Source organism: Acinetobacter sp. LipI_23 (genome assembly GCF_058243045.1).
The window spans coordinates 2,649,895-2,765,237 of the sequence record NZ_JBZAYJ010000001.1 but is presented as its reverse complement, the minus strand read 5'-3'; the positions used below and the strand labels follow the sequence as shown (position 1 = coordinate 2,765,237).

109 protein-coding genes and 3 pseudogenes (2 of these 112 only partly in view) are annotated in these 115,343 nt (G+C 40.2%); 74 read left to right on the top strand and 38 right to left on the bottom strand.

Annotation, left to right across the window (positions count from 1 at the left end):
* The 9 genes from AC4CVD_RS13615 to AC4CVD_RS13575 all read left to right on the top strand — a co-directional run.
* A protein-coding gene (locus AC4CVD_RS13615) for an IS630 transposase-related protein (RefSeq protein ID WP_000122230.1) crosses the window boundary here: on the top strand, nt 1-251 show its 3' portion. Its footprint begins 55 nt before the window's first position; 251 of the gene's 306 nt are visible here — the last part of the coding sequence; the start codon falls outside the window, past its left edge; it ends in the stop codon at nt 249-251.
* A 47-nt stretch (nt 252-298) separates the two neighbouring features.
* Nucleotides 299-742, top strand: coding sequence for a transposase (locus AC4CVD_RS13610; RefSeq protein ID WP_178929031.1), 444 nt, complete (start codon nt 299-301; stop codon nt 740-742).
* A 377-nt stretch (nt 743-1,119) separates the two neighbouring features.
* Nucleotides 1,120-1,530 carry a hypothetical protein gene (locus AC4CVD_RS13605; RefSeq protein ID WP_490753056.1) on the top strand — a complete coding sequence of 137 codons (411 nt, stop codon included), beginning with the start codon at nt 1,120-1,122 and terminating at the stop codon, nt 1,528-1,530.
* Nucleotides 1,517-2,587 (top strand): DUF262 domain-containing protein, encoded by a 1,071-nt coding sequence (locus tag AC4CVD_RS13600; RefSeq protein ID WP_490753302.1) that lies wholly within the window; start codon nt 1,517-1,519, stop codon nt 2,585-2,587. The genes AC4CVD_RS13605 and AC4CVD_RS13600 overlap by 14 nt, the downstream gene beginning before the upstream one ends.
* A gap of 263 nt (nt 2,588-2,850) precedes the next feature.
* Nucleotides 2,851-3,081 (top strand): antitoxin, encoded by a 231-nt coding sequence (locus tag AC4CVD_RS13595; RefSeq protein ID WP_005400268.1) that lies wholly within the window; start codon nt 2,851-2,853, stop codon nt 3,079-3,081.
* The gene (gene vapC / locus AC4CVD_RS13590; RefSeq protein WP_490753301.1) at nt 3,081-3,500 is read left to right on the top strand and encodes a type II toxin-antitoxin system tRNA(fMet)-specific endonuclease VapC; all 420 of its coding nucleotides are present in this window, start codon (nt 3,081-3,083) and stop codon (nt 3,498-3,500) included. Before AC4CVD_RS13595 ends, vapC begins: the two co-directional genes overlap by 1 nt.
* 130 nt (nt 3,501-3,630) lie before the next feature.
* Complete coding sequence (locus tag AC4CVD_RS13585) at nt 3,631-3,774, top strand: zinc ribbon-containing protein (RefSeq protein WP_004695201.1); 144 nt, start codon at nt 3,631-3,633, stop codon at nt 3,772-3,774.
* A 118-nt stretch (nt 3,775-3,892) separates the two neighbouring features.
* Entirely contained in the window at nt 3,893-4,468 is a 576-nt protein-coding gene (locus AC4CVD_RS13580; protein ID WP_490753300.1) for a DUF4126 domain-containing protein, read from the top strand.
* Nucleotides 4,469-4,698: 230 nt separating this feature from the next.
* Entirely contained in the window at nt 4,699-4,905 is a 207-nt protein-coding gene (locus AC4CVD_RS13575; RefSeq protein WP_004695205.1) for a hypothetical protein, read from the top strand.
* An 81-nt stretch (nt 4,906-4,986) separates the two neighbouring features.
* Here the strand turns inward: AC4CVD_RS13575 and AC4CVD_RS13570 are convergent, their stop codons facing one another.
* Complete coding sequence (locus AC4CVD_RS13570) at nt 4,987-5,340, bottom strand: hypothetical protein (protein ID WP_490753299.1); 354 nt, start codon at nt 5,338-5,340, stop codon at nt 4,987-4,989.
* A gap of 213 nt (nt 5,341-5,553) precedes the next feature.
* Between AC4CVD_RS13570 and AC4CVD_RS13565 the strand changes: the two genes are divergently transcribed.
* From AC4CVD_RS13565 to AC4CVD_RS13495, 15 genes are all read left to right on the top strand, one after another.
* Entirely contained in the window at nt 5,554-6,252 is a 699-nt protein-coding gene (locus tag AC4CVD_RS13565; protein ID WP_490753298.1) for a hypothetical protein, read from the top strand.
* A 107-nt stretch (nt 6,253-6,359) separates the two neighbouring features.
* Nucleotides 6,360-6,632 (top strand): hypothetical protein, encoded by a 273-nt coding sequence (locus AC4CVD_RS13560; protein WP_490753297.1) that lies wholly within the window; start codon nt 6,360-6,362, stop codon nt 6,630-6,632.
* 590 nt (nt 6,633-7,222) lie between these two features.
* On the top strand, nt 7,223-7,618 hold the full coding sequence (locus AC4CVD_RS13555) for a VOC family protein (protein ID WP_125274689.1): 396 nt from the start codon (nt 7,223-7,225) through the stop codon (nt 7,616-7,618).
* A 639-nt stretch (nt 7,619-8,257) separates the two neighbouring features.
* The gene (locus AC4CVD_RS13550; RefSeq protein ID WP_125280304.1) at nt 8,258-8,923 is read left to right on the top strand and encodes an RluA family pseudouridine synthase; all 666 of its coding nucleotides are present in this window, start codon (nt 8,258-8,260) and stop codon (nt 8,921-8,923) included.
* A 267-nt stretch (nt 8,924-9,190) separates the two neighbouring features.
* Nucleotides 9,191-10,147: an SNIPE associated domain-containing protein gene (locus tag AC4CVD_RS13545; protein ID WP_490753296.1), complete on the top strand. Its 957-nt coding sequence runs from the start codon at nt 9,191-9,193 to the stop codon at nt 10,145-10,147.
* A gap of 150 nt (nt 10,148-10,297) precedes the next feature.
* Complete coding sequence (locus AC4CVD_RS13540) at nt 10,298-10,684, top strand: ribonuclease E inhibitor RraB (protein WP_004695219.1); 387 nt, start codon at nt 10,298-10,300, stop codon at nt 10,682-10,684.
* 171 nt (nt 10,685-10,855) lie between these two features.
* Nucleotides 10,856-11,302, top strand: a complete 447-nt coding sequence (locus AC4CVD_RS13535; RefSeq protein WP_490753295.1) for an SRPBCC family protein — start codon at nt 10,856-10,858, stop codon at nt 11,300-11,302.
* Between the two features lie 58 nt (nt 11,303-11,360).
* Nucleotides 11,361-11,711 carry a DUF488 domain-containing protein gene (locus AC4CVD_RS13530; RefSeq protein WP_490753294.1) on the top strand — a complete coding sequence of 117 codons (351 nt, stop codon included), beginning with the start codon at nt 11,361-11,363 and terminating at the stop codon, nt 11,709-11,711.
* A 179-nt stretch (nt 11,712-11,890) separates the two neighbouring features.
* Nucleotides 11,891-12,229: a zinc ribbon domain-containing protein YjdM gene (locus AC4CVD_RS13525; protein ID WP_490753293.1), complete on the top strand. Its 339-nt coding sequence runs from the start codon at nt 11,891-11,893 to the stop codon at nt 12,227-12,229.
* Between the two features lie 136 nt (nt 12,230-12,365).
* On the top strand, nt 12,366-12,731 hold the full coding sequence (locus tag AC4CVD_RS13520; protein WP_339399478.1) for a 5-carboxymethyl-2-hydroxymuconate Delta-isomerase: 366 nt from the start codon (nt 12,366-12,368) through the stop codon (nt 12,729-12,731).
* Between the two features lie 232 nt (nt 12,732-12,963).
* Nucleotides 12,964-13,299, top strand: coding sequence for a YegP family protein (locus tag AC4CVD_RS13515; protein WP_004695228.1), 336 nt, complete (start codon nt 12,964-12,966; stop codon nt 13,297-13,299).
* 110 nt (nt 13,300-13,409) lie between these two features.
* Entirely contained in the window at nt 13,410-13,856 is a 447-nt protein-coding gene (locus AC4CVD_RS13510) for a YybH family protein (protein ID WP_039889976.1), read from the top strand.
* Nucleotides 13,857-13,954: 98 nt separating this feature from the next.
* On the top strand, nt 13,955-14,359 hold the full coding sequence (locus AC4CVD_RS13505) for an NUDIX hydrolase (protein ID WP_490753292.1): 405 nt from the start codon (nt 13,955-13,957) through the stop codon (nt 14,357-14,359).
* A 39-nt stretch (nt 14,360-14,398) separates the two neighbouring features.
* A complete protein-coding gene (locus AC4CVD_RS13500) occupies nt 14,399-15,136 on the top strand; it encodes a DUF1176 domain-containing protein (RefSeq protein WP_490753291.1) in 738 nt (245 codons plus the stop codon).
* 23 nt (nt 15,137-15,159) lie between these two features.
* Complete coding sequence (locus tag AC4CVD_RS13495) at nt 15,160-15,453, top strand: DUF1176 domain-containing protein (protein WP_490753290.1); 294 nt, start codon at nt 15,160-15,162, stop codon at nt 15,451-15,453.
* Here the strand turns inward: AC4CVD_RS13495 and AC4CVD_RS13490 are convergent.
* From AC4CVD_RS13490 to AC4CVD_RS13475, 4 genes and pseudogenes are all read right to left on the bottom strand, one after another.
* Nucleotides 15,450-16,385, bottom strand: coding sequence for a tRNA dihydrouridine synthase (locus AC4CVD_RS13490; RefSeq protein ID WP_213069316.1), 936 nt, complete (start codon nt 16,383-16,385; stop codon nt 15,450-15,452). The genes AC4CVD_RS13495 and AC4CVD_RS13490 overlap by 4 nt on opposite strands.
* 62 nt (nt 16,386-16,447) lie before the next feature.
* Nucleotides 16,448-17,888: pseudogene (locus AC4CVD_RS13485) on the bottom strand (ATP-binding cassette domain-containing protein).
* Between the two features lie 455 nt (nt 17,889-18,343).
* Entirely contained in the window at nt 18,344-18,706 is a 363-nt protein-coding gene (locus AC4CVD_RS13480; protein ID WP_114836501.1) for a hypothetical protein, read from the bottom strand.
* A 37-nt stretch (nt 18,707-18,743) separates the two neighbouring features.
* On the bottom strand, nt 18,744-19,553 hold the full coding sequence (locus AC4CVD_RS13475; RefSeq protein WP_087528146.1) for a cytochrome C assembly family protein: 810 nt from the start codon (nt 19,551-19,553) through the stop codon (nt 18,744-18,746).
* A 138-nt stretch (nt 19,554-19,691) separates the two neighbouring features.
* Here AC4CVD_RS13475 and ffh point away from each other — a divergent pair, with 138 nt between their 5' ends.
* Together ffh and AC4CVD_RS13465 are read left to right on the top strand one after the other, a co-directional pair.
* Nucleotides 19,692-21,098: a signal recognition particle protein gene (ffh, locus tag AC4CVD_RS13470; RefSeq protein ID WP_010327404.1), complete on the top strand. Its 1,407-nt coding sequence runs from the start codon at nt 19,692-19,694 to the stop codon at nt 21,096-21,098.
* Nucleotides 21,099-21,277: 179 nt separating this feature from the next.
* A complete protein-coding gene (locus AC4CVD_RS13465; RefSeq protein WP_062034026.1) occupies nt 21,278-21,877 on the top strand; it encodes an RBBP9/YdeN family alpha/beta hydrolase in 600 nt (199 codons plus the stop codon).
* Here the strand turns inward: AC4CVD_RS13465 and AC4CVD_RS13460 are convergent.
* Nucleotides 21,868-22,599, bottom strand: coding sequence for a type III pantothenate kinase (locus AC4CVD_RS13460; RefSeq protein WP_114836502.1), 732 nt, complete (start codon nt 22,597-22,599; stop codon nt 21,868-21,870). The two genes, AC4CVD_RS13465 and AC4CVD_RS13460, sit on opposite strands and share 10 nt — an antisense overlap.
* 16 nt (nt 22,600-22,615) lie before the next feature.
* Nucleotides 22,616-23,371, bottom strand: coding sequence for a biotin--[acetyl-CoA-carboxylase] ligase (locus AC4CVD_RS13455; protein WP_114836531.1), 756 nt, complete (start codon nt 23,369-23,371; stop codon nt 22,616-22,618).
* 28 nt (nt 23,372-23,399) lie between these two features.
* On the opposite strand from AC4CVD_RS13455, the gene AC4CVD_RS13450 reads away from it, so the two are divergent.
* From AC4CVD_RS13450 to ligA, 5 genes are all read left to right on the top strand, one after another.
* On the top strand, nt 23,400-24,203 hold the full coding sequence (locus AC4CVD_RS13450) for a sulfite exporter TauE/SafE family protein (protein WP_114836503.1): 804 nt from the start codon (nt 23,400-23,402) through the stop codon (nt 24,201-24,203).
* A 159-nt stretch (nt 24,204-24,362) separates the two neighbouring features.
* A complete protein-coding gene (locus tag AC4CVD_RS13445) occupies nt 24,363-25,058 on the top strand; it encodes a GntR family transcriptional regulator (RefSeq protein WP_004983028.1) in 696 nt (231 codons plus the stop codon).
* 10 nt (nt 25,059-25,068) lie between these two features.
* Nucleotides 25,069-28,521: a chromosome segregation protein SMC gene (gene smc / locus AC4CVD_RS13440; RefSeq protein ID WP_114836504.1), complete on the top strand. Its 3,453-nt coding sequence runs from the start codon at nt 25,069-25,071 to the stop codon at nt 28,519-28,521.
* Nucleotides 28,522-28,525: 4 nt separating this feature from the next.
* Nucleotides 28,526-29,521, top strand: coding sequence for a cell division protein ZipA C-terminal FtsZ-binding domain-containing protein (locus tag AC4CVD_RS13435; RefSeq protein WP_114836505.1), 996 nt, complete (start codon nt 28,526-28,528; stop codon nt 29,519-29,521).
* Between the two features lie 94 nt (nt 29,522-29,615).
* The gene (gene ligA / locus AC4CVD_RS13430; protein ID WP_114836506.1) at nt 29,616-31,655 is read left to right on the top strand and encodes an NAD-dependent DNA ligase LigA; all 2,040 of its coding nucleotides are present in this window, start codon (nt 29,616-29,618) and stop codon (nt 31,653-31,655) included.
* A 278-nt stretch (nt 31,656-31,933) separates the two neighbouring features.
* Here the strand turns inward: ligA and AC4CVD_RS13425 are convergent, their stop codons facing one another.
* Nucleotides 31,934-33,001, bottom strand: a complete 1,068-nt coding sequence (locus tag AC4CVD_RS13425) for an SDR family oxidoreductase (RefSeq protein ID WP_004983016.1) — start codon at nt 32,999-33,001, stop codon at nt 31,934-31,936.
* 275 nt (nt 33,002-33,276) lie between these two features.
* On the opposite strand from AC4CVD_RS13425, the gene AC4CVD_RS13420 reads away from it, so the two are divergent.
* The 5 genes from AC4CVD_RS13420 to ftn all read left to right on the top strand — a co-directional run bounded on the left by AC4CVD_RS13420 (nt 33,277) and on the right by ftn (nt 38,410).
* Entirely contained in the window at nt 33,277-35,418 is a 2,142-nt protein-coding gene (locus AC4CVD_RS13420; RefSeq protein ID WP_490753289.1) for a TonB-dependent receptor, read from the top strand.
* A gap of 73 nt (nt 35,419-35,491) precedes the next feature.
* Nucleotides 35,492-35,767, top strand: a complete 276-nt coding sequence (locus AC4CVD_RS13415; RefSeq protein WP_490753288.1) for a hypothetical protein — start codon at nt 35,492-35,494, stop codon at nt 35,765-35,767.
* The gene (locus AC4CVD_RS13410; protein WP_490753287.1) at nt 35,748-36,041 is read left to right on the top strand and encodes a hypothetical protein; all 294 of its coding nucleotides are present in this window, start codon (nt 35,748-35,750) and stop codon (nt 36,039-36,041) included. Before AC4CVD_RS13415 ends, AC4CVD_RS13410 begins: the two co-directional genes overlap by 20 nt.
* A 3-nt stretch (nt 36,042-36,044) precedes the next feature.
* The gene (locus AC4CVD_RS13405) at nt 36,045-37,676 is read left to right on the top strand and encodes a PepSY-associated TM helix domain-containing protein (RefSeq protein WP_490753286.1); all 1,632 of its coding nucleotides are present in this window, start codon (nt 36,045-36,047) and stop codon (nt 37,674-37,676) included.
* Between the two features lie 269 nt (nt 37,677-37,945).
* The gene (ftn, locus tag AC4CVD_RS13400; protein ID WP_004695301.1) at nt 37,946-38,410 is read left to right on the top strand and encodes a heteropolymeric bacterioferritin subunit Ftn; all 465 of its coding nucleotides are present in this window, start codon (nt 37,946-37,948) and stop codon (nt 38,408-38,410) included.
* Between the two features lie 101 nt (nt 38,411-38,511).
* Here ftn and AC4CVD_RS13395 read toward each other — a convergent pair whose 3' ends face one another.
* Complete coding sequence (locus tag AC4CVD_RS13395) at nt 38,512-39,072, bottom strand: peroxiredoxin (protein WP_017397004.1); 561 nt, start codon at nt 39,070-39,072, stop codon at nt 38,512-38,514.
* A 163-nt stretch (nt 39,073-39,235) separates the two neighbouring features.
* Between AC4CVD_RS13395 and AC4CVD_RS13390 the strand changes: the two genes are divergently transcribed.
* The 5 genes from AC4CVD_RS13390 to bioD all read left to right on the top strand — a co-directional run bounded on the left by AC4CVD_RS13390 (nt 39,236) and on the right by bioD (nt 43,989).
* The gene (locus AC4CVD_RS13390; protein ID WP_114836509.1) at nt 39,236-39,982 is read left to right on the top strand and encodes an alpha/beta hydrolase family protein; all 747 of its coding nucleotides are present in this window, start codon (nt 39,236-39,238) and stop codon (nt 39,980-39,982) included.
* Nucleotides 39,983-40,087: 105 nt separating this feature from the next.
* Nucleotides 40,088-41,407, top strand: a complete 1,320-nt coding sequence (bioA, locus tag AC4CVD_RS13385) for an adenosylmethionine--8-amino-7-oxononanoate transaminase (RefSeq protein ID WP_114836510.1) — start codon at nt 40,088-40,090, stop codon at nt 41,405-41,407.
* On the top strand, nt 41,404-42,561 hold the full coding sequence (locus tag AC4CVD_RS13380; RefSeq protein WP_490753285.1) for an 8-amino-7-oxononanoate synthase: 1,158 nt from the start codon (nt 41,404-41,406) through the stop codon (nt 42,559-42,561). Before bioA ends, AC4CVD_RS13380 begins: the two co-directional genes overlap by 4 nt.
* Nucleotides 42,562-42,568: 7 nt before the next feature.
* Entirely contained in the window at nt 42,569-43,348 is a 780-nt protein-coding gene (gene bioC, locus AC4CVD_RS13375) for a malonyl-ACP O-methyltransferase BioC (RefSeq protein ID WP_279662109.1), read from the top strand.
* A complete protein-coding gene (gene bioD, locus AC4CVD_RS13370; RefSeq protein WP_114836513.1) occupies nt 43,345-43,989 on the top strand; it encodes a dethiobiotin synthase in 645 nt (214 codons plus the stop codon). Before bioC ends, bioD begins: the two co-directional genes overlap by 4 nt.
* 71 nt (nt 43,990-44,060) lie before the next feature.
* On the opposite strand, the gene AC4CVD_RS13365 is transcribed toward bioD, so the two are convergent.
* From AC4CVD_RS13365 to AC4CVD_RS13345, 5 genes are all read right to left on the bottom strand, one after another.
* On the bottom strand, nt 44,061-44,477 hold the full coding sequence (locus tag AC4CVD_RS13365) for an ExbD/TolR family protein (RefSeq protein WP_078389252.1): 417 nt from the start codon (nt 44,475-44,477) through the stop codon (nt 44,061-44,063).
* An 18-nt stretch (nt 44,478-44,495) separates the two neighbouring features.
* Nucleotides 44,496-44,921, bottom strand: coding sequence for an ExbD/TolR family protein (locus tag AC4CVD_RS13360; protein WP_114836514.1), 426 nt, complete (start codon nt 44,919-44,921; stop codon nt 44,496-44,498).
* 18 nt (nt 44,922-44,939) lie between these two features.
* Nucleotides 44,940-45,821 carry a MotA/TolQ/ExbB proton channel family protein gene (locus tag AC4CVD_RS13355; protein WP_234304584.1) on the bottom strand — a complete coding sequence of 294 codons (882 nt, stop codon included), beginning with the start codon at nt 45,819-45,821 and terminating at the stop codon, nt 44,940-44,942.
* A 34-nt stretch (nt 45,822-45,855) separates the two neighbouring features.
* Complete coding sequence (locus AC4CVD_RS13350; RefSeq protein ID WP_114836516.1) at nt 45,856-46,554, bottom strand: energy transducer TonB; 699 nt, start codon at nt 46,552-46,554, stop codon at nt 45,856-45,858.
* A gap of 151 nt (nt 46,555-46,705) precedes the next feature.
* Nucleotides 46,706-49,393, bottom strand: coding sequence for a TonB-dependent receptor (locus AC4CVD_RS13345; RefSeq protein ID WP_171355045.1), 2,688 nt, complete (start codon nt 49,391-49,393; stop codon nt 46,706-46,708).
* 753 nt (nt 49,394-50,146) lie between these two features.
* Between AC4CVD_RS13345 and AC4CVD_RS13340 the strand changes: the two genes are divergently transcribed.
* The 6 genes from AC4CVD_RS13340 to AC4CVD_RS13315 are packed head-to-tail and all read left to right on the top strand — an operon-like array spanning nt 50,147 to nt 59,644.
* Nucleotides 50,147-51,937: an ABC transporter substrate-binding protein gene (locus tag AC4CVD_RS13340; RefSeq protein WP_490753525.1), complete on the top strand. Its 1,791-nt coding sequence runs from the start codon at nt 50,147-50,149 to the stop codon at nt 51,935-51,937.
* 17 nt (nt 51,938-51,954) lie between these two features.
* Nucleotides 51,955-53,763 (top strand): ABC transporter substrate-binding protein, encoded by a 1,809-nt coding sequence (locus AC4CVD_RS13335; protein ID WP_490753284.1) that lies wholly within the window; start codon nt 51,955-51,957, stop codon nt 53,761-53,763.
* A 24-nt stretch (nt 53,764-53,787) separates the two neighbouring features.
* Nucleotides 53,788-55,803 carry a M3 family metallopeptidase gene (locus tag AC4CVD_RS13330; RefSeq protein ID WP_490753283.1) on the top strand — a complete coding sequence of 672 codons (2,016 nt, stop codon included), beginning with the start codon at nt 53,788-53,790 and terminating at the stop codon, nt 55,801-55,803.
* 11 nt (nt 55,804-55,814) lie between these two features.
* A complete protein-coding gene (locus AC4CVD_RS13325) occupies nt 55,815-56,753 on the top strand; it encodes an ABC transporter permease (RefSeq protein WP_490753282.1) in 939 nt (312 codons plus the stop codon).
* Nucleotides 56,754-56,760: 7 nt separating this feature from the next.
* Nucleotides 56,761-57,906: an ABC transporter permease gene (locus AC4CVD_RS13320; protein ID WP_490753281.1), complete on the top strand. Its 1,146-nt coding sequence runs from the start codon at nt 56,761-56,763 to the stop codon at nt 57,904-57,906.
* A gap of 10 nt (nt 57,907-57,916) precedes the next feature.
* Nucleotides 57,917-59,644 carry an ABC transporter ATP-binding protein gene (locus AC4CVD_RS13315; protein ID WP_490450343.1) on the top strand — a complete coding sequence of 576 codons (1,728 nt, stop codon included), beginning with the start codon at nt 57,917-57,919 and terminating at the stop codon, nt 59,642-59,644.
* Nucleotides 59,645-59,800: 156 nt separating this feature from the next.
* Here the strand turns inward: AC4CVD_RS13315 and rluB are convergent, their stop codons facing one another.
* The 6 genes from rluB to AC4CVD_RS13285 form a co-directional block, all read right to left on the bottom strand.
* Nucleotides 59,801-60,943, bottom strand: a complete 1,143-nt coding sequence (rluB, locus tag AC4CVD_RS13310) for a 23S rRNA pseudouridine(2605) synthase RluB (RefSeq protein WP_418655268.1) — start codon at nt 60,941-60,943, stop codon at nt 59,801-59,803.
* 41 nt (nt 60,944-60,984) lie between these two features.
* Entirely contained in the window at nt 60,985-61,572 is a 588-nt protein-coding gene (gene scpB, locus AC4CVD_RS13305; protein ID WP_010327370.1) for an SMC-Scp complex subunit ScpB, read from the bottom strand.
* The gene (locus AC4CVD_RS13300) at nt 61,572-62,366 is read right to left on the bottom strand and encodes a segregation and condensation protein A (protein ID WP_490753280.1); all 795 of its coding nucleotides are present in this window, start codon (nt 62,364-62,366) and stop codon (nt 61,572-61,574) included. Before AC4CVD_RS13300 ends, scpB begins: the two co-directional genes overlap by 1 nt.
* A gap of 449 nt (nt 62,367-62,815) precedes the next feature.
* The gene (locus AC4CVD_RS13295; protein ID WP_078389265.1) at nt 62,816-63,082 is read right to left on the bottom strand and encodes a hypothetical protein; all 267 of its coding nucleotides are present in this window, start codon (nt 63,080-63,082) and stop codon (nt 62,816-62,818) included.
* 54 nt (nt 63,083-63,136) lie between these two features.
* Nucleotides 63,137-63,754 carry an L-threonylcarbamoyladenylate synthase gene (locus tag AC4CVD_RS13290; RefSeq protein ID WP_004695345.1) on the bottom strand — a complete coding sequence of 206 codons (618 nt, stop codon included), beginning with the start codon at nt 63,752-63,754 and terminating at the stop codon, nt 63,137-63,139.
* A gap of 85 nt (nt 63,755-63,839) precedes the next feature.
* Nucleotides 63,840-64,502 carry an elongation factor P hydroxylase gene (locus tag AC4CVD_RS13285; RefSeq protein WP_490753279.1) on the bottom strand — a complete coding sequence of 221 codons (663 nt, stop codon included), beginning with the start codon at nt 64,500-64,502 and terminating at the stop codon, nt 63,840-63,842.
* A gap of 97 nt (nt 64,503-64,599) precedes the next feature.
* On the opposite strand from AC4CVD_RS13285, the gene AC4CVD_RS13280 reads away from it, so the two are divergent.
* The 6 genes from AC4CVD_RS13280 (at nt 64,600) to lysM (ending at nt 68,353) form a co-directional block, all read left to right on the top strand.
* Entirely contained in the window at nt 64,600-65,157 is a 558-nt protein-coding gene (locus AC4CVD_RS13280; RefSeq protein WP_004982945.1) for a YceD family protein, read from the top strand.
* A gap of 76 nt (nt 65,158-65,233) precedes the next feature.
* Nucleotides 65,234-65,416, top strand: a complete 183-nt coding sequence (gene rpmF / locus AC4CVD_RS13275) for a 50S ribosomal protein L32 (protein WP_004695348.1) — start codon at nt 65,234-65,236, stop codon at nt 65,414-65,416.
* A gap of 176 nt (nt 65,417-65,592) precedes the next feature.
* Nucleotides 65,593-66,579 carry an ACP S-malonyltransferase gene (gene fabD, locus AC4CVD_RS13270; protein ID WP_010327367.1) on the top strand — a complete coding sequence of 329 codons (987 nt, stop codon included), beginning with the start codon at nt 65,593-65,595 and terminating at the stop codon, nt 66,577-66,579.
* The gene (fabG, locus tag AC4CVD_RS13265) at nt 66,576-67,310 is read left to right on the top strand and encodes a 3-oxoacyl-ACP reductase FabG (RefSeq protein ID WP_004695350.1); all 735 of its coding nucleotides are present in this window, start codon (nt 66,576-66,578) and stop codon (nt 67,308-67,310) included. The genes fabD and fabG overlap by 4 nt, the downstream gene beginning before the upstream one ends.
* 86 nt (nt 67,311-67,396) lie before the next feature.
* A complete protein-coding gene (gene acpP, locus AC4CVD_RS13260; protein WP_004695351.1) occupies nt 67,397-67,633 on the top strand; it encodes an acyl carrier protein in 237 nt (78 codons plus the stop codon).
* Nucleotides 67,634-67,879: 246 nt separating this feature from the next.
* Nucleotides 67,880-68,353 (top strand): peptidoglycan-binding protein LysM, encoded by a 474-nt coding sequence (lysM, locus tag AC4CVD_RS13255; RefSeq protein ID WP_004982938.1) that lies wholly within the window; start codon nt 67,880-67,882, stop codon nt 68,351-68,353.
* 66 nt (nt 68,354-68,419) lie between these two features.
* On the opposite strand, the gene AC4CVD_RS13250 is transcribed toward lysM, so the two are convergent.
* The 3 genes from AC4CVD_RS13250 to atzF are packed head-to-tail and all read right to left on the bottom strand — an operon-like array spanning nt 68,420 to nt 74,580.
* Nucleotides 68,420-69,124, bottom strand: a complete 705-nt coding sequence (locus tag AC4CVD_RS13250; protein ID WP_490753278.1) for a GntR family transcriptional regulator — start codon at nt 69,122-69,124, stop codon at nt 68,420-68,422.
* Nucleotides 69,125-69,127: 3 nt separating this feature from the next.
* Nucleotides 69,128-72,730 (bottom strand): urea carboxylase, encoded by a 3,603-nt coding sequence (gene uca / locus AC4CVD_RS13245; RefSeq protein ID WP_490753277.1) that lies wholly within the window; start codon nt 72,728-72,730, stop codon nt 69,128-69,130.
* A gap of 20 nt (nt 72,731-72,750) precedes the next feature.
* Nucleotides 72,751-74,580 carry an allophanate hydrolase gene (gene atzF / locus AC4CVD_RS13240; protein ID WP_490753276.1) on the bottom strand — a complete coding sequence of 610 codons (1,830 nt, stop codon included), beginning with the start codon at nt 74,578-74,580 and terminating at the stop codon, nt 72,751-72,753.
* 421 nt (nt 74,581-75,001) lie between these two features.
* On the opposite strand from atzF, the gene AC4CVD_RS13235 reads away from it, so the two are divergent.
* From AC4CVD_RS13235 to AC4CVD_RS13195, 9 genes and pseudogenes are all read left to right on the top strand, one after another.
* On the top strand, nt 75,002-75,934 hold the full coding sequence (locus AC4CVD_RS13235; protein ID WP_419284437.1) for an IS5-like element ISAha2 family transposase: 933 nt from the start codon (nt 75,002-75,004) through the stop codon (nt 75,932-75,934).
* 207 nt (nt 75,935-76,141) lie between these two features.
* On the top strand, nt 76,142-78,970 hold the full coding sequence (locus tag AC4CVD_RS13230) for a type VI secretion system Vgr family protein (protein WP_078390445.1): 2,829 nt from the start codon (nt 76,142-76,144) through the stop codon (nt 78,968-78,970).
* Nucleotides 78,963-80,495 carry a hypothetical protein gene (locus tag AC4CVD_RS13225; RefSeq protein ID WP_078390446.1) on the top strand — a complete coding sequence of 511 codons (1,533 nt, stop codon included), beginning with the start codon at nt 78,963-78,965 and terminating at the stop codon, nt 80,493-80,495. Before AC4CVD_RS13230 ends, AC4CVD_RS13225 begins: the two co-directional genes overlap by 8 nt.
* 28 nt (nt 80,496-80,523) lie before the next feature.
* Nucleotides 80,524-81,474: a hypothetical protein gene (locus tag AC4CVD_RS13220; RefSeq protein ID WP_078390444.1), complete on the top strand. Its 951-nt coding sequence runs from the start codon at nt 80,524-80,526 to the stop codon at nt 81,472-81,474.
* 198 nt (nt 81,475-81,672) lie between these two features.
* Nucleotides 81,673-82,806, top strand: a pseudogene (locus AC4CVD_RS13215) (RHS repeat domain-containing protein); the annotation flags it as partial.
* A gap of 3 nt (nt 82,807-82,809) precedes the next feature.
* A complete protein-coding gene (locus AC4CVD_RS13210) occupies nt 82,810-83,226 on the top strand; it encodes a hypothetical protein (protein ID WP_419276576.1) in 417 nt (138 codons plus the stop codon).
* Nucleotides 83,227-83,431: 205 nt separating this feature from the next.
* The gene (locus AC4CVD_RS13205) at nt 83,432-83,626 is read left to right on the top strand and encodes a hypothetical protein (RefSeq protein WP_004982921.1); all 195 of its coding nucleotides are present in this window, start codon (nt 83,432-83,434) and stop codon (nt 83,624-83,626) included.
* A gap of 2 nt (nt 83,627-83,628) precedes the next feature.
* Nucleotides 83,629-83,979: a hypothetical protein gene (locus AC4CVD_RS13200; protein ID WP_419276574.1), complete on the top strand. Its 351-nt coding sequence runs from the start codon at nt 83,629-83,631 to the stop codon at nt 83,977-83,979.
* A gap of 232 nt (nt 83,980-84,211) precedes the next feature.
* Nucleotides 84,212-84,622, top strand: coding sequence for a hypothetical protein (locus tag AC4CVD_RS13195; RefSeq protein ID WP_004982919.1), 411 nt, complete (start codon nt 84,212-84,214; stop codon nt 84,620-84,622).
* A 488-nt stretch (nt 84,623-85,110) separates the two neighbouring features.
* Here the strand turns inward: AC4CVD_RS13195 and AC4CVD_RS13190 are convergent, their stop codons facing one another.
* From AC4CVD_RS13190 to AC4CVD_RS13165, 6 genes are all read right to left on the bottom strand, one after another.
* Nucleotides 85,111-86,394 (bottom strand): ribonucleotide-diphosphate reductase subunit beta, encoded by a 1,284-nt coding sequence (locus AC4CVD_RS13190; protein WP_490753275.1) that lies wholly within the window; start codon nt 86,392-86,394, stop codon nt 85,111-85,113.
* A 110-nt stretch (nt 86,395-86,504) separates the two neighbouring features.
* A complete protein-coding gene (locus AC4CVD_RS13185; protein ID WP_201702632.1) occupies nt 86,505-86,741 on the bottom strand; it encodes a CRISPR-associated protein Cas2 in 237 nt (78 codons plus the stop codon).
* Between the two features lie 328 nt (nt 86,742-87,069).
* Nucleotides 87,070-87,204, bottom strand: coding sequence for a hypothetical protein (locus AC4CVD_RS13180; protein ID WP_265102617.1), 135 nt, complete (start codon nt 87,202-87,204; stop codon nt 87,070-87,072).
* 698 nt (nt 87,205-87,902) lie between these two features.
* Nucleotides 87,903-89,138, bottom strand: coding sequence for an LlaJI family restriction endonuclease (locus AC4CVD_RS13175; protein ID WP_490753274.1), 1,236 nt, complete (start codon nt 89,136-89,138; stop codon nt 87,903-87,905).
* Nucleotides 89,128-90,777 (bottom strand): McrB family protein, encoded by a 1,650-nt coding sequence (locus AC4CVD_RS13170; RefSeq protein ID WP_490753273.1) that lies wholly within the window; start codon nt 90,775-90,777, stop codon nt 89,128-89,130. The genes AC4CVD_RS13175 and AC4CVD_RS13170 overlap by 11 nt, the downstream gene beginning before the upstream one ends.
* Nucleotides 90,778-90,795: 18 nt before the next feature.
* Nucleotides 90,796-92,181, bottom strand: a complete 1,386-nt coding sequence (locus AC4CVD_RS13165; protein WP_490753272.1) for a DNA cytosine methyltransferase — start codon at nt 92,179-92,181, stop codon at nt 90,796-90,798.
* 468 nt (nt 92,182-92,649) lie between these two features.
* On the opposite strand from AC4CVD_RS13165, the gene AC4CVD_RS13160 reads away from it, so the two are divergent.
* Nucleotides 92,650-93,258, top strand: coding sequence for an HAD family hydrolase (locus AC4CVD_RS13160; protein WP_490753271.1), 609 nt, complete (start codon nt 92,650-92,652; stop codon nt 93,256-93,258).
* Nucleotides 93,259-93,563: 305 nt separating this feature from the next.
* On the opposite strand, the gene AC4CVD_RS13155 is transcribed toward AC4CVD_RS13160, so the two are convergent.
* Nucleotides 93,564-94,601, bottom strand: coding sequence for an AAA family ATPase (locus AC4CVD_RS13155; RefSeq protein WP_490753524.1), 1,038 nt, complete (start codon nt 94,599-94,601; stop codon nt 93,564-93,566).
* Between the two features lie 177 nt (nt 94,602-94,778).
* Here AC4CVD_RS13155 and AC4CVD_RS13150 point away from each other — a divergent pair, with 177 nt between their 5' ends.
* On the top strand, nt 94,779-95,102 hold the full coding sequence (locus AC4CVD_RS13150; RefSeq protein WP_326942925.1) for a helix-turn-helix domain-containing protein: 324 nt from the start codon (nt 94,779-94,781) through the stop codon (nt 95,100-95,102).
* Between the two features lie 37 nt (nt 95,103-95,139).
* Nucleotides 95,140-95,532: pseudogene (locus AC4CVD_RS13145) on the top strand (transposase family protein); the annotation flags it as partial.
* Between the two features lie 12 nt (nt 95,533-95,544).
* Here AC4CVD_RS13145 and AC4CVD_RS13140 read toward each other — a convergent pair.
* Together AC4CVD_RS13140 and AC4CVD_RS13135 are read right to left on the bottom strand one after the other, a co-directional pair.
* The gene (locus AC4CVD_RS13140) at nt 95,545-96,798 is read right to left on the bottom strand and encodes an AAA family ATPase (RefSeq protein WP_490753270.1); all 1,254 of its coding nucleotides are present in this window, start codon (nt 96,796-96,798) and stop codon (nt 95,545-95,547) included.
* A gap of 358 nt (nt 96,799-97,156) precedes the next feature.
* A complete protein-coding gene (locus tag AC4CVD_RS13135; protein ID WP_490753269.1) occupies nt 97,157-97,639 on the bottom strand; it encodes a hypothetical protein in 483 nt (160 codons plus the stop codon).
* Between the two features lie 74 nt (nt 97,640-97,713).
* Here AC4CVD_RS13135 and AC4CVD_RS13130 point away from each other — a divergent pair, with 74 nt between their 5' ends.
* Nucleotides 97,714-97,950 (top strand): helix-turn-helix domain-containing protein, encoded by a 237-nt coding sequence (locus tag AC4CVD_RS13130; RefSeq protein WP_490753268.1) that lies wholly within the window; start codon nt 97,714-97,716, stop codon nt 97,948-97,950.
* A 3-nt stretch (nt 97,951-97,953) separates the two neighbouring features.
* Here AC4CVD_RS13130 and AC4CVD_RS13125 read toward each other — a convergent pair whose 3' ends face one another.
* From AC4CVD_RS13125 to AC4CVD_RS13105, 5 genes are all read right to left on the bottom strand, one after another.
* A complete protein-coding gene (locus AC4CVD_RS13125; RefSeq protein WP_490753267.1) occupies nt 97,954-98,370 on the bottom strand; it encodes a hypothetical protein in 417 nt (138 codons plus the stop codon).
* 33 nt (nt 98,371-98,403) lie between these two features.
* Complete coding sequence (locus AC4CVD_RS13120) at nt 98,404-100,464, bottom strand: hypothetical protein (protein ID WP_490753266.1); 2,061 nt, start codon at nt 100,462-100,464, stop codon at nt 98,404-98,406.
* Nucleotides 100,464-101,867, bottom strand: coding sequence for a tyrosine-type recombinase/integrase (locus AC4CVD_RS13115; protein WP_490753265.1), 1,404 nt, complete (start codon nt 101,865-101,867; stop codon nt 100,464-100,466). The genes AC4CVD_RS13120 and AC4CVD_RS13115 overlap by 1 nt, the downstream gene beginning before the upstream one ends.
* Nucleotides 101,857-103,107, bottom strand: coding sequence for a tyrosine-type recombinase/integrase (locus AC4CVD_RS13110; RefSeq protein ID WP_490753264.1), 1,251 nt, complete (start codon nt 103,105-103,107; stop codon nt 101,857-101,859). Before AC4CVD_RS13110 ends, AC4CVD_RS13115 begins: the two co-directional genes overlap by 11 nt.
* Nucleotides 103,108-103,241: 134 nt before the next feature.
* Complete coding sequence (locus tag AC4CVD_RS13105) at nt 103,242-106,073, bottom strand: ribonucleoside-diphosphate reductase subunit alpha (RefSeq protein ID WP_004695373.1); 2,832 nt, start codon at nt 106,071-106,073, stop codon at nt 103,242-103,244.
* 595 nt (nt 106,074-106,668) lie between these two features.
* Here AC4CVD_RS13105 and bfmR point away from each other — a divergent pair.
* Nucleotides 106,669-107,385, top strand: a complete 717-nt coding sequence (gene bfmR, locus AC4CVD_RS13100; protein WP_004695375.1) for a response regulator transcription factor BfmR — start codon at nt 106,669-106,671, stop codon at nt 107,383-107,385.
* A 36-nt stretch (nt 107,386-107,421) separates the two neighbouring features.
* Nucleotides 107,422-109,086 (top strand): sensor histidine kinase BfmS, encoded by a 1,665-nt coding sequence (gene bfmS / locus AC4CVD_RS13095; protein WP_087012641.1) that lies wholly within the window; start codon nt 107,422-107,424, stop codon nt 109,084-109,086.
* A gap of 55 nt (nt 109,087-109,141) precedes the next feature.
* Here bfmS and AC4CVD_RS13090 read toward each other — a convergent pair whose 3' ends face one another.
* A complete protein-coding gene (locus AC4CVD_RS13090) occupies nt 109,142-109,498 on the bottom strand; it encodes a hypothetical protein (protein WP_114837119.1) in 357 nt (118 codons plus the stop codon).
* A 491-nt stretch (nt 109,499-109,989) separates the two neighbouring features.
* Between AC4CVD_RS13090 and ndhC the strand changes: the two genes are divergently transcribed.
* From ndhC to nuoG, 6 genes are all read left to right on the top strand, one after another.
* Nucleotides 109,990-110,538 (top strand): NADH-quinone oxidoreductase subunit A, encoded by a 549-nt coding sequence (gene ndhC / locus AC4CVD_RS13085; protein WP_078426485.1) that lies wholly within the window; start codon nt 109,990-109,992, stop codon nt 110,536-110,538.
* Nucleotides 110,539-110,544: 6 nt separating this feature from the next.
* Nucleotides 110,545-111,222: a NuoB/complex I 20 kDa subunit family protein gene (locus AC4CVD_RS13080; protein WP_004695382.1), complete on the top strand. Its 678-nt coding sequence runs from the start codon at nt 110,545-110,547 to the stop codon at nt 111,220-111,222.
* An 88-nt stretch (nt 111,223-111,310) separates the two neighbouring features.
* Entirely contained in the window at nt 111,311-113,098 is a 1,788-nt protein-coding gene (nuoC, locus tag AC4CVD_RS13075; protein WP_490753263.1) for an NADH-quinone oxidoreductase subunit C/D, read from the top strand.
* A 14-nt stretch (nt 113,099-113,112) separates the two neighbouring features.
* A complete protein-coding gene (gene nuoE / locus AC4CVD_RS13070) occupies nt 113,113-113,622 on the top strand; it encodes an NADH-quinone oxidoreductase subunit NuoE (RefSeq protein ID WP_004982912.1) in 510 nt (169 codons plus the stop codon).
* Nucleotides 113,619-114,950, top strand: a complete 1,332-nt coding sequence (gene nuoF, locus AC4CVD_RS13065) for an NADH-quinone oxidoreductase subunit NuoF (protein WP_078389994.1) — start codon at nt 113,619-113,621, stop codon at nt 114,948-114,950. The genes nuoE and nuoF overlap by 4 nt, the downstream gene beginning before the upstream one ends.
* A gap of 11 nt (nt 114,951-114,961) precedes the next feature.
* Nucleotides 114,962-115,343, top strand: the 5' end (the start) of a protein-coding gene (gene nuoG / locus AC4CVD_RS13060; protein WP_094148763.1) for an NADH-quinone oxidoreductase subunit NuoG. It continues 2,300 nt past the right edge of the window; 382 of the gene's 2,682 nt are visible here — the first part of the coding sequence; it begins with the start codon at nt 114,962-114,964; its stop codon lies beyond the right edge, outside the window.

Here is a 115,343-nt window from a genome sequence, read left to right as displayed (position 1 = left end):
ATTCTATTCGAGCGGTAGCTGCACAATTTGAAATTAATAAAAATACCATTGTTGAATGGAAGAAACGTATAGAGATTAAAAAAACTCGTGTACGTAAACCTTCTAAAATTAACGATGATGCTTTACGTGAAGATGTTGAAAAGTATCCTGATGCTTATCAATATGAACGTGCTGCACGTTTTAATTGTGGTGTTTCATCTATTGGTGCTGCATTAAAGCGCTTAAATATTACAGTTAAAAAAAGACGTTAAGCCATCCTAAAGCAGATACAAAGCTTAGGGATAAATTTATTCTGCAAGTGAATGAATTAGAAAAAAACCATCCGATTATTTATCTGGATGAAAGTGGTTTTAAGTCACATGATTATAGACCTCATGGCTACTCACGAAAAGGAGTACCCTGTTTATGGCAATATAATTGGCAATTAAAGAATCAGACCAATGCCATTGGAGCAATCCATGAGGGTAAGTTATTTTCAGTCGGTTTATTTGACTGCAAAATCAATTCAGATGTTTTTCATTTTTGGATTGAGCAATTCCTCATACCGGCATTACCAGAAAATAGTGTAGTGGTTATGGATAATGCAGCATTTCATAAAAGAGCAGATATTCAGGAGTTATTGGAACAACAAGGGCATAAAATTCTTTGGCTTCCTGCATACAGCCCTGATTTAAATCCTATAGATGAGCGATATATCGTGCAAGGTGGGCATGGGTTAAACGTAAGCGTAAAGAATGGTTGATCGACTCAGTCGATGAGTTATTTCGAGTTTTTTTCGAATCTTGTATGAATAATAAAGTAGTTTGACTATATTTAAGAAATTCTAAGATGATGAAAACTGAAATAATAGATTTTATTAAAGAGCATAGCGATAGAGAAATTTATTATAAATATTAGACCTCTTGCGAAAGTATCGTTTTGCCTAATTTTTGAATTGGCTAAAACCTTATTAAATGTAGCTTTAGGCTGTTTAAATTTTGACTAACGCAATAGGTCTATTTATTAGGACAAAATGTATGGTATTTTCAAAAAGATGTAGAAAATCATAGCGAAAGATATGATGATTTTAAAAAATTTATATCAAATAAATTAAGTATTCCTTTTAATAATATTTCGATAGTGGGCAGTGCTAAGACAAAATTTAGTTTTTCACCTAAAAAAAACTTTAAAGAGTTTGGTGTGGATTCGGATTTAGATTTAATTATAGTGTCAAAATATTATTATAAGAAAATTTGGTCGGCTTATAGGAAAATCTCACAAGAAAGTTATTTGCAAAATTTTAATACCAAGACAGGGAATATATTTAACGGTTTTATTGGGATAAAAGACTCAGATAATACTTATGGAAATCAAGATTTAATTGACTGGCAACAATTAGTTCGGACATTTAAAGCTGAATTGCAATTAAGATTTTATATAAATCATGAGCTTAATTACAGAATTTATGCGGATTGGGAGTCAGTGCAAGACTATCACATGCGTGGTATTAATAAGTTAAAAGAAGGAATAGTTAAAAGTGAAATTAATTGATTTAATTGATATTCAACCGCAAAGTGTAAAATGGTTATACGATCTTAATCATAAAGGTCTATTGTTGGTAGATGATTCTTTCCAAAGAAACTATGTGTGGAATAGAAAAAATCAAGTGCAGTTAATCGAATCTATTATTATGGGATTTCCTATTCCTGAAATTTATATTTGGAATATTGGAACTGATGAGAATACTGGAGATACTAGATATTCTATTGTTGATGGACAACAAAGAACAGGTGCAATTTTTCAGTTTATATCGAATCAGTATAAACTATCCGATATTTCGCTGAAAAAAGAGAGTGGTTGTTTTGATAGAATAAAAAATAAATATTTTAAAGATTTACATGTTGATGATAAAAAAGCAGTTTGGGCATATATTTTCTCAATTCGACTTGTAAGAAATAGTGTGGATCGAGAAAGCATAGTAAAAATGTTCTTAAGATTGAATAGTAATAATTTGACTTTGAACCCTCAGGAGTTAAGAAATGCTGAGTTTGAAGGTGAATTTATGAAGGTTGTTTCGATTCTTTCTGAAAGAGATTATTGGGAATCAAATCAAATATTTGGTATTTCTGATAGACGAAGAATGAGAGATATATCATTTGTAAGTACTTTATTAGTTTTCATGAAGCAAGGCATACAAGAGGATGTAACAGAAAAAAATCTTAATAAAATATATGACTTATATAATGATGATTATCCAGATCAGCAAGATGATATAAGTAGATTCGATAGTTTATTATCTGATATAAGCCAAATAATTGATGGTGTAGAAGTTCGGAAAAAGTTCCTTAAAAAGTCTGTTCACTTATATAGTTTATTTACAGCTTTATACGCAATAACACTAGACGATACTATAAAAGATTCACAAATTGAAAACTATAGAACCTTTATAGATAATTATTCTGACGAAAAGGTGCTAAGAACAAAATTTCCAAATATCATAGATGATTTATCTATATATAAATCATTGTCCCAAGAGGGAACAAGGGCGCAAAGTAATAGACTTAAAAGGCACAATGTAATAGTTAAAGTTCTCAATTATGGAATATAATTTTTAGGATATTTGCCAAAATTCCAGTATACTCCTATCGAAATGATCAATAGATAATCATCACGGTGAGGTTATACTGGTTCTAGCATCTCTAAAACACATTAAGTACAGAAAGAATGCCTAAGCCATATGATTAAAATATTTCGCCTCTGTTTAAAAAAAATCCCAACAAGTGATAAGGCTTTTTTAGTTCAAGGGTTGATTGAAAAACACTCAAAAAATATCTATCATAAGGTATATATCAAAACTGTTGGAGTAGCCTTATGACTACCGCAAAAGTTTTTATGACTGGTCGAAGCCAAGCTGTTCGCTTACCCAAAGAATTTCGCTTTGAAGGTACAGAAGTCGAAATTTTCCGTCGTGGCGATGAAGTGATTCTGCGTGAAAAACCAGTCACCGTAGATCGGTTATTTAAAGTATTAGCTCAAATGCCGAATGACTTTTATGCAGAAGAAAGAGTGGATGAACCACCACAGGAACGAGAAGAGTTCTAATGCAGACGCAATATTTATTGGATACGAATATTTGTATCTACATCATCAAACATCAACCTGAAATTGTCCGTCAGCATTTTGAAAAACATCTCCCACATCGAAATATTTTAATTTCAGTCATTACTTTGGGGGAGTTGCGTTTTGGTGCAGAGAAAAGTCAGCAAAAAGAAAAATCCCTCAAAGTGATAGATGAATTAACCTCAATGATTCAAGTGGTTGAGTTAGATGAATATGTCGCTGATCACTATGCGCAAATACGTCACGATCTTTCATCCAAGGGGCAGATTATTGGTGCGAATGATTTGTGGCTTGCCGCGCATGCACGTGCGAATAATTGGGTGATGGTGACCAATAATGAAAAAGAATTTTTGCGTGTCGATGGATTGCAGATCGAAAATTGGGTGACTAACACCTTGTAAGACGTTTAGATTTTCTATGGAAATTATTTCTTGCCCAAATGCCATCATCATTTGTCGAAATGATCAATAGACATTCATCATAAAATGCATATACTAGTAAGACCATTTTCTAAACATATGGAGAACAAAAATGGTTACTGCTGGCGAAAAACCTGGAACAGGCTTCTATTTTTGTGTTCAATGCGGACACCGCGTCTACTTAGAAATTGGTACAGATCGTTTACCCCCGTGTACCAAATGCCAAGGCAATCAATTTAACAATAAGAATGCCTAAGCCAAAGATTTAACAGTTACCCACTGTTTAAAAGAAAAGCCCTATCACCCGATAGGGCTTTTTGCTAAGTTATAAAAAAGATAAAAACATCCCGACTTAGGCGATATAGGAAAAGTACATGGAAACCATATTAGGACTTTGTATCGGCATTGGCTTAAGTGCTGCCTGTGGCTTTCGTGTCTTTGTCCCACTCTTGGTCATGAGCCTTGCATCTATTATGGGATGGTTCGAACCCATGCAAGGTTTTGAATGGTTAAGTATGCCATCGGTATGTATCGCCTTAGCGATTGCAACTGTCTGTGAAATCGCAGCTTATTACATACCATGGGTCGACAACGCTTTAGACACCATTGCAACGCCAGCCGCGATGGTCGCAGGCACACTCACCACTATGGCAGTCAGTAGTGGGGAAATGTCGCAGTTTGCCAGTTGGGCAGCGGCAATCATTATCGGTGGCGGTACAGCAGGTGCTGTGCAAATGAGTACCGTTGCTGTCCGTGGGGTTTCAACCGCGACGACAGGCGGGGTTGCCAACCCACTGGTGTCTACAGTGGAGTGGGTCGGAGCCGTTTTACTGTCCGTGCTTTCACTACTGGTTCCAGTCTTGGTGGTGATTGTAGGCATTATTTTGGCGATCTGGGCCGTGCGTTGGTTTAAACGTAAAAAACAAGAAGGTATCAGCACACCCTTATAGTTTCAGTAGTTTTCTTATGGCATTGCTGGGTCTCTAAGTTTTAAAAATAGAGCGGCTAATTTTCGGTTATGTGGATATTAATCCTTTTAGCTGGATATGACTTAGAGTTCAGTTTCACCTTTAAAATAATGATTGATTTTCATACGGCATCCGTTTAATTTTATAAATACATACTTTTTGTATGGTTTTTTTGTGGTTGAACTTTATAAGAATTATTCGGGAAACTGTAAATGATAAAATTTATTGTAAATGAACAGCCTAGTGAAAAAGGCATCCATCATATTCATAATGCATCCTTAGGTTGTGCAGATTTACCCAGCTCGGAGGATCAAATTCTAATTGGATATTTTGCCAATTACGAACTGGCTTATAAACGGGCAAGAATGAACTGGCCCAGAGAAAAAGTCGAAGGTTGTGACAAGTGTTGTTTCAAATAGCCAAAAGCAAAAAAGCTCTGCAATTTATGCAGAGCTTTTCATTGTTGGATATGGAGGTTCTATTTTTTAAGCATTACAACATTAATGAATTTCAATTCGGGTCGTGACCTTAATTTTTCGACACTCTCGGTCAGCTTCAACTAAAGCGCGAATTTTAAAGTCAGAAAATCGTACTGCTCGGTTTTGCATAGCAAACTGTTCAGGTGTTTTAATTTCCAAACACTGAAAAGGGCGCAGATTTTTTAGGATGTGCTTTTGTTTTTCCGTCATGTTCTGTGTCGATAAGTACACATAGCCTTTGGTGGTTTTTAATAACACTTCATTTGACTGTGTTTCAGTTGAGCTGGTGACTTTAACGATATGTGTTTTTAACACTTTGCATGCACTGAGGGAAAGCGCAAGGCACAGCATCAGCAGGGCAGTTTTGGTTTTCATGATGAAGCGTATTTGAATGGTCTTTCGCCACTTTAGCCGAAAGTTTTCAACGGCAGCAATCAAAATATGACATGGATACAGTCATCTGTTTTTAATTGTAGAACATTCTACAAATAGACTTCTGTTAAATGCTAAGCTTCAGCACAGATGCCAAAAATGAAGCATTTATTAGTGTGCTCTTTTACCTACTTTATTTAAAAAATTAACAAAACTATGAAAAAACAGTTCATTCAAACTTCTCTAATGTTCGCTGCAATGTTGGGTATATCCACCAATCTCTGTGCTGAAAACTTAAGCGCAGCGGATATTCAGCGACACAAAGCCACCAACCAATACCAAGCTTACCTTTCCGCAAAATATACGGTGTATGAGGTCGTGCAAGGGGATTTAAACAAAGATGGCTTAAAAGATGTGGTTTTAATCGTCAAAGGTACAGATCCGAAACAATGGGTCACCGATGAATACCGTGGAAAACTAGATCGCAACCGCCGTGGTGTGATTGTGCTGTTGAATACCAAAGGGCACTACCAAAAAGTCGTTCAGAACCTGTCACTGTTTTCTTCAGAAAATGAAGATGGCGGTGTGTACTTTGCACCTGAGTTGGTGCCCTCTATCGAAAAAGGCCTGTTAAAACTACATTATGCCCATGGCCGTTATGGATATTGGGCCTATCAGTTTCGTTTAGAGGGGCGTGATATGCGCTTGATTGGCTATGACAGCTCCGATAATTTTGGCCCTTATGTGAACAGTGAAACCAGTGTCAATTTTCTCACGGCTAAGAAGCTGGTCAGAGAAAATCTCAACAAAGACTCGGATAGCGACCCTAAATTTAAAGAAATATGGAGCAAAGTGAGTGTTGCTCCGCTGTATTTGAGCAAAATTCAGGACATCGATGATCTGAGTCTTGAATAGTGTTGGCTTAGTTTTTGCTAACTTATATCTCAAAATGCACTTTTATGAGTGACGTGAGTCTGAGGCATCAGTCACATGACTGCTTGGATTATGTATAGGGGAAAGCGATGGAAAATAAAGAACTGTTCTTGAGTGCTGCAGAGAAACCTAAGCTGAGTACGGCTGCTCATTTGATGGCAGGTTGGCCTTTGTTTTTAGTGATGATTGGTGGTGCAATCGGTGGAGCTTTAGCCGTGGTTGCTTATGTGATTAACCGAAAAATCTATCTGTCTCAGCTCAGTAATCTGCAGAAAGTTTTAGCTAATTTACTCTGTGGTATGTCCGCGATCAGTTTGTGGTGGTTTATTGCAACTTGGTTGCAAGGTTATATGGGGACTTAAACGTTCTGAAATGATGGTGTAAAAAATGATAGAAGTTCATTTTTATGCGATGAAATAGATGATTAAAGTGTCATGATGAATATTTTTATCAAGTCTGGTTTTATTTAGGGAAATATTTTTCATCATTGCTTGAAATTAGCCGATCTTCGGAAATTCATCCCATACGAATTTGCTTAATATAGCGTTTAAGGGCACAGGAATCGAAAAGAGTAGTTTGCGACTCGTTATCTATCAGATCAGCGTCGTACTTACCCACAAGGTCTCGATTCGGCTTAGGACGCTATAGATTATCCATTTATAGGCAAAAGTTTAGAACTTACCCAGTTTTAATCGTTGAAGTTATCTCCTGATCCCTAGAAACTAAACGATAAAAACAACATGATAAAAGACACGTCCATTTAAATATTTTCTTCCATTTTAAAACTTCTATATTGCTCCGAATTTATCCCAATATTTGCTCTAACTGTGTCAAAACAAATTGGCGCTTTGGTTTGCGAAAACGGCTTTAAAAAAAATGCGATTTGATAACATTGGAACGCTTAGAGTTCTGCTATAACCATTAAAAGTCTGATAAAAAATATGGAACAACAATGAAAATATATGTCACCAGTATCATGGTCGATAGCCAAGAAAAAGCCTGTCAGTTTTATACAGAAAAACTCGGTTTTAAAGTCAAACATGATGTACCTGTGGGTGATTATCGTTGGCTGACCTTGGTTTCACCCGAAAGTCCAGAGGGTGTTGAACTGCTACTGGAGCCTGATGCACATCCTGCGGCACAGCCGTTTAAAGCTGCGATTAAAGCAGATCTGATTCCCTATACTTCTTTTCAAGTGGGTGACCTCGATGCGGAATATGAGCGACTCAAAAACTTAGGGGTACGTTTTACCAGTGAACCGATGCGGGCAGGAAAAGTTAAAGTTGCAGTCTTTGATGATACCTGCGGGAATCTCATTCAGCTGATGCAGGTCTGCGCAGGAAGTTGATTTTCTCATCTGTGATGCAGTAAAGAAATAAATCCTGAGAAAAGCGCTGTTATGTGAGAAAAAAATCATAAATACGCTGCATTTGGGAAAATATTTTTTAGATAACCTGAAAGCCAAGATTTTTTTCCAAAAATAGCTAAAAAGACTTTATCTTCGGGAAACAATCCCGCCCTTGGATTGTTAAATTATATCTCAAGGGTGTGACGGGATCGAAAAGAGTAGCATGCTACCAGTGGCGCAAAACGCGTGAGTAGTACTTACCCAAAAGGTCTTGATTCGGCTTAGGACGCTATAAATCAAAAGTTTATAGGCTATAAGATCATCACTTACAAAGTTATGATAGTTGAAGTAAACAACATGTTTTCCCAGACACCCTAAAAAATTTGAACTCGAATAAAATATAAATCAAAAAAAAATAAATTTTAATATTTCCCGCGAAAATCGAAAAATTCTGCTGTTGTAGTTTCACTTACATCATTTTATTTTAAGCTTCCAATCTAATCAGCCCTGCTAAAAAGCTGGTTTTATATGGAGTGATGGACGTCTAGGATTAAGGCTGTTTTCGATATTTTGTCAATGATTGACAGCTGAAACACAGCTTGCTATTTTTCGCGCTCGCTTTTGTATGCTGTTATTCCCATGGCTCTAAATGACAACTTTATTTATGCACCGCCCCAAGAAGACTTGGTGATCGTTTATGAAGACGATGATTTGGTGGTGATTGAAAAGCCTGCGGGCTTGTTGTCTGTGCCGGGACGTTTACCAGAACACCAAGACAGTGCCTATTTACGGGTTTTAGCTCAGTATCCACATGCCAAAATTACCCATCGTTTAGATATGGCGACCTCGGGAATTTTAATGTTTGCCAAGCACCGCGATGCCGAAGTCGCCGTCAGCAAAATGTTTCAAGCCCGCACGGTGGATAAACACTATATTGCTTTAGTTCAAGGCCAGTTGGATGCCGAAGGCTGTGTTGAAGTACCCCTGATTACTGACTGGGAAAATCGACCACGGCAGATTGTGCACTTTGAACTGGGTAAGCCTGCAAAAACGCTTTATCAAGCTCTTAGCTATGACATTGAGACCGATATTACGCGAGTTTTACTGACCCCAATTACGGGGCGTTCACATCAGCTCCGTGTGCATATGCAATATATTGGGCATCCAATTACAGGGGATAAGTTGTATCACCCTGAGCCGACACGAAGTCCATTAAAACGTATGGCTTTACATGCCAGTTTTCTCGCCTTTCAGCAGCCTTTAAGTGGAAAAGCGGTTGCGATTCATGGAAGTGTGCCATTTTAACTGTGTCACACTTTATTTATATTCTGAGAAATACTTAAAATTTGGGATATCGGTCCGTTTAAAAAAACGTTAGCGTAAGTTATGTAAGTATCCTTTTATCCAGTGTGCTTATCTTTGTTGAAATTAACATTTGAGTTTGGCTTTTGGGCCATGGTTACGACTGAATGAAAATAGGTTTGTCTGTTCCAAGGCTTACTGTTCGAATTTGATGTGTTCTTACAGCTGAGTCTTTAAAATAAAAATGACGTTCCCGTAGGGAGATAGGCCATGCTTTATGTACTCGCTGTCATTCTTGTCCTGCTGTGTGCGGTTATATGCGGGCAAAAAATACACAGCCTTGCCCAAAAAAAGAAGATTGAATCCTTAGAAAGCAATTTAGAGCGCAGTCGAAACAGTTTGGAAGTTTATGAACAGCAGCAAAGTGAATTACAACATCGGCTGACCAGTTTAAGAATTGAGCTTGGAACACTTAGACAACGCAATGAAACCTTGAGTCCTTACCAAGAAATTATTGATGTCGAACACTATGTTATTGAACGGCACAACCAAGTTGAATTGTTTGCTGAAACGGTCAAATTTGATGCTGAACAAATGCTCAAACAATGTCGGCAGCACATTGAAAAAGTACATCACTTCTTAGCGGAATATGAATGTAAAGCCAAAGAAGTTTCCATGCAGCGCGCCAGAGAAAAACTGGGTGCTTTTTTTCACATGGCTGAAGAACGACAACATCTGGCTGAAATATCGAAGGCACTACACCATAAAATTGAAACCTACAGCCAGAGTTATCAACTACCTTCGGAGCAGTTATTAGATGAACTCATCGAAGGCTATGGGAAAACGGATGCGGCCGGTCATTTACAAAAAGTCCGGCAACAAGTGATTCGTGCGGTTGAGCAAAATGACGTTGTGATCTGTGCTTTTATGGATGAACATCGACGACTATCAATGATGGTCTTGGTTTCACAGTTATTTAATACGAAAGCAGATTTTTATTTGCAACGTGTGAGCAAAGACAATCTTGGCCTTTTGATTCAAGCTTTGCAGGATGATTTTACCCTTATCAATCACTATGGTACGGCCTTTGGTCATACTCGTATACAAGACAGTTATTTGGCTTTACGCCTAGAAGAACTCAAATTTGCAGCCTTATTAGAAAGCCTAAAAAGTAGTGATTTACAGTTTCAAGCGGACATTTTAGTTGAAGATCGGGTTTTACACTAACACGGCAAAGCCAGCGTGAAATAAAGTCCAAACAACCTTCGAAAAATCAGATGTACCTGCTATAAAAATGAGCAAAATATGCTATGTTGAAGTCACTATTTTGTCACTTGCCAACGATATATTGGCTAAAAAGATAACAAGGACATACGCATGACACGTGATTATGAATTATATCCAGATGATGATAACGGAAATGTACTTTGGCAAATGGCTGAGGATGGCGACGACCTATCTGAACCGCATGAAATAGAATATTCGATTGCCTTTCAAGAGCAGTCACAAGCAGAAAAGTGTGCGTTGTATTTATTACAAGAAGAGCAAAAAATCACGTTGTTTGTCGATGAAGAAAGTGACGTATCTGAGTGGATTATTACCATTTACGTGTATATGGAACCTGAGTATTCAGATATTGTCGACCTAGAACAATGGTTTACTAAAATTGCAGAACAGTTTGGTGGTGAATATGACGGCTGGGGCTGTATGGCCTATGTCTATGACGACGAAGATGATGAGGACTATGAGCAAGGTCAAGCCTAAGAAATGGTCAAAGTTAAAGCATGTTGAAAAACATGCTTTTTTTGTTGGTGGGTAGAAAAAGACAGCAGGCCACGTTTGGCTATTTAAAAAAAAGATGCACAAAAAAAATACAGTATGTGGGTTTGAGCGTTTTAAACTAAATCTGAATATTTGAAAAGAACGAGAAAAATCATGTCAAATAGCGTCCAATTACACCGCGTATTTAGTGCGCCCATCGAGCGCGTCTATCGTGCTTTTACCACCGCAGATGCATTAGTGAAGTGGATGGCACCACACAGTTTTACCGCACATGTAGATCAGTTCGATCTGCGTGAAGGTGGTCAATATCGCATGTTTTTTACCAACTTTAGTACAGGCATGCAGCATTCATTTCATGGTGCCTATCATGAAATCGTTGAAAACAGTTTATTGCGCTATACCGATGAGTTCGATGTACCTGAACTAGCCGGTAAAATTGAAGTGCGTGTTGAGTTTAAAGAAGTATCTGTCGGTACTGAGGTCCATATTACGCAGTCTGGTTTACCTGATGTGATTCCTGTCGATGGTTGTTATTTGGGCTGGCAGGAGTCGTTGCAACTCTTGGCTTTTTTAGTGAATCCAGACATTCCCGATGAATAGTGCTTCGTCATCGTTGAACAATTGAATAAGTTGCACAAAAGAATAAAAGGAGTTTTGCATGCCAATACGCATGAAGCGGATTTATGCACCTATCGAGGCAGAGGATGGCAAACGGATTTTGGTTGATCGATTGTGGCCACGAGGGGTTTCAAAACTTGAGGCCAAAATAGATGAATGGCCAAAAATTCTCACGCCATCTAATGAACTACGGAAATGGTATCACCAAGACATGGTGGCACACTGGGATGAGTTTAAAGTCCGTTATATGAAAGAACTGGAAGCACATCCCACCGAGTTGAATGAGTTGCGCCAACTGGCAGTGCGTGAGCAGATTACTTTACTCACCGCATCCAAAGAAGAGCAGCATAACCATGTGGTGATTTTGAAGCAGTGTTTGGAACAAAAGTAAGTGTTGAGCTGATGCTATTACAGGGAAAATTTATATTTTCCTAGGCTTTATTTTATTCATCCCGTGACAAGGCTAAAGCCTTAAAATAAATAGGTGATTCGCATCGTTTTCGTCTGAAAAATGCTATATTGGCGTTTTGAGCAATGTGAATTGCTTATTTTTTTATTTTTGAGGTTTTTATGTCTTTACCCAACTGCCCAAAATGCCAGTCCGAATATACCTATGAAGATGGTGACTTGCTGATCTGCCCTGAATGTTCAAACGAATGGAAAGAGGGAGAAGCAACAGAAGAAGTGGTGGCAATTAAAGATGCCAACGGCAATTTACTTGCTGACGGTGACACGGTAACGGTGATTAAAGATTTAAAAATTAAAGGTTCGTCGTCGGTGGTGAAAGTCGGAACCAAAGTGAAAAATATTCGTTTACTGCCAGATGCCGCAGATGGTCATGACATTGACTGTAAAATTGACAGTGTCGGTGCGATGAAACTGAAATCTGAGTATGTGAAAAAAGCCTAATCCGCTGAGTTTGCAGTTCGAGATTAAAACGGAGTCAATTGGGCTCCGTTTTTTTTTCAGCCATTTTGAAAAGACATTAAGCGTTGAAACACTAGCACAGCATGCTATAAAGATAAAAACTGTTGAAGAATACGTTATGCCACATATCCACCTTGAATATTCAGACAATATCGACACCCTTGAAGTTAAGCCGATGTTATTGGCTCTAAACCAAGCTTTGCTGGATGGTCAGTTTGTACAATCGGGCAATGACATCAAAAGTCGTGCTATTCGACAGTCCGATTTTGTGATTGGGGTAGATGGCGATGCACAGGCTTATTTGCATGCCAAAGTGTCCTTATTAAGCGGACGAGATGAAGCCACCAAGTGTGCCATTTCGAGCCAATTGCTTAAAACCTTGCAGCAAAACTTTACCGCTCCTCAGGATTTAATGGTACAAATTTGTGTAGAAATTATTGAAATGCCAAAAAGCAGTTATAGCAAATTGGTATTAAAAGCATAAAATTATGAAGAGTTCCAAACCTTTATTGGGCCGATATCACGTGTCATTTAAACGGTTTGAGGCTGTCATGCGTTATTCATATAGCGCTGTTATTTTAAAAAAATAAAATCTGGGCTGGTAGTAAATGCACTTTTTTTTATAAAAGAAGTCATTTATATTTTATGAAATTGGATGTTTTTTTATTCAGTTTTGGTGGATCTACAATCACTTTAAAATAACAATAGGTGAGCTTATGTCAGGATGGTACGAAGTAAGTCAGGCAAATGATGGCCAATATCGCTTTGTTTTAAAAGCGGGAAATGGCGAGGTCATTTTGACCAGTGAACTGTATAAAGCAAAAGCGTCAGCACATAATGGAATTGAGTCGGTGCAAAAAAACAGCCCCGATGATACGCGTTATGAACGCTTAGAAGCCAAAAATGGCAAACCTTATTTTAACTTAAAGGCTGCCAATCATCAGATTATTGGTACCAGTCAGTTTTATGCCAGTGAGCAATCCAGAGATAAGGGCATTGAATCGGTGAAAAACAATGGTTCAAGTACCACGATTAAGGATTTGACGACTTAAGATCAGATTACATATTTTGCTTGTTTTAAGAATTAAAGAAAACCGCGTGTTTGCTATGGATGGCGCACGCGTTTTTTTATGCGGTTTGATTTGTAGTGTGGGAGTGCGATGTGGATTTTCGATTAGTTGGAGATGAGCATGCAGGGCATGAAATTATCTTCAAACTTAAGCAATGGGATGATGCCATTTGTAAAATGGATGTACAAAATATCATTCGTCTTTGTCAGAGTGATGTCAGCTTGTTTGATATTGGGTTTGAGCTGCAAGGTGTGCAAGCCTATCAAGAATTGTGGAGACGATATGCCCCATTTTTTCAGGGGGAAATCAAAGTGTTTAGGCGTAACATCAATATTTTTAGTCGTGACGGTTTAGCTTTTTTACATTGTTATTCTAAATTGGATCATGCCAGTGGTGTTGCAACTCCAGAGATTCCTTGGTGCAGAACCACGCTATGTTTTCAAAAAACGGCAGGTGAGTGGTTGGTTGCCCATCAGCATATTTCGGTGCCTGTGGACTTTGAAACTAAAATGTCAAAGCCGATTTATTTTCCAGACTGAGTTCGACTAAAGCGTTGGCTTGGGTACAGATTGAGCCACCTCCGTTTTGCTGGGCTATGTTTGAATGACAACATGAACAACTTAAGAAGAAGGTATCTATGGCATTTCAAGACTTTTACCGACTGAGTTCTCATGCGGTGCTAACCAATGATGCAGGACAGGTTTTATTACTGAAAGCCAATTATGCCGATCAGGCTTGGGGACTACCCGGTGGAGCCTTGGATATGGGAGAAACTATTCATCAGGCTTTGCTGCGTGAGTGCCAAGAAGAACTCGGTTGTCAGGTTCAGATCGATTATTTATCGGGTGTGTACTTTCATTCGGCAGTGACCTCGCATGCCTTTATTTTTAGATGTCATTTGGCTGCATCTGCTGAGATCAAGCTCAGTGATGAACATACGGCCTATGCTTGGTTTGATCTAGATCAGCTGTCGAAGGTACAACGGATACGTGTTGAAGATTGTTTAAATTATATAGGTATCGTGCAGAGCCGAAGTTTTTGAGTGCAAGATTAAGATTCCTCTGAAGTGGAGTGAGTGCATATGTTGAATAATAAGATCATAAAACGAAATAGTCCCATTATTGGTGTGTTGCTGATGAGTGCCTTGAGCCAGTTGACTCATGCTGAAACGGGTAACTATTTTATGCATAAAGACTGGGAACTTGCCTGTGATAATACGGGCATGTGCCGTGCGGTGGGATATCAAAGTGATGCTCAGTTTGGTCATCCAGTTTCATTGCTGATTTCTCGTCCTGCAGGTGCAGGCAGCGCGGTGCTCACCCAAGTTCAAGTGGCTGAGGAGTTTACGCAGGATACTGAAGCCAGTTTAAATGTAGGAGGAACATCTCTGGGTAGCCTGACCATTGATGCCAAGAAAAGTACCGCGAAACTGTCCAGTGCTCAAAGTGCGCAGTTGCTAAAGGCCTTGGTAGGTGCAGAAGATATTCGTCTCACGACCCAAGCACAGCAATGGCAAATTTCAACTGCTGGGGCAAATGCAGTTTTGCTCAAAATGGATGATATACAAAAGCGTGTAAATACACCGAACGCGGTATATCAAAAAGGCAATCAGTCTGAGCAAAATGTTTTACAGCCCAAAGCCATCCCCAAAATTGGCATCACGGGATACCGACCTGCGGTTGCCAGTCACTTTGCCGTGGACAGTAAAAATGCCAACCAACTCTTTAAAAAGTTAAAAGCAAAAACAGATCAACAAGACTGTCCAAATTTATATGAAGCACGGTTTTTGAGGAAGATCGGGTTTCAGTCTATCCGCTGAATGCAGAGCAAGTGGTGGTTCAAGTGCCATGTTGGCGTGGAGCGTACAATGAAGGTCTAGGTTATTGGGTTATGGACAAAGCATTGCAAAAGATTCAGCAGCAAGTCACCACATCAGGCTCAAGTTTTAGTGAGGCGCAAATTTTCTCAGAGCAAAAAGGTCGGGGTATCGCAGACTGTGGTATTCGTTCCGAGTGGGCTTGGAATGGAAAGGCTTTTGTCCTCAGTTATCAGGCACAATCGCAGCAATGTAAAGGCTTTGCAGGTGGTGCGTGGAACTTACCCACTTTTGTTGCGATCGTTGCGCGAACGGATTAAGTCGCGCTTGCATTTAGTTTAAGAATAATGTCATCTAGCGGCTTGATACGTTTGACTTCTTCCCAGAGGGCTTTGGCTTCAGGATAGTGTTTAGACATCATGCCCAACCATTGCTTATAACGTCCGACCATATTCATTTCTTTTTTATAGCCGCCGTTTAAAAAACGGATTTGTAAGGTCCGTAGCTCATTCCATGTGAGTAAAGGTGTGTCGATATTTTGACGAATACACTGGGTCAAATCGGGTGTGGTCACGGCACCACGTCCAATCATCAAATCTTCACAACCAGACTCTAAGCGACACTGTTTCGCGTCTGCATTGTTCCAAATTTCACCATTGGCAATCACATTGATCTTCAATGCTTCACGAATCGGACGGAGCTGATCCCAAAAAGCGGGTGGGGTATAACCATCGGCTTTGGTACGTGCATGCACGGTAACCCATGCTGCACCTGCATCTTCAATGGCATGAGCATTGTCCAACATAAAATGTCGGTCCATATAGCCTAAGCGCATTTTTGCAGAAACAGGAATATGTGCAGGAACCGCATCACGTACTGCTTTGACCAGTTCATGCACTACTTCTGGTTCATCTAAAAGTACCGAGCCACCACGATGACGGTTCACGGTTTTGGCTGGACAGCCAAAGTTCATATCAATGGCGGGTGCACCGAGTTTCACTGCACGGATGGCATTGGCAGCCAACATTTCAGGGTCATTGCCCAAAAACTGCACATGCACGGGTGTTCCTGCCGCCGTTTTTCCGCCATTGAGTAATTCAGGGCAATACTGGTGGTAAATATGATCGGGTAACACCGAATTGGTCACACGGATAAACTCGGTCACACACCAGTCGAAGCTACCTACAGACGTGAGCACATCACGCATGATTGGGTCGGTTAAGCCTTCCATTGGTGCAAGAATGAGTTTCACAGCGGTGTCACCAGTCAAATAGAAAAACGGTGTTATACGCAAATCCGATCACGCTGTCTAGTCTAATGCGTTTGGGTTAAATCGAAATAGTTTTGAATCTGTGTCTCCTCGACAAAGGTGTTATCATGCGAAACTAAAATAACCGCCCCTGTAAAATCGCGAATAGCCTGTGCCAACAGTTGTCTTGAGTCGATGTCGAGATGATTTTCGGGTTCATCCAGTAGCACTAAGTCCACAGGCTGTGCTGCGAGACTGATACACAGTAAAGCTACTTTGTGAGTTGTTCACCGCCACTGAGTAGTGAGATGGGAAGCAGAGCTTTATCTCGACGAATTCGAAGTTGCCCCAATTGATTCCGACACGCCTCATCGGACAAACACGGATTCAATAACTGTAAATTGTGTACCGCATTCAGTTCTGGATTCAGTAGGCTAAAGTTTTGATCTAAATATAACGATGCTCCTCGCTTGACAATGTCTCCCGATTGAATATGACTATAATTTTGAATGGCACGAAGTAGGGTCGACTTACCTGAACCATTTTGGCCGCGCAGTTGGATTTTTTCTCCGCTATGTAAGGCAAAAGAAATAGGGGAGATAGAGAGTGCTGCTAAAACCACTTCTTTTAAACGAAGAATTTCACCAGTTTGTTTAGGTTGAAAATGGAAATCAAACTTTTGTGACTTAATCTGTTCTAGTTGCTGCTGTTTGTTTTTGAGCTCATCTTGCGCTTGTTCCTTTTGGCGAAGTTGTTGCTGCTCGACTCCCGATAAGGTTTGACTCGCACGTTCTTTTTTAAAGTCGAGCAGGATTTTGGCTAGGATCAATACTCGGTATAGTTGCAATGGAAGTGTTGCAAACCAAAATCATTTAAAACATAGGTATTGGAGATTTGATTTAACAATGTGCGGTCGTGACTAATGACTAAACAGCCCGCAGGATGCTGAAGGATTTTTTGACTTAACCATGCACGACTTGCATGGTCTAAGTGATTACTGGGCTCATCAAGAAGTAAATAATGCTCAGTTTGTAAAAAAAGGCGACACAGTGCCAGTTTTGTTTTCTGACCTTCACTCAGTTGAGAAACTGAGCTAGATAGATCTGTAGGTAAGTTTGCACTATTTAGCAATTTCAACTATTCAGTGGGTTGATGCCATGCATGTTCGACGCGGTCATAGTCTTCAAAGCTCGCAGTTGATTGTTCAATACGTTGAAAACTTGCATGTAAGTCAGCAATGTTAAGGGCTTCGGCAAGTGTACAGTTGCTTAAACGCTCGAGCTGACTTAAGTAGGAAAATGGCATACGCCAAATCACTTCGCCACTCGCATAATTGGGCATGTGCGCCTGAGTGAGTAGCGACATTAATATTGATTTGCCTTGACCATTGCGTCCGATCAGAGCTGAACATTGGGCAGCGGGCAATTCAAAGTTTAAATGCTGAAAAAGCGGTTCATGAGCAAATTGAACGCTGAGATCTTTTGCAGTACAGACCTGTTGGGTCATTGAAGACTCCTTTATACAGGACATACAAAATAAATTTTTATAGAGATATAGAGCAGTAAAGAAGTTTATTTTGCACGTCAGAAAACAAATAAATTAGATTTGACGGAAAATAAGACTTACTTCATTGGCGTTACTCTAAAATAGAAGAAGGGAGATATTTAGCCAGTATAGCAGGTGAATAAAAAATCATCCATTTCATTATCTTTCTTATGTACTTAAGGTTTATCAATCAATGCTATTGGTTAGGTAATCTTGTCATACACTAGTCGAAGCTTCCTGTAGATGTGAATACAACCCGCACGATTGGTTAAGTGAGGCTTTTGTGAGTGCGTGGATGAGTTTCACAGTGGTGCTATACGTTTTTAGTAGGGGTGATACGAATAGATAACTAAAATATTGTAGAGTGGTTGGGGGAGCTTTTAGTGTTATTTTACATAAGCTCTATTCTGTAAACTTTATGGAAAATTATTAACTTTTTTCATATTTGTTAGAATTTTTATACTATCCATATAAGTGTGAATGTAAGTATATTCATAACAAATTTTTTCCCCTTGTCTTATTTCTCCAGAGTATTTTATATTCTGATGCACATCAAATTCAGGATCAAAATTAAATTTATCTATTTCCTTTTGATTATTCTGTATTACAAAATACTCCTGACTAAATCTAGCTTTTGTTGACTCAATGCCCAAAAAGTAGCCATAATTTTTAATTTTATTTGTTGAGTTTATTGCAGAATATAATTGTTTTTTATGAAAAAAATCGCTGTAAACCCATATAATTAAAGTGAATGAAAATGCTACAAAGAAAAATTTCATTATAAGTTTAATTTTCCTAAAATTAACATAAAAGACTTTATCGACCTAAAATCATTTCCAATACAAACTTAGAACCGATAAAACCGACAGCCAACAAGAAGAATCCAATTAAGGTAAAACGAATCGCTTTTTGACCGCGCCAACCAAAACGGTAATGTCCGATGAGTAAAGCCCCGTACACAAACCAAGAAATAATACTAAAAGCGGTTTTATGTGCCAGATGTTGGGCAAAAAAGTTATCGATGGTAAAGAAACCAAACACCAACGCCACGGTCAGTAAAATAAAACCCGTTTTAATTAAATCAAACAGTAAAGATTCCATGGCTTGAAAAGAGGGCAGTAAGTTGACCCAAAAGCGTTTCTTTTGTTTGTTCTTTAACTCACGATCTTGGAACCATAAAATCACGGCTTGTATGGTTGCCATGAGTAGCACCGCATAGGCGGACAGCGACAAAATAATATGAATATCTAAACCCAATGAGCGCTGTTCAATAAATTGAGTGGACTGACTAAAGGCAAAACCTAAAATGAGTCCTGTAGCAGCCACAGGAATGCCAATCAGGTTCAAAGCTAGAATTGGACGATAAGTGCTATAGAGTAGACTGAGTAACAACATTAGCCCAGATGTAAATGACATTAAGACAAAAACATCATAATTCACCCCCATTGGTGTGAGCATGTCATGGTACAAAACAGTTGCATGCAGTAATAAGCCTAAGCCTAAAATAATGCCAATAAACCAATGGTTTGGATCACGTTTAGCCATTAACTTGAGAAACAAATACCAAAAAGAGGTGGTATAAGCGACTAATGCTAAGATGGTGTAAACCAAGGGCAGGCTAATCATGTCAAACCTTTTTCAGGATGATGAATATTCATTTATATAAATTCGGTGCGAACTACAGTATCCTATAGCATTCTATGCATAAATTTTCTATTTTAAGAAAGATTTTTTTGCAACTAGCAATTTTAAGCGGATTTTGCAATGTTTGATACCTTAACGGAACGACTCACGCAGAGTTTAAGAAATGTTACTGGCTCTGGGCAGCTAACCGAAGACAATATTAAAGATACCCTACGTGAAGTACGTATGGCACTTCTTGAAGCCGATGTTGCACTTCCTGTAACTCGTGAATTTATCGCGAAAGTTAAGGAAGAGGCGTTGGGTCAAGAAGTCATGACTCAATTATCGCCGGGCCAAGCATTTGTTAAAATCGTGCATGACGAATTAACAAAAATGATGGGCGAGGCAAATGAAAGCCTTGATCTTGCAGCAAAACCTCCTGTTGTAGTCCTACTCGCGGGCTTACAAGGTGCAGGTAAAACAACAACGGCTGCAAAACTTGCTCGCTTCTTACAAGAACGCCAAAAGAAAAAAGTAGCAATGGTATCTGCCGACGTTTACCGTCCAGCAGCAATTAAACAGCTACAAACCGTTGCAGGTGAAGTTGGCGCGATTTTCTTTGAATCGAGTGCTGACGAAAAACCGATTACCATTGCAACGCGTGCAATTGAACAAGCCAAAATTCAGTTTGCGGATGTCTTGATCGTCGATACAGCAGGTCGTCTACACGTAGACGATGAAATGATGGACGAGATCAAAGAACTTCATGCGGCCATAAAGCCAACTGAAACTTTGTTCGTGGTTGATGCAATGACCGGTCAGGATGCGGCAAATACAGCCAAAGCCTTCAATGATGCACTGCCATTAACGGGTGTGATTCTGACCAAAACTGATGGTGATGCGCGCGGTGGTGCAGCGCTTTCAGTACGCGCAATCACAGGTAAGCCAATCAAATTCTTAGGTATGGGCGAAAAGCTTGATGCCTTAGAGCCATTCCATCCTGAACGTGTTGCACAGCGTATCTTGGGTATGGGTGATGTACTTTCTTTAGTCGAAGAGCTTGAACGTAAAGTCGACAAAGAAAAAGCCGAAAAAATGGCGAAAAAACTGCAAAAAGGCGGCAGCTTCAACTTTGAAGATATGCTAATGCAGTTTGAACAAATGAATAAAATGGGCGGCATGATGGGCTTCTTGGATAAGCTGCCTGGCATGAGCAATGCAGGGATTCAAGATGCGTTGGCGCAAGCGAACCCTGAAAAGCAAGTGAAAAAGATGGAAGCGATTATCCAATCGATGACCATCAAAGAGCGCCGCAATCCAGACCTCATGAACCCAAGCCGTAAAAAGCGCATTGCAGCAGGCTGTGGTATGGATGTTGTTGAAGTCAATAAGTTGATTAAACAACATGCGCAAATGGCGAAAATGATGAAGAAATTTGCCAATCCATCGGGTATGGCAAAAATGATGAAATCATTAAGCGGTATGCAAAAACAGTTTGGTGGTGGCGGCGGAATGGGACCATTATTTGGTGGGAACGATAAGAAGTAATCTGCTTCTTACCATTTCAGAAAAAGGCGCGTTGAGCGCCTTTTTTTTGTTGTTTTGTAAGTCATGGAAATTATTGTGTGCGTTTTCAATACCGTCGCTTAATAACAAAAACGCACTGTTTATGGCTTGAAAGTTGCGTAAAATTTATTCTTTTCAAACATTATAATAAGAAGTTGAAAATGAATGGATCAAAACAACATATCTATATTGTGCATGGCTATCAAGCATCGCCCAATGACCATTGGTTTCCGTGGCTAAGTCAAAAACTCAGTCAGATGGATCTGCATGCTGAAGTAAAACGCTTAGTGCTTCCGCATAGTGATGCACCACATTTCGAAGAGTGGCAGCAGGCTTTGGCCCTGCAAATGACCACTTTGGATGAAAATACCATCATTATTGCGCATAGTTTGGGGTGTCTGGCGACTTTACATTATCTCAGTAGTAAACTGCGTGAACGTCGAATCAAAGCGATCTTTTGTATTGCGGGCTTTAAAGCGGCTTTAAAAAGCTTACCTGAGTTAAGTGGCTTTATTGCGCAAGCGAAGTTGGACAGCGGTATACTCCACTCTCACATCGCTTCACGTGTGGTGATGTTTTCCAATAATGACCCTTATGTTCCACCGCCTTTGGCCCTTACCTTTGGGCACTTTTTGAGTGCAGAGGTATTGGAAGTGAAACGTGCAGGGCATTTTATGCGTGAAAATGGCTATGCTGAATTTGAGCTACTGCTGAATACCTTAAAACCCCTTTTACAACAGCAGGCGGTGGCTCAGGGGTGATGCTGAATATAATATTGTAGCCCTTTAAGTAATAAATCATTTTCAATGCATGGTGCATACTCTGCCAAATAGCGCGCAAATACAGGCGCATCACCGCCAGTTAAAATCAGTTGGCGTGGAGACTGTTGCAAGACTTTTTCAATGGTACTGACCAAGCCGAGCAAAATCCCATGATGCACTGCGTCGATGGTATTACGACCAGGTCCCAGTTCATCAAAAGCCGCATCTGGAATTTTAATGCCTTTGGTGTTTTGGATCAGTGAGTCTCTTTGTAAGTAGAGATTTGGTAAAATATAGCCGCCCAAATGCTGTAAACCATCCGCCAAGTCGATGGTCAGCGCCGTGCCACAGCTAATCACACAATAGTTGTGCTCTGGATTACGTGCGACAGCCAACACTTGCAACCAACGGTCAATTCCGAGTTGTTCTGGATGTTCATAACCACACTGTAGGCCAGCATAGTTGGCCTGTACTTGAGCAAAGGTGATCGGCACATTTAAACTTTTTAAAAGTCTACGGATTCGGTCATTATTTTTTTTGTCCTGAACCGAAGAAACCCCAATCTGTTGGATGTTTAAGTTTTTAAAATGCTGAATTAGACCTAAAAGCAAATCGGCAGGGGATTGCAAATGTAACTCAGCCCCTTGTTCCAAAATTTGATCTTCCTGCGTAATCCAATACTTCAGACGAGTATTACCAATATCTAACCATAAATTTTTCATGATGATGCTCAATCATTTAAACAGGGGTCAATGGGCGTAAACGGCCTTGATAAAAGCTTTCAACACCATTGGCGGTCTGAATTTGTACCGCACCATCATCTTGAATACCTAAGAAGATGCCTTGAGACAGACCTTTCATGTGTTCAAATTCAACCGGTTGCTGCATAAATGCTGCGTAATGATTGAAACGAGAAGCCAAATTTGCACTGTTATGGGTGAACCATAGGCCTGCTTGTTGAATTGCCAGATATAGTTCCGCCATTAAGCGAATTCGCTCTGCTTGGGCTAAACCCTGCTGTTCAAGTGAGCTGGTGGCTTGATCAAGCTGGGTATCTTCGACTTGGTTGATATTGATGCCCACCCCAATAATAGCTTGGTGGCTTGACAGTGGTTCAACTAAAATCCCGCCCCATTTACCTTGGAAACTGTAAAGGTCATTCGGCCATTTCACTTGCAGAGCAAGACCTTGCAAACTCGGCATTTGCAAGATATTTAACGCAATTTCTAAAGCCAAGCGCCCATCTATAGGTGTTTTGGTCTGTAGCAATGTGCTTAAATAGATGTTTCCTTCAGGAGAAACCCATTGTCGTTGACGCTGTCCACGACCTTGAGTTTGTCGTGTACTGCAGACCAAAACGCTCTGAATCCCTTTTTGCGCAATTTCACGCACATCATCATTGGTGGATGTGGTAACTGGCTTAAGCAATAAAACTTCAGGAAGTTGCTGTGCTTCAGCGAGAAGCTGTTGTAATTGGCGTGTCTCTAAATCCATATGAATCTGAGAAAAGTGAAAAATGATCATGGAGTTAATCATATATTTACTGATTGGCGCAATCGCTGGTTTTGCTGCGGGGCTATTTGGGGTCGGTGGTGGACTCATTATCATCCCGATTTTATATGTGGTGTTTACTCATCTGAACTATGACCCGAGTGTCATTATGCATATGGCGGTTGGCACATCACTAGCGACTATTATTGTCACGTCAATGAGTTCAGTGAGTGCGCATCATAAACGTGGAGCTGTGTTGTGGCCTGTGTTTCGCAATTTGGCCCCAGGTTTAGTTATGGGCGCTTTTTTAGGCGCAGGCATTGCAGACTATATGTCAGGACATGGCTTACAACTGCTGATCGGTTTTTTTGCGGTATGGGTGGCGTACAAAATGTTTAGTGGCGCACATGTTGAGGTCGATCCATCGCGTCAGTTGCCCTCTACAGGCAAACAATTATTTGTCGGTGCTGGCATTGGTGTGGCTTCTGCGATCTTTGGCATTGGTGGGGGCAGTTTGACAGTGCCGTACTTAAACCGTCATGGTGTGGTTATGCAAAAAGCAGTAGCGACGTCTGCGGCTTGTGGCTTACCAATTGCAGTGGCTGGCGCTATAGGTTTTATGTGGTTCGGGCATCGGGCTGAAGTGAATGTACCGAATACCATTGGTTATATTCATGTCTATGCCTTTTTCGGGATTGCGGTCATGAGTTTTATCACCGCGAAGTTTGGGGCAAAAGTGGCGCACCATTTGTCGCCAGCGATGTTGAAAAAGTGTTTTGCGGGGTTATTAATTGTCGTTGGACTATATTTTATTTATCAAGGTTTTAGTTCTTAATTTCTTTGACAATGTTGTGTGCGTTGCTGTTGATTGGCATTATAGACGGTAAAATTGTTAGACAATGACATAGTGTTTAGCGTTTAAGATCGGGTAAAACCTAAAAATAGGTCACTAAAGACCATGGATTGCATCTTATAAAAACAAGTTAGGAACAGTATGCAAGCACATGATACAGAGAGTTTGTCCGAACAAATTGCCAAGCACATCAGTGAACAAATCATTCGCGGTGAGTTGGTCGAAGGTGAGCGCATACAAGAATTACGTATTGCCGCTGAACTGGATGTGAGTCGCGGCTCGGTGCGTGAGGCCTTGTTACTGCTTGAACGTACACATCTGATTGAAATCTACCCGCGTCGCGGCGCTATAGTCTCTGAAATGTCCGCTCAGCAAGTGCGCGCCTTGTTTGACACCAGTAGTCTGCTGTTGGGGCAAATTGTGCAACGCATAGCGGAGACATGGCGCAGCTATGAAGCGGAACGTTTACAGCTGCTATTGGATGAGTTGGGGAATCAGCTGAAACAGGGCAGTATCGAAAAATTTTATGATTTGATTTTTGAAGGATTGGCGCGCCAGCATGAAATGGTGGGCAATGCTTATTTGATGAAGTTTTACCAAGAACTGTTACCCTCGATACGGCGGAGCTATTTTTTAACCTTAAATACTTCGCGTAGAGAGTTACAAGAATCTTATGATTTATTTAAACTGGTGACTGATGCGGTTTTAATCAGAAAATCACAACAAGCTACTTTATTTATGGAAGATTTTTGTCGACACTTACGTAACTTGGTGTTGGAATCTCTGACCCGAATGAAACAAATTGAACTTGCGTGGGCGAGACGCTCACGACGTTAGTCAGGACATTATGCGTTTAAGCAGTTTAAAACTTTCCGGCTTCAAATCTTTTGCCGACAGTACCACATTACACTTTAAAGATAACCGCACAGCAGTGGTTGGGCCGAATGGTTGTGGCAAATCCAATGTGATCGATGCTATTCGCTGGGTCATGGGCGAATCCAGTGCTCGCCAACTGCGTGGCGGCAGCATGCAGGATGTTATTTTTACAGGCACGGCAAAGCGTAAACCCGTCAGTGTTGCCAGTGTAGAACTGCGTTTTGACAACACTTATGGCAAGTTAGGCGGTAGCTATAATGCCTATACCGAACTGGCGGTCAAACGTCAGGTTAACCGAGATGGCAAGTCTGAATACTTTTTAAATGGTACTAAGTGCCGTCGTCGGGACATTACCGATATTTTCTTGGGCACAGGTTTAGGGCCACGTTCTTATTCGATTATTGAACAGGGCATGATCAACCGTTTGGTCGATGCAAAACCTGAAGAAATGCGGGTGTTTATTGAGGAAGCTGCAGGAGTTTCTCGTTATCAAGCACGTCGTCGTGAAACTTTATTACATTTGGATCACACCACACAAAATTTATCGCGTTTAGAAGATATTGCCTCCGAATTAAGATCACAGTTAAAAACTTTAAAACGTCAGGCTGAAACCGCGATTCAGTACAAAACACTGGAAAGCCAAATTCGCACCATTAAAGTCGAAGTTTTATCTTTTCAATGTGAACAAAGCAGCCTTTTACAGCAAGAATATACGCTGCACATGAATGATTTGGGTGAGCAGTTCAAGCTGGTGCGTTCAGAGTTAACGACTTTAGAGCATGATTTGACTTCGACCAGTGAGCTATTTCAACGCCTGATTCAGCAGTCCACGCCATTACAGAGTGAGTGGCAACAGGCAGAGAAAAAGCTGGCTGAGCTGAAAATGACTTTGGAACAAAAGCAGACACTGTTCCAGCAAAACACGACCACTTTGGCACAGCTTGAACAGCAGAAGGCGCAAACCAAAGAACGGATGCAACTGATCGAGCTGCAACTGGAAAGTTTGCACGAACAAAATGAGCTTCATACCGAACAGTTACAACAGCAAGAAAGTCAAAACCAACAGCAAAGCCAAGGTTTAACGGATTTAAAAGCACAGCAGCAACAGTTGCTTCAACAGTTTGAACAAGTCAAAAGTTTGGTTGAAAAACAGCAGCAACAAAAAATGCAAATGTTGGCGAAAAGTGAACAGTTGGCCAAAAATATTTTACGTTTTGAACAGCAAAAGCAGATTTTAGAGCAGCAAGCAGCACAAATTCAAAACCAAAGCCAGTTGGATGCGATTGATCAACTGTTACATGCCAAGCAAGACGCCGAGGCACAGCAGTTACAACGTGAGCAAAGTATCATTGAGGTGCAGTTGCAGCTGGATGATTTGCGTATCCAACACCAAGCTGCTCAAACTGAGCTGAATCAGCACAAAGCAGATATACAGGTCTTAAGTGCCGAACAGAAGCATCTTAAGCAGCTTTTGGTCAAAGTGAGTGCCTTAAAAAATAGTGATCATCCGCAGTTGATGCATGTGCTGCAGCTTAAAGATGCGGCTAAAACCCATGCTGCGCTGGTCGAAAAATTCTTAGCCAAATGGCTTTCAGCGCATTGTTTGGACAACAGCGATGCATTCACCGATGCGGTTGCACGTCAGTTAACGCCTCAGCCGCGTGTTGAACTGATCGAAATTGCAGGTTGCGATAGTCTAGCCAGCTGGATTGAATCACCGCAATCTTCTTTGTGGCAGCAGGTGGGGGTGACCACCAACTTAAAACAAGCCTTTGCTCTGCAAAAGCAATTGAAAGATGGTCAGTCTCTTCTGAGTTTAGACGGTTATCATGTCGGCATGGACTGGGTGATTGGTTTGGATTATGACGAAGCGAGCCAAGCTGGACAGGGTGCGTTAAGTCATCGAATTCGTTTAGATGAAATTGAACAGAGTCTTGCTGAAAAAACGGGACTTCTGACTCAGCTTGAAACGAAAACCACAGAGCTTCGTACTCAAGTCCAAGCGGTGGATGAGCAGTTAAAAGCGGATCAACAACTGTTGAAAAAAGAAGTTCAAGCGACGCAGCAGATTGATTTGAATATTGCCAAAGTGCAAAGTACCAACCAAGCCTTTGAAGTGCAAAAGCAACAATTGGCCAATCAACTGGCGCAGTTAGACAGTCAGCTTGAAGAAGATGCTATGCAAAAAGATGATCTGGAGATTGATCTGCATGCATTGAATATTAAGCTCGAGCAAAACTTGCCAAACTACAAAACCATGCAGTTCCAAGTGGAGTCTTTGACTGAGCAACTGGATGACAGCCAGCAGCAGGCACAGCAGGTTTGGCAGGCGCTTGAAATGGTGCGTCGTCAGGCGGTGCAAACCACACAGCAGATTGAACTGTTAGAGAAAGACAGTACGTTCTTAAAAGCGCAGTATCAGCAAATTTTGTCACAGATGGAGCAGGCCAAAAAGTTTATTGACCCTGTACAACTTGAGCTGCCTGCCTTAGAAAGCCAGTTCAGCGAACAAGCACAGATTACTGAAAAGCTGCAAAAAACATGGTCTGAATGGCAAGTTGAGCTGAATGCAGTGCAAGAGCGTCAGCAGAGTTTGACCGAACACCGTCATCATCAGCAACAACAAGATGAAAAGCTAAGAACCCAGTTAGAAGAGAACCGTTTGGCGTGGCAAGCAGCAAAGTCAGACTTACAACATTATTCTGAACAGCTGAAAGAAATGAATGTTGAACCTATTGTGGGTTTGAGTATTGAGATCAGCAGTCATCAACAGATTTTGGAAAAAGCACAGCAGCAGTTTGAGAAATTGGGCGCAGTCAATTTGGCGGCTTCAGAAGAATATGAAGAAGTATCAAAACGCTTTGAAGAGTTGAGTCATCAAATTCAAGATCTGGAAAATACTGTTGAGCAGTTGCGTGCTGCAATGAAAAGTATTGATCAAGAAACCCGTAAACTGTTCATGAGCACTTTTGATCGGGTCAATACCGAACTACAAGATTTGTTCCCGAAAGTATTCAATGGCGGTGAAGCGAGTCTGACTTTAGAAGATGACTGGCAGTCAGGGGTTAAACTCATGGCCCGTCCGCCAGGCAAACGCAATAGCTCATTGGCGCTACTTTCAGGGGGAGAAAAAGCCCTGACTGCGTTGGCCTTGGTGTTTGCGATTTTTCGTCTCAATCCATCGCCATTTTGTGTTTTGGATGAAGTTGATGCGCCTTTGGATGATGCGAACGTGGGAAGATTTTGTAATCTTGTAAAAGAGCTTTCTGAACAGGTGCAATTCATTTACATTACCCATAATAAACTCGCAATGACGATGGCGACCGACTTGTTAGGTGTTACGATGCCTGAACCGGGAACATCAAAATTAGTGACTGTAAATTTAGAACAGGCAAAAGAATACGGTTTAGTCGCGGAGGCCTAATAAGATGGAATACACAACAATTATTGGTATCGTCATAGCAGTGATCATTATGCTGTTTGGGGTTCGAATGATTTTTCGAAAGCCGGCAGATGCAGCACCTTCACTTGAGTCCGCATTGCATATCGATGCTGACAGTCAAAAACCGATTATCCCGCGTCACGTACGTGATCAACTGCAAACGGCATCAGTTGAAGAGGCTGAACGTAAAGAGCCGACTTTAAACGAAAACTCTGTAGAAGAGACACTGTCTGAAAAAGCCGAACCGAAAGCTTTGGATGCAGACAGTGTGCTCGAAAGCAGCAGTGCTGAACCAAGTTTGGATGCGTCAACTGAGGTAGAAAATAAAGCAGTAGACTCAGTCGCTCCTGAAAATGCTGTAGCAGATGCAACGGGATTAACGACTGAAAGCGCAAGCTCCTCGCTTCTTGATGACCAAGCAAAAGCGGATAAAGCTGAATTTAGTTTAAATGCCAATGTCGAAAAAGCCGAAATTTCAGAGTTTGATGATGAAAGCAGCATTTTAGATGCACATTTGTATGAGCAAAAAATTGTCGATGATGAAAGTGCCTTAGCCACAGCAGAGTCGTTTATTGCCTTGAATGTTTATCCTGAGCGTCGCGCGTTGTCTGGTGAGAAAACTTTAAAAGTTTTAATGAAGTATGGTTTACGTTTTGGTGAAATGTCTTGTTTCCATCGCTATAACGAAGATGGAACCAAGTTACTGTTCTCTGTGTTGCAAATTACCGATACAGGTATGGATGGTTTTGACTTGGAAAATCTGTCAACCGATCCAATTAAAGGCTTGGCATTTTTCTTGGCCTTACCACACCGTGACGTGCAAAATGCCTTTGACACCATGGACAGTATTTCACGTTTAATTGCCCGTGAAATCGATGGAACGGTTTATGATCAAAATAACCAAGAGTTCACGCCACAACTGCGTGAGCATTGGCGCCACTTGGCGATTGATTACCGTGCTGGACAAGCAATCGATGCTTAATCTGATTGAAAGCAGCGGTAACGATTTCTATAATAGACAGTAGAAATACAATTTTTAGGGCGGAACAAAGACCGCCCTTTTTTATGGTGAAATTATGACTCAACCTTCGACTGTCGTTGCGCAAATGCGTCAACTGATCCAAATTTTGGCACAGCATAATCATGCTTATTATGTGATGGATCAGCCGACCATTTTAGACAGTGAATATGATCAGCTCTTTCATCAACTGAAAGCTTTAGAAGAACAATACCCTGAGTGTATTCAGCCAGACAGCCCGATCAATAAAGTCGGTGGTAAACCTTTGGCGAAGTTTACTAGCGTGACGCATGTGGTACCGATGCTGTCCTTAGGTAATGTGTTTAATCAAGAAGAACTCTTTGCCTTTGCACGCCGTGCAGAAGAACGTTTGCCGAATCAAACGATTCAATATGATGTCGAGCTGAAGTTTGATGGTCTTGCGATTTCACTGTGGTATGAACATGGCGTGCTGGTGCGTGGGGTAACGCGTGGTGATGGTGAGACAGGGGAAGACATTACCCAAAACGTCAAAACCATTCGTAACTTGCCGAAGGTGTTGAGTACAGATCAGGGCGAAGTACCTACGCTACTGGAAGTTCGTGGTGAAGTTTTGATGCCTAAAGCAGGCTTTGAAAAGCTCAATGCAGAAAACGAAGCCAAAGGTGAGAAGACTTTTGCCAACCCACGTAATGCCGCAGCTGGAAGTCTACGTCAGTTAGACCCGAATATTGCGGCTTCGCGTCCACTTGCATTTTATGCTTATGGTATTGCGCAGTGTGAACCAAATCATGGTCAAAGCACCATGTCGGAAAGTCTAGCGTGGTTGCAACAGTTTGGTTTTGCAGTTGGTGAGCGTCATTTTGTCTGCGATAGTATTCAAGAAGTTCAAGCTGTTTATGAGCAAATCAATGCGGAACGACCACAATTGAGTGTGGAAATTGACGGCATGGTGATTAAGGTCAACAGTCTCAAACAACAGCAACAGCTCGGTTTTTTAAGTCGTGAACCGCGTTGGGCAACGGCTTATAAATTCCCTGCGGTGGCTGCGCTCACCACGGTTGAAAATATTGACTGGCAAGTGGGGCGTACAGGTACATTGACCCCTGTGGCGCGTTTGAATCCTGTTGCTGTGGGCGGCGTGACCGTTTCAAATGTGACCTTGCATAATATTGGGGAAATTCACCGTTTAGATGTGCGAATTGGCGATACTGTCAGTGTTTACCGTAGTGGTGACGTGATTCCCAAAGTGGAAAAAGTGTGGCCTGAATTCCGTCCTGTCGATGCGACTGAAGTTGAACTCCCGAGCCAATGTCCCGTGTGTGAATCGCCAGTGGTGATGCCCGAAGGTGAAGCTTTAGCACGTTGCTCAGGTGGTTTGTATTGTGCCGCACAGCGTATTGAGGCGATTCGCCACTTTGTATCACGTAAAGCTCTTGATATTGAAGGTTTGGGGGATCGTTGGGTCGAATCACTGTTACATCTTGATCTGCTTAAAGATGTGGCTGATATTTATCACCTACATGAGTACCGAGAAAAGCTATTAACCATTGAAAAAATGGGTGAGAAGTCCGTTCAGAACTTGATTGATTCGATTGAAAATAGTAAGAAAACCACTTTGGCTGCATTTATTTATGCACTGGGGATTCGTGGAGTGGGTGAAACCACAGCACGTATGTTGGCCAATACTTTCCAAACTTTAGATGCGCTACGTGTTGCAGACATTGAAGCTTTAAAGAAAACTCCAGATGTGGGGGATATCACGGCGGAGTGGATTGTCGACTTTTTCCAAGCACCACATAATCTTGAAGTTTTAGACCGATTATTGGCGGCAGGTATTCACTGGGACGCACCTGTGGCACCAAGTCGCCAACCTCTAAATGGAGAAAGTTGGGTCGTGACGGGTACACTCAGTACGATGGGGCGTGATGAAGCAACACAGCTCTTGCAAGCACTGGGCGCACGTGTCAGTGGTAGTGTGTCGAGTAAAACCAAGTGTGTTGTTGCAGGTGAAAAAGCAGGTTCAAAGCTGGATAAAGCGGAGAAGCTTGGGATTGCTGTGATCAACGAAGCTGAGTTTATTCAACTGATGAAAGATTATGGTCAATTAGACGTTTAGATTGTTGACTCAGGTTAAATCAGAAATATGATACTTGGGCACGTCATCTGCAACCTGCGTGGTGTAAGTAAGATAATGTTTCTGCGACATATTTCTGATACATCAAAAAGAGAACAGGTTTTGCAAATGACAATGGTTTTGCCTACTTTTGCCGAAACAAAAGTAGGGCCAGCTGCAGGCTAATGATGAAATGGGGTGAGAACTTGATAAGACTCCGCCAAGATCATTGCTTTTCAATGAGCTGGAGGAATATTTAAGTCAAACTTAGGTTGTTTATTTCAGGGAATATATTGCTTAATGACACCGTCATCGAGCAATTGTTGGAAGTGCTCAACGAGGCTTTCTTTGACATCTCGGTACTCTAAACCCAATTCTTTTTGGCTCTTGTTCGCATCAAAATAAATTGGATAACCCATATTCAGCTCAACAAACTCGCGGCTAAAACCAATGAATGGACCAATCACCTTAAAGGCTGCTTTGGGCAGTTCATTTCGTGGAAATGGAAACTTCCAACCAAAATGTGCTTTAAGCAATTGACCGATTTCAAGCAGACTTAAAGTTCCACCACTTACGATGTAACGACCCGTTGCTTCTAGGTTGAATGCTGCTTGTAAGTGTGCTTCAGCAACATCTTGAACATCGACCACACCATTCCACATAGGTGGGACACCAGCTAAAGTCAAACCATTGGTAAACTGTTGTAAGACCTCAATTGAGCCTGACTGTGTATTTGGTGTCAATGAACGACCAAAGACCAACGCAGGGTTAATGCATACCAACTGCCAACGATCTTGTGCCTCAGCCATTTCCCAAGCTTTACGCTCAGCCATTACTTTAGAATATGGATAAGGCTGATGGGTCTCAGAACTGCTGGTGTTCCAGTGACTTTCATCAAAAGTATTGTGGTCCGTTTTTAAAATATCAATGGCATCGCCATAGGTCGACGCAATACTCGAAGTGACAATAACGCGTTTAACAGACTCGGTTTCATTGACGGTGTTTAAGACATTTTCTGTACCCAAAACAGCAGGTTCAATGATGTCTTTTACTGCATCTTTATAGTTAGTAACGACGAAAGGAGAGGCCATATGAAAGACAATTTCACAACCTTGCATCGCTTCTTTAAAGGAGTTGGGCTCGAGCAAATTGGCTTTAAAGAGTTTCAGTGTTCCAGCACTGCTGTCTGCAATTTTAGATAAATGCGCGAAGCTTTGGGTTTTGTTCAAGTCACGTACAGTGGCATGAACGGTATACCCTTGGGTTAATAATTTTTGAATCACCCAACTGGCAATATAACCCGATGCACCTGTAACCAGTACCGGTGCTTGTGTTGCTAAGTTTGTCATAGATTACCCATTGTTGTTTTAAGTATTGGCTTAGTGTAAACGTGAATGCCATGAAAGTCTTTGCTTATGGGGTGAACAGGTGTCTGACTTATGCGTCATTTTATAATATTGCACCACACTGTATTGAAAATGAGCGAGTAAAACGTATTTTTTCGCAGTAAGCTTAAATTTGTATTTTAGATCAGATAGATAAGTCAAATGATAAAATACAATAAATAATGATAATTATTTTACATATAATAATGATTCTCATTAAAAAATAAGTGTTGTTTAAAATGAAATCCTTCTCTAAGAAAATTCTTGCAAGCTCTGTTGGGCTTTTGATGATGGGTGGAGGCTGTTTACAGCTTGCTTTTGCAGAGGAGGTTTCAGTTTTACCTGCCTTAAAATCAGAAGCGCAATCACAACAAGGCTATGCCGATGGTAAATTGGCGAAGACGGCTAACTTGGGTGCTTTAGGGAATAAGTCAGCGATTGATACACCATTTACGGTTTCTACTTATACAGAGCAACTGATTCGTGATCAACAAGCATCGACAGTGGGGGAGGTTTTAGAAAATGATGCCAGTATTCGTGCGACGACCAATCAAGGTCATTTAAACGAAAACTTCCAAATTCGTGGTTTTAGTGTCGGCTATGATGATATGGCTTATAACGGGTTATACGCTGTAGCTCCTATGGGACGTATACTAACAGATTTACTAGAATCGGTGACAGTATTGAAAGGACCGAATGCTTTGGTTGCAGGTATGGCACCAGCAGGAAGCGTTGGCGGAGTAGTGATTGCGAATTCTAAACGTGCCGACCAAGATCTAACACGTATTTCGACGTCATTAGAAGATGAGAGTTATTATAAAACCAATGTAGATGTTTCTCGTCGTTTTGGTGACCAAAAACAATTTGGCGTTCGTGTAAACGGCACATATGGAGACGGTGAGCATCTTATTGAAGGTATGGATGACCGTTTAGCACTGGGTTCGATTGCAGCGGACTATACGACCGATAAATTAAAACTAAACTTTGATGCTTATGCCATTCGTGAAAACCGTGATAATGGTTCACCTGCAATGGTCTCTATGCAAAAAACAGGCGTAGTTGCTGCACCAAAGGGTGATAATAATTACTTTGATCAAATTCATGGGGAAACCTATAGCCGTTATGCGGGCTTAAATGGTGAATATAAACTCACCCCTGATACCAAAGTTTTTGCAGGTGTGGGTTATGTTGAAAAAGGTTATTCGGGGCATATTTTTGGTACGCGTATGATCTTGCAGAACAGTACAGGTGATGCAACTTCGCAGTACTATCGAGTCGCATCTAAAGAAAATAACCTAAGTGGTAATACGGGTATTGAAACTAAATTCAATACAGGTGCCATTAAACATACCCTTGGGTTACGTGCAGATTATGTGCATCGTGAATACGATCAACACTCTCGTGCGACCAGTTCATCATTTACAACGAATCTTTATAATCCTAACTCGAACGGGACAATGCCAACGACCTATCCAACAGTTGTACCTTATGAAGATGATAAATTCATGAGTTATACCTTGACGGATCAAATTTCAATGTTGGATGACAAATTTCAGTTGATTTTGGGTGCTCGTTATCAAGATATGCAGTTGGAAAGTCTCACTACAGATGTGAAATACGATGAAAATAAGCTTTCACCAAGTTTAGGCATCGTAATCAAACCGTTTGGAGAAAATTTATCTTTTTATGCAAGTTATGTTGAAGGTTTATCAAAAGCAGACTCAGTAACTTCTACCGCGGATGTGAATGAAGGAAAACTGTTTAAGCCTTACGAAACGAAGCAATATGAAGTGGGGACAAAGTATCAAGCTGGTTCTTGGTTAAATAGCTTGGCACTTTATCAAATTGAAAAACCGACTCTGATCACAACAGCTTTGGCGACAGCGGTTAATGGTAATACACAGATCACTGAAGACGGTGGGGAAAGTCGATCACGTGGTATTGAATGGTCCTTCTCAGGGAATTTGACTGAGGACTTAAATCTACTGGGAAGCATGGCTTATATTGATGCTGAATATACAAAAGGTTCTACAAGCACCACTGATATTTCAGGCAATACGATTTATGGTGTGCCAGACTTTACTGCCTCATTAGGCTTGGATTATGCCGTACCTGTGGTAGATGGTTTAAATGTTAATGCTCGGGCTAACTATGTTAGTGAACAATATTTAGATAGTTTGAATACCTATAAACTTCCTGACTATACTATTCTTGATGTTGGTGCGCGCTATAAAACAAAACTGGGTGGTGTAAACACGACTTTCCTAGCCAATGTCGATAACGTGACTAATAAAAAATATTGGGAAGGTGTGTTCAACTCTTACTATGCAACGGTTGGTGGTGCACGTACCTATAAACTTGGCGTCACTTTCGATTTCTAATTTTTATGATCAGCCCATTGCGATGCAGTGGGCTTTTTTATGTCTGAATGCTGTCTCATTTAAGTTGAACGCAATGATGAAATTTCTCGGTTTATTCCTGTGCTGCGGTGGTTGTGTACTGCTGTATTTGACCCATCCTAATCAAACGGTTCTTAAACAGGCTGTGGCGAAAAAGTATCGTTGGGTCGGGTGGTTTGCTTTTATTTTGGCATTGGTTCTTTTACTGGCGATATTACCAAAACTGGTGGCCGTGTTGATGTGGTTGCTGATGCCATTGGTGTTGTGGTCAGTACTGCCGTTTATTCCTTTATTACATGGGGCTTTGACGCATGACGTTGCTACGCGATAAAAATATACAACCTGACTGGTGGACGAAAAGCTTTGCAGGAGCAGTTCTTGGACTCAGCCTAGCTTTCGCTTTAGCTGCATTAATCACAATGTGGGGACTGCAATCTGAGTATCGTAGTCTTGCTCCACAGTTAGGGATGTGGTCGATTCCGTGGATTTGGTTACCACTCTTTTTCGTGGCCTATTTTATTCCACGTGGATGGCAGTCCATTGTGATTTATCTGTTTTTCAATATCGTGGCTTACACACTTGTGTTTTGGCTCAGAGGGGAATAGGGCATGAAGGTACGTACAGATATTCTCCGACTGGCCAAAGAGTTACATACGTGGGTAGGAATTTGCGCAGGCATTCTCTTGTTCATTTGCTTTTTTGCAGGTGGGCTGAGTATGTTTCAGCATGATTTGAGTAAGTGGGCAACGCCACCGCAACAAAGTTTAAATACGGTTGAATTCCATCAGTACAACGATTTGGTGTCACAGGTACAGCAGCAGTATCCTGAAGCGCAAAAAAGTTTCCAGATCAACTTAAACTCCAAAGAGTTTCATTATGCCCCGATTCAGTGGCAACCTGCGCAAAGTCAAACACATGATGATCATGTTTTCGATACCGATCAAAGCGCGATGTTAGCGACACTGAAACCAGATGGCACTCTACAGGTTGAACAAGAAAACTTATCCAAACTAGGTTGGTTGATTGAACAACTGCACGAAACGGCAGGCATTCCGGGAATGCTTGGGCATCATACACTCGGTGTTTATGTGATGGGTGTGGTATCTGTCTTATATTTTTTGGCGCTAATGACAGGTTTAATCATCCTCTTGCCGACGTTGGTCAAAGACTACTTTGCGATACGGCAAGGTAAGAACAAAAAACGCTTTTGGCTCGATGCGCATAATGTGATTGGCATTACCAGTTTACCGTTTCATATTTTGATTAGTGTGACGGTAATTGTTTTTGCATTTCATGATCTATTTTATGATGGCTTGGGGCAGTTGGTGTCCAAAGGCAAACCATTGTTTGAACGTCCCGCTGCGGTGCAGATTACAGATCCAGTTCCTCAGCTAGATGTTGAAAAAATACTCTTACAGGTACAGCAACAAGCACAGGGCTATGAGGTCTCGTCTGTAAGCTTTAACAATCTAGACCAACCCGCCAAGGCTTCGGCACGCGTCAGTTTATATAGCCCAGATCAGATGTTACGCGGTGATAACTTCGACGTGATGTTTTTCAATCCTTATCAGCCCGCACCCTATAGTACAGCCAATTTAAATACGCAGAGTTCTGGTCTAGATCAACTGATTCGATCGATGTTCAGTTTGCACTTTGGTAACTATGGCGGAGATTTTACCCGTTGGTTGTATTTGGCCTTGGGTCTAGCCGGGGCATTTTTATTTTACTCAGGTAATATTCTATGGATTGAATCTCGAGTGAAACGACAAAAAAATCCAAATTTAGTACCACCTGCACAGCGTAAAGATGTGCAATTCATTGCAAACTTAACCATAGGGGCATGTTTGGGAACGGTCTTTGGTATTGTTATGAGTATGTTGATCGGGCGCTGGGCCTATGTACTCAGTCCTGAACTACACAGCATCAACGCATGGTTTATGTATATCTATTATGCGATTTTTATTTTCAGCTTAATGTTTAGCTTCGTATTGGGTGCGGCACGAGCTTTACCAACGTTACTGCTGTCGATTGTGATTGTTTTACTGCTCATGCCTTTGACTTCTGCTATAGCACTGCTCTTACCTGAGATTGGACTATGGTCATCTTCTTCCTCTTTATGGTGGATTGACGTCTTTGCTATTCTTTTTGCAGGGTTATTTTTCCGTTTTTATCGCCAAGCTCAGGCCCGAGTCCAGTCCGCAGAAGTGGGTTCTCTTTGGTCCGTTGCTCAGAACAAGTGAAAGAATGAATACCGTTCCAAGGCTGAAATAAGAAGCATTTTTAATGGTTACAAAATGAAGCACAGGGCTGTTCAAGCCTAAAAAGCCTTTGCAAAAGGGATGAAGTTTTGCAAAGGCTTCTTTTATAACTATTATTTTGATGATTCATACTGCAAATGCGTATGTTTCTCATTTTAATTTTATAAAAATCATAAACTTACATAATTTATCTTTTGCAAAGTGAATTAAATGTGTCCATAATAGTTGCATTAGAGAATGGAGATTTTGAAATGCGTGGCAATCCTGAAGTCGTAGACTACTTAAATATGTTGATCGGTGGAGAATTGGCTGCACGCGATCAATATCTCATTCATTCACGTATGTATGAAGATTGGGGTTTGAGCAAAATCTTTGAACGTATCGATCATGAAATGCAAGAAGAAGCACAGCATGCGGATGCGATCATTCGCCGGGTTTTGTTTTTGGAAGGCACACCGAATATGCAACGTGATGACGTTGAAATTGGTGAAGATGTCGTTTCATGCTTAAAAGCCGATTTAAAGCTTGAATATCATGTACGTGAAAAATTAGCGCAAGGCGTAAAATTGTGTGAAGAAAAGGGTGATTACATTACCCGTGACATGTTACGTCAGCAAATGTCAGATACCGAAGAAGATCATACTTATTGGTTAGAAAAACAATTACGTTTAATTGAATTGATTGGTCTGCAAAACTATATTCAGTCTCAAATGTAAGAGATGCCAGCTACCAGTTTTATGTAAAGGTGGCTTTTGCATTTACGTACTGAGTAATCAAAAAGCCTTCGAATCAATGTCCGAAGGCTTTTTTGTATGGGTTATTTTTTAGAGAACTTTTGAATATCTGCTAATACTTGTCCTGCATGGGTTTGGGTATTCACACTGCTGTAGTGATAGACCACCGTACCTTGTGGGTCAATCAGAAAGGTTTCACGTTTCGCAATTTTCGCGATGCCCAAGTTCCGCACGATGCCGAGTTGATTTGCCAGTTGATGATTGTGATCAGCCAAAATAGGGAAATTCAGTCCCAACTTTTTCGAAAATTTTTGATGTGACTGTACATCGTCCAAACTCACGCCTAAGACCACCGCATTATTTTTGCTAAATTGTGGGTAGAGTGCTTTAAACTGATTGGCTTCTTGGGTGCAGCCCGGCGAGTCATCTTTCGGATAAAAATACAGAACGATCCATTTGCCTTGATATTGTTTGAGCTCATGCCATTTGGCATTTTGATCTTGTAACTTAAAACTCGGTGCGGGCTTGCCCACCCATTGTTTTTGGTCTGATGAAGCGCTTGAAAAAGCTGGTGCTGCATAAGTGGCATTACTGATGGCACAGAAACTACCTAGCGAAAGTAAGCTAATCGTTGCCACTTGCATTATTTTCATGGTGTAGGCTGTCCAGAAATGTATTTCATTGATCTTAGCAAATTTTAAGGCACTAAAGTGCTGAGATTCTGGTGTCTAAATCTGAATTATTTATTTAAATTTGCTGTTCATTCAAAGGGCTTGCTTTGCAACGGAGTCTGAGGTTTTATACTGTTTGAAATTTACAGTTTTAGAGTCTGCATTGAATCAACGTATTTTACTCATCACGGGCTGGGGTGGTGGAGCCAAGTTACTGCAACCTTTAACTCATGCTTTGCAGCATAAAGGCCATATGGTTGAGCTGATCAATATTTTTAATGGATTGGATACACAGGCGTTGCAGCAACATGCTGAACAAGCCAAAGACTTTGATGTCATTATCGGTTGGTCTTTGGGGGGGCAACTGGCGACTTTATTGGTCGATGCTGTTGAACAGCAGTATCAACAGCAAAAAATATTAATCACTCTGGCTTCAAATCCGTGCTTTGTGGCGCATGAAAACTGGCCAACTGCGATGAGTCCAGCGACATTTCAAAGCTTTAAAAAATCCTTCGAAGAAGATGCGATTGCAACCTTAAAGAAATTTGGATTTATGGTATGCCAAGGGACGGCAACCACCAAGCAAGATTTTTTGCAGTTGCAAAGTTTGCTTCAGCCTCAATCTTTAGATCTGTTAGAACAGGGACTCAATTGTTTAGAGCATTTAAATACGGTTGAGATCTTACAAAATTATACGGGGCATCAACTCCATCTGCTGGCTAAACAAGATTTTTTAGTTAGCTACAAAGTCTTGGATAATTTAAAAGCTTTAGGTGCAAATTTTTTAGATACGATGCTTTTAAGTGGTTCACATGGGCTTCCAGTTTTCCATGCAGATGAAGTAACTGACAAAATCTGCCAATATTTACAAAAAATGGATTAAACAATTCGCTGAGTGGCGAATATCGCAATTTCTTTTTGATGCGCGCAGGTTTAAGATCAGTCAAATTGAAATTTTGCTGTAACTGTAGTCGGTATGGAGTTAAGGATGACTGAGATTAATGCCAAATTGGATGGTGAGTTGGATGACTTAGCATTTGATCGGGAACATATTTGGCATCCTTATACCTCGATGACTAATCCGCTCCCCACCTTTAAAGTTAAAAAAGCCTTTGGCTCAACCATTGAGTTAGATGATGGCCGTCAGCTGATTGATGGAATGTCTTCGTGGTGGTGCACCATACACGGCTATAACCATCCTGAACTGAATCAGGCCGTGACAGACCAACTGCAAAACATGTCACATATTATGTTTGGTGGCTTTAGCCATGATCCCGCCATTCAACTGGGCAAATTACTGTTGCAAATCACCCCGCCAAGTTTAGATAAAATTTTCTATGCAGACTCAGGTTCTGTTGCAGTTGAAGTGGCGTTAAAGATGGCAGTTCAGTATTGGACTTCGCTTGGGAAACAAGACAAAACCAATTTTGTCACCCCGCGTTCAGGCTACCATGGTGATACATGGAATGCGATGTCGGTCTGTGACCCTGTCACAGGCATGCATCAAATTTTTGGTTCAAGTTTACCCAATCGTATTTTTGTTCCTGCACCGCAAGTTGCCTTTGATGCAGCATGGGATCAGAAGGACATTCGTGAGCTTGAAAACACCTTAGCTGCACAGCATGAAAGTATCGCCGCGCTGATTATTGAGCCGATTGTTCAAGGTGCAGGAGGGATGCGTTTTTATCATCCTGAGTACTTACGACAGGCCAAATTGCTCTGTGAAAAATACGGTGTTTTACTGATTTTTGATGAAATTGCGACAGGTTTTGGGCGTACGGGGAAACTTTTTGCTTGGGAGCATGCACAGGTCGAACCTGACATTATGTGTATGGGTAAAGGTTTAACAGGCGGCTATATGACTTTGTCAGCAACCTTAACCACAAAGCATATTGCTGAAACCATCAGTCGAGGCGAAGCGGGCGTATTTATGCACGGCCCAACGTTTATGGCCAATCCCTTGGCGTGTGCAGTAGCGGCGAAAAGTACAGAACTCCTCATTTCACAAGATTGGCAAAGCAATATTCAACGCATTGAAACACAACTTCGTACCGCCTTGGCCCCGTTGCAGTCACTTGAATATGTCCATGAAGTTCGTGTATTGGGGGCCATTGGTGTGGTTGAGCTGACGTTTAATGTGGATATGAAGACCTTGCAACAGGAGTTTGTCCGCCGTGGTATTTGGGTGCGACCATTTGGAAAACTGGTTTATGTGATGCCCCCTTATGTGATTACCTCACAGGAACTCAAGACCTTGCTTGAGCAATTGGTTGAAGTGGTGGTGCAGATGCAGGAGCCTGTTGTATGAAGCATGTAGAGCATTTTGCAGCGCAGTTGGATATCCTTAAACAGCAAGGCAATTTTCGCCAGTTCACGCCCAATGTGCAGCAAGGGCGGATGATTCGCATCCATGATCATGAGATGTTGAATTTGGCATCGAATGACTATCTAGGATTGGCTGCAAATATTGAATTGCGTGAGCAGTTTTTCGATGAAACGCCGAATGCGCAGCGCTGGATGAGTTCAGCTTCTTCACGCTTATTGACGGGTAATTTTCCTGAATATGAACAGTTTGAGAGCAGTCTGAGTCAAGCTTTTCATGGTCGAGCGGCTTTGGTATTCAACAGCGGCTATCACATGAATATTGGTATTTTACCTGCATTAGCAGATAGTAAAACCCTAATTTTGGCTGATAAATTAATCCATGCCAGCATGATTGATGGTATCCGTTTATCGACAGCGAAGTTGGTACGTTATCGTCATAATGACTTGGCGCATTTAACCCAACTTTTGCAGAAGTATCATGCCGATGATGCTTTTGAGCAAATCATTGTGGTGACCGAGTCCATTTTTAGTATGGATGGTGATGAAACTGATTTGGCTGAATTGGTCCGCATCAAAAAACAGTTTGAAAAAGTCATGCTCTATGTCGACGAAGCACATGGTATTGGTGTGCGTGGTGAGCAAGGTTTGGGTTGTGCCGAGCAATATCAAGTGATTGATGAGATCGACTTTTTGGTTGGTGCTTTGGGTAAGGCTATGGCTTCAATCGGCGGCTATCTGATTTGTCATCCTGTGATTCGAGACTATCTGATCAATACGATGCGCCCATTGATTTTTAGTACGGCACAACCGCCGATCTGCATGGCGTGGAGCAACTTTATCTTGCAACAAGTCTTGCAGTTAAATAATGCACGTCAGCATTTACACAGTATCAGTCAGCGCCTACAGCAAGCAGTTCAGGCCAAAGGTTTTGATTGTCCATCAACGTCTCAAATTGTCCCTGTGATCATCGGTGATTCGAGCAAAACAGTGGAGAAGGCGAAAGCTTTGCAACAAGCAGGCTTTTATATTATGCCCGTACGACCACCGACTGTGCCGCAGCATAGTTCTAGGCTACGTATTTCCTTGACCGCTCAAGTTCGCCATACTGATTTAGATCAGTTGATTCAGTTGTTGTGAGTGAGTCGTGAAAAATTCAGAGATTGATAAATCCCAAGTCGCATTGCGCTTTGCTCAGGCAGGGCAAAGTTACACTGAGCATGCGATTGTGCAAAAGCAAATTGCACGACGGCTTTTTGATTTAATTCAACATTATGCCGCTAAAACGCAATTTGAGCGGGTGTTTGAAATTGGTTGTGGTTCAGGTAATTTAAGCCATTTATTGCTGAAAGATTTCCAAATTTCACACTATCTACTGAATGATTTATATCCAGAGGTACAACAACACTTTCAGGGCTATTCAAATATAGACTGGTTGTTGGGTGACATTGAACGGCTCAATTTTCCTGATGCTTTAGAGTTGATTGTATCGACTTCAGCGCTACAGTGGATGACGGATCTTGATGCTGTTTTCCAGAAAGCGAATGACAGTCTGCTTGCACAAGGCCTATTTTGTTTTTCCACCTTTGGTGAACGGAATTTACAAGAAATTAAGACTTTAACGGGACAAGGCTTAGCTTATTTAAAGCTCGATCAACTACGAGAAAAATTGCAAAACCAAGGCTTTGACGTTCTACATTTGTCTGAACAAATTGAATACTTAGACTTTGCGACACCGAAACAGGTATTGCAACATTTAAAAGCCACAGGTGTCACGGCAACGGCATCTAACTTTCGTTGGACCAAGCACTCGCTCGAACGTTTTTATCAAGATTATCAACAATTTTCACAACTCGATACATCAGGTCAGATTCATTATCGCCTGAGTTATCACCCTATTTATTGTATTGCACGGAGAATGCCATGACTGGATCAGTTTACTTTATCAGTGGAATCGATACAGGCATTGGGAAAACCTATACTACGGGCTACTTAGCCAAGCTTTGGAATGAACAAGGCCAAAAAACCATTACCCAAAAGCTAGTGCAAACGGGCAATGTTGATGTTTCTGAAGACATTGAACAGCACCGTAAAATTATGGGTATGGGCTGGTTTCCTGAAGATGACAGTAAGCTGACCATGCCTGAAATTTTTAGTTATCCTGCATCGCCACATTTAGCGACTAAAATTGATGGTCGTGAGATTGATTTTGCAAAAATCGAGCGTGCTACTCAGCAGCTGGCTGAAAAATATGAGGTGGTGTTGTTAGAAGGTGCGGGTGGTTTGATGGTGCCTTTAACCACAGATTTGCTTAGCATTGACTATATTGCAGCTAAGCAACTGCCTGTAATTTTGGTGAGTTCGGGGCGTTTGGGCAGTATTAACCATACCATTTTAAGTTTAGAAGCACTGAAAAACCGTGGTTTAGAGCTTTACGCTTTAGCCTATAACTTAAATGATGAGTCACAAGATGAACTCATTTCTAAAGATACTGCGAGCTATTTAAAAGCTTATTTGGCGACACATTTTCCGCAAGCATTGTGGATCGACATCCCCGTATTGAAGTAATTCGTAGAGTCATTAAAAAAGAAAAAACCGCTAACAGAAAAAGTTGTCAGCGGTTTTTTTGACGGTTTTATTTACTGATTACTCACGACTCCAATTTTTTTCACATCAAGGCGTTGGGCTGCGGCCATGACCATCGCAATGTATTTATATTCCGTTGCGCGGTCAGCTTTGAGTTTAATTTGGTCTTGATCTGCTTTTTGAGCAACGGTTTGAAACAAGGCTTCGAGCGCTTGTTTGGACTCCACAGCTTGTTCATTCCAAAATATTTTGCCTTGAGCATCTAAGCGTAGTTCCACGATTTCAGGTGGTTTTTCCTGAACTGGTGGTGGTGTGCCATTCGGGAGGTTAATATTAATGGCGTTGTTTGGCAACGGAATCGTGATAATGAACATAATCAGCAATACCAACATGACATCAATCAAAGGCGTCATGTTGACATCAAGCATCACATCTTCATCATCTTGGTTGGAACCAACATTCATACCCATAGCTGAATCCTTCTTTGATTAAGGGGAAGAGGGCGGTGTGGTGACAAAGGCAATTTTGCCAATCCCCGCTTGCTGCGTGGTAGTAATGACTTGGTCAATCGCATCGTATGGCGTAAGTTGGTCACCACGAATGTGAACATCGGGCTGAGGTCTCTTTTGCGCCTCTATTTGTAAGCGTGCCAGTAAGGTGGCTTTATCGGCAATGTAACTTTCATTCCAGAAAATATCGCCATTTTTATTGACTGCGAGTTGAATATTTTCAGGTTTAGTTTCATAAGGTACATTCTTTTCTTCAGGCAAATTGACTGGCACGGTATGAACTGCAACAGGCACTGTAATGAGGAAAATAATCAGCAAAACCAACATAATATCAACCAATGGTGTGGTATTAATGGTTCCGATTACATCATCATCGCTGTCATTTGAATTTACCGTCATTCCCATGGCTGATTCCTCATGTTCTTATTTCATGTCACGGTTAACAGGATTGTTGGTGCTGATTTCACCACTTAACAACACAGCATGCAGGTCTGAACCGAAGGTACGAACTTCTTCCATCACGGCTTTATTCCGGCGGGTTAACCAGTTGTAACCAAGCACTGCTGGAACAGCCACGGCTAAACCAATTGCAGTCATAATTAAGGCTTCACCCACAGGGCCTGCGACTTTATCAATAGATGCTTGACCTGATACCCCAATCGCGGTTAACGCATGGTAAATGCCCCAAACGGTACCGAATAAACCCACGAAAGGTGCGGTTGAACCTACAGTTGCTAGAAAAGCTAGCCCACCACTTAAATGGCTGTGAATTTTGTCGATGGCGCGTTGAATCGAGATAGTGACCCAAGTATTAAAGTCGATACGCTCTAATAATGTTCCACCATGATTTTTTGTGGATTTAATGCCTTTTTCAGCAATAAAGCGATACACACTGGCATCATCTAAACCTTCAGTTGCAGTATCGAGAGAGGTTGCTTCCCAAAAGTTTTTATCGGCATGTTGGCCTTGTTTGCGGATTTTACCTTGCTGTAAGCACTTGGTGATGATGATGTACCATGTTCCAATCGACATAATCACCAAAATAAACAGCGTCACTTTAGACACCAGATCACCTTCTTTCCACATTGCTTCTAAGCCATAAGGGTTATGTACTTTTTCTGAAGCAGTAGGTGCTTTTTCAGCTAAGGGTGGGGGAACAGGTGTTGCTGCTTTCTCAGTCGTGGTGACTGGTGTCGTTAGTGCTGTAGTGGGCGCAGCGGTTTCCTCTGCAAAAACAGCTTGTAGAGGAAGTAATGTGCTCATTCCAAGTAGGCTTGCTGCGGTAAAGTTTTTTAATTTTTGCATTGTGTAACTCCTAATGTCGGCTGATCTTTTTCAATTATTCGAGAACAAATTCGTATGGGATGTCGAACCAAGCGCTTTGAGCTACGCCATCTTTCATTGCAGGTTTAAATGTGCACAAGCTATACGCTTTCGTTGCAGCACGGTCTAAAGTACGGTCACCTGTAGAACGCTTTACTTTGACTTCTTGGGCTTTACCATTGGTATCGACAAAGACCGAAATCAGTACGGTGCCTGAAATACCACTCATCTCTGCTTCGCGTGGATAGCTTGGTGCTTTGCATCCAGCTTCACCTTCCGATACTCCATGTGTAACACCTGTGGGTTTGGGTGCAGGTGATGGAGCCGCGGCAGTCGGTGTGGGGGTTGGAGATGGGCTTGGAGAAGGCGATGATGCAACTGGCGTCGGCGTGCTTATCGTCGGTTTAGTAACGGGTGTAGCAACTGTTTTTTGCACTGGGATTGCTTTTTCTACAGGTTTGGGGTCAGGTTGCTGCGCTACTTTTTCCACCATTTTTGGTGGCTCTGGTGGAACTGCTTTAGGTGGTTCAGGCTCAGGTGGCTTGATATCTTGCAAAATGATCAATTCCACAGGTTCGGTTGAGGGTTTGATAATATCTTTTGCCAAGCCCGCCATTAGCACCAAGCCAACAAGAACATGTAAGAAAATCACAACGCCAATACCTGTGAGTTTTTTGGCGGAGTTTTTTTCTAAATCTTCAAATGTAGTGCCCATAGTTACTCCTAAAATGTAATCTTTGATCCGTACATAACTCTAGAAATGAAGTTGCTAAATTGTGATCAAAACAATAATAATCTTCTAAATTAAAGAGTTAGTTTGAGCCACTACAACAGAGGGAAAACCATGTTGTAGTGGTAAGGATGTATTAGAATTTATAGGTACCACGAGCGAAGTAGGTACGTCCTACTGCATCTGCATAACGTGGGTCGTATCCCATTTGGAAGTTATCTAGTACATTTGACGCTGGTGGTTCAGCATCAAACATATTCTTGAGCCCCATGGTGAGCTCTAAATTTTTAAAACCTTTATAAGTACCAGATAAGTTGTAGGTTATGTAATCGCTTACTTTGTGGTCTTGGCCGCCTGAGTTTTGATCTGTGTAGCCTTTAGAGAAATTTTGTTGTAAGTTTATTGCCCAATTTTCATAGCGCCAGTCTAAATTGGCGGTATGTTTCCAGCGTAAAACAATTGCTTGATAATCTAAGCCAGCGTAACTACCTGCTACGCCAATCCAAGGCATACCTTTGTTTTCTTGGTATTGGTAATCTGTTACATAAGTGCCATCAATACTCGCTCCAAACTGTCCAGTAGTTGTCATTGGAGAACGCCAAGCGATACCTGCATCAAAACCAGAAGTTTTAATACCACCTAAGTTTTGATTCGTTGTATTGATATAGTTGAGAGAACCATCAGCATTGCGGATAAATTTATCCGCATATTTTACTGGGTCAGCAAAAATGGCCGTCTCAGAAATAGTTGTGATTTGATTCTTCACTTTGATATCGAAATAATCTAAGGTAAATACAAGATTTTTAATAGGTTCAAAGACGATGCCAGCAGTAAATGAGTCAGACTTTTCTGGTTCAAGGTCTTTATTACCACCATTCTGACGATCAAACTGCATACCGCAATCACGTGCTGGTAGCGATCCTGTCGCAGGTACGCCTCCAGGGCAAAGTACAGGGTCATTGTAAGTTGCTGCTGTATTAGTTACCGATTTTGGTGAATACATTTCTTGTAAGGTTGGTGCTCTAAATCCTTTTGTATAGCTTGTTCGGAACATTAATTGTTTAAGTGGTTCCCAACGAAGAGAAAATTTTGGATTGAATGCGTCACCAAAATCGCTGTAATCATCGTATCGGGCTGCAAGTTGAGCCTCTAAAGTTTTATGCAAAGGAATGTGTAATTCGGTGAAAACAGCTTTAATATTGCGCGAACCTTCATTGACAGGTTCTGTGGGATCTACGCCTGTGCTTGGGGCAACACTTGCAATTTCTGCAAGCGTTTTTGATTGCCAATCATCACGGCGATAGCTTGCGCCGATAGCAAATCCTACGTCACCTGCTGGTAAAGTATAAATTGGGCGGCTTGCGGTAAAGTCGACAGTGGTTGAATCTAATTTGGCATCTAAATATTGCCCTGTAACACTTAAATCACTCCATACATTGCCATCTACCTCGCTTTGTGCACCAAAGGGATTGAGTGTGCCATTCAATAATGCCGCAGCTGTTTTATCATAATTGAGATAACCGCTTAAAATATTATCGGCTGCGTTGCTACGGGCATAGGTTACGCCGGTGTTAATATCCCAGCCATATGCATCCCCTTCTAGGCCTGCAAATATACGATGTGAATCATTCACACTACTACTAACTCGGTTACCAGCTTGAGAACGAAGATATAACTCAAGAGGACCGCTGACATTATCCATTGCAGGCGTAATTCCTTTGCCAGGATAATATTTACTAGATGGATTCATGGGTAAGTCAAAGAACACGTCTGGAGCAACTGATGTCGTGACTTCACTTCGCGCGTAGACGTACTCACCAATTGCATTAAAATTATCATTAATTTTTGTAGTGATACGCCCCATTACAGATATGTCTTCTGTTTGAGGGATGATACCAATAACAGCCTGACTGTTATAACGACAAGTTACACCATCATTACTGAAGACGAGAGGGCTATTACCGCAACCTGTTTTTGCATAAGGGTTACCAAATGTACCCGTTGCTGTATCATATAAATTAGCTGGAAATGATCCGCTACTGGTTCTATTAACCCCTAACTCGGGTAAGACACCACCGCGACGGCTGGCTTTACGATCTTGCGCCATGATATCTTCGCCGCGACGATAATCAATTACCCCAAAAGCATTAAAACCATTTTCTTCTAAATCACCAAAGCCTCCAAAAATTGAATAACTTTGTTGTTCTCCACCTTTTTCTTCAGGCTTTTGATAGTCGGCACTAAAATTTAAGCCATTGAACTGTTTTTTGGTAATAAAGTTGACTACGCCTCCAATGGCATCTGTTCCGTAGACAGCAGAAGCACCGTCCCTTAAAACCTCAATGCGATCAAGCATAGCAAGTGGAATGATATTTAAGTTTGTGACACCACTATCATAAGCATTCGCTGCTAAACGCCGACCATTGAGTAAAACCAATGTTTTATTTGCACCTAATCCTCTTAAATTTGCTGATGAACCCTGTGTCCTGCTTGTACCAACATTTGAAGCGGTTACAAAGTTTGATTGGTTGGCAGTGATTTTAGATAAAGCTTCTTCAGTGGTAGTAACGCCTTGTTTGAGAATTTCATCGACTTTAATGACCGTAATGGGTGAAGAACTTTGAGCTGCAACTCCTTTGATAGAGGAGCCAGTGACAGTCACTTTAGCAACTTTTTTAGTTGGTTCTGCTGAGACTGAGCTTTCGGTTTCTTCTGCATGAGCTAAAGACAAACACATCATACTTAAAGTCAGGGTACTTAGTTTAAGTATTGATTTGCTGATGGTTGGGGTCCCCATAGATCGAACAAGTTTGTTTTTTTGCATCGTAAATTCAACCCTTCTTTTTCTATATTTAGCGGTATTGCTGTGCTGAGGGAGTGCAAGGCAAATGCCAACTTTCAGGGATAGACAAAAGACTGTGAATTAAGTTATTGGAAAATATTGTTTTATTTTATTATTTGTATGGATTTATGTAACTTGTTTTCATTTTTCTAGAATTTAAAAATTTAAAATGGCAAAAAATTACTTATAAATCGATTAAAAAATAATCATAAAATGATTATTCATATAATAAGTGATCAAAAATGAGTCGTGATTTTTTGAATTTTTAATACAAAATATTATTTGTAATTATACTGAAATATTAATATTTATCTTTAATAAATAAATACTTGTAATGTTTTATTTGGTTTTTTGTATTTCTTGAGATGTTCGAATTTGAATCATTGGTGTATTAAATCTGTGCAATAGTTTATTTAAATTGAATATTTAAAAATGGCTACTAATTGGCAAAATGTTCCGATGTGGGTTGAGCCTCTCATTTATAACTAATTAATATCCATATATTTTTCTTACAAAATGTTAAATTAGAATGATAAAAAAATAGGCGTGGCATGATATTCGCTTTGTTGCTGAGGTGAATATTTGCCCATGACCGTTTTTTAAATTTTGATAATTAAAATTTAATTTATAAAACATGGGTTTATGTTTTAAGTTTTTGTCAGTGTTGTCTGAAAAATAAAACACTGACATTGAACATGGATGGCATGAGATCACCTTGCTTAAAAAAAGATGTGTATAGGTATGAACTTGAATTCAAAAAAACTGAAGCTTGCTGCTTTATCCCTTGCGATGGGTTTTGGCTTTTCTGCCTATGCAAAGTCGCCTGCAGATCCAAACAAAGTATTAAATATCGCTTATGAAGCGCCTGATGATGGTTTTGATACGGTTAAAACCTATAATTTTTATAGTGGCAGTATTGCCCAAGCCATTTTTGAACCGCTTTTAAAATACGATTATTTGGCACGCCCCGCTCAATTGGTTCCAAACACAGCAGTGTCGATGCCAAAAATAGAACAAGAGGGCAAAGTCTATACCTTTAAAATTCAGCCCAAGATTTATTTTAGCGATGACGCGGCCTTCAAAGGCAAGCCGCGGGAGTTGGTGGCGCAGGATTATATTTATTCCATGATGCGGATTATGGATCCGAAAAATCGCTCACCGACCTATTCATTTATTGAAGGCAAAATTGTCGGTGGCGATGCTGCTGTTGCTCAAGCCAAGAAAACAGGACAGTTTAATTACGATGCCGCGATTCCGGGTTTAAAAGCCCTCGATAAATACACATTACAAATCACATTGACCCGTCCTGACTATAATTTCCCATATATCTTGGCTTACGCCACATTTAGTGGAACAGCGCGGGAAGTGGTGGAGTTTTATGGGGACCGAATCGCGCAGCATCCGGTGGGGACAGGGCCTTATCAACTGAGTAAATATGTACCGCGGAGTCGTATTGAACTGGTGGCCAACCCGAAATATCGTGGTTTTACTTGGAATTTTAAATCTACAGGTTCGAGTTGGGACAACCGTCTGGTCAAGGAGATGCAAGGCAAAAAAATGCCGCAAATCGGCAAAGTCAGCGTCAGTATTATTGAAGAAGAACAGTCTCGCTGGCTCGCGTTTAAATCGGGACAACTCGACTTTGACAAACTGACTTCCAATGCGGTACCACAGGCTTTAAATGGCAAACAACTCAAACCTGAATTGGTCAAGCAAGGCATTCAGCATTTTCCCAATAAAGACGCTGAAATCACCTATGCCATGTTTAATATGCAAGACCCTACGGTAGGTGGCTTTGGGCTTGAAAAAGTTGCATTAAGACGTGCGATTAGTCTGGCCTACAACCAAGCAGAAGCCATTAAACAACTGTATAAAGGGCAGGCGGTGAAGTCGGAGATGTTGGTGCCTGAGGGGGTACAAGGCTTTAATCCGAATTATCGGAGTAGTGTGGCCTATAACCCGCTCTTGGCGAATAAATTACTGGATCGTTTTGGTTATAAAAAGGGGGTAGATGGTTACCGTCGGCTACCGAATGGTCAGCCTCTAACGCTTAAGTTTATGACTGAAAACAGTTCCAGTTCCGTGATTCAATCTGAACTGTGGAAGAAAAATTTAAATGCGATTGGTCTGCGTGCCGACTTTGTGGTGAGTAACTTTGCTGACAATTTAAAAGCAGCGATGCAATGTAAATATATGATTTGGGGTGGGGCTTGGATTGCCGATTATCCTGAAGGGGAAAACTTTGCCCAGCTGCTGTATGGGCCCAATTCGGCGCAGGGCAATCTCAGTTGCTACCAGTCCAAAGCCTATGATGCACTTTATACACAAGCGATGGCCTTACCACCGCCTCAGCGTTTGCCATTTTATGAAAAACTCAGTCGTCAAATTGAGGCCGATAATCCATGGATTATTCATAACAGTCGCATTCGAAATTGGTTGTTACATCCACAGATTCAGGGTTTTAAAGCACATCCGATGATGAACACCAATTGGCAATATTTGGATATTCAGCCCATAAAAAAATAATTGAGATGTAGAACATAATGAGAGATCTAAATCAGAAATTGAAACGATGGGGTTTGGGAATTTTGGCAGGCAGTATTCTGCTGAGTAGTTCAGTTTCCAGTTTTGCGCAAAGTCCTGCCGACCCGAAAAAAGTTTTACGTTATGTTTTTCCTGTGGCTGAAACAGGCTTTGACCCTGCGGGCGTGCATGATTTGTACTCGGCGCATGTCAACGGTTCGATTTTTGAAACGTTGTTTACCTATGATTATTTGGCCTCACCTGCGAAATTGGTACCACGAACAGCTGCGGCTTTACCTGAGGTGAGTGCGGATGGATTGACCTATACCATTCGTCTGCAAAAGGGGATTTATTTTGCTGCTGACCCAGTGTTTAAAGGTAAAAAGCGTGAGCTGACCTCAGCTGATTATGTGTATACCTTTAAACGCTTACTGGATCCGAGCTTGCGTTCACCCAATAGTTGGCTGCTCGATGGGCGAATCTTGGGGATGGAGGCTTTGCTGAAACAGGCGCAGAAAACAGGAAAATTCAATTACGACCAATCTGTCGCGGGCTTGCAAACACCAGACCGTTATACCTTGGTTATTCGCCTGACCAGCCCTGATCAGAACTTTCCAATGCTGCTTGCGCATCAGCCTGCAGGTGCAGTTGCACGGGAAGTCATCGAAAAATATCGTGACAAAGCGGGTTTTGTGATGGGGCATCCAATAGGAACGGGGCCGTATATGCTCAGTCGTTGGACGCCGGGTTCGCGGATTATTTTAAAGGCCAACCCTGATTTCCGAAGTTTTGTTTGGAACTTTAAGGCCAGTACGCCTGAGGATCAAAAGATCGTCAAAGCCATGCAAGGCAAAAAAATGCCGCAAATTGGCGAGATTGATATTCAGGTAATGGAAGAGGGGCAATCACGCTGGTTGTCCTTTATTAAAGATGAAGTGGATTTGTTTGCCTTAGATGGTGAGCTGACGGTTCAAGCCTTGCAAGATGGAAAGTTAAAACCTGAATTGGTTAAGAAAGGTGTACAGCTGTCACGGATCACCGATCCTTCGATTGACTATCATTATTGGAACATGCAAAACCCAATAGTCGGCGGCTTAAGTAAAGATAAAATTGCTCTGCGCCGTGCTATGGCGATGGCTTTTTCAGCCGATAATTACATCAATATTTTACAAAAAGGCGATTCGCAAAAACTGCAAGCACCGATTCCAAGTGGTGTGGTGGGCTATGATCCCAATTATCGAAGCAGTATTCCTTACTCAGTCAAAGCGGCAAATTTATTGTTAGATCGTTATCACTATAAAGTAGCTGCGGATGGTTGGCGTACTCAGCCGAATGGCAAACCTTTGGTGATTGAGATGACGCTTTCGGGCAATAATTTACGCAGTCAACAACAGGCTGAGTTTTGGAAGAAAACCTTAGACAGTATCAAAATCAGAATGACCACCAAGTCGATGCCTTTTGCTGAGGCTTTGAAATTAGAAAAACAATGTAAAACCATGTTTAAAGCATCAGCATGGATTGCAGACTACCCAGATGCAGATAACTTTATGCAGCTGTTTTATGGCAAAAACATCAAGATTACCAACAATGGCTGCGTCAAAATTCCTGAATATGACCGCCTATATGAACAAGCCCAAAAGATGACACCAAGCCCAGAGCGCGATGCAATCTACGCCAAAATGTCACGTCTGCTGGAAGTGTATATGCCTGTACAGGTGATTGGCGCGCGTTACCGCAATATCTTGGCACAACCGCGTGTGATTGGTTTTAAAAAGCATCCCATACTGCCCGCAGAGTGGATGTATATCGATATTGATTTAAAGAAATAGAAATTAAACAAAACTGGAGTCATGATGAAAAAGCAACATTTTAAATTCACTACATTGTGCATGTTGGGCCTAGGGATGAGTCAGATGGCTTTGGCGGAAACAGCACCGCGCCAAACATTACCCAGCTTTCAAGCCAAAGACATCCCTGCAATGTGTAATGCCAAAATTGCGGATGTGAAAAAGCAACTTAAAACGTTTGAAAATAAGCCCCTTAAAAACGAAACGGCAGCAGCGCCCGTATTGGCTGAATGGGATCGTATTTTTGCATCATTTGAAGATTTTTACGGCCCGATTGGTCTGTATAGCAATGTTGACCCTGATGAAGCACTGCGTAAAGCGGCTGAAGATTGTGAAATTAAAATTAGCCAATTCCAAACTGATGTGTATCAGAATCCAAAGCTATATCAACAAATTAAGAAAATTAAAATTGCTGATCCAATTGAAGCCAAGTTCCGTGAAGATATTTTGGAAGGCTTTGAAAAAACTGGGATACAGCTTTCAGCAGATAAACAAGCACGCTTAAAAGCGATTTTTGATGAACTGGCAAAAATTGAACAAGAGTATGCGCGTAATGTCCGTGATAATCCTGAAAAACTCGAATTTACCCCTGATGAGCTAAAAGGCCTGCCACAAAGTTATATCGACGGCTTAAAGAAAAATGACAAAGGTAATTATCTACTCGGGTTTGAGTATCCCGATTATCGTCCTTTTATGGAGTTGGCAGACAACGATGACGCACGTAAGCGTTATCAAATTGCATTTACCCGACGTGGCGGTGAGAAAAATCTGGCGCTGCTGAAGCAAGCCATGGACTTACGTTATGAGTTAGCACAACTATTTGGCAAGTCCAGTTATGCCGAATGGGTACTGCAAAGCCGGATGGCGAAAAACCCTGAAACTGTGAATAAATTCTTGGCAGAGGTACATGCTACTGTGGCACCCCTAGAGAAAAAGGAAGTCCAAACTCTACGTGAGTTTAAAGCACAAAGTTTAAATATCCCTGTTGAGCAAGCCAGTATTGAGCGTTGGAGCGAAGCATATTGGAGTGAAAAATTACGCAAAGCCAAGTATCAGGTCGATCAAGAGCAACTGCGTCAGTATTTCCCAACGCAAGCCTCGCAAGACTGGCTATTTGCCATTTCTGAAAATCTGTATGGCATCAAGTTTAAGCCTGCCAAAGTCGAGGTTTGGCAAGATGAAGTGGAATATTACGATGTGACCGATGCCAAAACTGGGCAACTGCTCGGCGGTTTATATATGGATAAATTTCCACGTAAAGGCAAGTATGGACATGCTGCTGTGTGGGGCGTTTATGGCGGCAGTAGCTTAACTGGGCGCAAACCGATTTCAGCACTGGTCACTAACTTTAACCGCAATGGTTTAAATAGCGATGAGTTAGAAACTTTTGTACATGAGTTTGGTCATGCGCTGCATGGCATTTTATCCAACACACGTTTTTCATCTCAGTCCGGAACTTCAGTTGAGCGAGACTTTGTCGAAGCACCGTCACAAATGTATGAAGAATGGGCACGACGTAAAGAGACTTTGTCAAAGGTGGCAGATTACTGTAAACCTGACTGTCCACGCGTGGATGATGCATTGATTACTAAACTCAATGCCGTGCATAGTTATGGGCGCGGTTTGCATTATGCTCGTCAGACGTTGTATGCGCAGTATGACATGGCGCTACATGGCAGTGATGCAAGAGAGGTTCAGCCCTTAAAGGTTTGGGAAAAAATGGAAGGTGAAACGGCCTTGGGTTATGTTCCAACCACCGAGTTTCCGGGGCAGTTTGGTCACATCATGGGCGGTTATCAAGTCGGGTACTACGGCTATATGTGGTCAGAAGTGATGGCGTTGGACATGCTTTCAGCCTTTGGTGATAACTTAAATAACCCTGAAGTGGGACAGCACTATCGTCAAACGATTTTGTCCCAAGGCGGTCAAAAACCTGCCAAAGCATTGGTCAAAGACTTTTTGGGTCGTGAACCTGATAACAAAGCCTTTTTCGATGAAATTACTGGTCAACGGGTGAAATAAGGGGCATTTTTATGCTGGCATATATTATTCGTCGAATTTGGCAAATGATCCCGACCATGCTTGGGGTGGTGCTGCTGATTTTCTTCTTGTTTAACTGGGTCGGTGGCGACCCTGCCTATATTTTGGCAGGGAAAATGTCGAACCCTGAACAGATTGAAAATATCCGACAGCAGCTTGGGGTCGATCAGCCCTATTATGTGCAACTGTGGATTTTCATCAAACAGATTCTGACTTTTGATTATGGGCTGAGTTGGAGTACAGGGGAGTCAGTATCGCAAATCATCACGACACGACTCGGGCCTTCACTGACTTTGCTCATTCCACTGACGATCTTACAAACCATCATTTCTATTGTGTTGGCTTTGGCGGTAGCAGCCGTGCGCGGCAGTTTAACGGATCGTATGGTGATGATGCTGTGTACGATTGGCATGTCGATCAGTATCTTGGTGTATATCATTGTTTTTCAGTATGTCTTTGCCTATCAGTTGAGCTGGTTTCCGGTACAAGGCTGGAGCGATAGCTTTAGCGAGAACCTGTTTAAATATGCTTTATTGCCTATTCTGATCATGTTGGTGGTCAGTATTGCCCCGACTTTACGGTTGTATCGTAGTTTTGTTTTGGATGAAGTCAATCAAGACTATGTTCGTACTGCACGTGCCAAAGGGATTGGCGAACGGCACATTTTAGGTGTGCATGTGCTACGCAATGCGTCAATCCCAATTATTACAGACGTGATGGCAAGTTTACCTGCTTTGCTGATTGGTGCATTTTTGATTGAGCGCTTCTTTGGTATTCCGGGTATTGGTCGTGAAGTGATTATTGCGGTAGAGCGTAGTGATTTTCCCGTAATTAAAGCCATTACCGTGTACGTTGCCCTCGCAACGATGTTTTTCAACTTGATTGCCGATTTGATTTATAAATGGGTCGATCCACGTGTACAGTTGAAGTAGGTGAATTATGCTCAGTGTTCTTACTAAAAGAAAACCAGATACTGCTGAACCTACAACAGCGTCTACAGGACTATGGCAACTCGCCATGCGCCGCTTAAAACGCGATCGAATCGCCATGTTTTCTCTCCTAATCGTACTTTTTTATTTGGTGCTGTTAATTTTGTCATCTACAGGATTGATTGCAAAAAACTGGAATAAAGAAGTCGCTGTGAGTTATGCACCGCCTACGTTTATCGGTGCAGCAGCGATACCTGCTACGCAAAGTGAAACACGAAAAGTCGAAGCGGCTGTGCCTGAGAACCCTGTTGATCCTTTAAAAGATGTGATTCGTGAGCTCAACACAGAAATTGCTGCTGAACAGGGTGTAGGTGGTGCTATTGATTACTATGGGGTTGTTGATCCTTTAGCCGAAGATATGAGAGCGATTGATCAAGCGCTAGATGGTCATTTGCTGGATCAGCAAGCGGAACTCAAGCAAAGCTTGGTTTTAGGTGCCGACAAATGGGGACAAAGTGTTTTACTGAAAACCATTAAAGGTGCAGAAACATCAATTATTGTTGGCTTGGTCGCAGCTTTTCTTGCCGTGGTGATTGGCACAGTTTTAGGTGCTATTTCGGGCTACTTTGGTGGCTGGGTCGATGATGTCTTGAACTGGTTTTATAACATTTTCACCTCGATTCCTTATTTGCTTTTGGTGCTAGCGATTGCTGCGGTACTGCAACAAAAAGGCGTTTTATCGATTGTTTTGATTTTGGGTTTAACGGGGTGGACGGGAGTATATCGTTTAATTCGTGCCGAATATATGAAGCATACTTCGCGGGAATATGTGTTGGCGGCAAAAGCAATTGGGGTGAGTCATGGCCGACGTATCTTTGTGCATATATTTCCCAATGTTAGTCATATCGCACTGGTTCAAATGTCAATATTGGTGGTGGCCTTTATTAAGTCAGAAGTGATTTTGAGCTTCCTTGGTTTTGGTGTCCCTGTCGGTGTGGTGTCATGGGGCAGTATGTTGAATGAAGCGCAAAGTGAACTGATTTTAGGCAAGTGGTGGCAGTTAGCGGTCGCTTCGGTAGCAATGGCGGTTCTGGTCACTGCATTTTCAATGTTTACCGATGCACTGCGAGATGCATTAGACCCGAAACTGAAATAGGAGCATGAGAATGTCTGAACTTAATCATATGACAGCGCCAGCCTTACTTCAGGTGGAAAACTTGCGTGTCAGCTTTAAAAATGAAGAAAAGCAGTACATTGAAACGGTCAAAGGGATCAGTTTTAGTATTCCAGTGAATACCACTGTGGCCTTGGTTGGGGAGTCAGGCAGTGGGAAGTCGGTCACATCGCTAGCGACCATGGGACTATTGCCTCCTGAAAGTAGTCAAATTTCTTTGGACAGTAAAATTCTGTTTGAGGGGAAAAACCTACTCGACTTACCGCGCCGTGAAATGCGGAAAAAGTGTGGTAAAGATATTGCCATGATTTTTCAAGAGCCGATGTCATCCTTAAATCCTGTGTTTACGGTAGGTTCACAAATTGCAGAAATTTTGCAGTTACATTTGGGCATGAGTCGTAAGCAGGCGCGTGTACGTGCTTTGGAACTCTTGATAGAAGTTGGGATTCCATCTCCTGAAACCAAGATTGATGCTTATCCGGGGCAGTTGTCGGGTGGGCAGCAGCAGCGCGTCATGATTGCTATGGCAATTGCGTGTAAACCCAAACTATTGATTGCTGATGAACCGACAACAGCGCTGGATGTCACTATTCAAAAGCAAATTTTAGATTTGCTGGAGTCGTTGCGGAAGAAGCATCAAATGTCGATGCTGTTTATTACCCATGATTTGGCTTTGGTCGGGGAAATTGCCGATCAGGTAATTGTAATGCGGCATGGTCAAATTCGTGAACAAGGCAGGGTTAAAGATGTGCTTGAACGTCCTCAAGATGTCTATACCAAAGCGTTGTTACACTGCCGTCCACAATTGTCCAAACGTCCCATGCGTTTGCCCATGATCAGTGATTTCATGCAGCAAAAGGGCGATGACTATATTGAAACGCATACCATCGATGTCGAGTCACTTCAACAAAGATCTCGCGGCTTAACTGGCCAAGAAGCGGTTATTTTAGATGTGCGTGATCTTAAAAAGTCATTTTATAGTCGTAAAGGATTATTCGGCAAAGAGGAGTTTCAAGCGGTCAAAGGCGTGAGTTTCCAACTGGCAAAAGGCAAGACTTTGGGCTTGGTGGGTGAGTCTGGTTCGGGGAAAACCACCATCGGATTATTGCTGATGCGTTTACAGGCAGCGACAGGAGGAAAAGCGCTGTTTGAAGGTCAAGATATTTTAGCCATGTCAGAAAAAGAGTTTGCTCGGTATCAACGCAAGATTCAAATCATTTTTCAAAATCCCTATGCATCACTTAATCCACGCTTTACTGTCGGGCAGATTTTAATGGAGCCGATGCAGGTACATGGGATCGGGGCGAATGATGCTGAACGTAAACAGATGGCTTTGGACTTGTTAGAACGCGTGAGCTTACCTGCACAGGCTTTTTATCGTTATCCACATGAGTTTTCAGGCGGACAGCGTCAACGTATTGCGATTGCGCGCTGCCTAACTTTAAAACCTGAAATTTTGATTTGTGATGAGTCTGTTTCAGCGTTGGATGTTTCGGTACAAGCCCAAGTACTGAATTTGCTGCAAGATTTACAGGATGAATTTGGACTGAGTTATATCTTTATTTCACATGATTTATCAGTGGTGAAATATATTTCAGATCAAATCATGGTTTTGAATGATGGTGATTTGGTAGAAATAGCCAATTCGGATGATTTGTACCAGTCACCACAGCATGACTATACCAAGCGCTTGCTTAGTGCTATCCCGCAGGGAGTGTAGTGAAGAGGGAGTGGGATAATGAAACGCTCAATAAATTGGGCGTTTTTATGAGGGTTTACATCTTCTTCGCACTTCGGAACACAAAGTGATCTTATTGCACCGTAAACACATATAAAAAGAGCCACTCGAAAGTGGCTCAAATTTTGACTTTAAAAATTAAAACTTTTTAAAGCCTTTATTTCCAAAAGGTTTACGTGGCGCATTTTCATCACGCGCGTCGCGTTGACCATAGGTGCCTTTGTTGCCAAAGTTCTCTGGACGGCTGTCACGTTGTGCATAGCCTGAGTTTTGGCGTGGTTCACGTTGTGCAGATCCAGTGTTGCCTTGACGTTGTTCACGTTGACCATAGCCTGTTTGAGCATTGTCTTGACGACGCTGGCTATGACCATTTGGATTTTCACGGCGTTCACGGTTGAAGGCTGGCTTCGCTTGTTGTTGGCTTTCATCTTCATTGTCACGGCGCTGTTGACGTAAGAAACCACCACGACGCGCAGCCATTGGTTTTTCTTGCATACGTTCAGTACGACGTTTTGCCATGCCGTACAAACCAGTACCTTGACGTGGTTTTAGCTCAACCGCTTTGGTTAAGTTGTCGATGTCATTTTTGTCTAGCTCCATCCAGCGGCCTGTACGTAGTTCACGCGGTAAAATAACTGTGCCGTAACGTGTACGGAGTAGACGGCTAACTTTTAAACCTTGTGATTCAAAAATACGGCGTACTTCGCGGTTACGACCTTCTTTTACCACCACTTGGAACCAACGGTTAATCCCTTCACCGCCAATTTCAGAGAATGATTCGAACTTAGCCGGGCCATCATCTAACACCACACCTTTGAGCATGTTGTTTTTAATTTGCGGGGTTACTTCACCCATAACACGCACAGCATATTCACGTTCGATTTCATTCGATGGGTGCATCAGGCGATTCGCCAACTCACCATCGTTTGTAAATAGTAGTAAACCTGTTGAGTTAATATCCAGACGACCGACCATTACCCAACGATCATTCGCGATTGCAGGCAATTGCTCAAATACAGTTGGACGTGACTCAGGATCACTACGTGAACAAATTTCGCCTTCTGGTTTATAGTAAATCAGAACACGACGACGAATTTCATCTTCAATTTGGAACGATACTTTACGACCATCGATGCGAAGCTCATCACCTGGTTCAATACGTTCGCCTACTTGGGCAACTTGGCCGTTGACACTCACACGACCAGCGGCAATGACTTCTTCCATATAACGGCGAGAACCCAAACCAACTCGTGCGAGTACCTTTTGCAACTTTTCACTCATGACAGCATAACCTTAGAAATTATCATCAACAGTTCACCTATTTACGACTTCGGTGCATTCGCATCGAGCGCCATAAAAGCTTCCTTGGCATCCTGCAGGGGAGGCAACTGACCTAAAGAATTTAGGCCAAATGCATTTAAAAATTGGGGCGTCGTAACTAACAACGCAGGTCTTCCTGGGAGTTCACGAAAACCGGACTCTTTAATCCAGTTCCAATCAAATAACGTGCGTAACAGTTGACTGTTATTTGAGACTCCTCGAATTTGTTCTATATCTGCTCGAGTGACGGGTTGATGATAAGCAACCACGGCCAACATTTCGAGTAGCGATGGCGAGAGGCGAGTTGGTCGCTCTGGCCACGTTTGCGCAACGATTTGACGGTATTTTGCTCGAACTTGAAAACGAAAACCTTGAGCAGTTTCAATCAGTTCAATCGAACGACCATGCTGTAGCATGGCAAGTTGTTGTAAAAACTGGCGTAAATCTTGTTTGCTATATTGATTTTGGAACGATTCTTTCAATCGTGCAAGTGAAACAGGTGCATCACTGGCAAAAATAATCGCTTCTAATTGCATCAACACTTCATGCAAGTTATCTTCGTTCGTTACAGGAGCGGTTTGTTCTAACATTATTTTTTGACTCCTTGTATCGAAAGCGGTGCTTCAACACCTGAACTTACAATTTGAATACGTTGCTGACGGGTTAACTCTAAAATGGCCATAAACGTCACGACCATGCCCATCCGACCTTGAATGGGACGCAGCAAAGATTCAAAAATTAAAACTTCACCTGAAGCGACTTTGCTTTCAATAAAAGCTATGCGCTCTTCAAGTAAAACAGGTTCTTGTGCAATTTGGTGGGTAATCGGCTCAGGTCGGTTAAACACGCAGAACAGTGCATCACGCAGCTGTTGCACATCATGACCGTCATTATTGTCTAGAGTTTGGCCTAAGCTGACATTGGTTGAGAAGGTGTCTCGCTCTAATATAGGCATTTGCCCCAAGCGTTCAGCCGCTTGTTTAATACGGAGATAAGTTTCTAAACGGTCAATCAGCTCTTGTTTTGGGTCTTTTTCAATTTGGATTGTATTGGGTGCTTTTGGCAATAGCAAACGTGACTTTAAATCAGCCAATAGCGCGGCCATCACCATATAGTCTGCTGTCAGCTCAATGTTAAGCGACTTCATGGCATCCATATAAGACAGGTATTGCGCTGCAATAGGGGCAATATCTAACTGTAATAAGTCAAAGCCGTTTTTTTGAATCAGGTAAATCAGAAAGTCGAGTGGTCCTTCAAAATGCTCTAAAAGAATTTCAAATGCAGCTGGAGGAATATATAAATCCTCGGGGATGGAGTCATGCCACTCATCCATAACACGGATTTGTGGAAGATCTTCCATGGCATTATGGACGGATTGATTCATTACAGTTATTGGCCACGCGAATTTTCAAAGGCATGATTATGTTTTTTCGAATCAGTACTTAAGGAGAAAAAGTAGAGGCGATTTAAAAAATACATAATTTTAATAGGGCTTAGTGTAAAACAAATTGCGGCGTGAATACATGATTTCACCGACCAAATAACAAAAAAAGCTGTAAATAAATAGAGAGTATTTATTTGTGTGATGCTTTTTATGCGCTGATGTCGTGGCTAAATCTGCAGAAATGGGTTGGGTTTAAGAGAACATGATGTACTTAGGGCTTAGTCCTGTGGTTTGAAAAATAATCGATTTGCTGCAGATAGGTAGATGGGCGATACAGATTTATTGAGATTAGAATAGTGAGGGCAACGCTTTTATTTGATAGATGGTTTGAATGAGTGAAGAGAGTAGCTGAAGCTCAAGTTAATGTCAGTTGACGCCAAAGAAAAGATTTACTCAGGTGCTTGTAGCGCAAATTCAATGATGCGCTGACAGCTGTCTTGTAGGCAGAGATTTTTGGGTTCGAGGAATTTGAAATATTGTTGGATGGTCGAGATCGGGAGGAAATAGCTGTACAGATTCTCTTCCCGCATAATGCAGTTGATTGAACTCGGGCTTTGCACCAAAGTCTCGGACTCAAGCGTCCAAGGACGCTGCACATATAAATTATGTTGCTCGGGAAATTGATTCAGATTGAGCAAAACCGTAAACAGGGTCATGTTGATCTATTGAGAATGTGAGATTCAGTTTCCCTAGCGAATAGATGCAGCGCATCACTCAAATGCGCTGACATCGCCAAGCCCACGGCGAATCACTTCAGGGTGATCACCTGATAAATCGACAATACTGGTGGTGCTTAATGTGCCCAGCCCGCTGTCGATAAACACATCAATTCGTTTTGACAGTTGCATTTCAATGTCATAGGGATCATCCAGCGGTTCTTCTTGATTCGGCAGGATTAATGTACTGGTTAGTAGCGGCTCGCCTAACTCTTTGAGTAACATTTGGCACACTGGGTTACTTGGAATACGTAAACCAATAGTTTTTTTCTTCGGATGCATCAAGCGTTTAGGCACTTCACTGGTTGCAGGCAAAATGAACGTGGTCACGGCTGGTGTATTGTTTTTCAGTAAACGATACATAGCATTGTCCACTTTGGCATAAGTGGCAATATCGGACAAATCTGCACAAATGATGGCATATTGATGTTTGGCCCCAAGGCCGCGAATTTGAGCAATCCGCTCCATGGCATTTTTATTCCCAATCTGGCAGCCAATGGCATAAGCGGCATCGGTCGGGTATACCACCACATCGCCTGCACGAATCCGTTCTACTGCTTGGCTGATTGAGCGTGCTTGAGGGTTATCAGGATGGACTCTTAAATGAAGCATCGTTTTTATCTCCTGATGGTTTTTTCAACATTATCGCGCTTTATCTCGGTGATGTTCAATGACCAAAATGTGAATCGTGCTAAATTTAGTCGAGCATTTCTCTTTGAAATTCATTGCTCTGTAATGTTTTGCCAGCACGAGTACATAGGCAAATACAGTCAATGAAGTGTTTCGCATCGCGCGGTAATTGGGCTTGGCCTGAAAAATAAGCCTGAACTTGAGCGAAAACATGGTCTTTGAAGCGGTTGCCGTCACTCCCTTCACCAGTCAGATTGTCCAAGGAAACACGGAACTTTCGACCAAAAGCTGTAGCAAATAACCATTCAATGGCTTGCGGTTTAATTTCAACCTGTTCAAATAAAGCTTGTTGTTCCGCTGTTCGACCATCAGGAGCGTACCAATAGCCTAAGTCGGGGAGTAGGCGACGTTGTTCACCGGCAATGCTCCAATGGCTGATTTCATGTAAGGCACTATTAAAAAAACCATGGGCAAATTGGATACGCGCAGGGGTGCTGTCTGTAGCGGGAAAATATTCAGGTTCAAAGTCACCTTTAACCAAGTTGACATTCAGGTGGGAAAACCAACGATTAAAGTGTAAGATGAGCCAATCAACTTGTTCTGCTTCTGTACACAAATTCTCCCACGTCGAGAGTTGCACTTGGCGGTTTGAAATGTCAGAATCGACAGTTGAAATTGTGCTCACAAGTGATGAAATACTCACTTCTGTTTGCGGCTGCAACAGATGCATGACTTAAGTTACCCAAATGGTCTGTCTAAATAAGTACAAAATTGTATCTTAATCTTTGACAGAGTACTGATGAATTTGTAGAATTGCCGCCTTAATTATGTCAGCAAATACCTTTCCGGCACAGATTGAGCCGTTTAAATGGGCCGAACAAGGCTTTACATGGTCAGGAACACTGCCATTGTCTCGCTTTGCTCGTATAGCCCGTGAAGCTGTTGGATCAATTGATGATCAATTGATTAACATAGACTGTAAGCTATCAATGGATGCGTATCATCGTATTGTATGGCTAGATGGTCACGTTGAAACGAACGTTCCAATGGAATGCCAGCGCTGTTTAGGCACGGTAAACATTGAACTCGTTTCAGATTTTCATCTAGCTCTAGTGGATGATGAGTCACTGATAGAGCGCTTGGATGAGGATGCTGATTTCATCGTCTTAGGTGAAAGTGAAGCAACGACGAAAGGTAGCTATGATGCGCCTGCGACGGCTGATTTACTGTCTCTGATAGAAGATGAATTGTTATTGTTGATGCCTTTGTCCGCTAAGCATGATGCTTGTGAACATAAGCACCAACCTGCCGTTGAAGAACTTGTTGAAGAAAAGCGGGATAATCCGTTTGATGTTTTGGCAAGTTTGAAGGGTAAACTTAACTAATTTTTGTGTTATACTCTTCCGTATAAGACAACTGAATTTGTTCTGATCCATATTTTTCGATTTGTAAGGAGCCATCATGGCCGTTCAGCAAAACCGTAAAAGTCGCTCTCGCCGTGACATGCGCCGTTCACATGACGCTTTAACCGAGAATGCATTAACTGTAGACCAAGCTACTGGCGAGATTCACCGTCGTCACCATGTATCTAAAGATGGTATCTACCGTGGTCGTCAATTATTCGCTAAAGCATCTGCTGAATAATTGTCGAAGCATTAAGCTTAAAGCTTAGTCGAAAAAAGGGGAGCGTAAAGCTCCCTTTTTTTGTTGTCGAATTTTTATCGCTGCTGTTTTTGTTGTATTTGGCAATTACATCGACCTAAATTAAGTGTTAAATTTTCGCTCCATAAACGAGAGCAAAGACAAGAAAGGACTTTTTTATGTCTGCGAAACAACTTGATCAAGTCGCTCAGGCAACAAAAACAGCTTTTGTATTTCCCGGTCAGGGTTCACAAAAGGTTGGCATGTTGGCTGAATTGGCAGAACAATTTGCCAGTGTTGAAGCAACATTTGCAGAAGCCTCTAAAGCGGTTGGATTCGATTTGTGGCACATTGCACAATCTGGTGAAGGTTTAGACCAAACTGAATTTACCCAACCGGTATTGTTAACTGCCAGCATTGCTTTGTGGCGTGTATGGTTAGAACTTGGTGGTGTTGCACCAAAGTATTTGGCGGGACACTCACTTGGTGAATACAGTGCGTTGGTTGCAGCAGGAAGCCTAAGCTTAGGCGATGCAGTCAAGCTGGTAAACTTGCGTGGCAAGTTAATGCAAAGTGCTGTACCTCAAGGTAAGGGTGCAATGGCAGCAATCTTAGGTTTAGATGATGCGCAAGTTGTTGCTTTATGCCAACAAGTTTCGAGTCAAGCTGAAGGTTCAGTTGAAGCGGCTAACTACAATGCTCAAGGTCAAGTGGTGATTGCTGGTGAAAAAGCAGCAGTTGAAGCAGTCATGGCTTTAGCCAAAGAAAACAGCGGCAAAGCGATTGCACTCCCAGTTTCTGTTCCATCGCATTGTTCATTGATGAAGCCTGCTGCAGAACAGTTCGCGCAAGCTTTGGAACAAACTGCCATTGAGCTGCCTAGCATACCTGTAATACAAAATGTGGGCGCGGAAATTGCTACAGATGTAGCACAAGTCCGCCAAGCACTTACCGCTCAGTTATATGAGTCTGTACAGTGGACCAAAACCATGCAGTTTATTCAGGATCAAGGAATCCAATATGTTGCAGAGTGTGGTCCAGGCAATGTTTTGGCAAACTTGGCAAAACGTCTACCTAATATTGAAAAAGCATTTCCACTCGATAGTAAATCACGCTTGGAAGATGCACTAAATGCCATTTTAGTGGCTGAAGGAAAAATTGCATGACACAGGAACGCAAAATTGCACTCGTGACAGGTGCAAGTCGAGGGATTGGTGCTGCCATCGCTCAGCAACTTATTCAAGACGGTTATTTTGTTGTGGGTACTGCGACATCTGAGTCAGGTGCAGAAAAACTTGCTGCAAGCTTCGGTGAACACGGTGCAGGTAAAGTGCTCGATGTTCGTGATGGTGCTGCCATTGATGCGCTTGTAACTGACATTGAACAAAACTATGGCCCTGTGTTGGTTTTGGTGAACAATGCTGGGATTACCAAAGATAATTTGTTACTTCGTATGTCAGAAGATGACTGGGATGACATTTTAAATATCCATTTAAAAGCAGTTTACCGTTTGTCGAAACGTGTTTTAAAGGGTATGACCAAAGCGCGTTTTGGACGAATTATTAATATTAGTTCTGTGGTTGCGCATTTTGCCAACCCAGGTCAGGCCAACTATTCAGCAGCGAAAGCTGGTATTGAAGCATTTAGCCGTAGCCTTGCAAAAGAAATGGGCAGCCGTCAAATCACTGTAAATTCAGTGGCGCCTGGTTTTATTGCAACAGAAATGACTGAGCAATTAAGCGAAGATATCCGTAAAAAAATGAGCGATCAAGTGGCTTTAAACCGTTTAGGTGATCCACAAGATATTGCAAATGCGGTGAGCTTCTTGGCATCAGACAAAGCGAATTACATTACTGGTACGGTAATGCATGTAAATGGTGGTCTATACATGAGCTAATTGGCTGATGGATAAACTTTCAAAATTTTAAAGATTCAATTAAACTAACGGCATTAAAAACGCCACAAGCAATGAGGAGAATTCCTGTGAGCGATATCGAACAACGCATCAAGCAAGCAGTTGCAGAACAACTTGGTCTTAAGGCTGAAGAAATCAAAAACGAAGCATCTTTCATGGATGACTTAGGTGCTGACTCTTTAGACCTTGTTGAGCTTGTTATGTCTTTCGAAAACGACTTTGACATCACAATCCCAGATGAAGATTCTAACGAAATCACAACTGTACAATCTGCGATTGACTACGTTTCTAAGAAACTAGGTTAATACATATTGTTTCAGCTTTGCTGAATGGAAAAGCCACCCACTTGGGTGGCTTTTTTATGCCTTTCAAAAAACGCAAAGTGCTTAACCCATCTTTAAAATCTTTTATTTACTGGGGTAACTTACAAAGTTTTACTTTAAGAGGACTATTCGCTACCAAATCTGTTGTCTTTTTTGGGTATAAAAAAGGGTGTCTCATTTTTGAGCATTCAATATAACAACACCGATATAACAAGATGGAGCATACACATGGGTCTTTTTGATTTTGTTAAAGGCATTGGTAAGAAAAACACAGCAGCAGCCGAGCCTCAAGCTGCACCAAGCACACCAGCAGAGCCATCTGCTCAAGAAATTGCCAACAAGTTATTGGGTCATATCAAAGCATTGGGCTTACCTGTGACGGGACTTTCAGTCAGCTATAACTCCACCACGGATTTGGCGACCGTGAAAGGGCAAGTTCAGACTCAAGCCGATAAAGAAAAGATTGTTTTAGCCGTCGGTAATATTGACCATGTGGCACAAGTCGATGATCAACTCACTGTGGCTAGCCCTGAACCTGAAAGTAAGTTCTACACAGTTAAATCGGGCGATAATCTATCAAAAATTTCCAAAGCATTTTATGGTGATGCCAACCAGTACAATAAAATTTTTGAGGCCAACCGTCCGCTATTGAAAGATGCAGATGATATTTTCCCAGGCCAGGTCCTGCGTATTCCTGCTTAAATTAAAAGGCTAAAAAAGGCGCATGAAGCGCCTTTTTTATTTGAGAGTGGAATGTTGATCGAGTGCTTAGCGACTTGCTTTCACAACAGCATGCTGACTGAGCATACCTAAGGTAATTTTTTTTACCTCATCTCGACTTTGTTGAATGTGAGCACTGATCTTTTCAACGGCAAGCTCCGTCTGTTGCTGTGCTATATAATTCAAAATGGCTTGATGCTCCGCATAGGTGGCTTCAATTCGATCCATTTTTGAAAAATCGAGGCGCCGAATAATACGAATTTTTTCACTGACCTCTTGATGAATTTTGATCATTTCTTGATTGCCAATGGCACGAATCAATGCGCAGTGAAAATCTTCATCAATTTTCGCCATGGCTTTTAAACTTGACAGATACTGCTTAGGTGCAACCATCCAAATTTTGTGTAGGTGTTTGATTTCCTTCGATGGCTGAGATGCACTGCTGCATAACTTTCGAATTGCGTACTGCTCAATCATAATGCGTAGCTCATATAGCTCATCATAGTATTGCAAGTTCAATGGACGGACAGTCCAGCCACTACGAAATGCTACCTCTACATAGCCTTCTTGTTGCAATCGATATAGCGCCTGCCGCGCAGGCGTGCGGCTGACCTGATAGTTCAAGGCGATTTCGGATTCGGTAAAACGTTCACCCGGCATCAATTTGAAATCAAAAATATCGTTTTTTATTTGCTGATAAACAAGTTCAGACAAATTGTCTGAACTTGAACCTGCACGTGTCATATTCGGCATGCGTTATTCCATATAAACCAAAGGCTCTCCGCTATGAACGGTTTGTCCAGCCCGACAAATAATGGCTTTGACAGTACCATCATCCGCAGCGTACACCGGTAATTCCATTTTCATGGCTTCAATAATAGCAATGGTTTCCCCTTTTTTCACAATCTGACCTTGTTCCACTAATATTTTCCAAATATTACCTGTCATCGAAGCATGTAGCGCTGCATAGGCGCTGTAGTCGGTCTCATCACGTACTTCTGCAATCAGATGTTCTTGATGATCAACACTTTCTTTCCATAAGCCCACTTCAGCACTAAAAGCCTGTTGTTGCTGTGCTCTAAACTCGGCAATGCTGTCTTTTTCATCTTCAAGCAGTTGTAAATACGTGGCATAGTCAAATTCAGTGTCTTCAATTTGAATTTGTGTTTGACCATTTTCAAAGTCGGTACGCCATTGCTCTAACTCTGACTCAGATACGGGGAAGTATTTGATTTGATCAAAGAAGTTTAAGAACCATTCTTTGTTGCCAAACTGTTTGTTCTTTTTAAATTTATTCCAGATGGGTAGGGTGCGTCCAACCAATTGGTAGCCTCCCGGAGAGTCCATGCCGTAGATACACATATACATGCCGCCAATGCCCACGGTGCCTTCAGCGGTAAAGGTACGGGCAGGGTTGTATTTTGAACTTAATAGGCGATGGCGTGGGTCAATCGGTACTGCACATGGGGCGGTGAGGTAGACATCACCGAGGCCTAAAATGAGGTAATGGGCATTGAAAATAATTTCTTTGACTTGCTCTCGGCTGTCTAAACCATTTATGCGTTGAATAAAATCGACATTGTTTGGTAGCCAAGGTGCTTTGGCACAGACACTTTCTTGATAGCGTTCAACAGCACCTAAAGTTGCACTGTCTTCAAATGCCATTGGGAGATGAATGATCCGTGACGGAATCTTAATTTGGCTTAAATCTCCCATTTGCTGTTCAAGCTTGAGTAGAAATTCGATCAATTGATGCTGTGGAAGCGTGAGTCCATCGTATTTGATTTGCAGCGAGCGGACGCCGGGGGACAGTTCCAATATGCCTTTAATATTAGCCGCGCGGATCAGCTGCATCAGTTGGTGAACGCGTAAGCGTAGCGCCAAGTCTAAAACATTGTCACCGTACTCCAGTAAGATATAGCTGTCACCCGCTTGGCGGTATACCGTGCGTGGAGATACATCAGTTGCCTCTAAGCTGGCAAGAATTGCGGATGTTGGAATATCACTGCTTGGCAGTTCAGAATTAAGTGCTGCGTCGGCAAAGTTTTCGATCCGTTCAATTTGTTGTTGTTCTAAGGTATTGGCTTGTTCAACAGTTAAAGGATAAAAACTGATTTTATCATCGGCTTTAAGTTGACCCACTTTCCAAAGTTCAGCTTTGGCAATGGTTACAGGGCAAACGAAGCCCCCCAGACTTGGCCCATCTTTGGCGAGGATTACAGGGAAGTCGCCTGTGAAGTTAATCGCACCAATGGCATATTCACAGTCATGTACATTCGATGGGTGGAGCCCTGCTTCACCGCCATTTTCACGTGCCCAGCTTGGTGTTGGCCCTGACAGTCGGATGCCTAGACGGTTGGAGTTAAAGTGTACGGTCCATTCGGAGGCAAAAAACTCTTCAATATATTCGGGTTTAAAGAAGTCAGGTGCACCATGTGGTCCATACAGCACCCCAATTTTCCACTCTTTGCCATAGCTTGGAATCAGTGCAGGAGATAGAGCTTGTGGTTCTTGCGTGGCTAAAGGTGTATCGCTATTTGGATGGGTTGTGTTGACGAGTTTGATCATGTCACCTGCACGAAGCACGCGTCCTGCATGCCCGCCAAAGTTACCTAAAGCAAAAGTCGAACGACTGCCCAAATATAGGGGGATATCGAGTCCATGACGCACTGCTAAATAGCTACGGCAACCAGACTCGACCTGTCCTAAGCTGAGTACTTGACCTGCGCAAATGTGAATCGGCTGCCAAAAGTCCACGGGCTTATCATCCAGTTGCGCAGGACATGGCGCACCTGTCAGTGCAATCACACTGTCTTGGTGGAACTTGAGGCTTGGGCCTTGAAGAGTGAACTCGAAACCTGCTGCGCTAGCATCATTCCCCACAATTTGATTGGCCAATTGAAAAGCATAGTCATCCATAGGACCCGATGGTGGTACACCAATATCCCAATAGCCAACACGTCCCGGAAAGTCCTGAATCGAGCTTTGCGTGCCAGCTTGGAGTACTTCAATTACATTCGGTACGTAGTCAAAGTCATCTAGCAAGCGTGTCCAGATTTGCATTTGTGCAAAGCGTTCATCAGAGATCACGCTATGTGCATAGTCTAAATTGGTGCTGATGCCATTTAAACGAGTTTGAGAGAGCACACTTTTTAGTTGCTCAATGGCTTGTTCACGGGTGTCCGCATGTACGATGATTTTGGCAATCATCGGGTCAAAATATTGCGAAATTTCTGTCCCTGTTGAGACCCAAGTATCAATACGGCAATTGTCTGGAAATGCAACTTCGGTCAGTACACCCGGGCTGGGCTGGAAGTTCTTAACTGGATCTTCTGCATAAATACGCACTTCAATCGCCGCACCTTGTGGTTGGATGTTGCTCAGTGCCGTCCAATCCAGTGCATCGCCCGCAGCGACTTTAAGCATGCATTCAATCAGGTCTAAACCCGTCACCATCTCAGTGACAGGATGTTCTACTTGTAGTCGGGTATTGACCTCAAGGAAGTAAAATTCATCGCGTGCAGCATCATAAATAAATTCGACCGTACCTGCGCTGCGGTAATTGACAGATTTGCCGAGTTCAACTGCTGCTTGGTGTAGTTTTTGACGTGTGGCTTCGGGCAGATGAGCAGCAGGGGTTTCTTCCACAACCTTTTGGTTACGACGTTGCAATGAACAGTCGCGTTCGCCTAATGCAACCACTTGACCTTGACCATCACCAAAAATCTGAACTTCGACATGACGCGCACGGTCAATAAAACGTTCTAAAAATACGCCCGAATCTTTAAAAAATTGTGCACCTAAACGTTTGACGCTTTCATAAGCTTCAACTAAGGCTTGTTCATTATCACAGCGGGTAAGACCAATGCCACCGCCGCCTGCGGTGCTTTTCAGCATGATGGGGTAACCAATCTCTGTAGCCGCAGAAATTGCCTCATCTAAGCTTTCAAGTAAGCCTGTACCCGGTGTCATAGGCACCTGTGCAGCGGCAGCTAGTTCACGTGCACGGTGTTTTAAACCAAACTCTAAAATTTGTGTCGCGGTTGGCCCCATAAAGGCAATATTATTTTTCTCACAAGCCTCTGCAAATTCAGCACTTTCTGATAAAAAGCCATAGCCGGGGAAAATAGCTTCAGCCCCCGTTTTTTGAGCGGCTTGAATCAATTTTTCAATGCTTAAATAAGTGTCGGATGGTTTTAAGCCGTCTAGAGCAATGGCAATGTCCGCGTCTTTGACATGTTGTGCGTAACGATCACTGTCTGAATATACCGCTACACTGGTCATCCCCAGTTTTTTTAAAGTGCGAATTGCACGTACGGCAATTTCGCCACGGTTTGCAATCAATACAGTTTTAAACATTTTATAATTCCTAAATTTGACTAAGCTTGTTCTACTTTTGAATTGTTACGGTGCTGGATATAGGTGCGCCAACCGCCAAAGTGACTGATGTTTTCGGCATCGTTTAAGCCATAAGGTTCACAAATGAAACCTTTCACCCATCGACCGTCTGCCAGTTCGACATTGCCCATGCCCAGTGGTGTCGGAATCTCTGCGACAAATTCGCCAAAGCGAGCGGTCGGTACATCCCACAGTTCAACAATGATCTGCTGACCGTGTTCATCGACTCGGGCTAGACCGGGTTTAGGCGGGATCGCGCCATTCAGGGCAAACAGGGCATAGTGCTCAGCGGTATGCGTGGTTTCCACAAGCACAGCATCACGGGTGAGCAATTGGAAGTTCAGCGGCATTCCAGTCAGGTGTGCCCCAACCACCGCAACACGGATATGATGTGGAGAGACTGAGTTCTGTAGCTTTGGAATGGGTGCATAGCGGTCTAAAGCCCCCAGCTTTAAGTTCAAATGCATCTGCCAAATTTTTCCGAATTCAATCAGAGCTTGGTCATACCATGCAGGTGCAATTAGGCTGATGCCGAAAGGTAAACCGTCAGTGCGGAAACCTGCGGGCAGGGCGAGAGCACTTAAATCGGCGAGGTTAGTAAAATTGGTATAAGTCCCAAACTCAGAGTTCAGGCTAATCGGTGACTGTTCCATTTCCGCAAGGGTATGAATGGTTGGGGAGGTGGGAACAATCAATGCATCAAATTGGGCCAAAGTGTCTTGAATTTTTCGGCTTAAGTCTTGCTTTAAGTACTCCGCGTTATAGGCATCAATTGCACTAAAATCATGACCTTTTTGAATGATTGCACGCACTGTCGGATCGAAAACCTCAGGCTGCTGCGCCAACAACTCGGCAACCGCCGCTGTACGTTCTGCCACCCATGAGCCTTGATAGAGTTGGGCTGCCAACTGTTCAAACGCTGAAAAATCAATTTCAGTAATTTCAGCACCGAGAACTTTTAACTGTTCTACAGCCAGTTGGAAGGCATATTTAGCTTGGTTATCACCAAAGAATTCCAGTTTTTGGGGAATAGCAAAATGTGGTTTAGCCGAGAGTTTCGCAGGTGTAGTTTTGAGGTGCTGGCGTGAATAGCTATCTAACGCATCGTAGTGTTCTACCGTTTGGGCAATGGTGTCGGCGTCTGTTACCGTTAATGCGAAAATCGAAATACAGTCCAAACTTTTACAGGCTGGGAGTAGCCCACGATTTGAAAAACGGCCTTTAGTCGGTTTTAGCCCAATAATATTGTTAAATGCAGCAGGAACACGGCCAGAGCCTGCAGTATCTGTTCCGAGTGCAAAGGGCACCAAGCCACGAGCAACAACACTGGCTGAACCAGAGCTAGAGCCACCACTGACATAGTCAGCATTAAACGTGTTGCTGACTGCGCCAAAGGGAGAGCGTGTCCCGACAAGCCCCGTTGCGAACTGGTCTAAATTGGTTTTTCCTACAACAATGGCCCCTGCATTTTTAAGCAGGCGAATGGTTTCTGCATCTTGTGTAGCAACAGTTGTCAGGGCCTTGCATGCGGCCGTGGTGACAAAACCAGCGACGTCGATGTTATCTTTCACCGCAAACGGAATGCCGTATAAAGGCAATTCTTTGCTGAGCTCTGTGGCTTGATCTGCTTTTTGCTTTAAGGCTTCAATTTGTTGGGAAAGTATTTCTGTCGTAGCAATTGAAATCCATGCATGATCAGGTTGTGGTAATTGCGCTACATAGTCGATTAAATCTTCAAGATGAATATCTTGGTTGAGATAAGCGGTTTGCCATTCTTGAAGTGTCCAGCCAATGCATTTGTTCTGACTCATTTTTTGCATTCCAACTTGTATACATGATGGAATACAAAAATGCAGAATCTATGCCAATCTAATCAATTTGATTTATCTTTGGTTATAATTGCTATAAATCAATTGGTTGAGGTTAAGAATTTGGTTTAATTGAGTGATTCTAAGTGTTTTTAGAGTTGCACCAAAACAAGCGCATAGGGGAGTTAATGGTGCTTTTTATGATCAAGTCTTGGGTGGTTTGACGTTAAACTATTTAAAAAGAGGGTTTAAATCATATTCGTTGTTTATGTAAGTTGAGGGAATTAAAGTCAAAAGGATTGAGGATGAAATATATTCTAAAATAGGATGATTCAAAGAAACTATATAGGCGTAGTTTTTAATTTTTATGGGCTTTGTTGCACAAACCTAGCCTATAAGGTTTATTCAGTCCTATAATTTCAAAATGAATAAACCTACTCCTAAAACTTATCGTACAACCAACTGGTCTTCCTATAATCACGCTCTCATTAATCGGGGCAACATTTCCATTTGGTTTGATCCAAACACTCAGTGGTATGCACAACCACAAAACAAGCAAGGTCGAAATCAAACTTACTCCGATACGGCTATTCAATGCTGTTTAATGATCAAATCTTTATTTAGACTCTCTTTACGCATGGTCACAGGTTTTGTTCAAAGTCTGATTAAACTTTGTGGATTAAATTGGACCGCACCAGATTACAGTACGCTTTGTCGAAGACAAAAACATATTGATATTGCGATTAGCTATCAAAAAAGTAGTGATGGGCTACATCTACTCGTCGACTCAACTGGCTTAAAGTTTCTAGGTGAAGGTGAGTGGAAACGTAAGAAACATGGACCTGAATATCGTCGCCAATGGCGTAAGCTTCATATTGGCATCGATGCTGAAACCTTGCAAATACGTGCAGTACAGCTTACTACAAATAATGTGAGCGATTCGCAAGTACTCGGTGATTTACTTGCTCAAATTCCCTTAGATGAACGAATTGATTCGGTCTATACCGATGGTGCTTATGACACGAAGCACTGCAGACAAGTCATTCTAGATCGAGATGCACATGCGCTCATTCCGCCAAGAAAAAATGCAAAACCATGGAAAGATCAGAAATTGAGATCTTTAGAGCGGAATGAGTTACTGAAAACAGTTAAACGTTTAGGAAGAACGCTTTGGAAAAAATGGTCTGGTTATCATCGTCGAAGTTTAGTTGAAACCAAGATGCATTGCATCAAACTATTAGGTGATAAATTAACAGCAAGGAGTTTTTCTAGTCAGGTGAATGAGATTCATGCACGCATAGCCGTATTGAACAAATTTACAGAATTAGGTCGTCCTCATACCCAAGTTGTCACTTGAATTCTGTTCAAATGAGCAGAGTGTTATCTTTTAAATCTTTGTGCAACAAAGCCTATCAAAACTATAAAAATAGAAACTTACAGATGGATCGGTCGTTTATTGAAAAAAGGCTCTGAAACTTAAAAATTCTATTAAAGTTACAAAAAATTAAAGAAATTTTTTGAGACTTTTGTACAATCAGCCACAACTTAAAATTTAATAATAACGATGCCCAATAATATTTATGCTGCAATAGAGCAACTTGGACTTACTGCACAAAAACGTGCTATTCATATTCAGTTCAGCAATACCTCGCTTAACGAACAAGTATTCCTTCAGCGCATAGATGGAACGCATGAACTGAATGCAGGTATAGAGTTACAGCTCCTTTGCTTATCTACCTCCGCTCATATTCCGTTAAAGCAATTCATCGGTAGTCAAGTCGCTGTCGATATTGTCACTGAAAAATCAGAACTCAATCGTATTTCAGGCATCATCACCAAGGCGGATGTGGGGGCAAGTGATGGCGCTTTAACCATATATCGTTTAACCGTGGAAGACCCGACAGCTTTATGGAAGCATCGACGCAACTCTAGAGTTTTCATGGCGAAGTCTGTTGTTGAGGTGGTTCAAACTATTTTTGCCGAGTGGCAGCAACGTAGTCCCTTATTTGCTTCGAGTCTGACATTGGATAAAGGTGGTTTAAGCAAAGAATATGATGTGCGCCCATTCATTATGCAAGCGAATGAGTTGGACAGTGAATTTATTCAAAGGCTGCTCTCTTCAGAGGGGATTAACTGGCTTATTGATGAGTCTCAGCTCAAAGTGTCCAGTTCAAGTGAACCCATTCAGCCGCAAAAACTTAGACTGATTGATGACAACGCCCAATATCAAAGTTTAGAGCGACAGAATATTCGCTTCCATCGTAGCAGTGCTGTAGAAAGCAGTGATTCGATTACAAATTTTGTCGGACAGCGTTCTATACAACCAACATCTGTCCATATTCAACATTGGCAAGCGAATACTTTAGAAATAGAAGAAGGTGCGGGTTCAGTTCAAAGCAAACATAGCCATAGTGATAATCAAGACAACGCCAGTCTAGGTTTAGAGCAAGCATGGCATTTTTCACCTGCATGGATACAAGACCTTAAAGGTGAAGATGGAACGACCAAATCAGGCAATGGTCAGATTGAAAAGTTTAATCAAAATCTTGGTCATTATTACGACCTACAAGCCAAGCAATTTATGGCTACCTCGACCGTACGAGATGCACAAGTGGGTTACTGGTTTGAACTCAACGAGCACCCTGAAATCGATCAACATAGTGGTTCAGACAAAGAATTCTTAATCACATCCAAAAAATTCTATAATCAGAATAATTTACCTAAAGATTTGACCGATCAAATCACAGCTTTGTTGAAGCAAACCAATTGGCAGCAGGCTGAAATTACAACAAATAATAAAGACGAACGCCAAGCCAATCACCTTGTTTTACAACGACGTAATATCAGCATTGTTCCAGAGTACAATCCGCTGCGACAACGCCCTATTGCATCACCACAACGCGCGAAAGTGGTTGGACCAAGTGGTGAAGAAATTCACGTGGATGAATGGGGGCGTATTAAAGTCCGTTTCCTGTTCACCCGTAGTGAAGACAATACTCACGATGGCGGTGCAGGTTCAAATGACAATGACACAGATTCTGCTTGGGTTGATGTGCTCACACCTTGGGCTGGTGAGGGTTATGGCGCACGCTTCTTACCGCGTATTGGTGAAATCGTGGTGATCGACTTCTTTGATGGCAATATCGACAGACCCTTTGTCGTGGGGCGCATCCATGAAGCACAACGTCTTCCAAGCAAATTTGACAATACAGGCAAACTGCCTGATACCAAAAAACTGGCAGGGATTCGATCAAAAGAGGTTCAAGGCGAGGGCTTCGGGCAACTACGTTTTGATGACACGACGGGTCAGATCAGTACCCAGCTACAAAGTAGTCATGGTGCGACACAACTGAACTTAGGGAATTTGAGTCATCCTAAAGAAACGGACACGAGTGAAGGACGAGGTGAAGGTTTTGAACTGCGTACTGACCAGTGGGGAGCTGTCCGTGCTGGGCAAGGCTTACTTGTTTCCACGTATAAACAAGATCAAGCCAAAGGTGAGCATCTAGATGCTGAAATTGCCAAGAAACAACTGGAAGGTAGTCAGACGAACAGTAAAGCTTTAAGTGATATTGCTAAAAATCAAAAGACTGATGAAATTGAATCGCTTGAGCAGCTTAAAGAATTTGCAGAACAACTCGAACAAAAAATTGCAAAATTCAAAAAGGCAGTTTTATTGCTCAATTCACCTGACGGAATTGCGCTAAGTACAGCTGAAGATATTCATTTCTCTGCTGATTCACAAATTAATCAGATTGCAGGCGATAGCATCAACTTCAGCACTCAAAAGAACTGGATTGCTCAGGCGCAAAACAAACTGAGCTTGTTTGCTGCACAAGGTGGGATCAAAGCAGTAGCAGCACAGAGTAAAGTTGAGATCCAAGCCCAATCGGATGCATTGGATATACTTGCTAAAAAAGGCATCATTATTTCCTCGACTGAGGACCGTATCGAAATTAGCAGTCCTAAAGAGATTGTCATCACAGGGGCTACATCACAAATCACCTTAAATGGTTCAGGGATTTCCCTGAAAACAGGCGGTGAATTTAGAGTGAATGCAACACAGCATGTGTTCCAAAGTGGGGCCAGTGTAAAAAACCAATCTCCAGTGTTACCTAAATTTAATAATAAAAATTGGATTGCATTAGAACATTTAGATGCTGAAAATGAGCCATTTGCAAATTTAGGTTATAAAATTTATTTTGAAGGTAATCAAATTATAGAAGGAAAATTAGATGATCTTGGGAAAGCTCATCATGATAATGTACCGCAAAAAGCAATTAAAGTTGAGTATGAACAACGTGATTATATAGATGAGCCATGGGGTTTATATGATTTAGTTTTAGATCAGTTGAATGAATTAAAAAAAGAAGTGAATGAAAATAATGACTGATTTCTTACCATCAAAAAAAGATCTACTTAATGCAATGGCTGCGATAGCAGCTCCAGTAAACAAGGCAATAAAAAAAGGACAGGAAAGTCTCACGGATATTGCAGATTGGCTTTGGGTTGTAATTCAAGGTGATTTTGCTGAGGAACAATCTACTGCTCAAATTGTGACTGGTACCGTAATTTCAATGATCCCATTTGTAGACCAAATATGTGATGTAAGGGATATTTGTGCAAATTGTTCTAAAATTAAAGAAGATAATAGTAATCCATGGGCATGGATTGGTTTGATTCTAACTTTAATTGGACTGTTTCCTGTATTAGGTTCTCTCTTCAAAGGAATATTTAAAGTGGTTCTCGCTCCTGTTCGCCGTTTTATGCTGAGGCCCACAGCAAAATTAGCACAATTAACAGGTGCAAATATTTATAAAATTGCAGAACCGTCAATCGAAAGTGGTATTAAGGAATTAAATAAATTTTTGGCACGGCCCGCAGTCAAAAAAGCCCTAAAAGAAGCTAAAATTACTAATGTGTATAAATCTACTTCAACTAAAATTCGTGAAGTTAAGGGAAAGCTCAGAACTAAGGAGTTATTAGAAGTATTTGATAAGCTTATTAAGTATTTGAAAGAAACCGTTAGTTTTATTGATAAGTATGCAAGTAAAGGCGTAGCACTTAAAGCTAAAAAATTGTTGAATGTCGTAATTGAAGTTAGAAATTCTGCGAATAAAGAACTAGGAAAATTTTTAAAACCAGTTCAAAATTTTTTAGAAAAGTTAGCAGTTCGAATAGATAAAGAAGGCGATGCTGCATTTAAAGCAACAACAAATGTAAAAAATGTAACTCGATTGAGACGAGTTTCAGATGCAGAAGAATTAGAAGCTTTTAGAAAAAGTAGACCTAATTGGGTTCATGTACTTCCAAAAAATAAAATCGTACCTTTCCCTGAAGCTAAAATTGACCCAAAAACCTCAAAAACTCCTTTACACCCAAGCTTAGGAAATGTTCAATTAGCTTTAAAAAGTGGTTTCTCTCATCCTTTAAAGGGTAAATATGATACTTTCGCAAAGGGCTTGATTAAAGCTCAGACATTTAATGAAGGTGAAGTGTTAGTTCGCGTTTTAGCACCAGGAAGTTTGGATAATAGTATTTGTTGGATGAGGAAGTCCGAATTTGAAAAGTTAAAAAATAGAGAAGAATGGCGTGATAAATTTGCTGTATGGGCAAGTTGGAATAGTAATGGTGAATATTTGGAATATACGGTTCCAAAAGGTAAGAAATTATATGCATGGGAAGGTCCTGCGGCATCTCAAATACGTGGTGACTTTTATTTAAGAGGTGGTGGCGTACAAGTTGTACTAGACCCTAAAGATTTAATCCCATCGGGTTTAAGTAAGCGTAAGCTAACAGGTTGGGGATATGGGACTGATACAACAATTGGTGATTTTTCAGTGGTAGGAGTTCCTACTTTAAAAACTCAAAGGGGAGATTTTTCTTTGGCTCCTCGTTTGGAACATAAATCCAAATAAAATTATAGATAATATATTGAGAAATAATATGATTTATAGAATTAATCCTAAAGTTGCTTATCTATTGGAACAATTTAGTTCATTAGAGTTTTTTGAAACCATGCGAAATAACTATCATCTTTTCTTAGATGGTTTAGAAGAGTTGTTTGAAATATATATGCATAATCTTCCTTATAATCTAAGAGATTTACCATTGCCAGAACAGGCAGATATTAATTGGGGAGAGACGGTTTTACCAAATTTAAGAGGGACAATGGATCGAATAGATATTGCTTATGCAAAAATAAAATCTGGGGATTTCACTTATTTATATTGTGCTTCTGAGATTCGTTCTAATGATAAAGGTTTAAGTGAATTTTCTCTACATTGGATGGATGATTTATCTTATGAAAAAGTTAAACAATGTTGGGATTATTATTCAATTGCAAGACAGTACGCCTCAATTATAGAAAGTACATACCCTACATCTTGGGATATGGATACTCTCATCCACGATTTTAAAAAAAATGATTTATTTAATGATATTAAGCTTGATTTACCGAATAGCTATCCAATTTACCGTATAAATCCAGAAATGATGGTTAAGTCTAATGAAAAATTAGAAAAAACAGGTATTTATTTGTGTCAAGACGGGGAGGGGGAGCGAATTGAATTTATGGCAGCAAGTGAGGAGGAGAATAATGGTGTTGCCAGTGTTCTTGCTGTTGGACATGATCCTGAAACATATGAAACATTATATGCAGAAGTGAACTGGGTGTTGATTGAAAGAATTGCTGATGAAGGTGGTTCTGATAATTCTGTGTATGTGGAAAATATTAAGGCATTAGCTAGTCAAATTTGCCCTCAGTCAGGCAACTGGTGGAGCCCTGCGAATCAATCTCGATCACGATATTTTAATCAAGGGGAAATTTTTCCAGAAATTGAAAGTTATTGGGGAGAAACAATTTGGTATTTAGAGGTTACTAATAAAGTAGAATAAATGAGAAATAATAATTTAACATATTTTAAATATACAGGCATTTTAGTTATACCTACCGTATTGTTTACCCAGATGGGTTGGGAGAATGGTATTTCAGAGATGAATGTAGTCGTGTAGTTAGACATATTGATACTGACGCAGCGGTCAATGAATATGAATTTGATGAGAATGGCAGCTTAACCACAATTACCCAATCTGATGGGGCGACGTTTAGCAAAAAGAAGTAAGCACCATCATACAGGTCAAGAGTTGGATTTTGTTTATGGATGGGATGGTGATACGTTAGCATATGAGTCAAATGAGTCATATACCAAGCATTATATTTATGAAAAAGACAGCTTTACTCCCTTAATTCAAGCCGTTTATCAAACGCCTATACAGGTGCATACAACACCTGTTTGGGATGATAAATATAGTTTTACTCGTGATTTACTTTGGAAAAAGACTCAGAGTAGTCAAGGCTTTGATGATGTTTGGTTCTATCACTGTGACCATTTGGGGACTCCACAAGAGATGAGTGATCTTAGTGGTCAGATCATTTGGAAGGCACAATATAAAGCTTGGGGTGAATGTAAAGCAGAGAAAGTGAAATCAAACTTCTTTGAAAATAGTGAAATCATTTCAAATAATATTCGCTTCCAAGGGCAGTATTTTGATGAAGAAACAGGGTTTCACTATAACCGTCATCGTTACTACTCGCCTTACGTAGGGCGCTTTATTTCTAAAGATCCAATTGGGCTTTTAGGTGGGCATAATGTTTATGCTTATGCGCCGAATCCTATTGATTGGGTTGATCCGAGAGGGTTAGCAAGAGTAAAAGGTTCGAAAGGAAGTAGTGGAAAGGGGGGAGGGGTTTCATCTAAGAAGAAACCTTGTCCAGGCAATCCTTGTGAAGGACGAAATCCTTCAGCATCTGCGAGATCATGGCAAGGTAAAGACCCTTACCCAGGTAAAGATAGTTATAAAAATGTAGTTTTAAAAAAAGGAACAATTTTATATACATTACATCCCCATGGAAGAGATGAAAATCCTTTAAAAAATCCAACTCCTAATTATTTTGGTAAAACTCAGCAAGTATTGAAAATGCAAGGTAAAGGAGCAAGAGCATATAATGATGCATTACAATTATCTCATGATGAAAATACACCTGGCTCAAGATATAAAGTGAGGAAGCAGTTACACCAATTTGTAGTTACTCAAGATATTTGTATTGCACAAGGTTTTGCTAAAGAAAATCCGCATTTAGGAACGGGTGGTGGACAGCAGATATTTGTAATGAATAAAGATAAAAATTATTTGGAAGCAATTGGTAAATTATTTAATTTGGAGTAGATAATGAATTTAGAGCTAAATAAATCAACAGGAAATCTATTTATTAATAAGAGTGAGTTTTTTTTTAATAATGAACAATTTATTTCAAATAATATTTTTTTGAAAAAACATCTTAAAGTGAATGGTTTTGATACTTATGGCTTTGAAGTTGTTTTTTTTGAATGTAATTTTAGTTTGAATATTATATTTAAGGATGGTGATTTTGTTAGATATTTTTTCTTAACATTTGATGAGGATTGTTATGATGATACTTGTTTAAAAAAGAAACTTGTAGAGTTAAGTGGTTTCGTTACAAAAGAAGTAAACATAAAACCAAAAAAACAAGAGTGGAAATCATTTTTCGAACTGGAGTGGGGTAGTATAGAGTTAAATGCGATTAGGCAAGATTATTCAATTACAATGAAGATTCATAATGTATAAATATAATTTTTATAAGAAAGAGTAATACTGTTATAACTGTCATTATCATTGTTAATTTTATGTAGATCATTTTATTTCAAAAGATCTAATTGGGCTTCTAAATAGGTGTAATGTATATGCTTATGCTTCGAATCTTATTGAGTGAATCAAGGTGAAGGAAGCGGAGTGTTAGTTAAGCACGCAAGTGGGCAGGCTAAAAATAGTAATGTCTAAATCTTTAGTTGCTTGCACTGAAAAATATCCTACTAAAACGGCAATATTATGGGAAAGAATATCTCTTTTTTATGAGGTTGTTCTCTATAAAATTGATATCTTTGGATTGGTGGGGGCACAAATTTTCATTGAAAATACTGATAATAAAAATTTTAAATTATCATTTAACTTTAATTATGAGAAATAGGTATGGATTGTAAAGTTGTTTTAGATAGTAAAAAGATCTTAGTGGACAGAGATGAATTAAATTTTGGAGCTAATATTTTTCCAATGTCTTTATTTGAAGAAGATGTTAGTAGTTATAGATTTAGAAAAATAGATCTTAAATATTTGAGTGATGATATTGAATTGCTGATCTCGAAAAGTAGCAATACTGTATATGTTCTATTTGAAAAATCTGATTTTTTTGATAATCATTTATTAAAATCAAAAATATTAAAAAGGTTTAAGAAAAAATATGTGTTAACTGATGATGACTTTATTGTTGAGCACCCAACTAAAGTTTCATTAAAAAAAAGAAGCATAACTGGGACGAGATAAATTTTTCTTATGATCCGAGGCAAGGTGATATTTCTATGAGTTTGTATTTTTAATTAATATTCTGTGCTGGGTGAATTTTGATTGGTTGCTGTCTAGGTTTTGTAAAATTTTAGTTAATTGAAATAATTAATAAAAGCTTATATCGAATAAATAATTTTTTTTTGTAATAAATTTTATTTAAGGTTTCTTTGTTGTTGTTATTTTTTATATTTAAATTTATGGGTTTTTATTTGTGTATAGACTGAATTTTAATAGTAATACTGGTGATATACATGTAATTGGAAATTTAATTGATTATAGGCTAAGTGACTTTTATTTTGAGGGTGAAAGTTATAATGAGTTAAATGTTCTTTATGAAAATTCGTTTGTGGTTTTTTTAAATGAAAAATTTAAATTAAATATAATTTATATTCAGGATAAATTAAAATTAATTAATTTTAAACTTGTATATGAATCTTATGATGAATTTGATCTAAAGATGGATAGTCTTTTAGGTTATTTTGATAAAACACAATTTTCGAATAAAAAAGTAGATGATGTAAAACCATATACAGAATATTTTTATAATTGGGGAGTTATTTCTGTATATAGTGATCTATCTCTAAATATTTGTTTTTCAGTAAGATGGGGGAAAGAGTGTTGAGAAATTTCAGTGAAAAGTAAGGAAATACATATTTGTGAATGCTTGGAGAAGATCCTCGTTAAGGAGTTGGATTTAGGAAATTCTATTAGATCTTATAATGAAATGCCTGAATGGCCCAAGAAAGATAGTAGATTCATTTTTTTAAATAACAAACTTGCCCCAAAATCATTGGTCGATATACCTTTATGGATCTTTGTAAGTGTGAATAATGACATGAATTATACTTGGTATAATGAATATATTGTGATAAACATCATGATTTATTGGCAGCTGGTGATATGTGATTTTGAATAAAAGCCTTTTTGCGCTGTGAAAAAGATTAAAGTACAGAAGTACGCTACTCTGTAAATTTAGAGATGATCATCAAGAATATTTGATTTCAATAAGTATGATCAAAGAATTACTATAATTTGTTTCTAATAGAAAAAGGCTGCAAATAGCAGCCTTTTTCTATGACAACTTATGTGTCGCGTGACGGATGCTTTACCTTACCAGCTCAACGCGCCGCCAGTCTGATAATCTGTCACACGTGTTTCGAAGAAGTTCTTCTCTTTACGCAAGTCCATCATTTCAGACATCCACTGGAATGGATTGTTCACACCAGCAAACTGCTCAGGCAAGCCCAACTGTGCTAAACGGCGGTTACAGATGAATTTCAAGTATTCCTCCATCATCGCAGCATTCATACCCAATACACCACGTGGCATAGTGTCACGCGCATATTCGATTTCAAGCATCGTACCTTCAAGAATCATTTGAATGATTTCTTCTTGGAATTCAGCAGTCCACAAGCTTGGGTTTTCGATCTTGATTTGGTTAATCATATCGATACCAAAGTTCAAGTGCATCGACTCATCACGTAAGATGTATTGGAATTGCTCAGCAACACCATTCATCTTATTACGGCGGCCCATCGACAAGATTTGGCTGAAACCACAGTAGAAGAAGATCCCTTCAAGAACACAGTAGAACGCGATCAAGTTACGTAGTAAGATTTGATCGTTTTCTGGTGTACCAGTTTGGAAGGTTGGATCACATAAAGACTGCGTATATTTCAAGCCCCAAGCCGCTTTACGCGCAACTGATGGAACTTCGCGGTACATGTTGAAGACTTCGCCTTCATCCATACCTAAAGATTCGATACAGTATTGGTAAGCGTGAGTGTGAATTGCTTCTTCAAAGGCTTGACGCAAAATGTACTGACGGCATTCAGGGTTGGTGATGTGACGGTAAATCGCCAATACCAAGTTGTTTGCAACCAATGAGTCTGCTGTCGAGAAGAAACCAAGAGAGCGCATAACAATGGTACGTTCGTCTTCAGTTAAGCCATTTTCAGACTTCCAAAGCGCGATGTCATGGTTCATGTTCACTTCTTGTGGCATCCAGTGGTTTGCACAACCGTCTAGATATTTTTGCCAAGCCCATTCGTATTTGAACGGTACAAGTTGGTTTAAGTCCGCACGACAGTTAATCATCGCTTTGTCGTCAACTTGTACACGTTGCGCACCCATTTCTAGTTCTTCTAGACCTGGAGCAACATCTAAGCTTTCTAAGGCGTTAGATGCTCTTGCCAGCGGATCGGCTGGATTTGTTGATCGGCTTCGAGCGGTTGAAGCGGGTTGTGCAGTTGCCACATTCTTCTGTGGTTGCTCTGCAGCAGATACCATCTGCGGATTAGCCGCTTTTTGCGGTTCGACGGGCGCAGACTTGTGTTCAGGTGCAGCCGGTTTTTGCGAATCATCTTCGAAATCGTCCCAACTTAGGATAGACATGGAGTTCTCCTTAATTAGAAATTAGGTGAACCCCATTTGAAATAGGAGGAGATTATAAATCTCTTCCTATTTCAAAACCATTTCATATGACTATTAAATGGTGGGGCTCTCTATTCCTTTAAAATGTTTAACAAATTTTGGTCGATTGGAAAAACCGCAAGACGGTCTTTCTGATCAACACAATGCCTAAAATCTTTCATGATTTCATCAGCAGATTTAGTTGTTTTTAATAACCAAATCGACTTTTGTAATCGTTCATGCTCATATTGTTCAAGAGTTTGATAAATCTTGGAATAATTTGAGCGTGGTTTATTATTTAGATCGTAACTTAAACACATGTTGTGCATAAAAATCTCCTGATACTTGCGTGATGAATAACTGAAAATAAACTTTCATTTTTAAAACTCTTAAAAACATGGTTTTAGATTAAATGTAAGAATTAACGGTTGACTCAAAACTCAAAGTAAACGAAGATTTGTTTACTTTCTTTAGCGAAAGTCTTCAGTCAACCATATTCTTGGTTCTCTGAGATTGATGGGGGGGATACGCCAATATCCCCAACATTTTTCTCAAATGTTTTCTAAATCTCTAATTACTTTTCATAATCTTTGATCTAGATTTGATTTTGTATTTCTACATAATCAAAATAAGTAATTCTATTTAAAAAAATCAAAACTACTTATTTTGCTTACGCTTTTTTGCTTGATTTGCTTTTACCCAAAAGTAGGCAATTGGCATATAAAACAAAATAACAAAGGAAATCACCAAGGTCGCAAGACCTAACATATAGTTATGTGTCATATGGAGCATGGTGATTTCCTAGGTTGTCTTTAATTTTTTAATCTCTCTAAGTCCCTCTTTTAAAAGAGGGACTTTCACACCTCAATAAGTTTGGTGTAATTCCCCTCCTTTTAGGAGGGGTTAGGGGAGGTTATTACTGACATTCTATTGATGTTAAAAATGTATACATTAAAAAAAACCTTTATTTACATTTAGATAATTACTTATCTTGAAAAAAATAGTGAAAAAATGTATACATCTTTTCGAGCCAATAAGTTTGATGTAGCTTCACATCTAGAAATATCCTATTAAAGATATCTCAAAATTTGGTTTCATTCTATCGCAATGGAATGAATGCGATCATTATATAGATCCCATCATATGGTGTATAGGCTCTTTAAAAAATCTATATGTTGTGTTTATTTAATGGTCAGTGTAACTGTTGATTCTTACAAGCATAGACGGATTGAGGGATGTATGGAGCTTTGAAGGAAAAGTAGGTAGGGGAAAATTGAAATTTGTTTTTTTAACAATGTATACAATTTAAAAAAACAATAAAAAATAAGAAAATGACGGAAAAATTAATAATTATAGGGGGATATGCTTTTAATATCGTAGATCTATTACTGTAGGCGGAAAGTCATTTTTTCTTATAAATTAATTTACTGGCTTTGAGCATTGAATTCATTCTTTAATCCTAAAGTATAACTAGGTTTAGAGGAGTAATTTTATGTGCTTTTAGAATCTTTATCATATTTTTCAATAATATCAGATAACTTTTTAATTTCTATAATGTTAGCTAAACTGGTATTAGTCATGAGATGTTTGGTATCGACCAAAATAATATAGATCTTTTTATAATCACAAACATCTTCTACCCAATTGGCTACCGCCCAACCACTACATTTGTAGTTTAGTAAATTATTCTCATTAGAGTTAAATGGCAAAATAAAAACGTTTCTAACTTTTTTAAAACTAAGATTACTATCTATAAACTGAGCATAAGTGATTTGTTTTGCGATAGATGACATATTAGGCAAATGGGAAGTAAAGTTAGTAATACCATAGCGATAATACTTGGCATCTATTACATATAAGCTCTTAGTATCATGATTTATCATGATTGTATCGGGTACTAAGGGATTGGTTTCTAAGCCTTCATTATCAAAGATATGCCAATTTGCTTTAGGGAAGTATTTGGACTTTTCAATACCATGTTCTGTACCAAAAATTCTGTCAATTAGGTTTTCCCATACCATTTCGAAACGCTTTGTTCCAAAGGTAAAGTATTCCTGATTTTTATCAGTCTCATCGATATTCTCTAATACATCGATCATGCTTTGAAATAATTGTTTTTCTAAATCTTTATTAGCTCTGTGTAGTTTGTCTCTCAAGACTGCTAAAAATTTTGTCTTTCTAAGTTTAGTTTGGGGTTTTGTAGGGGTAGATAACCCATAGTACCAAGCAAATTTAATAAAGCTTTCGTAGACACAGTGCTTGCTAATCTCAGTCATAATGTGCTCATCATTACTATGATGTAGACGAGTTTGTAAATTTAGATAGATGGCTCCATTTTTTTGGACGACTGGTTTTTCTTTTTTGATAGTGCGTCCCCAATTAACTTTCCCATGTGTTCGGCTCGCATAGATTGCTTCACGTTCAGTATAGTAACCATTATTCAAATAGTCTTGAATTACAAAAATATAGGACTTTATAGGAAAACTTTTTGGCTTTGTTTGTTCCTCACTGAACTGATTAGTGCCAAATATGTTAAGACTATGTTGATAATCTTTAAGTACTTTGATTAAGACAAGAATGTCATCATTCGATGTGTAATTGTAGCCATAAGGAAAGATAATATATGGGCGAGACTTATTTATTTTTTCATCATATTCAAGACGAATACCAACAAAATCCTCGCGCTCCCTAGCATGACTACAATATTGCAGTAAATTATGATTCATCGGTACTTTTGCTTGTCTGAATTGTTTGGGAAGCTAATTTAAGCCTATCTAGGATTTGATTATTGAAAATATCAAATCGTTCTATCCCGGAGTGTTTTTCAAAAAAATCTAATACCTTGTCGAGACTATTAAGATTATCCTTGAATAAAACTGATTTGTTGAATTTAAATACATCATCCCAGAGGTATTTTATAACTTTTTCTGCAAAGGGGAGGCCATCATCTAAATTTATTGGCATATCTAATTCAACTGAACGAACAAAATAAGCTCCAAGGCGTTTGTCTTCAGATGATAATGTATCCTTGTTAACGTCGAGGATAAATTCATTAATAGTAGTATTAAAAGATTGCCAAGTTATATTTGTATCTAAAATGGATTTATTCTTGTATGAACAATTATCTATATTATTTGCAATCCTCCGCATAGTCCAACGTCTTTGAAACGCAGTGTCAAGAGTAAAGACGTTTTGGTCTGCAGTGTTCATAGTCGCAAGGATACTAAGATTACGTGGGATATAGATGGTCTGATTAGGATCATTAAAAATATAGGATGCCATTAAGTCGTGTGAGATACGATAACTACTTGAGCCATCAATTTTACGGTCAAGTAGTTGAAAAATTTCACCGAAGATAGCAGCAGCATTACCTCGGTTAATCTCTTCGATGACTAAATAATATTGTTGGTTTGGCTCTTGAATAGCTTTCTTAAGAACTTTGGTAAAAGCACCTGCTTTGAATTGGTAATCGATATGCCCTTTATCATTTACTGAAGGAAGAATTTGCCCAACAAAATCAGTATTAAGATAATCAGGGTGGAAGACGGTGCGCTCGATGATGCTTTCATCTTCTCCAATGAATTGTTTTATGTGGTGGCTTTTCCCAACCCCTGCAATGCCATAAAAAAGTATATTTTGGCCTTTTATAGCGGGGCTAGAAGTTTTTTCTGCAATGTTGCCCGAAGAACTGAGAGATGTTAATTCTTTAATCGGATTTGTATTTAAATTAAATTCACCAATAATGTTAAAATCAAAAATACTAATGATCTGTTTAATCTCAAGTCCAGAGTATAGGGTTTGAGAGAAAGGCGATGCACTTAAGTCTCCTGCATCTTTTACAATAAAAGAGCCATCATATTTAATTGTTGAATTAGTATCAGTAATGCTACCTTTAACTGCCTTATAAAAAAATTCGCGAGAAATTGGTCTGTCTTCAGTAAAATAATTTTCTATATCTTCGGTAAATAAGTTGTCAAAATCTTGATTTCCAATTATTTCTTTTAAATAATTTTTTTGTTTTTCAATAAATTCCTTATTTTGTTGCCAGAATATCGTTACAAGTAAAGTATAAATGTTAATTGGTTTGTCGCTTAGAAATGAAGCTAAAGCTCTTTCTGTCCATTTAGGTGTGAATAAAGAATACCAATTCTTTTCACTACTTCTAGCCCTTACATCTTTTAAGGTAAAACCTTTATTAGCAATCTCGGAGAATTTCCCCATATCTGCTTGATAGTAATAGTCTTGTATTTTTCTAGAGCTTAATAAAAGTATCACAATACCTGCGAATGTATCGGGTTTTTTTAAACATCCCTGTATTTTTTTTCTTGCTTTTAATAGATTTTCAAGTGAAATATATAAGTCCATTTTGTATGAATGCTCTCTTTAATGATTCAATAATTTTTTTAAAATCGCTTGGATGACTGATACCGTAACAGAGTTACCAAGCTGCTTATAGGCTTGAGCATTCGAAACATCAAATTTGAAATTATCATCAAAACCTTGAAGTCTTAATGCTTCACGGACAGAAAGTTTTCTCTCTAGGTCCCAAAGCTTAGGCACTCGGTTGGCAATAATTGTTGGAGAGTATGTGTCAAGTGAAGCATAAAAAGCTTCCTGAATTTGAGTTTTAGCAAAGTCACCAACATGAAAACGTAATGCACCATCAGCTTTCAAGTAAGAAAATACACCATGTTTCCCCTTTTTTGTATGTGGCTCATACATTGAACTATCATGTTCAACTCGTTCATTTAAATGGTAATTAGCAAAATGATATTTGATTCTTTCGATTTCAAATTTACTCAATTTGAGGGAGGGGTCATTGTTGTCTAAATCAATGATACTTCTAAGATTTGTAGATCTTTCGTGGTTATCAGGAAAAGAAAATGTACCATTATCAACGTCTTTACGAATTGCAATACAGTACCAACGTTCTCGAAATTGTGGTACGCCATAATCATAACTATTAAGAATAGTCCAATATGGATTATACCCAGCCTCAGCTAAAGCATTTAAAGCAGTATCCATCGTTTTGCCTTTGTCATGCGACTTAAAGCCTTTGACATTTTCTAACAAAGCATACTTTGGCTTTTTTGCTTCTAAGATACGTAGGACATCGAAGAATAACGTTCCTCTTGTTTTGTCTTCGAAGCCTTCCGTTTTGCCAGAATAACTGAATGGTTGGCATGGAAAGCCTGCGAGTAAAAGATCATGGTATGGAATATTTTCAGCAGCAATATTGGTAATATCACCAAAGGGTAGTTCACCATAATTTAGCTTATAAGTTTGTTGAGCAAATTTATCAAACTCAGATGAGAAGACACACACACCATTATTGCGTTCAGCACCTGTGCGAATTCCACCTATCCCTGCGAACAAGTCAATAAAAGTGAATGTTCCTCTTTGATTATTTGCATCAAAAAGGCTAAGTTCATTATTTCTTAAAGTTGCAAGAACAAGTTTTTTCAATTCATCAGAGTTGCTGATCATTTTGTCGCAATATAGTTCGCTATCATATTTTATCGCATGTAGCCATTGATCTAAGACAGCTTTCGGGTTACTACCATTAGGTGTATGTAATTCAATCATTGGAGAAAGGATTGATACGTAGTCTTCATAGTTCGATAAAGAATTTTTTTGGGACATCATATTAGTATCTGGTTTCACAGTTTCGATAGCATTTGCAGAGGATGTATAGTCTATTTTCGACAAGTCATTTACAGCATCTGGCATAAATAGATCATATTGTGCTTGAGTAATAGGAGAATCCATAGATATCTTAATTACACGCTATTGAAAATGGTCCTAAATTATAGCAATTTTCAAGATGATAAGCTTTAAAATAAGTTTTATTAGCTTATTTGGGCGACATTTTTTATCGTTTCAATATATTGCTTTGATCTGTATTTTAGCTTGTAGTCTTCTGGTAAGGGAATGATGGCTATAACTGATTAAAAAATAGTGGTTTATCGGCAGAGTTCCTGAAGGCCTTCTAGGATGGCTACTGACTTTTTAGAGACTCTTTAGTTAGATAAAATAGCTAAATAGAGAGGCGATTATCAGAGCAATGAAATGAATAGTTTTAGAAAGATTTCTAAGTCTTCTGTGCATGCCTAGGTCCTAGTTAAAGACCTAAATTTAGAAAAGCTTCTACTCGCAAAAGAATATTTGAGTAATAAAATACTAGCATATTAGATGTGAACTTTTAATCTAATTTATTCGTTGAGAAGGGCTGTTGGTATGGATGCTTTACCTAAGGTAGTGGTTTTTGATGCATTTGGAACACTCATTAAAATTGGGGGAAGACGGTCTCCATATCTTAAATTAATGAAATGGCTTAGAAGTAATGGCAGAACACCTTCTAATCAGGATGCTAGAATAATTATGTCCCATAATTTTGATTTTAAGAAATGGGGAGATTTTTTTGGTGAAAAATTGCCAGTAGAGTTACTAGAAGCAATGAATATGGATCTTGCTTTAGAGTTGAAGACTATTCAAATTTACCCAGATGTAATTTCAACACTTCAATATTTAAAGAAAAGTGGTCTCAAAATAGCACTTTGTTCAAATCTAGCAATGCCCTACGGTGAGCATCTTAAGGGAATAATTACAGATTATTTTGATGCCGTGATTTTTAGTTATGAGGTAGGGGCAATTAAGCCCCAAAAACGTATATATGAAATTATAGAAGAAAAAATAGATTACCCGATGAGTCAAATGCTATTTATTGGCGATAATCAAATTTTAGATGTAGATATGCCAATCACTTTAGGGATGTCAGCACGATTAATAGATAGGGAAAATGGTCAATCACTAATAGATATTTTAGATGATTTAATCAATATTTAAGTATCTACTTTAGTAAATAATGTTGGTGTTTAAATCAGTATTTATACTGAATAAGAAAGAATATTTTTTTGTAATGGGAAATAGATATTAGGGGCGCTTTTTTAGTTATGGATAGAGGATATTCTATAAAAGTATAAGCATCATTGTAATTTTTATATCTAAAACAAAAGGATATAAATATTAGGTTATATAAAATATTGCACAAATTGTAACATTTGAAAGTTTGGGCTCTATAATGAAGAGCCCAATACTAATCAATGATTTACATTAAGATTAACATAGATAGGTATTTGTATCAGATAAAACTAAACTATACCTGCATGAACGATTTTAATTGCTCGTTCTACAAAACTTAGTAGCTCACCATCTATTACTTCAACCTGATCGGCAGCTGGGTTTGTATCATGATGAAATTGACTCGCGTAGCGATTTATTTCATTCAATTCATTGGTAATATTTTGGGCGTGAACAAGAGGACATGGATGTTGGGCATTGTTTATCTGATTAACTACTTCACCGAATAAATGGCCTGAATTAATACGTCCAGGAAACCTTCTATGTAAATAGCCTTCAAGCATTGGTCTAATTGTTCTTGCTACTTCCATACTACTTTGAACATTACCACTCATATAGTCATTTAATAGCCTGTGGCTTTTGAAATATGCACTTTCACATTCATGATCAATGTTTATATCTCCAAAATCGCTATAACGATTAGCAACTGATTTTAATCTAATAAACTTAATATTATTAGGTCCATTAGTGCGAAGAATATCATCACGTAAGTTTCTCAAGAAATGAACATCATGGGCAATAATTACTAGTTGTATACAGCTATCATGTAATCTTTTTAAAACTGTTCGGGTTTGTTGCTTCCTATTTAAGTCAAAACTACACATAGGGTCATCAATAATGATGATTTTGTTGGATAAATCAGAGTCCGACTCTGTTAATGCAACGAAAAAAGCAAATGCTAAAGTTCTCTTATCACCTTCGCTTAATGCAGTTTTAAAGTCTGGAATACCACCACTTAAAGCAACATTTGTTCCACGCATTTCAAGGGAATAGTCACTTCTCAAACCACTGCGATAGTTGAAGTCAATATGAGGGATGAAAAATTGAGCCCCAAAACCTCGCAAAAGTTCGTTAATACGCTCTCTATAACTGTCTAGAGTTGTCCGCATAACCTGATTTAACACATCTTTTTTGGTTTGTTTTTTAGTTTGTGCAACAATTTCATTTTGTTGACTTATACTAAGTTGATTAAATAGGTCAACAACATCAGGTCTAAAGCGAATTTTAGCAAAATTTAATTCTGTAATCTGTTGCTCTAGCTGCTCGATATTTAAATTAGACTTCCGTCATAAATCAAAAAACGTACAATTTATTTGATCTTAAATTAATCAGCAAAATTATTTAATTCAAGGGATAATCCTTGGATGAAATTCAAAGATATTCAAAAATTATCAGACGTTAAGTTTCGTAGGCTTACCGGTGTTAGTTGGGCTACATTTAACCTCATGTTGGCCGAGCTAAATAAGCATTTACCTGGTCATATTGGTAAAGGACGACCGCATAAATTACCGTTGGAAGATCGTTTGCTCTTATGTATAGAATATTGGAGAGAATATCGAACATTTTTCCATCTTGGTATGAGTTACGGTGTATCTGAAACGAGTGCAATTCGTATCACACGTGTTATTGAAGATACCTTAATCGGTTCTGGAAAATTTAACTTGCCAAAACAACTTCCTAATCGAGATGAAGTGGATTGGGAAGTTGTTGTGATTGATGCAACTGAAATATTAGTTCAACGTCCAAAAAAAACAGAAGAAATGGTATAGCGGTAAAAAAAAGCGACATACCTTTAAATTTCAGCTATCTATGCACTATACAACAGGTGAAATACTGAGTGTATGTGGAAGTCATGGAAGCATGCATGATTTTAAAATATTTAAAAAAAGCATGAGGAAATTAAAATTTAAGCCCTTTTTTATCGTTGATAAGGGGTATTTAGGGATAAAGAAATTGGGTTTTGGATGCCTCATGCCATCTAAAGCAAAGAAAACTGAAAAACTAGATTCTGAATTAAAAAAGTTAAATAGAGAGATTGGTCGTAGACGAATTCAAGTAGAGCATGTATTTGGAAGGATGAAATGTTTTAAGATTTTATCTTGTGTATATAGAAATCGTCGTAAAAGATTAAACCTGCGGTTTAATTTACTTGCTGGCATATACAATTTAGATTGGGTGAAAGATAAACAATTAAATTGATTGAAAAATGATTTATGAAGGAAGTCTATTAATTAAGCTTTGTTTATATTGCATAATTTGTTGTAGAGCATTCTCAATAATGTTATTGCATGATTGAGTAATGTTAATGATTATTTGCCACTCATCATCAAGTTTTTTTAACTGCTCAACGGTGCTAACCGCTTCTAATAAATTACTTTCTTTGTCCTGTTTTAATGTTTCTAATATATGTCGAATATTTGAAAGAGCTCTGCGAGCTTCTTCTTCATTAAAAGCTGGGCGAGTGACTTCTAGATGCTGTTGCCAACTATCAATAGTAGCATTGGCTGCTTCAAATTGGGACTTCAAGCTACCGATAATACTATCCGAGCAGGCGTTGTTTATTAGTTTTTCAAGCTGTGCTACATCTGATTTTAACCGCTTATATTCTAGATTGAAGTAGCTTCGGTATGCTTGAATAAGCTCGACATCTTTTAAGGATTGATCACAGAACGGGCAATTTTCTGACTCAAGATAGTGCTGTCCATTGCTTATCCATGCCTCTAACCCATTTTTCTTATTGTTGTGCAGATGAGCTTTAACTTGATGTTCAGCGGTTAGGTCAATATTAGTATATGAAATTCCCATTATTGCAATAATAGGGTCAACGCTAATGCTTGGATATTGTAATAATTGGGGTAATGCTTTGGCTTGAATCAATCCAATATCACGTGCTTCGATAATTTTTCTATTTAGTGTATTAAGTTTATCATCCGCATCAATTACTTCTAGGATCTTTCTAAACTCGACTAAAGTCTTTCCCTGATGTGCGACAGCTAATTGCCTGGTTATGTCACGAATGATCGCTGTAGCCTCTCTGAGCTCTTGATCAGCTTGATCATATTCTTGCTGAGCAACTACTGCATTTTCACCTATGGCAAATTTTAATAGGTTTTTTCTTTGGTCAGTAGAGACTTGACCTCCAGCATAAACATTCTGTTCTACAAAATCAGAGTCAAAAATAACAAGGTTAGGTCGAGATATGTCCCAACTTCCATTTTGAAATTTGGATCTCTCGCCATTTGAAAACTGAATATCAACTTCTTGGTCATTAGTACCATCAATAGTACGACGTTGGACTACTAATGCAGGGTTATTCGTACTACACGATCTGAGCAATGAGGCTAGGGTAGACTTACCTCTTCCATTATCGGCATATATAAAAGTTGCCTTTTGAAATTTGTAACGTCGACCATCAGCATCGTGCAGTAATCCAACCCCTTTAATTCTGTGTATTTTTTCTAGCATCTTTTATTTGCCTTGCTTCATTGTAGTTATCGAATAGTGAATTTTGCATAGTATATCGACTATTATTAGTTGATTAAATTTTATATGATAAAATTTAAAAATATTTTTATTTCATATGCTTACTTTCAATGGTACTTTTTATAAGCAAAAAAAAATGATTCACCATAACGCTAATCTAGGGAGTTAGAGAGTGCAATAAATAAATTACTATTCTATTGAATCGCTTGTTGATGCAAATAGTAATAGAGCGGGATAGCTTGATAGTTAAGTACCGAATATCGCACTTAACTATCAATTTTGTATAGATAGGTGCGATATTCGGTACTGACCATATAGAATTTTTCTTACCTTCTAGGTCTCAAATAACTCCTTTCAACTCATTTAAAACATTGATTTCTGCAATGAGTTTTTCTCTTTCACTAGATTTTTTGATAATGATTTTATGAATTTTATCTTTCATTGACGGATATATATTCATTTTATCTCTATAAAGTTCAAGTTCAACTTCAATATTTAGCTTCGCTTGAGTTGCACTCAATTGGTCTTTGATTAATTGTATTCTTAGATTTTCTCTACTCATTTCTTGAAGTAGAGAAAGCGGTGCATTTTTTAATCCGTTATAGCTGTATCTAAAGACAGTTAAATTTCGATTAACTGAGATATACCTGAACAGTACAAGTGTCTGTACAAAATGATAGATAGCTCCATAAAATTTTTGAGATTTGTATTGAGGGTAGTGCAGAATAAAGTTATTTCTTATCTGCTTAAACTGATAATTTTCAAATACACATGTACAGAAAAATTTTGCTAGATGTTGTCTTAGGCTGCTGTATTGCGTCATTGGGAGTAAAGTCTTAGAAATAAATAAAATATCCTATTTTGGGATATTTTCGTTGATAGTTCAACATTGTGAGTATGAGTTCAATACATGATGTACGCTATCAAAAGCTTATTCTAAATTTAATACAAATACGTGAGTCTAAAGATATGACTCAGGTAGAGCTTTCGATCATTTTGAAAAAGCCACAATCCTATATAGCAAAAGTAGAAAATCTTGATAGGCGACTTGATGTTATTGAACTCTTTGATTGGTTAGGAGCTTTAAATTCTTCTCTTTCTCAGGTGTTGGCTAATACAGATCTCAGTATGTGATGCTTAGCGAAAATTTTTCCTAGCATTTGTTGGAATAGGTCTGTTTAGGTCCTCTATTGTTAGCCCTTTATTTGTTGCATTAGTTGACCATACTACAAACTTTTCAGTAAGCAGATTATTTTCATTTTCAAGTCTTTTAATTGTTGCTTCTAGCTTTTCAATTTTTTCTAAAGCTGTTTGTAATCCATGATTGCCGTAGCTTTTTTCTGTATTTCTATCTGGATTTTCTTCCCATCGTCTTTTATCCCAAGCATTTTTGAACCTTGTATGTCTTAATAACGCTGCTTTTGTATATTTGTGTCCGAGATCTAATTCGAGTAATGCTAAATAGCGAGACCATGTTAATTTACCAGTCCATCCATCTAAAAGCTTGAGAGCGATTTCTATTCTTTCATTCGTAAGTCTTGGTGAAGTTGCCATATTTTATCCTTGAGTAAGTTAATGGGACTGAACTTATTGTTCTAATTCCCTTACTGAATATGCAAAACCGACTTTAGTCTGATGCTGTTTAGTTGAATCGGCTAATGTAAACATAGTATGGTCAGGGATAGATTTATCCTCTAAAAAAGCTTTAATGTTCTGCCAGCGCTCATATTTAGGTTCGTTTAGCTCAATCCACTTCCTTGCACCTGGATGACCATCTATTTCTGCTTGTTTGGCATCTTCAAGTGCTTTTGAAAGCAACTGAACTTGATGATTGGCCTCATTTAAATGTTTAATATTACCTTTCATTACTGAGAATTCACTACAATTACCACAATCTTTGTCTTTAGGGCATGGGGTGAGCGAGTAATCATGTCTACAGATGCCATATTGGGTGATATGAATGGATCCTAGTTCAATTTTTAAAGCCTCCTCATAGCTGATTGGGTTAAGGTGGGTGATTTTTTTTATTTTTTCATCTAGATAGCCTACTTGTGCAATTCTTTGAGCTTTATTCTCTAGATTTGTAAATGCCTCAATATAAGCATCTTGAGTTAGGTGGTTATAAACATCATTTTGTTTAATACTTTTCCTACCTGACCAAAACGCAATGAGTTCCTGTGGAAGAGCTTTTAATTGTGCCAAAGTATTGAGCAAGTGCCTAAACTGATGGGTAGTGATATACATGTTTTTTTTATCACCACTGTCGGTGTTCAGAAACTTATGATTTCTTGTAAAAATTGTTATACCACCTGGATTGCTTCCTAATTGTTTATTAATTTGATTAATATCAATAGGCTCAGGAACATTATAAAGAGTATCAGCTGTAGGGCTTAGTACATTTTTAGGTAGCACAAATAGTGATTCATGCCAAAATTGTTGTGTAGAACCATTTAATATTGGAAAGGTTTTAGGGAGTTTTGAAATGATAAATTTTTCAAGTTCTTCAAAACCATATAGGTTTACCCATGAGCTTTCTGGATTAAATATCCTTCCTTTATCTGAGGTTTTTCCTATACTTTTTGAAAAACCATATCTAAAAGCATGACATCCTTTTATTGAATTTGCTTTTCCTAAAATTTGTGCAACTTCCCAAAGGGTAATAGGTTGATTTCTGAGGTGTGATAGATGCTCTGGTAGATATAGGCTCTGAGGGTTTTCGCTGTACCATTTTGCTACTATACGTGCAGAAGCCCCAAGGTCTGTTAAGAAGTCAATTGAACTTGATGCTATTTCATCCCATTCAGGACTAATACTAAATTTAGTGATAGGATCACCGCCTTTCGATGGAATCCATCGTAATCCCATAATTTCTTGCTCGTCCTGAGATGCGAATGTCTTGCAATCTGTAGGTAGTGTTAGTATTTCAGTTCCTCTATTTGGTGCAAACATGGCTAGGGAAACAAAAGATGTAACGATTTTATCTGGGATATGATCACTCGAATAATGAATATCTGCGAGTGCTATAATTTCCTCTAAATGTGGAAGTTTAGATTTATTTTGGTTGATATGTTCTTTTTGTGTGCGATCACTTCTGGTAGGTGCTGTGTACTTGATGCTTGTTGACCAAAGGTAAATCCCAGTGTTTAGCTTTTTAGAAATAATAATGTTATTAATTATGTTCTCTAAATTTTTGGCAACATTCCAAGGGTCTTTAAATCTTGTTAGAAGATAGCTTTCAGCTAAATTTAGAGTTTCAATATTTATTTCGGTTACGCAAATTTCACGGTTTTGTTGATGTAATGCATGTTCTAATGCTTGGAATGCGTAGATTATACGCTTATATTCTAGTAATTTTTTAGCCAACATAATTTCGCAAAATACTGCTTTTGCAAAATCAATAAGTGGTTTAGAGATAGGAATATCAATAGATGTTTTGTTTTCAGAGTTGTCCAAGTAAGATCTGAAATATACTTTTTTTAATTTGTGATTTTTAATCTTTGCCTTTAAAAAGTTTGTAATGTCCCAAATAGAATCAGACCACGGATTATCAGGGAAAATAAAATTAGTTTGATATTTTGAAATATATGCATTTAAATTTTTCTTAGCTTCTAATTTTCTAGATTCATTAAAGTCTATAACTGACTGCATTAGGTGTTTGTCTCCTCAATGAGCGACATAATTTCTTTTACTGCTTGAATAGCTTGGGTGGAAATGTCTTTTATTCGTTCTTCTTGTTCTTTAGCCTGGTCATCTAGTAGATGATTGAGAAGGCTACCCCAAGGAGCATCAACTAAAGGTTCAAAATAAGGGCAAGTCAAACATGAAATGGGGGCATTTTGATAGCATCTGGCTTGTGTGCCACAGGAGCCTATATTTTTTCCTGCTAAGCGAAAGAAATCGGCAATCGCAGAGTTTTTGAATTTTGCATCATCAAGAGAGGGGATGATTTTTCCTTTGAACGCATGAGCAAAATAACTCATTTCTTCTTCCAAAGCTTCTTGTATTGGTTTCTGTAACTCAGGCATTGAAGCTCGATAATACTGAATACAGCTTAAAGAACGATGGGTAAGTAATCGTGCAACTTCATGGTCTGAAGCACCATTTGCCAATGCTCTAGTTGCAAGGGTATATCTAAAGCGATATGCATTAACAGGAATCTTTCCCTCTAATCTTGTGGAATACGTATCTAATTTTTTAAAAATATTTTGTATTCTTGTACTGATTTCAGTGGGGTTTAGATCAAAAAGAGAAATATCAGTATCTCTATGCACAGATCGGGAAATATATTTAATAAGACAATCCGCTAATATTGTTGGGGATTTTCTCAAGAAAAAACCCTGATCAATTATTCCTTCACCTTTTGCTAATGGCATTTTGATCATCGCATCATTCTGGATGATATTTATATCGTTAAACTTTAATCTTGATATTTGGACAGGTCTTGCACCTGTTGCAATAAAAAACCATGCAAGGGTGTAATCAAACTGACTGATTTTTTTTTGGCTGAAGGCTGAGTTTAAATTATCATGCAAGTTTTCAAGTTCTTGAGTTGTAAATACTCCCTTTTCAGGGTCATTCACAATTAATTTGAAATAGGCAGGATTTCGTTCTTCCCAAATTGTTGGATTATTTAAAAAGTCCTTAACTTCATCATCTACTAGGTTTGGGAAATTTAACGACAGTTTTCTTAATATCGGTAAAATGAATGCTGGGTAAGAAAATTGAATTTTTTGTAACAATTGCAATTTCGTAAAATCAATTGAATTCGAGTATTTAAAATCTGGCAGCAGAGTCCAAGCATCAAATGCATGAAGAATTGTCGATATATATTTGATGGAGTGGGTTGATAGCATATCTGTAATGATATTTGCTAAAGCTTGATCCAAAGGTAATTTTTTTACAAATATTCCAAATTTTAAATTTATTTTTAGCTGATCATGATTTGTTATGCTATATGTTGAAAATAAAGGAACTTTTACTGTTCGACCATCTAGTAAAATTATTTGGCGTTCTGTAGGGAAATTAGAAACTGTAAGGGTGCTATTGTACATTATTCTCTCCTTTGTTTTGCGCAATTGAGTTTGCTAGTAGTTCACCCAATTCATCCGCTTTTTCTCTGATAGATCGCCTACTATATCTATTACTCATTTCAGAAATTGAACTCCAACCCATTAGTCTATTTCTAATTTGCTTTTCTTGTTCTTGGGTAGGCTTTTGATCTGGTGGAAGGCTATCAATGAGTATACTTAGATTATCATTCCACGTTCTCCTCATAGTATGAGGTGTAATACATGTTGAAATATTTGCTTGTTTTTGTAATGTCCTAAAAATTAAATTGATCGCATCATTGGACAAGTGTTGGCCTGTTTCTGTTGTGAATAGATAACCATGTTTTCTATCTTTGACAGGCACTTTAGATAAATGCCGTGTTATGAATTGATGGAAATATTCGCAAGCATTTGATGAGCATTTAACTGTACGTTCTTTTGTTTTGGAAACACGAATATGAATTTGGTGTGTTCTAAATTCTACATCTTCAATTTTTAAGAATCTGAGTTCGTTTCGTCTCATCCCAGTGCTTAAAAAAATCTCATATATTAATTGATTGCGATGTCTAAGAAATTCACTTCTAAAAGGATTATCTGGATTAGTGGGTCTTACTATGTCTATAAGAGCTTTTTGTTCTGATTGGCTTAACCCTTCGAGTATATCCTGATCGCCTGAGTTTCTTACTTTGGGGGCAAGTGTAAAAAAGTAGTTTAAGTTTTTCTGAAATCTATCGAAATTATCTTTGATAAAACGGTGTTTTGATCTCTGCAGTAAAAATTTTAAATAATGAAAAACAGCTTTAATACGAAAGGCACCTTCTGCTGCAGATATTGAGGTGTTTTCTATTTGGGATTGAGAAGGCATATAAATTATGTTCTCAACTCTTTTTGCTATTTGTTTTGGGGTTAAAGGGGGGGAGTTTATATTTTGTAGTAGAAGTTCATCTTGTTTAGTCCTTTTTAATCTCAGGAAAAAAGCTAAATCTTGAAGTTGTTCAATTGTCAGAAAATTAGAAGTTAAAATTGAATTTTCTAAATCAATTTTTTCAATAGAAGCCCATAAATGAGCCATACCAATACAGTAAAGAATTTTCTCAGTTGTTCTGGCTTGACGTCCCAAAGTTCTAAACTTCGTCATGGCATAAATATTGGGATGAAAGAGAGGTATTCCTTCTTCATCAATGAGGACAACCATGGGTTGATCATCACTTGCTATAAAGCTTTTTATGCTACGTTTTATCATTAATGTATACGTTTTCTAATTATCACAATCCTTAAAGGTATTAAATATAAAAATATACCCCTTGTAAAGAGCTTAAGTGTAAGATTTACAAGAGGTATATCTTAGTTGTGTATACTATTTAAAGTATATCACTGTCACTGACAAGCCTCACAGTCTGGATTGTCAATTGAACATGCCATTGGCACTGGAGCGGCTTGACCGAAGCCTTCATCTTCAGCAACCACTTCTGGTTTAACTTCCTGAGCAACTGCTGCAACAGGCGCTGCCGTTACAGTTGCAGGTTTTACTGCATTCAATGCACCAGTGTTAATGGTTGATTTCTCAGCAGAAGTTGCACCTAAAGCTCGGAGGTAATACGTTGTTTTCAGACCACGTAACCAAGCCATTTTATAGGTCAAATCCAGTTTCTTACCGTTTGCACCAGAGATGTAAAGGTTTAAAGACTGCGCTTGATCGATCCATTTTTGACGACGTGATGCAGCATCCACAATCCAGCGTGGCTCAACTTCAAATGCCGTCGCGAAGATTGCTTTAAGCTCTTCAGGAATACGAGAAATCTTCTGAACTGAACCTTCAAAGTGTTTCAGATCATTCACCATCACAGAGTCCCACAGACCACGGTCTTTCAAGGCACGTACTAGGTACGGGTTGATTACTGTGAATTCACCTGATAGGTTCGATTTTACATATAAGTTTTGGAATGTAGGCTCAATCGACTGAGACACACCACAAATGTTTGAAATGGTTGCAGTCGGTGCAATGGCCATCACGTTCGAGTTACGCATACCGTCTTTTTGAACTTTGGCACGTAAAGTGTCCCAGTCTAAACGTTGAGTGCGGTCAACTTCAAACATACGCTCAGGGCGTGTTTTAGCAACAAGGTCTAGCGAGTCAATTGGCAGGATGCCTTGATCCCACAGTGAACCTTTGAATGTCTCATAAGTACCACGTTCAACAGCCAAATCACTTGATGTTGAAATTGCGTAGTAGCTGATCACTTCCATCGATTCATCAGCGAAGTCTACTGCTGCATCAGAGCCATAAGCGAGTTGCATTTCATACAGCGCATCTTGGAAGCCCATGATACCCATACCCACTGGGCGGTGTTTCAAGTTCGAGTTTTTCGCTTGTGGCACAGCATAGTAGTTAATGTCGATCACGTTATCGAGCATACGAACCGCTGTTTTTACGGTACGTGCAAGCTTTTCACGGTCTAACACACCACCTTGAACGTGTTGTACAAGGTTGATCGAACCTAAGTTACATACCGCAATTTCATCTTTGCTTGTGTTTAATGTGATTTCTGTACACAAGTTAGAAGAGTGAACTACGCCAACGTGTTGTTGTGGTGAACGTAAGTTACATACGTCTTTGAATGTGATCCACGGGTGACCAGTTTCAAACAACATCGACAGCATTTTGCGCCACAAATCTTTTGCACGGATTTTCTTGTGCAACATGTTTGTTTCTTTCGCAATCGCTTCATAGTGTGCATAACGCTCAGCGAATTCTGCACCCATTAAGTCGTGTAGATCTGGTGTTTCAGATGGCGTGAACAGGGTCCATTCAGCATCTTCAAAAACACGTTGCATAAATAAGTCAGGAACCCAGTTCGCGGTGTTCATGTCATGCGTACGGCGACGGTCATCACCAGTATTTTTACGTAGCTCTAGGAACTCTTCGATGTCCAAGTGCCAAGTTTCAAGGTATGCACAGACTGCACCTTTACGCTTACCACCTTGGTTTACTGCAACAGCAGTATCGTTCGCCACTTTAAGGAATGGAACAACACCCTGAGACTTACCGTTTGTACCTTTGATATACGAGTTCAAGGCACGAACTGGCGTCCAGTCATTACCTAAACCGCCTGCCCATTTAGATAGCATTGCGTTATCACGCATCGCGCCATAAATGTCATACAGGTCATCATCAATCGTCGTTAAATAACAGCTAGACAACTGTGGACGTAGCGTACCTGAGTTAAACAGGGTAGGCGTAGACGCCATATAGTCAAAGCTAGACAATAGGTTGTAGAACTCGATTGCACGTTCTTCACGGTTTGCTTCGTTGAGTGAAAGACCCATCGAAACACGCATAAAGAATAATTGTGGCAATTCGAAACGCACGCCATCTGAGTGGATGAAGTAACGGTCAAATAATGTTTGTAGACCTAAGTACGTAAATTGGTTTGAGCGTTCTGGTTGAATCGCTGCGGCCAATTTTGCAAGGTCAAAGTTAAGAAGCTCTGGTGAAAGTAGGTCTAGCTCAATACCTTTCTTCAGGAAAGTTTCTAAAGCATCGCCTTCAGCTGTGTCTTCAGACAAGCCAAGGAAAGTTAAACCTGTTGCGACCAATTCATCACGAAGTAGGCGAGCCGTCACGTAGGTATAGTTTGGTTCTTGTTCGATACGTGTACGTGTTGCCATCATCATCGTGGTTGCGATGTCAGACGCTTTTACACCGTTGTAAAGGTTTTTGATGGTTTCATCGATGATTGCTTGAACATTGATGCCTTCTAAACCTTCAGCCGCTTTTGTTACAGTCGCTTCAAGCTTACGCATGTCAAGCGGTTGAAGCTGACCATTGGCGTCAGTGATTTGTAAGGTTGGGTGATGGTTTTCACCTGCTTGTTTACGTGCATCAGCACGTTGATCGCGGTAGATGACATACGCACGAGCAACTTTCTGTTCACCTGTACGCATCAGCGCAAGTTCAACTTGGTCTTGGATTTCTTCGATGTGAATTGTACCGCCAGAAGGTAGGCGGCGACTGAACGTATTTAATACCATCTCGGTAAGTTGAGAAATACGATCGTGGATGCGGCTTGAGTCAGCACTTTGTTGGCCTTCAACAGCCAAAAATGCCTTACCAATGGCAACAGAGATTTTTTCTGCGTCAAAGCTGGCAACATCTCCAGTGCGTTTAATCACCTGAATTTGACCAGGGGTTGAATTCGATACGCTCATGCTAGCATAGCTCCATTTTGTCATCTATTTTTATGTCTATGGACCGTTTGAACTGGGCAATTTTTATGCCACAGTGTTTGAGGTTTAAACACAAGACCTAGTGGTTTAAAAATTAATTGAACACAAGATACGGGAAAATTCAGGGTAGATCAATATTGACATTTTATTAAATATTTTGATCGATCTGGTCTCGAAAAGATCTCAAAAAGATCCCTTTTTTATGATTCTTGTATTAAGCCTTATTAGACAAGGCGATAGCATAACAAAGCTCGGTTTAAGTGCTTATAGATAACATTGTGGATAAGTTCAAAACAGACGAATGAGTGAGTTATAAACTGTTCAAACAGTGACTTGGTGTGAAAAATCGCCATTTTGTAAAGAAACGTTTCTTTTGCTTTGGTTGGATATACAGCAAACGCGAGAAAGCGCTCATTTGGAGGCTAAAAAAATGTATAACAAAATGCTACTTTGATGTATCAGTTTGGTGAACAAGATCTTGTTTACAATGTAAACGTGTGTATATTGCAAAATATATCAGAGCGTATCCCTTGGATTTTAAAGGATACGTTAAGTTGTCAAAATAAAGGGGCACTCCATGAGCCAAGAAGAAAAGTTACCAAAAATTTTAATCGTAGAAGACGATGAGCGCCTAGCTCGCTTAACTCAAGAGTACCTGATCCGTAATGGTCTTGAGGTTGGGGTAGAACCCGATGGTAACCGTGCCATTCGCCGTATTATTGCAGAACAACCCGATATGGTGGTGTTGGATGTGATGCTTCCAGGTGCAGATGGTTTAACCATTTGCCGTGAAGTTCGTCCACATTATCATCAACCGATTTTGATGTTGACTGCACGTACCGAAGATATGGATCAAGTGCTTGGTCTAGAAATGGGTGCAGATGACTATGTGGCAAAACCAGTTCAGCCCCGTGTTTTACTTGCACGTATTCGTGCCTTATTACGTCGTACTGACAAAGCACCTGAAGATGAAGTTGCACAGCGTATCGAATTTGATGATCTGGTGATCGATAACGGTGGTCGTTCAGTGACTTTAAATGGTGAGTTGGTTGACTTTACCAGCGCTGAATATGATTTATTGTGGTTGTTGGCTTCAAATGCAGGCCGCATTCTTTCTCGCGAAGACATTTTCGAACGCTTACGTGGTATCGAATATGACGGTCAAGACCGTTCAATTGATGTGCGTATTTCGCGTATTCGTCCAAAAATTGGTGATGATCCTGAAAATCCAAAACGTATTAAAACGGTACGTAGTAAAGGCTACTTATTTGTAAAAGAAACCAATGGTCTTTAAGCCGTTTATTTGATTCGTTAAAACGGGACATTTTTAGTGTTCAAACACAGTATATTCTTGCGTATCTATGCTGGGCTGGTAGTGCTGGTCGCTATTGTTGCCCTCATGGGATATTTGCTTGTACAAATTATTAACTATCAGCGAGTGCAAGAATATCGCGAGTCTTTGACGGACGGGATTTCCTTTATTATTAGTGAAGGTGTATCCCGTCAGACCAATGCACAGCAAAAAGCAGACTGGATTTCAGATGCTTCAGATTTGCTTGAACTGCCGATTAATATGATCCCTGCTGATAAGGTGGATTTGAGTCGTGCAGAATTAAAGCGGATCAGTGAGCGTAAAGCCGCTGTGCGTTATGATGCGCAAACACAAGTGGCGTACCTGATCATTGGTCTAAAAGATGATCCGAATCATTTACTGTATATTAAAGTAGATAAAATTGGTGAGCTGCAAATGAAAGCACTCCCGATTTTTATCCTAGATTATTTGGTGTATTACCCAGGTCAAGAAGAAGAGTACTTGGAAAAAGTACAGAAACATTTCTCTTATCCTGTGCAAATTGAAGAAGTACAAAATCTGGCTTTAGAGTCGGAGCAGATTGGTCGTTTGCGTTTAGATCATAGCGTGATCTTATATCGTGATAGTGCTTCTGTGCGTGGCACCACCATTTCTATTGTGTCTCCACCTTTACCAAGTTCACCGAGCAAGGTTTTGGTATTGGGGCCTGTGCCTATTTTCAACTGGATGCCGTTTCAGCTCGCAGCAGGGATTACCTTGCTGAGCCTGTTTGTACTCAGTTTGGGGGTGTATGGCTTGCTTGTACCGATGCAGCGTAAACTGCGTGAGGTCAATTACGGTTTAAACCGTATGAAAGCAGGTGATATGACCCTACGTTTGCCTGTCGACGGCACGGATGAAATGGCCAGTCTAGCAAATAGCTATAACAGCATGTCAGACCATATTCAGCGACTCATCGAGGCGCAGCGTGAGCTGATGCGTGCGGTGTCTCATGAGCTTCGTACGCCTGTTGCTCGGATTCGTTTTGGTATGGAAATGTTGGCTGAAGAAGATGATTATGAATACCGTCTTCAGCAAGTCGATATGATTGATAAAGACATTGAGGCTTTAAATACCTTAATTGATGAAATCATGACCTACGCCAAGTTGGAGCAGGGTACACCATCACTCGATATTGAAAATATTGTATTGTTTGAAGTCTTGGATCAGGTGGTGGTTGAGACGGAAGCACTAAAAACCCAGAAAGAAATTCATTTAAATGCCCCTCCTTTAACCTTAAAGGTTGAAGCTGAACGTCGTTATTTACACCGCGTGGTGCAGAACTTGGTTGGTAATGCGGTTCGTTATGGCGACCATCAAGTGCTGGTTAGTGGTGGTATTAATGACAGCGGTATGGCCTATGTTTGTGTTGAAGATGATGGGCCAGGTATTCCAGAAGACGAGCGAGAGCGCGTTTTTGAAGCCTTTGCACGTTTGGATGATAGCCGGACTCGAGCATCGGGTGGCTATGGTTTGGGTTTGTCGATTGTGAGCCGAATTGCCTATTGGTTTGGTGGTAGCGTTAAAGTGGATCAGAGTCCAAGTCTCGGTGGTGCACGTTTTACCATGACATGGCCGGCACATCGCTTTAGTAAGTCTAAAAAGAAGTATAGTGTTAAAGATAATACAGACTCAAAAAACTAAGCATTGAAAATAAAAAAGCACCGAATTTCGGTGCTTTTTTATTTTTTATGCTGACTTATTCTTGGATGCTGGCATCGGGAGAAATAATCTGTTTGCCTTGTTTTAGGCTTTCAAGTGCATCTGGATTAAAGTCAATCAATAATGAGTTGTTTTGGGTGTCTATGCCATAACGGCTAATGAGCTTTTGATCACCATTAATCGTTTCAATTTTATATTCATCCACAATATTCATAATGCCATCAAGGTTGGTGGTGGCTGAAGCTTTGTCTTGGCGAAAAAGTTCATAAATGTCGCGTAAATCAAAGATGGCATTATTGGCATCGGGGTGTTTACGAACATAAGTTTCAACATGGCGAATAAGCAACTGGGCAAATAAAAAATAGTTAGGTTTATGGGTGAATTCCAGACTCATGTGGTGCTCCTTATTCTTTGTTGTTGGTTGTCTATATCAATAGCATAAGAAAAAGCCAAGTGCATTAATTGATTGGAGTGATTTGCAAAAAAATACAAAAAATATGAGTGACTTAATCTACTTTTGTACTTTTAAAATAAGCAAAATGCTGCGGTTGCTGAGCTGAGTTTTTTAAACCGCTGATTGTGTGATTGTTATTGGAATGAGGCTGAAAAATGCTTTATAGGCTTGGTTTGAATGTCAAAATTTGGAAAAATAATAGAATAGTAGTGTTTTATTAGATAAAGCGATTGGTTTCGAAATAAAAGGGCCTTCATCGAAAAAATCTCAAAAAACGAAGAGAAATCATCCTAAAGACGAAGGTCTATAAGCTAGCAACTTACGTCAGCAATCGGGTACAATTGGCGGGATTAATTTTGTGTTTGGTGTATTTGAAGGCCAATACATGCATTCTTTGTTAATAAATTAGGCCTGCCAGGAGTTATCCCCGCATGAGTGCCATTACTCCATACGAATGGGCAATTATTGCCTTCGTGATCGGCGTTACATTTCTTTGCGTCTTTATGCTCACAGTTCCTTTACTCCTTGGGGGTAAGTCATGGGGCCGTGCGAAGCAAGAGCAATTTGAGTCAGGTGTGGTAGGTGCTGGTGGAGCACGCATCCGCTTGTCTGCTAAATTCTATTTAGTTGCAATTTTCTTTGTAGTCTTCGACCTAGAAGCACTTTATCTTTACGCATGGGCAACATCGGTTCGTGAAGTCGGTTGGTTTGGTTTTACCACTGTGGTGATTTTTGTTGTCGACTTATTGATTGCTTTGATTTACGCAATTTCTGTCGGTGCTTTAAATTGGGCACCTGTAGATCGTCGCAAATCAGCCGGTATACCACTGAAAATTGGTTCGCCAAATATGAATCTTGCAGAAATCACTCGCTTTAATTCAATTGAAGAGTTGGTTATGGACCCTACAGGTCAAATCCCAGCTCAATCATCTGGTCGTGTGAAAGATAAGTCACCGGCTAAATCGTCTGATAAGGAGTAACTCGGGATGAAATATACATTAACCCGTGCGAATCCGGATGCTGATCAATATCCACTTCAAGAGCGTCAAATCGTAACGGATCCGCTTGAAGAAGAAGTGAATAAAAATGTGTTCATGACTCGTTTAGAGGACGTGGCACATACAGCAGTGAACTGGGGTCGTAAGAACTCAGTTTGGCCGTTTAACTTTGGTACATCTTGCTGCTACGTAGAGTATGCAACGACTTTAACTGGCGTGCATGACTTGTCGCGTTTCGGTGCCGAAGTAATCCGTGCTTCACCTCGTCAGGCTGACTTGATGATTGTTGCGGGTACGTGTTTTGTAAAAATGGCACCTGTAATTCAGCGTTTGTACGAGCAAATGCTTGAGCCTAAATGGGTCATCTCAATGGGCGCCTGTGCAAACTCAGGTGGTATGTACGACATTTATTCAGTTGTGCAAGGTGTGGATAAAATCATTCCTGTGGATGTGTACATTCCGGGTTGCCCACCCCGTCCAGAAGCATTAATCCAAGCATTAATGTTGTTACAAGACCAAATTCAATTAGAGCGCCGTCCACTTTCTGCCGTGATTGGTGATGATCTTAAGCCAGTGTATAAGCCAAAGATGATGCCAGAGCGTGACCGTAAGAATGCTGAACGTATTGCAGTGAAAAACTTACGCTCTATGGATGAAATTAAATAATTTAAACGGCAGTTGTTTTGATGCACCCGGTCTGGGTGTAGTTGTCGTTTAGGTTGAATGAATTTGTATTAAATAGGAAGCCAAGCCAATGGCTGAAACTGAAAACGCTATGCCAGAGTCAGCGCAAGTTGATTCACGCCCAGCATTTGCAATTGTAGAAGAGCTCAAAACCAAATTTGGCGAGAACTTCTATGTGCAAACGACTTTTGAAGACTTTCCAACAGTCTGGGTTGAGCGCGCGCGCGTACAAGAAGTTTTAATGTTCTTGCGTACAGTGTCACGTCCATACGTGATGTTGTTTGACTTGTCTGCGGTAGATGAACGTTTACGTACACACCGCGACGGTTTGCCTGCGTCTGACTTTACTGTGTTCTATCACTTATTATCGCTTGAGCGTAATAGTGATATTCGTATCAAAGTTGCATTGAATGAAAATGATGTAAATCTTCCAACTGCAACCAACATTTGGCCAAATGCCAATTGGTACGAACGTGAAGCTTACGATATGTTCGGGATCAATTTCGAAGGGCATCCAATGCTCCGTCGTATTTTGTTGCCAACCTATTGGGAAGGTCACCCACTTCGTAAAGAATACTCTGCACGTGCCACTGAATATACGCCGTATATGCAGAACCAAGCAAAGCAGGATTACGAACAGGAACACCTTCGTTTCGTACCTGAAGATTGGGGTATGAAGCGCGGTAATGACGACGAAGACTTCATGTTCTTGAACTTAGGTCCGAACCACCCATCTGCGCACGGTGCTTTCCGTATCATTTTGCAGTTGGATGGTGAAGAAGTGAAAGACTGTGTGCCTGATATCGGCTATCACCACCGTGGTGTGGAAAAAATGGCTGAGCGTCAAACTTGGCATTCATTCATTCCTTATACCGACCGTGTGGACTACTTAGGTGGTTGTGCGCAAAACATGCCTTACGTACTTGGCGTAGAGCAAATGGCAGGCATTACTGTTCCTGACCGTGCACAATGTATCCGTGTCATGATGTCTGAATTGTTCCGTATCAATAACCACTTATTGTTCATCGGTACTGCAATTCAAGATGCCGGCGGTATGACACCCGTCTTCTACATGTTTGCGGATCGTCAAAAAATCTATGACGCAATTGAAGCGATCACAGGTTACCGTATGCACCCAGCATGGTTCCGTATTGGTGGTACAGCGCATGACTTGCCAAATAACTGGCAGCATCTGATTCGTGAAATCCTTGATTGGATGCCGAAGCGTATGAATGAATACTATACAGCAGCATTGAAAAACTCAGTGTTCATTGGTCGTACCCGTAATGTTGCTCAGTACGATGCAAAATCTGCATTGGCTTGGGGTGTAACAGGTACTGGTCTACGTGCAACAGGTATTGATTTTGACGTACGTAAATATCGTCCTTATAGCGGTTATGAAAACTACGACTTTGATGTGCCATTAGAGTACGAAGGCGATGCTTACGCACGTGTATTGGTACACTTCCGTGAAATCGAAGAGTCATTGAAAATCATCAAACAATGTCTAGATAACATGCCATCTGGTCCATATAAAGCAGACCATCCATTGGCTGTTCCACCACCAAAAGACAAGACATTACAAGATATTGAAACCTTGATTACGCACTTCTTAAGCGTGTCTTGGGGTCCTGTAATGCCTGCAGGTGAAGCATCTGTAATGGCGGAAGTGGTCAAAGGTGCGTCGAACTACTACTTGACCTCAGATAAGTCAACGATGAGTTATCGTACCCGTATTCGTACACCGACTTTCACGCATTTACAGCAAATGCCTTCTGTGATTAACGGCAGTCTGGTATCTGACTTGATCATTTATTTAGCGACAATTGACGTCGTTATGGCTGACGTGGATCGCTAAGGGGTAAACGCATTATGATGATTTTGACTGATAAAAAGCCACGCGTGAATGTTGAAGGGATTTTGACTGCGGACGAAATCCACGAAATTGAACATCACATTGGTCACTATCCGTACCCACGTGCAGCATCTTTGGATGCTTTGAAGTGTGTACAACGCCGTAATGGCTGGGTAGATGACGCGCAGCTAAACGCCATTGCTCAGTTATTGACAATCAGTGTTGCTGATTTGGAAGGTGTTGCAACTTTCTATAACCGTATTTACCGTCAACCCGTGGGTCGTAACGTCATTTTACTTTGTGACTCGATCGCGTGCTTCTTGATGGGTGCGGAAACTTTAGCAGAAGCTTTTCAGCGCGAGTTAGGCATTCAGTTTGGTCAAACGACTGCTGATGGTCGTTTTACTTTGCTGCCGATTTGCTGCTTAGGTAACTGTGACAAAGGCCCAACCTTAATGGTGAATGAAGACACTCACGGTTTGGTTGAAGTTTCTTCAGTGAAACAGTTGTTGGAGAAGTATGTATGAATACCGAACCAAAACCAATTTATGGCGAAGGTAACCCAGAAACGCATCCATTAACTTGGCGTTTAAGTAAACAAGAGCACGTTCGTAATGCAGATGATTACGAAGCGCTTGAAGGTTACGCGGGTCTGAAAAAAGCAATCACCATGCCGCCGAAAGATGTGCTTGAAGTGATTAAAGCTGCGACTGTAAAAGGCCGTGGTGGTGCAGGCTTCCCAGCAGGGATCAAATGGTCTTTAATGGCGCCAAATGACAACTCAGGTCCACGTTACTTGATTTGTAATGCCGATGAGATGGAACCAGGGACCTTTAAAGACCGTTTGTTGATGGAAAAACTTCCTCACCAATTGATCGAAGGGATGTTGATTGCAGCGTATACGCTAGAAGCAACCCATGGCTATATCTTCATTCGTGGCGAGTACATTGAAGCAGCTGCGTACTTAAATGAAGCGCTTGATCAAGTTCGTGCCAAAGGTTACTTGGGTGAAAACATCCTTGGAACTGGCTGGAACTTCGAGTTGCATGTGCACACTGGTGCGGGTCGTTATATCTGTGGTGAAGAAACTGCATTAATCAACTCACTTGAAGGTCGCCGTGCAAACCCACGTACGAAACCGCCATTCCCACAAGTTGCAGGTGCTTGGGGTCGTCCTACCATTGTTAACAACGTAGAGACCTACAATAACTTACCGGCAATCATGTTACGTGGTCCTGAATGGTATATCGGCTTATCTGCGGGTAAATCGAAAGATCCAGGCACAAAAATTTATGGTGCATCTGGCAAGGTGAAATTCCCTGGTCTTTGGGAGCTTCCATTTGGTACAACTGCGCGTGAAGTCATTGAAGACTATGCGGGCGGTATGCGTGATGGCTTGAAGCTTAAAGCATGGTTACCGGGTGGTGCGTCTACAGACTTCTTGGCTGCTGAACACATTGATCTACCGATGGATGCTGAGAGCATCATGAAAGCAGGTTCACGTTTAGGTACGTGTTTGCTGATGGTGGTGGATGAAACGCAATGTATGGTTTCAGCGACTCGTAACTTAGAAGAATTCTTTGCACGTGAGTCATGTGGTTTCTGTACGCCTTGTCGTGATGGTTTACCGTGGGCGGTGAAAGCACTGAAAGCATTGGAAGATGGTACAGGTAAGAAAGAAGATATCGATCACTTACAAGAACTTACTCGTAAGCTTTGGATTGGTAAGACTTTCTGTGCGCATGCTCCAGGTGCAATGGAACCGTTGATGGGTGCACTCAAATATTTCCGTGGCGAGTTTGAAGCAAAAGTAGTGAATGCTGCTGCGCAAACTAGCAACGTAGAACAAGCTTAAGGAATTCGACTATGGCTACAATTCATGTCGATGGCAAATCGTACGAAGTCAATGGCTCAGAGAACTTGCTGCAAGCATGTTTGTCTTTGGGTATTGATATCCCGTACTTTTGTTGGCATCCATCCTTAGGTTCTGTCGGTTCTTGCCGTCAATGTGCCGTGACTCAATACGCGAATCCTGAAGATACGCGTGGCCGTTTAGTCATGTCATGTATGACGCCTGCATCTGACAATACCTACATCTCGATTGAAGACAAAGAAGCGAAAGACTTCCGTGCGTCAATTGTTGAGTTCTTGATGACGAACCACCCACACGACTGTCCAGTCTGTGAAGAAGGTGGGCACTGTCATTTACAAGATATGACAGTGATGACTCAACACGATCGTCGTCGTT

Coding starts and splice junctions, on each gene's coding strand:
- AC4CVD_RS13325 (WP_490753282.1), top strand. CDS start 55,815: ATGCTGGCATATATTATTCGTCGAATTTGGCAAATGATCCCGACCATG.
- AC4CVD_RS13425 (WP_004983016.1), bottom strand. CDS start 33,001: ATGACAAACTTAGCAACACAAGCACCGGTACTGGTTACAGGTGCATCG.
- AC4CVD_RS13165 (WP_490753272.1), bottom strand. CDS start 92,181: ATGGATTCTCCTATTACTCAAGCACAATATGATCTATTTATGCCAGAT.
- AC4CVD_RS13560 (WP_490753297.1), top strand. CDS start 6,360: ATGGAAAATAAAGAACTGTTCTTGAGTGCTGCAGAGAAACCTAAGCTG.
- scpB (WP_010327370.1), bottom strand. CDS start 61,572: ATGTTAGAACAAACCGCTCCTGTAACGAACGAAGATAACTTGCATGAA.
- AC4CVD_RS13170 (WP_490753273.1), bottom strand. CDS start 90,777: ATGGACTTATATATTTCACTTGAAAATCTATTAAAAGCAAGAAAAAAA.
- AC4CVD_RS13465 (WP_062034026.1), top strand. CDS start 21,278: ATGAATGGATCAAAACAACATATCTATATTGTGCATGGCTATCAAGCA.
- AC4CVD_RS13090 (WP_114837119.1), bottom strand. CDS start 109,498: ATGAGTCTGGAATTCACCCATAAACCTAACTATTTTTTATTTGCCCAG.
- atzF (WP_490753276.1), bottom strand. CDS start 74,580: ATGAGTCAGAACAAATGCATTGGCTGGACACTTCAAGAATGGCAAACC.
- AC4CVD_RS13585 (WP_004695201.1), top strand. CDS start 3,631: ATGGTTACTGCTGGCGAAAAACCTGGAACAGGCTTCTATTTTTGTGTT.
- AC4CVD_RS13525 (WP_490753293.1), top strand. CDS start 11,891: ATGTCTTTACCCAACTGCCCAAAATGCCAGTCCGAATATACCTATGAA.
- AC4CVD_RS13455 (WP_114836531.1), bottom strand. CDS start 23,371: ATGGATTTAGAGACACGCCAATTACAACAGCTTCTCGCTGAAGCACAG.
- AC4CVD_RS13295 (WP_078389265.1), bottom strand. CDS start 63,082: ATGACCCTGTTTACGGTTTTGCTCAATCTGAATCAATTTCCCGAGCAA.
- AC4CVD_RS13280 (WP_004982945.1), top strand. CDS start 64,600: ATGTCAGCAAATACCTTTCCGGCACAGATTGAGCCGTTTAAATGGGCC.
- AC4CVD_RS13435 (WP_114836505.1), top strand. CDS start 28,526: ATGGAATACACAACAATTATTGGTATCGTCATAGCAGTGATCATTATG.
- AC4CVD_RS13480 (WP_114836501.1), bottom strand. CDS start 18,706: ATGAAATTTTTCTTTGTAGCATTTTCATTCACTTTAATTATATGGGTT.
- AC4CVD_RS13530 (WP_490753294.1), top strand. CDS start 11,361: ATGCCAATACGCATGAAGCGGATTTATGCACCTATCGAGGCAGAGGAT.
- uca (WP_490753277.1), bottom strand. CDS start 72,730: ATGTTTAAAACTGTATTGATTGCAAACCGTGGCGAAATTGCCGTACGT.
- bfmR (WP_004695375.1), top strand. CDS start 106,669: ATGAGCCAAGAAGAAAAGTTACCAAAAATTTTAATCGTAGAAGACGAT.
- ffh (WP_010327404.1), top strand. CDS start 19,692: ATGTTTGATACCTTAACGGAACGACTCACGCAGAGTTTAAGAAATGTT.
- AC4CVD_RS13540 (WP_004695219.1), top strand. CDS start 10,298: ATGACACGTGATTATGAATTATATCCAGATGATGATAACGGAAATGTA.
- AC4CVD_RS13180 (WP_265102617.1), bottom strand. CDS start 87,204: ATGCTCCATATGACACATAACTATATGTTAGGTCTTGCGACCTTGGTG.
- AC4CVD_RS13360 (WP_114836514.1), bottom strand. CDS start 44,921: ATGGGAATGACGGTAAATTCAAATGACAGCGATGATGATGTAATCGGA.
- AC4CVD_RS13185 (WP_201702632.1), bottom strand. CDS start 86,741: ATGCACAACATGTGTTTAAGTTACGATCTAAATAATAAACCACGCTCA.
- fabG (WP_004695350.1), top strand. CDS start 66,576: ATGACACAGGAACGCAAAATTGCACTCGTGACAGGTGCAAGTCGAGGG.
- AC4CVD_RS13570 (WP_490753299.1), bottom strand. CDS start 5,340: ATGAAAACCAAAACTGCCCTGCTGATGCTGTGCCTTGCGCTTTCCCTC.
- AC4CVD_RS13110 (WP_490753264.1), bottom strand. CDS start 103,107: ATGATAAAACGTAGCATAAAAAGCTTTATAGCAAGTGATGATCAACCC.
- ndhC (WP_078426485.1), top strand. CDS start 109,990: ATGAGTGCCATTACTCCATACGAATGGGCAATTATTGCCTTCGTGATC.
- AC4CVD_RS13515 (WP_004695228.1), top strand. CDS start 12,964: ATGTCAGGATGGTACGAAGTAAGTCAGGCAAATGATGGCCAATATCGC.
- AC4CVD_RS13130 (WP_490753268.1), top strand. CDS start 97,714: ATGAGTTCAATACATGATGTACGCTATCAAAAGCTTATTCTAAATTTA.
- rpmF (WP_004695348.1), top strand. CDS start 65,234: ATGGCCGTTCAGCAAAACCGTAAAAGTCGCTCTCGCCGTGACATGCGC.
- AC4CVD_RS13580 (WP_490753300.1), top strand. CDS start 3,893: ATGGAAACCATATTAGGACTTTGTATCGGCATTGGCTTAAGTGCTGCC.
- AC4CVD_RS13125 (WP_490753267.1), bottom strand. CDS start 98,370: ATGGCAACTTCACCAAGACTTACGAATGAAAGAATAGAAATCGCTCTC.
- AC4CVD_RS13190 (WP_490753275.1), bottom strand. CDS start 86,394: ATGTCTATCCTAAGTTGGGACGATTTCGAAGATGATTCGCAAAAACCG.
- nuoF (WP_078389994.1), top strand. CDS start 113,619: ATGAATACCGAACCAAAACCAATTTATGGCGAAGGTAACCCAGAAACG.
- AC4CVD_RS13475 (WP_087528146.1), bottom strand. CDS start 19,553: ATGATTAGCCTGCCCTTGGTTTACACCATCTTAGCATTAGTCGCTTAT.
- AC4CVD_RS13545 (WP_490753296.1), top strand. CDS start 9,191: ATGCTTTATGTACTCGCTGTCATTCTTGTCCTGCTGTGTGCGGTTATA.
- lysM (WP_004982938.1), top strand. CDS start 67,880: ATGGGTCTTTTTGATTTTGTTAAAGGCATTGGTAAGAAAAACACAGCA.
- AC4CVD_RS13105 (WP_004695373.1), bottom strand. CDS start 106,073: ATGAGCGTATCGAATTCAACCCCTGGTCAAATTCAGGTGATTAAACGC.
- AC4CVD_RS13135 (WP_490753269.1), bottom strand. CDS start 97,639: ATGACGCAATACAGCAGCCTAAGACAACATCTAGCAAAATTTTTCTGT.
- AC4CVD_RS13160 (WP_490753271.1), top strand. CDS start 92,650: ATGGATGCTTTACCTAAGGTAGTGGTTTTTGATGCATTTGGAACACTC.
- AC4CVD_RS13330 (WP_490753283.1), top strand. CDS start 53,788: ATGAAAAAGCAACATTTTAAATTCACTACATTGTGCATGTTGGGCCTA.
- AC4CVD_RS13575 (WP_004695205.1), top strand. CDS start 4,699: ATGATAAAATTTATTGTAAATGAACAGCCTAGTGAAAAAGGCATCCAT.
- AC4CVD_RS13285 (WP_490753279.1), bottom strand. CDS start 64,502: ATGCATCTGTTGCAGCCGCAAACAGAAGTGAGTATTTCATCACTTGTG.
- AC4CVD_RS13350 (WP_114836516.1), bottom strand. CDS start 46,554: ATGGGCACTACATTTGAAGATTTAGAAAAAAACTCCGCCAAAAAACTC.
- AC4CVD_RS13555 (WP_125274689.1), top strand. CDS start 7,223: ATGAAAATATATGTCACCAGTATCATGGTCGATAGCCAAGAAAAAGCC.
- AC4CVD_RS13080 (WP_004695382.1), top strand. CDS start 110,545: ATGAAATATACATTAACCCGTGCGAATCCGGATGCTGATCAATATCCA.
- AC4CVD_RS13565 (WP_490753298.1), top strand. CDS start 5,554: ATGAAAAAACAGTTCATTCAAACTTCTCTAATGTTCGCTGCAATGTTG.
- AC4CVD_RS13415 (WP_490753288.1), top strand. CDS start 35,492: ATGATGAAATTTCTCGGTTTATTCCTGTGCTGCGGTGGTTGTGTACTG.
- AC4CVD_RS13460 (WP_114836502.1), bottom strand. CDS start 22,599: ATGAAAAATTTATGGTTAGATATTGGTAATACTCGTCTGAAGTATTGG.
- rluB (WP_418655268.1), bottom strand. CDS start 60,943: ATGAGTGAAAAGTTGCAAAAGGTACTCGCACGAGTTGGTTTGGGTTCT.
- AC4CVD_RS13420 (WP_490753289.1), top strand. CDS start 33,277: ATGAAATCCTTCTCTAAGAAAATTCTTGCAAGCTCTGTTGGGCTTTTG.
- AC4CVD_RS13365 (WP_078389252.1), bottom strand. CDS start 44,477: ATGGGTATGAATGTTGGTTCCAACCAAGATGATGAAGATGTGATGCTT.
- AC4CVD_RS13345 (WP_171355045.1), bottom strand. CDS start 49,393: ATGCAAAAAAACAAACTTGTTCGATCTATGGGGACCCCAACCATCAGC.
- AC4CVD_RS13595 (WP_005400268.1), top strand. CDS start 2,851: ATGACTACCGCAAAAGTTTTTATGACTGGTCGAAGCCAAGCTGTTCGC.
- AC4CVD_RS13520 (WP_339399478.1), top strand. CDS start 12,366: ATGCCACATATCCACCTTGAATATTCAGACAATATCGACACCCTTGAA.
- AC4CVD_RS13535 (WP_490753295.1), top strand. CDS start 10,856: ATGTCAAATAGCGTCCAATTACACCGCGTATTTAGTGCGCCCATCGAG.
- AC4CVD_RS13445 (WP_004983028.1), top strand. CDS start 24,363: ATGCAAGCACATGATACAGAGAGTTTGTCCGAACAAATTGCCAAGCAC.
- AC4CVD_RS13410 (WP_490753287.1), top strand. CDS start 35,748: ATGACGTTGCTACGCGATAAAAATATACAACCTGACTGGTGGACGAAA.
- AC4CVD_RS13225 (WP_078390446.1), top strand. CDS start 78,963: ATGACTGATTTCTTACCATCAAAAAAAGATCTACTTAATGCAATGGCT.
- AC4CVD_RS13450 (WP_114836503.1), top strand. CDS start 23,400: ATGGAGTTAATCATATATTTACTGATTGGCGCAATCGCTGGTTTTGCT.
- AC4CVD_RS13395 (WP_017397004.1), bottom strand. CDS start 39,072: ATGCAAGTGGCAACGATTAGCTTACTTTCGCTAGGTAGTTTCTGTGCC.
- AC4CVD_RS13335 (WP_490753284.1), top strand. CDS start 51,955: ATGAGAGATCTAAATCAGAAATTGAAACGATGGGGTTTGGGAATTTTG.
- AC4CVD_RS13550 (WP_125280304.1), top strand. CDS start 8,258: ATGGCTCTAAATGACAACTTTATTTATGCACCGCCCCAAGAAGACTTG.
- fabD (WP_010327367.1), top strand. CDS start 65,593: ATGTCTGCGAAACAACTTGATCAAGTCGCTCAGGCAACAAAAACAGCT.
- AC4CVD_RS13405 (WP_490753286.1), top strand. CDS start 36,045: ATGAAGGTACGTACAGATATTCTCCGACTGGCCAAAGAGTTACATACG.
- AC4CVD_RS13210 (WP_419276576.1), top strand. CDS start 82,810: ATGAATTTAGAGCTAAATAAATCAACAGGAAATCTATTTATTAATAAG.
- AC4CVD_RS13230 (WP_078390445.1), top strand. CDS start 76,142: ATGCCCAATAATATTTATGCTGCAATAGAGCAACTTGGACTTACTGCA.
- AC4CVD_RS13150 (WP_326942925.1), top strand. CDS start 94,779: ATGTTGGCCGAGCTAAATAAGCATTTACCTGGTCATATTGGTAAAGGA.
- AC4CVD_RS13175 (WP_490753274.1), bottom strand. CDS start 89,138: ATGAATCATAATTTACTGCAATATTGTAGTCATGCTAGGGAGCGCGAG.
- AC4CVD_RS13120 (WP_490753266.1), bottom strand. CDS start 100,464: ATGCAGTCAGTTATAGACTTTAATGAATCTAGAAAATTAGAAGCTAAG.
- ligA (WP_114836506.1), top strand. CDS start 29,616: ATGACTCAACCTTCGACTGTCGTTGCGCAAATGCGTCAACTGATCCAA.
- AC4CVD_RS13115 (WP_490753265.1), bottom strand. CDS start 101,867: ATGTACAATAGCACCCTTACAGTTTCTAATTTCCCTACAGAACGCCAA.
- AC4CVD_RS13250 (WP_490753278.1), bottom strand. CDS start 69,124: ATGCCGAATATGACACGTGCAGGTTCAAGTTCAGACAATTTGTCTGAA.
- AC4CVD_RS13220 (WP_078390444.1), top strand. CDS start 80,524: ATGATTTATAGAATTAATCCTAAAGTTGCTTATCTATTGGAACAATTT.
- AC4CVD_RS13315 (WP_490450343.1), top strand. CDS start 57,917: ATGTCTGAACTTAATCATATGACAGCGCCAGCCTTACTTCAGGTGGAA.
- nuoE (WP_004982912.1), top strand. CDS start 113,113: ATGATGATTTTGACTGATAAAAAGCCACGCGTGAATGTTGAAGGGATT.
- nuoC (WP_490753263.1), top strand. CDS start 111,311: ATGGCTGAAACTGAAAACGCTATGCCAGAGTCAGCGCAAGTTGATTCA.
- AC4CVD_RS13355 (WP_234304584.1), bottom strand. CDS start 45,821: ATGCAAAAATTAAAAAACTTTACCGCAGCAAGCCTACTTGGAATGAGC.
- ftn (WP_004695301.1), top strand. CDS start 37,946: ATGCGTGGCAATCCTGAAGTCGTAGACTACTTAAATATGTTGATCGGT.
- AC4CVD_RS13200 (WP_419276574.1), top strand. CDS start 83,629: ATGGATTGTAAAGTTGTTTTAGATAGTAAAAAGATCTTAGTGGACAGA.
- AC4CVD_RS13505 (WP_490753292.1), top strand. CDS start 13,955: ATGGCATTTCAAGACTTTTACCGACTGAGTTCTCATGCGGTGCTAACC.
- AC4CVD_RS13290 (WP_004695345.1), bottom strand. CDS start 63,754: ATGCTTCATTTAAGAGTCCATCCTGATAACCCTCAAGCACGCTCAATC.
- AC4CVD_RS13500 (WP_490753291.1), top strand. CDS start 14,399: ATGTTGAATAATAAGATCATAAAACGAAATAGTCCCATTATTGGTGTG.
- bioA (WP_114836510.1), top strand. CDS start 40,088: ATGACTGAGATTAATGCCAAATTGGATGGTGAGTTGGATGACTTAGCA.
- AC4CVD_RS13140 (WP_490753270.1), bottom strand. CDS start 96,798: ATGCTAGAAAAAATACACAGAATTAAAGGGGTTGGATTACTGCACGAT.
- vapC (WP_490753301.1), top strand. CDS start 3,081: ATGCAGACGCAATATTTATTGGATACGAATATTTGTATCTACATCATC.
- AC4CVD_RS13380 (WP_490753285.1), top strand. CDS start 41,404: ATGAAGCATGTAGAGCATTTTGCAGCGCAGTTGGATATCCTTAAACAG.
- smc (WP_114836504.1), top strand. CDS start 25,069: ATGCGTTTAAGCAGTTTAAAACTTTCCGGCTTCAAATCTTTTGCCGAC.
- AC4CVD_RS13320 (WP_490753281.1), top strand. CDS start 56,761: ATGCTCAGTGTTCTTACTAAAAGAAAACCAGATACTGCTGAACCTACA.
- AC4CVD_RS13235 (WP_419284437.1), top strand. CDS start 75,002: ATGAATAAACCTACTCCTAAAACTTATCGTACAACCAACTGGTCTTCC.
- AC4CVD_RS13300 (WP_490753280.1), bottom strand. CDS start 62,366: ATGAATCAATCCGTCCATAATGCCATGGAAGATCTTCCACAAATCCGT.
- AC4CVD_RS13205 (WP_004982921.1), top strand. CDS start 83,432: ATGTCTAAATCTTTAGTTGCTTGCACTGAAAAATATCCTACTAAAACG.
- bioD (WP_114836513.1), top strand. CDS start 43,345: ATGACTGGATCAGTTTACTTTATCAGTGGAATCGATACAGGCATTGGG.